Here is a 112741-nt window from a genome sequence, read left to right on the forward strand (position 1 = left end):
TGAAACTGACATTAACCGACTTTGCGCGCTTGCTGACACTGGTGTAATCCGGGCAGCGCAACGGAACATTCATCAGTGTAAAAATGGAATCAATAAAACCCTGTGCAGCCCGCAGGGTCAACCTGAACACGCGTTTAATGACCAGAACGGTGGTGATGGCGAGATCAGAATAGCGCTGAGGTCTTCCCCGTGATGAAGGCGTTGCCGACTCATACCAGGCCTGAATAGCTTCCTCATCCAGCCAGAAAGTTATGGAGCCACGGTTGATGAGGGCTTTATTGTAGGTGGGCCAGTTGGTGATTTTGAACTTTTGCTTTGCCACGGAACGGTCTGCGTTGTCGGGAAGATGCGTGATCTGATCCTTCAACTCAGCAAAAGTTCGATTTATTCAACAAAGTCGCAAACAGGCATCGTGGAACGCTTTAAGATCGGCAAAATAGTCCAGCGTATATTCGCTCTCCCCTGCCCGACCACGCGCCATGCAGGCGCTAAAGCACGACTCCACGTCCCGGTCGACGTAAACCACCAGGTCAATCTGCGGGTAGCTCTTCAGATACTGTTTAATTTGATAGAAATAGGACATGTAACGGGCCGACGGCTGCTCGGTCATCAGGAAGTTAACGTGACAGAACACGATATCGCTAAACAGCGAACGTTCAATCACGTAGTTACCGTCCGGAATATCCTTTAGCAGCGCCTGTCGACTGCGGGTAATGTAAAGCTGGAACGCTACCCTCGCATCCGCATCGCGGGGGTTTTCAACAAAGACCTGCAGGAGCTCCAGAAACATCGGGTCTTCATCCACCGGCTCTCGAATGACTTTCCAGCTGACGCCCGTTTTCTCGGATAGCGCCTGAGCCAGGGGATCAAGCAGCGTGGTTTTTCCTGCGGCAATATTTGCCTCAATGGCGACAATCTTCATGTCAGTACCCTGATGATTTAACGAATTGATGCGGCGTCAGCATGACGCTCCGTTTGACTTGCGGGGCAGTCTGGTCCTTCGCAGTATAGATATTCCTGATATTCGGCAACGTGGAGTAAAGGCTGTTCACGGCAGCACTCCTGCTCGCCGTAATCGACTCGCGTCGACGCATTGGTGAAGAATGTCATCATGGCGTTTTACACTATCGGGAGGGCTTCCCCATCAGCGGTGATGGGGAAGCGGCAGAATCAGGATTTTTTCGCGCTGTAGACTTCGTCGCCGGAGAATTCAGGTTCGGCCCAGAAGTTAATGTTGAACTGTGCATCGTCGGTCATCTCGATACGATGCCAGTACTGTGGCGGGCTGGTCGCGAAGCTGCCGGCATTAATCACCACTTTAACCTCCGGTTCGGTGGCCTCACCATTGGCGAAGCCGTAGTAAGTTACCGTCCCTTCCATCACGCAGAGCTGGCCGAAAATACCGGCAGCGGTGTTGTGGTGGCTGAGCAGCGCGGCAGGCACGTTGTCTTTCGTAAAGAATGGGGTGGAACGTTTGATGGTCCAGTTTTTTGGAATTCTGAGATGGCTCATAATGACCTCCGCTTCATAAGATGCATTTAAAATACATCTTTAAGATTTCACTGTAAAGCCTTTATTGCGAATAAATCTCATTACCATAAAAACCCTTCTGCCACCAGAAACGACAAAACCAGCCTCACGGCTGGTTTCGCGACAACAGTTGGCGCAACCTATGCTTTGGTTATCAGCACCGGCACGCTCTTATAAGCGGGTGTCAGACTTTTAGTGTCCACCGCATCCAATGAGAGCAGCACATTCGCTTCCGGCAGATAGGCTCCTATCGAACCGCTTGCCATGCTATAAACCACCACCGTCAAACCGAGCATCATGCGGCCTTCGCTCGGCTTGCCGCTATCGTCCAGCGCCTGAATGTTTATCACATCGCCTTCTACCAGTCCGCGTGAATCGGCTTCTGCCTGGCTTAAGAACGCCACGTCGCGGCGCCCGGTGATCCCGCGATAGCGGTCGTTCATGCCATAAATGGTGGTGTTGTACTGATCGTGGCTGCGTAATGTTGCCAGTACCAGCGAATCGGCGGGCTGATGTTCGCGTTCCACGGCGCGCTGGCGGCTCACCACAAAGTTGGCCTTGCCGGTAGCCGTGTTCCATTCACGGCGTGAGGCTGGCGTATCCATGCGGAAACCACCCGGCTCAGCAATGCGGGCGTTATAGTGGGCAAACGCCGGGATCACATCGGCAATCGCATCGCGAATCAGCGCATAGTCATCTACCATCGCTTCCCAGTTCACCGGGGAGTTCGGTAAGGTGGCGCGCGCCATCTCCGCCACAATCGCTGGTTCAGACTTCAGCCAGCGCGAGGCCGGTTTCAGGGCACCGCAGGAGGCGTGCACCATCGACATCGAATCTTCCACTGTTACCGACTGAATCCCGCTAGCCTGCATATCGCGCTCGGTTCGGCCCAGCGCCGGCAGCAGATAGTTGTGTTTCGCCATCAGCAGATGCGAACGATTTAGCTTAGTCGCCACGTGCACCTGCAGGTCGAGCTTTTTCATCGCCTCAAAGGTGCGCTGCGGCTGCGGCATCGCCACTGCCAGGTTACCGCCCATGCAGATAAGCGCTTTCGCGTCGCCACGTTCGATAGCGCGAATGCTCTCCACGCTGGAGCGACCATGCTTGCGAGAGACGCTGATGTTAAAGCGCCCTTCGAGCCGCAGCAGAAATTCCTCTGACGCCGCTTCATTAATCCCTACCGAGCGGTCGCCCTGCACGTTGGAGTGACCGCGCAGCGGACAGATCCCCGCCCCTTTCTTGCCCATATTGCCCTTCAGCAACAGTAGGTTCACCAGCTGCTGCACGTTCTCTGTGCCGTTCTTATGCTGGGTGATACCCAGACCGTAACAGATGATGGTGGCGTTCGATTTATCGTAACGGTCGGCGAGGTCTTCCATCTGGCTGCGAGTCAGGCCGGAGTCCTGTTCCAGTTCCGCCCAGCTACAACGGTGCAGGTCGTCATACAACGCCTGATAGCCGTGGGTATGCTCAGCCAGAAACGCGCGGTCGAGGCACGGTTCCTGGCCAAGCAAAATACGGGCTTCATCCATCTCGATCAGCGCTTTCATGATCCCTTTGAGCAGCGAGGCATCGCCGCCCATTTTCACCTGGTAGTATTCGTTGCTGAGAGTGGTGGCGTGGCCTTTGAGCATATCCGTTGGGCTTTGCGGGAAGCTAAAGCGTTCAAGCCCCCTTTCCGCCAGCGGGTTGATAGAGATGATGCGAGCGCCACGCTGCGCCACTTCACGCAGCGTGGTGAGCATACGCGGATGGTTGGTGCCAGGATTGTGGCCGATGCAAATCACCAGATCGCAGTGTTCAAAATCGTCGAGTTCGACGGTGCCTTTCCCCAGGCCAATAGAGGGCGTCAGGCCTGCGCTGGTCGGCCCGTGGCACATATTGGAACAATCCGGGAAGTTGCTGCTGCCGTATTCGCGGGCAAACAGCTGGTAGAGGAACGCCGCTTCGTTGGAGGTACGCCCGGAGGTATAAAACTCTACCTGTTCCGGGGAGGCCAGGCTGCGCAACTGTTCGCCGATTTCCGCGAAAGCCATCTGCCACTCCACCGCCTGCCAGGTATCGGTTACGGCGTCGTACTTCATTGGGTGGGTCAGGCGGCCAATGTTTTCCAGCGCATAGTCGCTGTAATGCCACAGTTCAGCCACCGTATGCTGGCGGAAAAATTCCGGAGAGGCTTTCTTACTGGTCGTCTCCCAGGAAACGGCCTTAACGCCGTTTTCGCAAAGCTCCATCGGTGAACGGTGGCCAGGGTCAGGCCAGGCGCAGCCGGGGCAATCAAAACCTTTGACCTGGTTCATGCGGAACATCGCGATGATATCGCGCGCGACGGCCTTTTGTGAAAACACCGAGGCGGTGACCGCTTTGACCGCACCCCATCCACCCGCTGGCCCTTGATAGCCGCTTACACCTGGAACGACATTGCTCATTTTTACCGCTTATTTTGTACCCAATTTCAATGGGGAATACGGTAGCAAGTTCACTGGCGTAAAGATTTCCTCTTCACGAGGTACGCCCGGCCTACAATGAACGGGTTAGAGAGGGGTTCCCTTCTGGTAGCAGATAGCGCTCTTATCAGGGTGGATTGCAGCGGAGAAATGCGCCACGTTAAAACGAAAATCTGCGGCTTAAGTTAAATCAGACATTATCTTTTGCCCGTTAACATCATCAGGATTTCATCTGATCAAGACCCCAGGAAAAAGTAGTTGATCTGATAAGCGCTAGCTCTTATTTTCTTCTGAGTTTTCTAATAGGGTCCTACGATGTCTACCATTACAGCCAACAGTATTAGTGAAGCGAAAGAATTAATTTCCGATGGAAAATATAAGGAAATTATTCTGAATTTCGATATTGATGCCGATAGTTTCTTTACCCTCGCCAGCGCCCCGCATGATATTAAAATAACCCTCACGGATAGAAATAATCACGCTGCGGAAACAGCAGAATAATAAGAAGAATAAATCGGGATATTTTTATGTTGTTATTTATTGGTACTGGAGCCGTCGCCTTTCTGGCGTCGCTCATGCTTATCTGGCTTGATGACCGGATTACCGACCAGGAATAAGAAAAGAGACTCCGCGCTGAACAGCAGCGCGGAGCAAAACAGAATTACAGTGATTTAGCCAGGCGTTCCACGGCGGTCATCAGCCCTTCCTGCGAGACCGTAGAGTACGACAGACGCAGGGTGCGGGTATCTGGGTTGTCGTTATAGAACGCTTCGCCCGGCACGTACACCACACCATTTTCCAGCGTTTTTTCCAGCCATTTCATGGTGTCGAACGGGTAGCGGAAGCGCGCCCACAGGAACATCCCACCCTTCGGACGGCTGAACTCGATATGCTCACCGAGACGGCTTTCCAGCGCGTCGGCCAGCGCATCACACTTCTTACGGTAGTCTTCGCGAATAAGTGCAATCTGGTTTTCCAGACGGCCCAGGCTCAGGTATTCAGCGGTGATCACCTGCGACAGCATATTGGTGTGCAAATCGGCGGCCTGCTTGACGATCACCGTCTGCTGCGCCAGCCAGTCCGGCATCACAATCCAGCCGATACGCATACCCGGTGCCAGAATTTTAGAGAAGGTTGAGGTGTAGACCACCTGATCTTCACAGCCCAGTTCCACCGCGTGCTGGTACAGCGGGCGCTGCACTTCATCGGTAAAGCTGATTTCACCGTACGGGTCGTCTTCGATGATGACGAAATCATGTTGCTTCGCCAGCTCGACCAGACGGCGACGACGGTCGTCGCTCAGGGTTTTACCACCTGGGTTGCCAAAGGTAGGCACCAGGTAAACGGCTTTCACGCGAGTCGTTGAAAGCAGTTCGGCAAGCTGCTCTACCAGCATGCCGTTGTCGTCGGTATCGACGCTCAGAATGTTGGCCTGCGCCAACTGGAAGACCTGCAGCGCCGCCAGATAGGTTGGGCGCTCAACGACAATCGCATCGCCCGGGTCGAGCAACGTGCGGGCCACGATATCCAGCGACTGCTGCGAGCCCGAAGTGATATACACATGGCTTGCCTGACACGCCACGCCGCGCGCCTGACACAGTTCGCTGACGGCCTGACGCAGCGGCGGATAGCCTTCGGTCAAGCCGTACTGGAATGCGTCGTTAAAGCGTTCGCTCATCACCTTCTGCACCGCCAGCTCCAGCCCTTCGGTATCAAAAAGCTCCGGGGCAGGAATGCCGCCACCGAGAGAAATCACGCCGGGCAGTTTACTGTGTTTTAAGAGTTCGCGGACGGCGGAGGGCTTGAGTTCACCCGCGCGTACGGCGAGTCGCCGATCGTGCATATTCATTTCCTTTTCTGTCTTGTTGTTGTGTTTATTGCAGGCTTTCTTTACGTAGGCCTGATAAGCGAAGCGCCATCAGGCAACCCGACGCAGATTGCCGGATGGCGGCTCCGCCTTCTCCGGCCTACAATTCGTTATCTTTTATTACCACCAGCGGTTCAATATCACTCTCTTTTTTAATCACCAGAGATTCATCACCGCGTAAACAGGTGCCGCCATAATTACCGCCGACGGTAAAGGTACATACCTGAATATATTTTCCTGCGACGTTTGGCAAGCACCAAAGTTGCTGGTAAATATTTTTTCTATCGACAAATTTACCGCTGGTTTGATCCAGTAACCGATCGTTCCCGCTGACCAGATCGATATTACTGCCGCAGCGACCGGAAATAGGCTTAATCGCATAACCCGTTTTTGCCAGATGTTCGCTGACTTCGAAATCGGTATCCAGCAGATACGGATGGTTCGGGAACAGCGACCACAGCACTGGCAGAATCGCTTTGTTGCCTGGGATAACCGTCCACAGCGGCTCAAAGACCATCACTTCCGGGCGTAGCAGCACGTCAATCAGACGCACTTCGTTATCCGGATTACCGGTGCGAATCGGCACGGCGGCATATTCATCTTCATCGACCTCGCGCACCTGTTCGATGGCGGTTTCCCACGCCCAGGTTTTCCACACGCAGTTCACCAGACGACCATCACCGTCAATCAACTGACCGGCAGCGTCCCAGCGCAGCTCGTCCAGGCCATAGAGAATTTTGCTCTCAAAGCCCGCCTGTTCAAGGGCGCGCTGCATAAACTGAGCGTGATAATTCTCTTCCAGATCGTTGTCCTGCATGATGTGCACGAACGGTCGCGCCTGGCTGTGTTTCCACGCGCCCACCAACTCGCCCAGCAGATCTTCTGCCGGGTTATGCCCATTACCGCGATAGCCGGTTTTCAGCCATTGTTCGAGGATCAGCCCACCTTCGGTGTGGCAGGAGGCGGAGTCGGCGTTGTATTCGTAAACCTTCAGCCCGCGCTCGTCCATGCAGAAGTCCATGCGCCCGGTGATCATATCGTGGCGACGGCGCTGCCAGGAGAGGCGCAGACGCGGCCAGAGGATTTTCGGGATGTCGAACAGCGCCAGCAGGTTGTCGTCGCGCATCACTTTGTCGGTGGCGTGGAGATACATCAGGTGCATCTCGTTAGTCGCTTTAATCAGCTCCTGCTCAGCGCTTTCGGTCATGGTGAAGTACTGGTACGGATCGGCGTTGATCACGTGACCGTTGGCGGCGATATAGGCTTGCTGGAGCGAATCTTTTTCATCCAGCCATTTGCCCTCAAACTGGCCGTTGTTCTCCAGTCGCGCGCCGCCAAGCTTGAGCGCTTCACCGGCAATTGCGGGCTGCGGCAGGCCGTAGCGTGCGTCGTCGGTCTGAATCATCCAGCCCAGAATAGTGGTGTCGTCAAAGGTGTCCTGCAGCGTGTAGTGACCGTCTTTGACCTCAAGCGTCAGCTCACGGGTCCACTGCTGGCCTGCGGGCAGCGGCGAGTGCAGTACGTTCTGCTCCGCAATGCGCACCTTGTTGCCTAGCAGTTGCGTCACCACCGCCACGTGGCCGGTTTCATTAAACTCACCGCCCTTTTGCCAGATGAGCAAAGAGCCGACAAGCGGCGCACGGCGTGAGCCGTTGGCAAACGCCTGAAGCGGGAGAATCGCGTCGTTCACCACCTGGCGCAGATAGCGCAGCGAGAAGATTTCGTAGGCCATGCCCACATCGGTGAAGACAAATCCGTAGTTGATAAACAGGAAACGGCGGGCAAACTCGACGCACTGCCACTTGTGGCCCATGTATTCGTTGTCGATGTAACTACGAAACGATGCGTCATCAGGCATGTCGCCCGGTTTTAAGCTGCTGTAATTTGAAGAGTAAATCGCTACGCCACCCGGCGCATACCCCAACAACGTGCCAAATGGGGCGTCACTATTGGTACTTCCCTTGCTCATGAACCTTCCTCAAACATACCGTGCGATTTTCTCGCCCGCACGTTGAAATTAATCCAACAAAAGTGGATTAATCATACACCCGTGTATGCGAGGATGACCTATCAGAGGCAAAAATATTCATCCGAAAAATGCATACTTAACCCATCAGGAGTCCACATGAGTTTACAGGCACAACCGCTGGTCTGGGGCCACGGCGCACGCACATTTGAGGTGTTCCTGGAACCAACCTGCCCGTTTTCCGTTAAGACTTTCAACAAGCTGGATGCGCTGCTGGAACTCGTCGGTGAAGAGAACGTCAGCGTCAAAATTCGCTTACAGTCACAGCCGTGGCATCTCTTCTCCGGGGTGATTGTTCGCTGCATTCTGGCCGCTTCCACGCTGCCGGATGGTAAAAACGCAGCGCACAAGGTGATGAAAGCGGTCGCCGACCATCGCGAAGAATTTGAGTTTACCGACCACTGCAGCGGGCCGAATATGGACACCACGCCGCGGGAAATTATTGCCCGTATTGAACGCTATAGCGGTGTTCAACTCGCCGAAGCCTTTGCCGAGCCGGAGTTGCAAAAAGAGATTAAGTGGCATGCACGTTATGCCCGCCAGAACGGCATTCACGTCTCCCCGACCTTTATGGTTAACGGGCTGGTACAGCCAGACCTGGGCAGCGGCGACGATGTCAGCATCTGGGCGGCACGGATATTTGCCTGAAGCTGCTAAACTTCACTACCTCAACACATCATCAAAATAAGGCGAGCGATTATGTCAGAGAACACTTATCAGCCACCCAAAGTCTGGGAATGGAATCAAAGCAACGGCGGCGCATTTGCCAACATCAACCGCCCCATTTCCGGCGCCACCCATGAACAAGCGCTGCCGGTAGGCCATCATCCGCTCCAGCTTTACTCTCTGGGCACGCCAAACGGCCAGAAAGTGACAATTATGCTGGAAGAGCTGCTGGCGGCAGGCGTAACGGAAGCAGAATACGACGCGTGGTTGATTCGCATTGGCGAGGGCGATCAGTTCTCCAGCGGCTTTGTGGAAGTAAACCCGAACTCGAAGATCCCGGCCCTTAGCGACCACTCCACCACGCCACCAACCCGCGTGTTTGAGTCCGGCAACATCCTGCTCTATCTGGCAGAGAAATTTGGTCATTTCCTGCCAAAAGATCCGGCCGGGCGCACCGAAACCCTGAACTGGCTGTTCTGGCTGCAAGGCTCAGCCCCGTTCCTCGGCGGCGGCTTTGGGCACTTCTATAACTACGCCCCGGTGAAAATTGAGTACGCCATCAACCGCTTCACCATGGAGGCAAAACGTCAGTTGGACGTGCTGGATAAGCAACTGGCGCGCGGGCGTTACGTGGCGGGTGAAGAGTACACCATCGCTGATATCGCTATCTGGCCGTGGTACGGCAACGTGGTGCTGGGGAATGTGTACGGCGCAGATGAGTTCCTGGATGCGCAGAGCTACAAAAACGTGATGCGCTGGGCGCAGGACATCGCCAGCCGTCCGGGCGTGAAGCGCGGTCGTATCGTCAACCGTACTAATGGCCCGCTGAACGAACAGCTGCACGAGCGTCATGACGCCAGTGACTTCGATACCCATACCGAAGACAAGCGTCAGCCATCATGATGAAAAGCCGGGTGCCAGGCACCCGGTTTTATTGACCTTCCAGCCGGTAGCCCGCCATAAAGTAGCGAACGGTAGTGCTGGAGTCATGCTCTTTGAAGAAATCCATCACCATCTCTTTATCCAGCCCGTAGCGGCGCGTCAACACACCCGCCTCCCAGGCGCTAAGCTGACGGTCACCGGTTTTCTCAAACATACGGTGCGAAAAGCCCAGCACAAAACCACGCTTATAGTCGGTGCAAAAGCCGACCACTTTCTGCGCGCTGTCGGCATAAGGCGCCTTCAGTCCCGCGATTAACCCTTTGCCAAAATGGTTGTCCATCTCTACGCCCTCAATCGTTATATATAAAATTATATAGCGATTTTTTGAGCGGTGGCTAGCGCTATTTAAGGGCTACCCCTAAAGAGGAATAAAGCGCGTATTTTTCATCCTCATCGGTGACAGTGTGATCGGCACAACGGGCGTACATCACAAAAAAAAGTACGCTGGGAACAGTGTTTCAAAATAAAAAGAGAAGGAGACCTTATGGCCTGGCATGCAAACCCAGCCCGTTACGAACAGATGCAGTATCGCTACTGCGGCCGCAGCGGTTTACAGCTTCCGGCGCTGTCCCTCGGCCTATGGCACAGTTTCGGCCATATCAGCGCCCTCGACGGCCAGCGCGCGCTGCTGCGCAAAGCCTTTGACTGCGGCATCACCCATTTCGATCTGGCGAATAACTACGGGCCGCCGCCGGGCAGCGCCGAGGAGAACTTTGGTCGCCTGTTGCGGGAAGACTTTGCCGGGTATCGCGATGAGCTGATTATCTCCACCAAGGCCGGATACGACATGTGGCCAGGACCTTATGGCTCCGGTGGTTCCCGTAAATATCTGCTGGCAAGCCTCGACCAGAGCCTGCAACGCATGGGGCTGGAGTACGTGGATATCTTCTATTCCCACCGCGTCGATGAGAAAACGCCAATGGAAGAGACCGCCGCGGCCTTAGCGCAGGCGGTGCAGAGCGGGAAAGCGCTCTACGTGGGCATCTCCTCCTACTCGTCCGAACGCACCCAGGCGATGGTCGAGCTGCTGCGCGAATGGAAGATCCCGCTGCTGATCCATCAGCCTTCTTATAACTTGCTTAACCGCTGGGTGGATAAGAGCGGCCTGCTGGATACCCTTGAGCACAACGGCGTTGGCTGTATTGCCTTTACGCCGCTGGCGCAGGGGCTGCTGACCGGCAAATACCTGAACGGTATTCCGGAAGGTTCCCGCATGCAAACGGAAGGGAAAAAAGCGCGCGGCCTGACGGAGAATATGCTGAGCGAGAGCAATCTCAACAGCCTGCGTTTGCTCAACGAGATGGCGCAGCAGCGCGGTCAGTCGATGGCGCAGATGGCGTTAAGCTGGCTGCTGAAAGACAGCCGCGTGACCTCGGTGTTGATTGGCGCAAGCCGCCCGGAGCAAATTGAGGAGAACGTGAAGGCGCTGGAGAACCTAAGCTTTACAGCAGAAGAGCTGGCGCAGATTGATAAGCATGTCGCCGATGGGCAGTTGAATTTGTGGCAGGCATCGTCAGATAAGTAATGAAAGACCCCGGGGTCGGCGTTAACGCCTCCGGGGTTTTTGCTGGCTATTTTTTCCCGCGAGTCAGGCTATCCAGATAACCCATCACAAACGCCGACAGCACAAACGTCAGGTGGATAATCACGTACCACATCAGCTTGTTGTCCGGCACGTTCTTGGCATCCATAAACACCCGCAGCAGGTGAATAGAAGAGATAGCCACAATTGACGCGGCAACCTTGTTCTTCAGCGAAGTGGCATCCATCTTGCCCAGCCAGTTGAGCTTCTCTTTGTGCTCGCTGATATCCAGCTGCGACACAAAGTTTTCATAGCCGGAAAACATCACCATCACCAGCAGTCCGCCCACCAGCGTCATATCCACCAGCGACAGCAGCGTCAGGATAAGATCCGCTTCCGCCATGCTGAAGATATTCGGCAGGACGTGAAGAATCTCCTGAAAGAACTTCAGGGTTAACGCCAGCAGCGCCAGCGAAAGACCAAAGTAGACCGGGGCCAGAATCCATCGCGATGCGTACATCGCATTTTCCAGAAAACGTTCCATAATGTCCTGTTCGTCAGTCAAATTCGGCTTAGTATATCGCAACTATGCAACATCATAACAACAGATGTAATCACACATCATGGGGACGAATAAACGGACGCCGATAGTCAGGCCACACCAGGCCGACCAGCTCAGGATAAGCTTCGTGAGCAAACTCCTGGTAGCACTGCTTTAAGCTCTCCACCACCGGATCGCCCGGCGCAACGCGCTCGCCTTTGAGACAGCGGCGTTTGATTTCATCGTAATACTCATACACCGCGCCGTTGAGGTTGCGGCAGCGATCCTGCGCTTCAAACAGGCCAGGTGTCTCTTTTAACTCGTCTATCGACATACGTTTGATGGTGGATTGCAGGAAGTCGATATACTCATGATTAATACGCCAGTACCACACCGGAGTGATACTGCTCATCAGGCTGGCGAAATGATTTTCACCTTCATCTTTGCTGAGTGGCGCAGGGGCCAAAGGCGTAACGGTTTCATTATTGGTATCAGACGATTCGTTATTTTGACCATACAGAAAAATTAAAATAACGGCGGTGAGTAGCAGCAACACCATCACAAAATAAATAATACCGCTCATGGTTTTCTCCACTTTTTTTGATTTTAAAAGTGCACCATGATAATGTCAACGAACCTCACTATAATAAAAAACACTTTCCAGCCATTCGAAAGATGACAGGTATATGATCGCTGAAACCCTTATCCCAGCCCGCTTCTGTATCTCTGCCGTAGACGGCGAGCCTCAGGAGGTAAAGGCCAGCACGCAGGCAGAGCCGGAAAAGGCTTCGCTGGCAGACTGGCAGGATGAGATATTGATAAGTGGTGGTCAATCACGTAACCCATTGCTGGAAGAGCGCGATCGTCATATTAAGGACAGATTATATCGCGTTGCAAAAATTGAAGCCTTTGCCCTTATGCTAAATAACCTGGTTGTTCAGGGGGAGATCTCCTCACTGGAGTTAAGTCAAATTATTGAGTTAAAAACCCAGGAGATAAATGATAATGGCAATGAAATTTGGCTTAATTTAATGACACAGGAAAAAGTCACGCCGCTGTTTTATAATTTAACGGATAAGTAAGTATGAAACTTGTCGATGTTAATCAGGCTAATATATCGTTAAGCCCGCCAGTAAGCGATGAGACGCTCCTGCAACGTAACCTTCAGGTATTGCGCGAAGAAAAAAGCGCCGAGGGTCGCCGCATCTCCAGCCCATCCGTGCCGCTCACCGCTGCGCTGGTCAAAATGAAGTGGAAGAATCGCCGCGAAATTTATGCCTACCAGGTGAAAGAAGAGATCTTCGGTGCCGCACTATGCGAAGTGATGGAACGCTATCCGCACCTGCGCGATAAAATCCTCGCCCATACCGAAGCCAGCTATCAGCATGTGCTGCACCGCGAGACCGCGACCCTTGAAATCAGCCGCGGCCTCGCCGATGGCGACTACCGGACTTCCAACGTCATCCTTAAACTCGATAAAGATGACGAGAAGCGCCCGGATCAGCCGGTAATATCCGTCGCAAAGTAGTCAAACCCACAACTCCCCTGCGATGCCGCGGCTTCCAGCGTCAGCGCGACAAGCCCCACTTTAGCCCCCACCCATTTACCTTTGCCCGCCGCAAACGGCGGTGTCACCGACTGCCAGCTTCCCTCAGGCTCACGCCAGGCGAAGCGGCAAATGCCTCCTCGGGTCACGCTAACCTTTAGCTCGCAGCTCCCGACGTTCAGCGGCGCGATAACCTGACGGCTTTCCCGCACGATACCGGAGTCGCTCATCCAGCCCGTCACCCAAAGCAGCTGATGCTGCCCGTCCCGTTTCTCCAGCAGCAGCGCCGCGTAGCGCTCGCCGTAGATAATCAGACCACCCGCATCACCGTTTTCCGCCGCCTTCAACGTCAGCGACGTCCGGGCAGTAAACTGCCAGGCGGGGAATTTTTGCAGCAGCAGGTTGGGTAGCCAGTAAAAGTTGCCTTTATCCTCACCCTGCGGCAGCGGACAGCAGCGTAGATTGAGGCGGTCGTTGCCCGGCAGCAGCCAGTCTGCATGTGGGTTAGCCTGCCATTGCCACTGTAGGCCCGGTACACCGTACGCGAAGCTATCGTCAGTTTGTGGCAAGCAACGCTGCGACGGCGGCAGGCTCGCCGGACGCGCCCAGCGCATCACCGGCTGCCCTTCCCCTTCATCGCCCATCGGCTTGCCGATACGCGGCCAGCCATCCGGCCCCCAGCGCATCGGCTGCAGATGGACAATTCGCCCGTAGAGGTGCGCATCCTGGAAGTGCACAAACCAGCATTCACCGTCGTCCAGCTCCACCCAGCCGCCCTGATGCGGGCCATTCACCGACGTATCGCCCTGAAACAGGACGTTTCTGGCCTCCCACGGGCCGGTCATACGGTTGGCGCGCAGCACGGTTTCCCAGCCCGTCTCCACGCTGCCCGCTGGGGCAAAAATATAGTACCAGCCGCCGCGCTTATAGACTTTCGGACCTTCCAGCGTCGGCTGATCGCAGCTACCGTCATAAATGATGCGGCCTTCACCCAGAAGAGAAGTACCGTCAGGCGACATGGCAAACAACTGGAGCTTATGTTTGATGCCGCTGCGGCTATGGGCAAAAGCATGCACCAGCCAGGCGTCGCCGTTGTCATCCCAGAACGGGCAGGGGTCAATCCAGCCTTTCGCCGGCTGCACGCAGTGCGGCGCGCTCCATTTACCCCAGGGATCGTTGGTCTGGCACATGAAAATGCCTTCATCCGGCGTGCTGAAAAACACCCACAGCTTATTGTCATGCCAGCGAATTGACGGTGCCCATACGCCTTTTCCCGGCTGATATTCGTCGTAGCCAGGCAGCGGCAGCGCGTCGAAAACGTGGTTAATAATCTGCCAGTTGACCAGGTCCGTCGAATGCAGAATTGGCAACGCGGGCATATGGTTAAAACTGGAGGAAACCATAAAGAAGTCATCCCCGACCCGGACGATATCCGGGTCCGAATAGTCCGCGCACAGAATCGGGTTCTGATATTCAGATTGCGTCATCTCACCCTCCTCAGGCTTTACTCAATTCGCCGTCAACCGCTTGCGGCTCTGCGGTTGTCGCCGGAGAACCTGCCTGCTGACGAGCAGAGAGGTCACGTTGAATCATCGCCATTTTCTGGTCGTCGAGCTTATAGAAGCGAGACAGCCACCACAGCACCAGGTAAGAGAGCGATGGCCCAAGCGTCAGCAGGCCAACGATGCCCATCGTCGCCATCGGGGTTTGTTCGCTGACGCCCGCCTGATAGCCAAACAGCCCTAGCGAGAAGCCAACTACCGCACCGGCTACCGCCATGCCCATTTTCAACGCAAACAGGTTGCCGGAATAAGAAAGACCGGTAATGCGGCGACCAAATTTCCACTCGCCGTAATCGGCGGCGTTGGCCATCATGTTCCACTTAAACGGTTGATACATCTGGTGGAAGAAGCCGACGAGGAAATAGAGTGGGAAGACGACCGGCAGCCAGGTCGGTGGCACAAAGAACATCACCACGCCCACCGCCACCAGCAGCAGGTTGATATTTTTGAATAGAGAAACCGCGCGATACCGCTTCGCCAGCCAGCCGGCGGCAATGCTGCCGATAATGGTGCCGACCACGCTGGTTGAGACAAAGGCCGACTTCATCGCCGTCCCCGCCGCCGACTCTACGCCACCCATCATCAGGTAGGTGGCGTAGTAGAGCGTAGCGGCGCTGCGCATCACGCCCGCCATACTGGAGAAGAAGGTAATGATCGCCACGATCCGCCACTGATCGTTCGCCAGCAGCGAACGCAGATCTTCACGAATGCTGCCCTGCTGCTCAACCGCAGGCGCCACGCGCTCTTTGGTAGAGAAGAAGCAGAACGCCAGCATCACGATGGCAATCAATCCCATAATCCCCATGGTGGCCTGGAAGCCGAACTGCTTGTCCTCTTTGCCCAGATAATCGACCAGGAACAGCGTTGCCACCGAGACCATCAGCCCAGCAATTGAAGAGATGGTGAAGCGGTAAGACTGCGCCGACAGACGATCTTTTTCATCGCGGGTGATCACCCCGCCCAGCGCGCAGTAAGGAATATTGATAAAGGTGTAGCACAGCATCAGTAAGGTGTAGGTCAGGTAGGCGTAAACCAGCTTACCCGAAGCGCCAAAGGCGGGCGTGGTGAAGGTCATCACCGCCAGCACCGCGTAGGGAATAGCAAACCAGATAAGCCACGGGCGGAAGTGGCCCCAGCGGGTTTTAACCCGGTCGGCGACGATGCCGGTCAGCGGGTCGGTGATGGCGTCCAGCACGCGGGTCACCAGGAACATCACCCCTACCGCCGCGGCGGAGAGGCCGTAAATATCCGTGTAAAACCAGGTCAAAAACATCGTTACAGAAGAGTAGACGATGCCGCAAGCGGCGTCGCCCATGCCATATCCCAGCTTTTCTGCGATAGACAATTTGCTGTCATTTGCCACGAGAATATCCTCCGGAATTGAAGAGGCTTCAATGTAGGAGGATGCCTAAGACAATCCTATTGTCATTTTTCGTACTGGTATTACGTTTTCTGGCAACTGCGGAAGTTGTCACATAACTGGATGATTTATCATACCACTTTCATTTTTGTGACCTTACACCAGGCGGAAAACGGAAATCGCCGACTTCAATTCGCCGGTATGACGCTGCTGCTGATGCGCCACCTGAATGGTTTGGGCCACGTGCTGGATGTTCTCCTGCACGCTGGCATCGATGGTGGCAATGCTGCCTTTCATCTGCAGCACGCTGGTTTTCTGCTGGTCGCTCATCGAGAACAGCACATCGACGCAGGACTGCAGGCTGTCGATATTGCTGATTATCGACGCCATCGTTTTCCCCGCCCGTTCAACCTGCTCCGCCCCCTGATGGGTGCGCTCGACGGAGGTGGCAATCATCTGGCGGATATCGCGGGCCGCCTCTTCGCAGCGCAGCGCCAGCGTACGCACTTCGGCAGCCACCACCGCGAAGCCTTTGCCGTGCGTCCCCGCCCGCGCCGCCTCAACGGAGGCATTCAACGATAGAATATTGGTCTGGAAGGCAATACCGTCAATAAGCTCAAGAATCCCGTTGATTTTCAGCGACTCATCGCGAATATGCGCCATTGAAGCCATCGCCGAGCGAATATTCTCCCCGCCCTCCTGTGCTACGCCGCTTGCCTGCTCCGCCAGCGTCCGCGCTTCGCTGGCCTTCTCGCTGGTGAGCGAAGCCGCCCCAGCAAGTTGTTCCATGGCGCTGGCGGTGACCGCCAGCGAACGTGCCTGATTGTCCGTACGCTCAGAGAGCGCAGTGTTGCGCTGGAGTAGCGTTTGGGAGGCCTCCAGCAGCTCAGAGACATTGCCGCTAACCTGCTCAAGGGTATTTCGCATCGCATCCAGCGTCAGGCTGAAAGTACGGGCAAACGGAGAGCGGCTGGTTTTGCTATCGCGCTCAAGCGTCAGGAAGCCCGACTCGCGGTTAATCACCGAAGCCAGCTTCGCCACTTCGCTGGCCGAACGAGCATCCTGCTCCATCCGCACCGCTAGCAGCACCAGAAATATCGTCTGCGCGACAACGTATAGCCCGTGCATTACCACCATTTCCAGCCCGGTATGCATGAATACGGTAATATTGAACAGGCCATATTCCTGTAAATAATTAAACACCAGATGATGAACGGCAATAACGGCCGCGCCCATAATTAATGGCCGCCAGTCTCGCCATGCCAGCAGCGCAGAGAGCAATACAAACACCGAGAAGTGGTATTCGGTCTCACCACCGCCCAGTTGAATAAGCAGCGCAGAATAGGCCATCATAATAAAGGCGTAGACCAGCCGGGTAATTAATCTGCCGGGAAAAAGGAGCGTCATCAATGTGCCCAGCACCGAAAGCAACGTGGCCGCCAGCAGCGCCAGGCTGAGGTTATCGTTTATCGCCCCGACGCCTAGCGAAACGCCCCACATCACCCAGGCCAGCACCATCAGCAACCGGTCCGCCCTGCGGCGAATAGAGGATAAAGAGAACAGATTCTGAGACAGGCCGTTGGGCTGCCAAAACGTCATTATTGCCATGATATATTCCGCCCGCGCAGGTGTAATTTCACGTCATATTATTGTTAGCGTTCAGAATTAAGCGTAGAGGGGTTATTTCTTGCTAGCCACTATATTGTTAAAAATATATCGCTAAGATTAAGTTGCACTTAATTTTATTTAACAGCGGGTTGGAATATATAAGACTTAAGGGAAATATTATATTGCTGGGGAAATAATAACGGATGGCGCAGAACGCGCCATCCGGGATGCTTATTTTTTCGCGACGGTTTCTTCGCCAACGAGGCCAATCTTCAGATAGCCTGCCTGGTGCAGGGTATCCATGACCTTCATCATCGTTTCGTAGTCCACGGTTTTATCCGCGCGGAAGAAGATAGTGGTATCTTTCTTGCCTTCCGTGAGCGTATCAATCGCCGTCACCATGTTGTCGTCGGTGATAGGATCATTGCCGAGGAACATCGATTTGTCCGCCTTCACCGACAGGTAGACCGGTTTATCCGGGCGAGGCTGCGGTTGGCTGGATGACGCTGGCAGATTCACTTTGACATCGACGGTTGCCAGCGGCGCGGCAACCATGAAGATAATCAGCAGTACCAACATGACATCGATAAACGGCGTCACGTTGATATCATGCATTTCGCCATTATCGTCCAGATTTTCATTAAGACGCATTGCCATGGGGCATTAACCTACTCGTAATTTCTGGGCGGTACGCACCGGATGAACGCCGCTGGCGCTGAGGTCCAGGTCACGGCTTTGCAGCAGCAGAACCTGCGCCGCAACGTCGCTCAGGTTAGCTTTAAAGCCACCAATCAGACGCGCAAAGATGTTATAGATGACCACCGCAGGGATCGCGGCGAACAGGCCAATCGCGGTCGCCAGCAGCGCTTCTGCGATACCCGGCGCCACAACCGCCAGGTTAGTGGTTTGGGTCTGGGCGATGCCGATGAAGCTGTTCATGATACCCCATACGGTACCAAACAGGCCGACGAACGGGGAGATAGCACCGATGGTCGCCAGGAAACCGTTACCACGGCCCATATGACGACCTACGGCCGCCACGCGACGTTCCAGACGGAAGCCGGTACGTTCTTTAATGCCTTCGTTATCTTCAGAACCCGCAGAGAGCTCCAGCTCGTTCTGCGCTTCGTTGATTAACTGAGTGCTCAGACTACGGGCATCGAATGCAGCCGCGATTTCATTCGCCTGATTCAGAGAGCGCGCATCCGCTAACAGTTTCTGTTCGCGCTTGAGGCGGCGCTTATGGGAAAGAAGCTCAGCACCCTTGCTGAAGAAAATAGCCCAGGTGACGACGGATGCCAGTATCAAGCCAATCATGACCACTTTAACCACGATGTCGGCATGATGATACATACCCCAAACGGAGAGATCCGCCTGCATCAAATTATTACCCACTGTGTATCTCCAGGACATAAATCACAAATTCTGAGCACAATAATATCAAAACATCGTCGAATTGATAGTAGTTCTCATTAGTATTTACATATTGACCCAAATCACACTTATTTTCCTTGCGCTTACGCAGTAAAAAAGTTTTCAGCCGGTTTTTTGGCAAAATTTTCTGCTGTTCGCGTACTAAACGGTAGATCCCACGCGCAATCGTGATAATTTAGCCATCCAGACGTATAAAAATAGGCAGATAAAAAATGGCAGACAAGCACCTCGATACCGCGCTGGTTAACGCCGGACGCAGCAAAAAATACACTCAGGGATCGGTGAATAGCGTCATTCAACGCGCCTCCTCGCTGGTGTTCGACACCGTCGCCGCCAAAAAACATGCGACCCACAACCGCGCTAACGGCGAGTTGTTCTATGGCCGTCGCGGCACCCTCACCCACTTCTCATTACAGGAAGCGATGTGTGAACTGGAAGGCGGCGCTGGCTGCGCGCTTTTCCCATGCGGCGCGGCTGCGGTTGCTAATACCATCCTGGCGTTTGTGGAACAGGGCGATAACGTGCTGATGACCAACACCGCCTATGAACCAAGCCAGGATTTTTGCACCAAAATTCTCGGTAAGCTGGGCGTGACCACCAGTTGGTTTGACCCGATGATCGGTGAAAGGATTGCCGAGTTGATTAAGCCCAACACCAAAATCGTGTTCCTGGAATCCCCTGGCTCCATCACCATGGAAGTGCATGACATTCCGGCCATCGTTGCCGCTGTGCGCCGCGTCGCGCCTGAAGCGATCATCATGATCGACAATACCTGGGCGGCGGGGATTCTGTTTAAAGCGCTCGATTTCGGTATCGATATCTCTATTCAGGCCGGCACTAAATACCTGATTGGTCACTCGGATGCGATGGTCGGTACTGCGGTGTCTAACGAACGCTGCTGGGCTCAGCTGCGCGAGAACGCCTACCTGATGGGCCAGATGCTCGATGCCGACACCGCCTATATGACCAGCCGTGGCCTGCGTACGCTGGGCGTGCGTTTACGTCAGCATCATGAAAGCAGCCTGAAGGTTGCCGAATGGTTGGCACAGCAGCCGCAGGTTGAACGCGTGAACCACCCTGCGCTACCGGGCAGTAAAGGGCATGAATTCTGGAAGCGTGATTTTACCGGCAGCAGCGGCCTGTTCTCTTTTGTGCTTAAAAAACAGCTGAACAATGAAGAGCTGGCAAACTACCTCGATAACTTCTCGCTGTTCAGCATGGCCTACTCCTGGGGGGGATTTGAGTCGCTGATTCTGGCGAATCAGCCGTCCGAGCTCGCCAGCATTCGTCCGGAAGGAAAAATCGATTTCACCGGTACGCTGGTGCGCGTCCATATCGGTTTAGAAAACGTTGACGATCTGATTGCGGATTTAGCGGCAGGATTTTCCCGCATCGTGTAACATGACCTCAGCCCGGTAGCTCAGGCTATCGGGTGGGTTAGCAATGTTTTTGATGCGTCGGTCAGACGCGTCACCGATGTTGAGAACAGTCGGTCCCCGAAGTGATTTACCACCGTCGGCGTAAACCGTTTCCGCGTTGTTGTCAGTAAATCAGGACAGCGTGGCTTCATTTGTTGCGCACGCGATCAAGGTGTTCTTAATCTTTCGGGCGTACAATAAGCGAAAACGCTGTTCCACAGGAATGTTCATGGTCGTTATTCAAGATATTGTCGCCGCGCTTTGGCAGCACGATTTTGCTGCTCTGGCGAATCCGCACGTCGTGGGGGTCGTTTATCTGGTCATGTTTGCCACTCTGTTTCTGGAAAATGGCCTGCTTCCCGCGTCATTCTTACCCGGCGATAGCCTTCTGCTATTGGCGGGCGCGCTCATTGCGAAGGGCGTGATGGGCTACGTCCCTACCATTGCTATTCTGACCGCAGCCGCCAGCCTCGGCTGCTGGCTGAGCTATATTCAGGGTCGTTGGTTGGGTAATACCCGCGTAGTGAAAGGCTGGCTGGCGCAGCTGCCGGATAAATACCACCAGCGCGCAACCTGTATGTTTGACCGTCACGGTCTGCTGGCGCTGTTAGCGGGGCGTTTCCTGGCGTTTGTGCGTACCCTACTGCCAACGATGGCAGGTATCTCCGGCCTGTCGAATCGCCGTTTCCAGGTGTTTAACTGGCTGAGCGCGCTGCTGTGGGTGGGCGTAGTAACCAGCTTAGGCTATGCCATTAGCATGATCCCGTTCGTCAAACGTCATGAAGATCAGGTGATGACCTTCCTGATGATCCTGCCAATCTTCTTGCTGGTTGCCGGGCTTCTGGGCACGGTGATTGTGGTGATTAAGAAGAAGTATTGCGACGCGTAATCGGCAACGTGACACATCATGCCTGATGGCGCTTTGCTTATCAGGCCTACAAACGCATTGTAGCCCGGCCGAGCGCAGCGACGCCGGGAATGGCTCCCGAGTCGCCCTGGGTTACAAATTACATTCCCCGCAGCCTTGCCGCATCCTCTCCCGGCGTCATGCCGAAATAGCGCTTAAACTCCCGGCTAAACTGCGACGCACTTTCGTATCCCACCTGCATCGCTGCAGCGCTGGCCTTCAGCCCGTCGTGCACCATCATCATCCGCGCTTTATGCAAACGGTAGGTTTTCAGATACTGCAACGGCGAGGTGCTGGTCACCGACTTAAAGTTGTGGTGAAACGCCGACAGACTCATATTGGCCTCGGCAGCGAGCTGATCCACGCTAAGCGTTTCGGTGTACTGACTCTCGATACGCTTGAGCACCCGACTAATCTGGCTGAAATGAGTCTGGCGGCTAACCAGCGCCATTAACGCACCGCCTCGCGGCCCGGTCAGCACGTGGTAGAGCATCTCACGGATAATCTGTTTCCCCAGAATGCGGGCGTCCAGCGGGCGCTCCATCACATCCAGCAGGCGTTCCGAGGCGCAGAGAATCTCTTCGGAGAGCGTGGCCGAGTTAATCCCACTTTCCGCCATCGACGACGGATGGAAAAGCGGGTCTTCACCGATATCCATCAGCAGCTCCTGTAGCTGCAGAATATCAACATCCAGGCGCAATCCGGCCAGCGGCGCGTCCTCAGTCGCAAAAGTTTCACATTCAAAGGGTAAAGGTACTGTCAGCAGCAGATATTCGTTGGCATCGTAACGGAAGGTGCGCTCGTTGATATAGCCAATCTTATAGCCGGAAAAGAGAAACACGATGCCCGGGCGATACATTACCGGCGTGCGCCCGCTTGGCTGAGTACCATAGATAAGCTGAATATCCGGCAGCAAGGTTCTCAGGTTTTGTTCGTTATTTTTCAGCTGCTTAATCTTTTCTGTCAGCAGCGCACAGATCTCTTCACGGTTCATCAACAAGGGCTCCAGGTACCTTTTCCAACGCTGTCATTGTGGCTTTGTTTAACGTATTTCTCCAGAGCTATGGAGAAATGGGCAAGACAATCGCAGAAATGTGCATTGAGAGGTACGACGACGAAGACCACAATGATGTCATTCGGCGATGACCCATCACCGCCCTCTTTTTCCACCCACACTATAGGGAACGAGCAATGTTTAATTTTGATCTTCATACCCCAACCCGCATTCTGTTCGGTAAAGGTGCTATCGAAAACCTGCGCGCTCAGATCCCCGCTGACGCTCGCGTACTGATTACTTACGGCGGCGGCAGCGTGAAAAAAACCGGCGTGCTGGACCAGGTGCTGAGTGCACTGCAAGGTCTGGACGTGCTGGAGTTCGGCGGTATTGAGCCAAACCCATCTTATGAAACGCTGATGAACGCGGTGAAAATCGCCCGCGAAGAGAAAGTCACCTTCCTGCTGGCCGTTGGCGGCGGTTCCGTACTGGACGGCACCAAGTTTATCGCTGCCGCCGCACACTACGATACCAGCATCGACCCGTGGGAAATTCTGGAAACCTACGGCAGCAACGTTACCAGCGCAATCCCAATGGGTTCCGTGCTGACGCTGCCAGCGACCGGTTCCGAGTCCAACAAAGGTGCCGTTATCTCCCGCAAAACCACCGGTGACAAACGCGCCTTTATGTCGCCGCACGTTCAGCCGCGGTTTGCGATTCTGGACCCGGTTTACACCTACACCCTGCCGCCGCGTCAGGTTGCTAACGGCGTTGTGGATGCATTCGTTCACACCGTCGAGCAGTACGTCACCTACCCAGTTGATGGCAAAATTCAGGACCGTTTCGCGGAAGGCATTCTGCTGACGCTGGTTGAAGATGGCCCGAAAGCGCTGCAGGAACCGGAAAACTACGCCGTACGTGCCAACATCATGTGGGCAGCCACCCAGGCGCTGAACGGCCTGATTGGTGCTGGCGTGCCGCAGGACTGGGCAACCCATATGCTGGGCCACGAACTGACCGCGATGCATGGTCTGGATCACGCACAGACGCTGGCTATCGTACTGCCTGCCCTGTGGAATGAAAAACGCGATACCAAACGCGCCAAACTGCTGCAATACGCAGAACGCGTATGGAACATCACCGAAGGGTCTGACGATGCGCGCATCGACGCCGCTATCGCAGCCACCCGCAGCTTCTTCGAACAAATGGGCGTGCCAACTCGCCTGTCCGACTACGGTCTGGACGGCAGCTCTATCCCTGCACTGCTGAAAAAACTCGAAGAGCACGGCATGACCAAACTGGGTGAAAATCAGGACATTACCCTGGACGTGAGCCGTCGTATTTACGAAGCAGCACGCTAAGAGCCCTCCTTTTCTTGCTCTAAGGATTTCGAGCTGCAGAAAGGCGTCAAGGCAGCGAATCCCCAGGAGCTTACATCAGTAAGTGACTGGGGTGAGCTGGCGCGGACAACGCATCTGCGGCTTGAAAGACGACGGGCAAGCTTTCGTTTTTGCATATTTCGACCAGACTTAATCTTACAAACCTTATCGGGGCATTGCCCCGATAAGCTCGTAAAAAGGAGAAATGCATGACACATCCAACCGTGATTAAACTGCACGATGGCAATGTAATGCCGCAGCTCGGCCTCGGGGTATGGCAGGCCACGAATGAGGAAGTCGTCACCGCGATTCATAAAGCGCTCGAGGTGGGCTACCGTTCCATTGATACCGCCGCCGCTTACAAAAATGAGTCGGGAGTCGGTAAAGCGATTAAGAGCGCGGGCGTTGCTCGTGAGGATCTGTTCATCACCACCAAGCTGTGGAATGACTCCCATCTCCGCGCGGCAGATGCCCTACAGGAGAGCCTGGAGCACCTGCAGCTGGACTATCTCGACCTGTATCTGATCCACTGGCCGGTTCCCGCCACCGATCACTATATCGATGCGTGGAAAAGCCTGATTGAACTGCAAAAACAGGGGCTGATTAAGAGCATCGGCGTGTGTAACTTCCAGGTGCCTCACCTGCAGCGGCTGATTGATGAAACCGGCGTTGCGCCGGTTATCAACCAGATTGAGCTGCACCCGTTAATGCAGCAGCGTCAGCTGAACGCCTGGAACGCCACGCATAAAATCCAGACCGAGTCCTGGAGCCCGCTGGCACAGGGCGGTGAAGGGGTGTTTGACCAGAAAATTATCCGTGCTCTGGCGGATAAATACGGTAAGACGCCAGCGCAAATCGTCATTCGCTGGCACCTCGACAGCGGCCTGGTGGTGATCCCGAAATCGGTCACACCGTCGCGCATTGCCGAAAACTTTGCCGTCTGGGATTTCCGACTGGATAAAGATGAGCTGAGCGAGATTGCGAAGCTGGATCAGGGTAAGCGTTTAGGCCCGGACCCGGACCAGTTTGGCGGTTAAGCCACCCTGAATGCCGGATGGCGGCTACGCCTTATCCGGCCTACAAACCATCGAGTAGGCCTGATAAGCGAAGCGCCATCAGGCATAAAATACCCGGCATTTGCCGGGTATTTTTTTACTCAACGCGACGCGGGTTTAGGGCGCTTTTTGATGCCGTTTGGCGTCTGACGCTGGTGTGCTACCGGCGTATGCTTGGTCAGTGCCGGGCGTGTATTGCGGTTCTGGCGACGCGCTTCACGCATCTCGTCCAGCGTTGGTGCAGGCACCAGGCAGTCACGACGGCTGCCGATCAGATGTTTTTTACCCATCGTCTCCAGCGCCGTACGGATCAGCGGCCAGTTAGCCGGATCGTGATAGCGCAGCAGCGCCTTGTGCAGACGACGCTGCTTATCGCCTTTCGGGATCACCACGTCTTCACTCTTATAGCCAATTTTACCCAGCGGGTTCTTGCCGGTGTAATACATGGTGGTCGAGTTCGCCAGCGGCGACGGATAGAAGTTCTGCACCTGGTCCAGACGGAAACGGTGCTGCTTCAGCCACAGCGCCAGGTTCACCATATCTTCATCGCGCGTGCCAGGGTGGGCAGAGATAAAGTATGGAATCAGATACTGCTCTTTACCCGCCTGCTTCGAATAGGTGTCGAACAGCTCTTTAAAGCGGTGATAGCTGCCCATCCCCGGCTTCATCATCTTCGACAGCGGCCCTTCTTCAGTGTGCTCCGGCGCAATCTTCAGATAGCCGCCCACGTGGTGGGTTGCCAGCTCTTTGATATAGCGCGGATCTTCCACCGCCAGATCGTAACGTACGCCGGAGGCAATCAGGATCTTCTTGATGCCTTTCAGATCGCGGGCGCGGCGATAGAGGTTAATCGTCGGCGTGTGGTCGGTATCCATATGCGGACAGATTTCCGGGTACACGCAGGAGAGACGACGGCAGGTCTGCTCCGCACGCGGCGACTTACAGCGCAGCATGTACATGTTGGCCGTTGGGCCACCCAGGTCGGAGATAATGCCGGTAAAGCCCGGCACCGTGTCGCGAATGGCTTCGATTTCGTTGATGATCGAGTCTTCGGAACGGCTCTGGATAATACGGCCTTCGTGCTCGGTGATAGAGCAGAAGGAACAGCCGCCAAAGCAGCCGCGCATGATGTTGATAGAGAAACGAATCATCTCATACGCAGGGATACGCGCCTTGCCGTATGACGGGTGCGGGATACGCTGGTACGGCAGCGCAAACACGCTGTCCATCTCTTCAGTGGAGAGCGGGATCGCCGGCGGGTTAATCCAGATATAGCGGTCGCCCTGCTTCTGCATCAGCGCACGGGCGCTGCCAGGGTTGGTTTCATGGTGCAGAATACGGGAAGCGTGGGCATACAGCACCTTGTCGCCTTTGACCTTTTCAAAGGACGGCAGCAAGACGTAGGTTATCTCCCACGGCTTAGGACGCGGCGGCTGTACAGTAACGGCTTTGGCTTCCTGCTTTTTCGGTGCCACCGGTTTGTTGTCGGCACACGGCAAGTCTTCACCGTACGGATGCGGAATCGGGTCGATTTTCCCCGGGGTGTCGATGCGGGTTGAATCAACGCCAGACCAGCCCGGCAGCGCTTCTTTGACGATGATAGCGGTGTTACGTACATCGCGGATCTGCGCAATTGGCTCACCTGCCGCCAGACGGTGCGCCACTTCCACCAGCGGACGCTCGCCGTTACCGAACATCAGCATGTCGGCCTTGGCGTCAATCAGCACCGAACGACGCACGGTATCGGACCAATAGTCATAGTGCGCGGTACGGCGCAGGCTGGCCTCGATGCCGCCGAGGATAACCGGCACATCTTTCCACGCTTCTTTACAGCGCTGGGTATAAACCAGCGTCGCGCGGTCCGGGCGTTTGCCCGCAACGTTGTCCGGCGTATAGGCATCGTCATGGCGCAGCTTGCGGTCTGCGGTATAGCGGTTAATCATCGAGTCCATGTTGCCGGCGGTGACGCCGAAGAACAGGTTCGGTTTGCCCAGGCGCATAAAGTCGTCTTTGCTGTTCCAGTCTGGCTGGGCAATGATCCCTACGCGGAAGCCCTGCGCTTCCAGCATGCGGCCACAAATCGCCATCCCGAAGCTCGGGTGGTCAACGTAGGCGTCGCCGGTGACCAGAATGATGTCGCAGCTATCCCAGCCAAGTTGATCCATCTCTTCACGTGACATTGGCAAAAACGGAGCCGGCCCAAAGCAGGCGGCCCAGTACTGCGGCCAGGAGAAAAGGTCGCGATCCGGTTGGATCAGGGAGATAGCGCTCATATTGCTTCCGAAAAAATTGGCAAAAAAATAGACAAAGGCCGGGGATTATAAGCCCGTTCGCCTTACTAATGAAGTGGGAATTTTTAGCGTGGTGCGGGTCCCGGCGTCGCTGCGCTCGGCCGGGCTACAGTAGGCCTGATAAGCGTAGCGCCATCAGGCAATTCGGTGCTCACTGCCGGATGGCGGCGTAAACGCCTTACCCGGCCTACTACGGCGCCGGGTTCACCAGAATCTGCCCGATAGAACCACGGTCGGCAAGCTCCAGCGTCTGGCTGGAGAACTGGAACGGGAAGTGCGGCCATGACGGCTGTGAGTAATAGACCAGCAGCTCAACCTGACCGTCAATCCAGACCGTATCTTTCCAGCCCCGGTCTTCCGGCAGCGGCGTCGCGCCGTTGACGTTGCGAACCTGGAACATCACCCCTTCAATATGGAACGACTGCGGCGCATCGGCACGAACCGTCCAGCGCTCCCAGGTGCCCTGCTGCGCGGTGATATCAATGCGCTGCGGGTCCCACAGCTGGCCGTTGATACCCGGATCGTCGCCGAGCAGAATGTCGCGACTGCGAATCGGCGTGCCGCTCAGCACTTCCGTTGGCAGAATGCGCATCGGTAAGTTATCGGTCACTAACGGCAGCAGCCCCGTTGGGCGCAGGGTCAGCACCAGCGTGGAAATTAAAATGCTCGACGGTTCGAAGAAGCCGCGAATACGCTCCATGATGCTGGCGGACTCACCGCAGGTAATCGACACTTCGTCTCCGTTCGTCATATCAACCAGCACTTCGCGACGCTCACCCGGCGCCAGCGAGATTTGGGTGGTGGAGACCGGCGCAGGCAGGAAGCCCTGATCGCTGGAAATGACGTGCAGCGCGCGACCATCGCTCATCCGCAGTGAGTAACGGCGAGAGTTAGAGGCGTTCAACAGGCGCAGACGCACCCAACCGCGCGATACTTCAACATAGGGCCCCTGGACACCGTTGACCAGCAGCGTATCGCCAACAAAGCCACCGCTGCCCGGTTCGTCGTATACCGGCGCGCCAAAGTTATCCAGACGCTTATCCTGGATAATGACCGGGAAGTCGTCGACGCCGTAGTGGTTAGGGAATGGTAAGGACTTACTAACCTCATCTTCAACCAGCCACATTCCCGCCAAGCCGTTATAGACCTGCTGGGCCATGTGGTTTGGCGTATTGGCCTGATACCACAGCGTTGACGCGTTCTGGCGAATAGGCAGCACCGGCGCCCAGTCGGCGTTTGGCGTCATCATGCGCGCTGCGCCGCCAATCAGCGGCCCCGGCACCTGCAAACCGCGCACGGTCATAGCAACGTTTTCCGTCAGACGGTTGCTGTAGATGAGTTTGACATCGTCACCCTTCCAGACGCGGATCGTCGGCCCAAGATAGCGGCCGTTAACGCCCCAGACGGAGGCGCGCGTGCCCTGGGTAAACGACCAGTGCGCACGCTGCAGTGTTAAGAATAGCGGTTGTCCACGGCGAGACTCCAGCAGCGGAGGCACCGGCAATGCGGGTTGCTTCCCTGCGGCCTGTGCCCTCAGCGGCACGGTGCCGGCACAAAGCGCAACGCCCGAAGCCTGAATAAACTGACGCCGACTGAGTGACATATAAGCTCCATCAAAACTGACAAATCAAACGCGGGAAATCATTTTCCCAACAGCAATACAGCCGCGACGCGGGCATTCACCCTCGCCGTCAGCAGAAATTACGCTTTACCCGCAGACTCACGCTGGGCCACTTCCTGGTCCAGCTCGTCTATTTTGGCCTTCATCACTTCACGGCAGTGTTTTGCCAGGTCGCGAACCTGATCTTTACCCCAGGCGCTGGTGTCGATGGGCTCCAGCATTTCCACAATCACCAGACCATTATTCCAGCGGTTGAGTTTAATTTTATTGGAGGTATTCGACACACACACCGGGATAATTGGCACTCCGGCAGCGATAGCGGCGTGAAACGCACCGGTTTTAAACGGCAGCAGGCCGCGACCGCGGCTGCGGGTACCTTCCGGGAACATCCAGATGGAAATTCTGCGTTTCTTAAAGGCATCAGCCACTTCGGCAATGGTACTGTGCGCTTTCGCTCGGTTGTTACGGTCGATCAGCAGGTTGCCGGTCAGCCAGTACAGCAGACCAAAGAACGGCACCCACACCAGGCTTTTTTTACCGACCGTCACGGTGGGCGGCTGGACGATATTCGCCGCCGTCACCATATCGTAGTTGTTCTGGTGGTTGGCAATATAAATCGCATTGCCATAGCGCTCCGCGTCAGCCGGTTTGCGGGTTTCAACCTTTAAACCGAACACTGGCGCCATACGGCCAAACATATGGCCAAAGGTGGCGACGTGTTTTGGGTTACGCGGACTGAAAAGGCAATAGATGCAGCCAAAGATGCATACCAGGATGCAATAAATGACGACAATAATGACACGTAAAATAAATAGCATAGCGTCCTCTGAACCCTGACCCACTTAGAATGATACCGATCAGACGGGTGCTGACAGGATATATAGACCGGACAGGGCTTTGTTACTTGCAGACCCCTGCAAAGGGGTATTGTTAATCGCAACGGCTGAATTAACAACGGTTTCACGGTAATTTTTCCCCCGCCTGACGACGGGGGAAGATGATTACTCTTCGCTGTCGCCCGCCGAGGCGCGCTGCGGTGAATCAATCTCAACGCGATCGATTTTTTGCAGGCCGCGCATCAGGGTGCCGCGACGACCGCGTTCACCCGTCACTTTTTGCAGCTCTTCCGGGCGCAGTTTGATCTTACGTTTGCCCACGTGGAAGGTCAGCGTGCTCTGCGGCGGCAGTACGTAAAGGTGCGCCAGGCTATCGGCACCGCTGGCGGCTTCCGCCGCCGGGATGTTGATAATCTTGTTGCCCTTACCTTTCGACAGCTGCGGCAGGTCGCTCAGCGGGAACATCAGCATGCGGCCTGCGGAGGTGATCGCCAGCAGCATGTCGCTCTCGTCTTCAATCACCACCGGTGGCATCACGTGTGCGTTATCCGGCAGTGAAATCAGCGCCTTACCGGCACGGTTACGTGCGACCAGGTCGTTGAAGGTACACAGGAAACCGTAGCCCGCGTCGGAAGCCATCAGCAGCTTGGTATCGTCACCTTCCATCAGCATGTGCTCGACGGTCGCGCCAGGCGGCAGCGTCAGCTTGCCGGTCAGCGGCTCGCCCTGCCCACGGGCGGACGGCAGCGTAATCGGGTCGATGGCGTAGCTGCGGCCGGTGGTGTCGACAAACACCACCGGTTGGTTGCTTTTGCCTTTCACCGACGATTTCCAGCTATCGCCGGACTTATAGTTCAGCCCTTGAGCGTCAATGTCATGGCCTTTCGCGCTACGTACCCAGCCCATCTGCGACAGCACGATGGTCACCGGTTCGGACGGCAGCATGTCATGGTCGCTCATCGCTTTCGCTTCTTCGCGCTCGCGCAGCGGAGAACGACGATCGTCGCCAAAGGCTTCGGCATCGGCCTGCAGCTCTTTCTTCAGCAGGTTGCTCATCTTGCGTTCGGACGCCAGGATCGCCTGCAGATGATCGCGCTCTTTGGCTAAATCATCCTGCTCGCCGCGGATCTTCATCTCTTCGAGCTTCGCCAGGTGGCGCAATTTCAGCTCGAGGATCGCTTCCGCCTGAGTTTCGCTGATGCCAAAGCGTGACATCAGCGCCGGCTTCGGCTCATCTTCGTGACGGATTATCTCGATCACTTCATCGATGTTGAGGAACGCCACCAGCAAACCTTCGAGGATATGCAGGCGTTTGAGCACTTTCTCGAGGCGGTAGTTCAGGCGACGACGGACGGTGTCGCGGCGGAACGCCAGCCATTCGGTGAGGATCTCCAGCAGGTTTTTCACCGCCGGACGACCATCCAGCCCGATCATGTTCAGGTTGATGCGGTAGCTCTTTTCCAGATCGGTAGTGGCGAACAGGTGGTTCATCACCTGATCCATGTCTACGCGGTTGGAACGTGGCACGATAACCAGACGGGTCGGATTTTCGTGGTCAGATTCGTCGCGCAGGTCATCGACCATCGGCAGCTTTTTGTTACGCATCTGGGCCGCGATCTGTTCCAGCACTTTGGCACCGGAAACCTGATGCGGCAGCGCGGTAATCACTACCGCACCGTCTTCTTTATTCCACACCGCACGCATACGCACGGAGCCACGGCCATTCTGGTAAATTTTGCGGATTTCCGCACGCGAGGTGATGATTTCCGCCTCGGTTGGGTAGTCCGGGCCCTGAACGATATCCAGCACCTCGTCGAGCGTGGTCTGCGGTTTTTCAATCAGGGTAATCGCGGCTTTTGCCACTTCGCGCAGGTTGTGCGGCGGAATGTCCGTCGCCATACCGACAGCGATGCCGGTGGTGCCGTTCAGCAGGATGTTAGGCAGGCGCGCAGGCAGCATTTTCGGCTCCTGCATGGTGCCGTCAAAGTTCGGCACCCAATCAGCCGTGCCCTGCCCCAGCTCGCTTAACAGCAGCTCGGAATATTTCGACAGGCGGGATTCGGTATAACGCATCGCCGCGAACGATTTCGGATCGTCCGGTGCCCCCCAGTTCCCCTGGCCATCGACCAGCGGGTAACGGTAAGAGAACGGCTGCGCCATCAGCACCATCGCTTCGTAACAGGCGCTATCGCCATGCGGATGGTACTTACCCAGTACGTCACCGACGGTACGGGCGGATTTTTTAAATTTTGCGGTGGCGTTCAACCCCAGTTCCGACATTGCGTAAACAATGCGGCGCTGCACCGGTTTCAGGCCATCGCCAATAAACGGCAACGCACGATCCATGATGACGTACATGGAGTAGTTTAAGTAGGCGTTTTCCGTAAATTCATGTAGCGCAAGGCGCTCTGCCATATCGCTCATTAACAGTGGATCCTCAATCTGCATGCTGACCGTTCGGACGGCAATATTGCCGCAGATAATACCCTATCTCACGGTCTGAGTCACAAACCGTGAGATAGGTTGGGAGCCGGTTAACGAAGCGGTAAATAAATATCCGTCAGCAACGCATGTTCCGGCACCTCATGGACAAAGTTGAGGTACTGGAAAAAGACCGGGAAGTCGCGCGGCGTCTCGCCGCTGCCCGGCAGCCACTCGCGGAACAGAGACCAGACGCTATCAGACAGCGAATCCAGCGAGCCCTGATGACGCAAGACCGCGCAGCGCCCGCCGGGAATCTCAGCGTTGACTACGCCAAACGCGTTCTCCGGTATCGGTTCAGACACGCTGCCGCAGATATCAAAGCGGAACTGCTCCGGCGGCGTGGTCTGCGGGTCGTGCCAGGCAATGCCGTAGGTCTGGCTGTTCGCCACCGGCGAAAGCCCGGTGCTGCGCCGCCATTCAATAAAGGTTGCCGCGCTGTCGTTCACCCGGTCCGGATGCCCTTGATGGGTCAACATGGCGACGTTGGTTTGCGGAAATTCAACGATTTTCACGTCCATTACGTGCTGCTCCTGTAAAGCCAGTTTAGGAACGCGCTGGTGCCAGGCCGCCCAGTCCGGGGTTTGTCGGAACTGGCGTGGGCTTTGGCCAAACGCGGTTTTAAAGGCTCGAGTGAACGACTCCGGGTTCTGAAACCCGGCATCCAGCGCAATATCGATAACCTTATCCTGCGGGTTAAACGCCAGCCGCCACGAGGCGCGACGCAGGCGTAACCACTGGATATAGCGATACAGCGGCAGGCCGCTCCAGGCGGTAAATTGCCGATGGAAATGAAATGGCGAACTGTGCGCCATCCGGCTTAACGCCTCAAGCGAGAGAGGCTCATCCAGATGACGCTCAATGTGGTCGCAAACGCGCCGCAGGCGTTCGGAATAAGCCGCGCTTAATAAGTCACTCATCACTGCCTCCTTGCGGGACATTCTGCCCACCTGGCCGCAGTGAATCCTGACCGATCTTGCGCAGTCTTAGAGGATTATGGATTCACTTTGCGGATCTGCTTCACGTCGATTTCAACGGAGTTCCAGTCTTTATCCACTTCGCCCTGGATTTCAACGACATCCTGCGGGGTGATGGTCTGGCCGTTCCAGCGCTTGTGATCAATATCCACATTTACGGTGCCGCTGGCATCTTTAAAAATATACAGATCGTCGGATACGCGCTCAATGATGTTGCCACGCAGCGTTACCCAAGTGTCATCACGCATGGTTTTGGCGTTCGCCGCAGTGGTCACGGTGCCGTTAGGGCCAACGAAGCCGCCGGTCTGCGTCGTCGTGGTGCTGGACGGGCCGGAAAATCCACCCTGAGTGGCGGCAAATGCCGGTGCAGAAGCCAGGGCCAGGATAGCGGCGATAGCAGCAAGTTTCTTCATGATTTGTTCTCCCTTTTGTGGTGTATGAGCACTATTACACCCGCCATTTCTTAACAACTTCTTAAGGCAAAAAAAGATTTATTATTGCTGTACATAGGCAGTCCAGGCGCGCTTTACTTGGTAGACAGAGCAGCAGGCAAGGAGCAGCAGATGCGCATTTTATTAGTGGAAGATGACAAGCTTATCGGCGACGGCATCAAAACCGGGCTCGGCAAAATGGGCTTCAGCATTGACTGGTTTACCCGCGGTGAAGAGGGCAAAATCGCGCTTTATAGCGCCCCCTACGACGCGGTTATCCTTGACCTGACGCTGCCCGGCATCGACGGGCTGGACATTCTGCGCGAGTGGCGCGAAAAATCCCGCCGCGAGCCGGTGCTTATCCTGACCGCTCGCGATGCGCTGAGTCAGCGCGTCGAAGGGCTGCGCTTAGGTGCTGACGACTATCTCTGTAAACCCTTCGCGCTGATTGAAGTCGCCGCCCGGCTGGAGGCGCTGATTCGCCGCGCCCACGGCCAGCCGAGCAGCGTGCTGCGCCACGGCGACGTGGAGCTGGATCCGACTCGCCTGACCGCCAGCTTTAACAACGAGCCGCTCATACTGAAGCCGAAAGAGTTTGCCCTGCTGGAACTGTTGCTGCGCAACGCCGGGCGGGTGCTGCCGCGCAAGCTGATTGAAGAGAAGCTCTACAGCTGGGATGAAGAGGTCACCAGCAACGCCATTGAAGTACACGTCCACCATCTGCGCCGCAAGCTCGGCAGCCACTTTATCCGTACCGTCCACGGTATCGGCTACACGTTGGGTGACCAATGAACCTGTTTCGCCGCCTGAGCCTGCGCGTTCGCCTGACGCTGCTGTTTATGCTGCTCTCCGCCGTGGCCTGGTGTTTTGCCAGCGTCATCGCCTGGAAGCAGACCACCGACAAGCTGGATAAGCTGTTCGATACCCAGCAAATGCTGTTTGCCAAACGCATCAGCGCGATGGATTTTGCCGATCTGCCCACTTCGCGCCAGTGGATTCGCGCGCCGAAGAAGGTCAAACACGGGCATCTTGATGATGACGCGCTGGCGTTCGCCATCTACACCGTCGACGGCAAGATGGTGCTGCACGACGGTGAGAACGGGCCGTACATCCCCTATAACTATCGCCGCGAGGGTTTTGACGATGGTCCGCTGAGCAACGATGACGACAGCTGGCGCTTTTTGTGGCTGACCACCGCCGATAAAAAATACCGCATCGTGGTCGGCCAGGAGTGGGATTACCGCCAGGAGATGGCGCTGGATATCATCACCAGCCAGCTGACGCCGTGGCTGATTGCCCTGCCGGTGACCTTTTTGCTGCTGATTCTGTTGATTAGCCGTGAGCTGGCGCCGCTGAAAAAATTAACCCGCACCCTGCGCCAGCGCCACCCGGACTCCGGTGAGCCGCTGGATACGCACGGCGTGCCAAACGAAGTACGTCCGATGCTGGATGCGCTCAACCTGCTGTTCCGCCGCATCCACGATATGCTGGTCCGCGAGCGCCGCTTCACCTCCGATGCCGCCCATGAGCTGCGCAGCCCGCTCACCGCACTGCGGGTGCAGGCCGAAGTGGCGCAGCTGTCGCAGGACGACCCGGAAAGCCAGCAAAAGGCGCTAATGCAGCTGCATGCCGGTATCGACCGCGCCACACGCCTGGTTGAGCAACTGCTGACCCTTTCCCGCCTCGATTCGCTGGAACAACTGGCGGACGTGCAGTCGGTGAATCTCGGCGATCTGCTGCAATCTTCAGTGATGGACATCTACCACACCGCGCAAAAAGCTGGCATCGAGATTCGCCTGCACCTGAACGCGCAGCAGGTTACCCGCACCGCCCAGCCGCTGCTGATGAGCCTGCTGGCGCGTAATCTGCTGGATAACGCCGTACGCTACAGCCCCGCGGGCAGCGTGGTGGACGTAACGCTCGACAGCCACGGTTTCAGCGTCCGCGATAACGGGCCGGGCATCAGCCCGGAAGCGCTGGCGCGCATCGGCGAACGTTTCTATCGCCCGCCGGGGCAGGATGAAACCGGCAGCGGTCTTGGGTTGTCGATTGTGCAGCGCATTGCCACGCTGCATGGCATGACGGCGACGTTTGCTAACGCCCCCGACGGCGGCTTTGAAGTGACCATTCGTGGGTAGTTTATTATTGCTAATTCAGCAAAAGACTTTGCACATTTTGCACATTTAATCGTTACAGCAAGGCGAGTATCATACCCCTCAAAAGCCAACTTTTGAGGATTTATAATGAGCAACATTCTGATTGTTAACGGCGCGAAAAAATTCGGCCATTCTAACGGCCAGCTGAACGACACCCTGACTGAAGTCGCGGAGACCTACCTGCGCGACCTCGGGCATGATGTTAAAGTGGTTCGCGCGGACGGCGACTATGACGTCAAAGCCGAAGTACAAAACTTCCTGTGGGCCGACACCGTTATCTGGCAGATGCCAGGCTGGTGGATGGGCGCGCCGTGGACCGTGAAAAAATATATCGATGACGTGTTCACCGAAGGTCACGGTTCTCTGTACGCCAGCGATGGCCGTACCCGCTCCGACGCCAGTAAAAAATATGGTTCCGGCGGCCTGATTCAGGGCAAAACCTACATGCTGTCCCTGACCTGGAACGCGCCAATGGAAGCCTTTACCGATAAAGATCAGTTCTTCCACGGTGTGGGCGTTGATGGCGTTTATCTGCCGTTCCACAAAGCCAACCAGTTCCTGGGAATGGAAGCGCTGCCGACCTTTATCACCAACGACGTGATTAAAATGCCTGACGTTCCACGTTATGTTGCAGAATACCGCGAGCATCTTGGGAAGATTTTTGCTTAACTGTTAGCCTGGAATTAGAAGGAGTTAATCATGTTGACCATTATTGCTGAAATCCGTACTCGTCCAGGACAACATCACCGTCAGGCGGTGCTGGATCAGTTCACCAAAATTATCCCAACCGTGCTGAAAGAAGACGGCTGCCACGGCTACGCGCCGATGGTTGATCACGCCGCAAACGTGAGCTTCCAGACCACCGCACCGGACTCTATCGTGATGGTTGAAGTGTGGGAAAGCGTGGCGCACCTTGAAGCGCACCTGCAGACGCCACACATGAAAGCCTGGAGCGAAGCGGTGAAAGCCGACGTGCTCGATACGACCATTCGTATTCTGGAATCGGGCGTTTAAATTTCGTTGCCGTGATGTGCCGGGTGGCGCTACGCTTACCCGGCCTACAAAACCAACGTAGTTAAATGTAGGCCCGGTAAGCACAGCGCCACCGGGCAATATCGATTACCAGTACAGCTTCCAGCTCTGCGTCATGCGCACCAGCGCTTCCACATAGAAATAATCCCCCCAGCTACAGCACTCATCCACGCCTTTATCGCTGGCGAAGTGATACACCGAATGCTTCAGCACGCCAGTGCCCGGCTCGTCCACGCCCATCAGATAGTGCTTCGACAGCGACGACATCATCCCCATCGCCCACTGCTGATAGCGCTCGCGGTCCGGATCGGTGGTCGGCAGATGTTTAACCAGCTCCAGCAGGCCACATACCGCAATCGCCGCCGAAGATGAATCACGCAGCGCGTCGGTGCCCACCAGCGCCAGATCCCAATGACAGACGTAGTCTTCCGGCAGGCGGTTGAGGAAGTAGTTCGCCAACTTTTTCGACAAGCTGATCAGCTCTCTGTCGCCGGTATACAGGAAGCTCAGCATAAAGCCATAAATGCCCCACGCCTGCCCGCGCGACCAACAGGAGTCATCGGCATAGCCCTGCTGGGTTTTACCAAAGCGCGGCGCGCCGGTCTGCACGTCCATATAATAGGTGTGGTAGGTCGAGGCGTCTTCACGCACCAGATACTTCGCCGACTGGCGCACGTGGGCGCGCGCGGCATCCGCAAATCGCGGATCGCCGGTCTGTTCCGTCGCCCAGTAGAGCAGCGGCAGATTCATGGTGCAGTCGATAATCATGCGCCCCGCCTGCTCCGGGTCGGTGAGCACGCCCCAGGCCTGAATAATTTCCGCTTTACGATGGAAGCGCTCCAGCAGGGCTTCTGCCGCCTGCAAAGAGAAGCCGCGCGCATCACGATTACCGGTCAAACGCCAGGCCGACACGCAGGAAAGCGTGTACAGGAAGCCCAGGTCATGCGTGTTGGTGTCGCAGCGACCGGCAATACGCAGGCCGAACGAGCGCACGTGTTTTTCCGCCAACGCCCGGTATTTCTCCTCGCCGGTCATCTCCCAGGCCAGCCACAGCTGCCCGGTCCAGAAGCTGGTCGTCCATTCGACGTTTTCGGTCAGCGGATAGTAGCCGTCCACGCAGGCTTCGCCCGGGAATTTATCACCGAAATCCGTTAAATGACGGCTAATCAGCTTAAGGACATGGCTACGCGCCGAGCACAGCTCATCGTTAAACGTCTGAAGATTAACGGGAGCCCCCGGAAATTCGCGCAGGGTTTCCTCAACGATAGGGTTTAACATATTCGGTTCCTTCATTCAGTAAGGCTTATTTAGAAATACCATTTTCAGCAACATCAAGTGCAGGCTGGCGATGATTCTGACGTTTACAGGCGGATAACGTGAATGCCGAAATCAGCGTAAAGAACAGCGCAATTCCGCCCATGATGATATAGGTCTTTTCAAATCCAATGCGGTCGTATAATAAACCTGCTGGCGAAGAGACCACGACGTTACCGATATACAACATGGCCTGGTAACCTAATAAATACATGGTGGCATTGACGCGTTTATCGAAATGCTCAGCAATATATTTAAATACCGAAACCAGCAGCAGACAAATTTCCAGGCCGTACAGCGGTTTAATCACGGAAATCAGCAGATGCGACTCGCACAGGCCGGAAATCACCAGTCGCGCACCTACCAGCACACCCACAATAATCAGGCCGCGCTTCGCGCCGATATAGTTCACGAACATCGGCATAAAGATATACATCACGAACTCGGTGCCGGACTGCACGGTACCCAGCAGGCCAAAGAGGGTGTTGCCTTCGTGCACATCGCTAAAGAAGGTCACGAAGTAGCGCGAGAACTGCTGTTCAGCGACAAACATCATCCATGCCACGCCGGCTACATACAGGCAGAATGCCCAGAATTTGCTGCTTTTCAGCAGGTCAAACACGTCTTTCAGGACAATCTTATCCTTCGAGATAACCGCGCTGGCGTTGCTGGTTGCAGTATCTACTTTCAGACTGATGAGCACCGCCAGCATGACCAGCGATGCCACGCTGCCAAGAATAAAGTTATAGGCCGGAGAGATATTAAACAGCAGGCCGGAGAACGACGATGCCACCGCCCAACCGAGCGAGCCCCACATACGAATCTGACCAAACTCCATGCTGTTCAGGCGGCTGTAGCGATCGGCATAGGATTCACAGGCCGCCACGCCGGCATACCACGCGAAACTGAGATAAATGGCACCGACGATAATCCCCACGGTGGTGTAGGAGAGCAGCAGCGGTTGGTAAACATAAATAAAAAACGGCGCCATCAGGGCGGACATCACCACCACAAAATAGAGCAAATATTTACTCATACCAATTTTATCGAGAATATAACCGTAAATAGGCTTGAGAATAACGGAGAATATACCGTTGACGGCAAAAACGGTACCAATCACCGCGCCGCTGAGTTCTGCTTTTTGCCCAAGCCAAATAGCAAATAAACCAATACTGGCTGACCAGGTAAAAAAGTACAAAAATATAAACGAGCTTATTTTGTAATATTCCAGTCTGTTTGTAGACGATATTTTTTCCATACGGTCCTCGACAAAACGATGTAGGGGTACAGACTCTGCATCATAATGATGCAGAGTCTGTCAGGAGGTATTCCGGTTTATTGTTGTATCCGGATAGTTAAAAATTCAGCGTTGTTATTTTCCCGCTGACGTTATCCGTCACATTCAGCGTATTATTTTCAATGTGTAGCGTGGGTAATGCTGGCAACGTTGCGTTGTGGTTACCGCTTGCCACTACCGCGCAGCACAGCCAGTGTTCGCCAGGCGCTATCTCACCCGTTAGCGTCGGAATTGCCGCGCACTCAGCGAACATCACGCTGCTGTTCGGCGGGGTAATCACACTGTCGGCAAGACGTACGGCGTGAGGCGAGAGATCCGCCACCGCGCTCATCCCGTTGGCAGCACTCACCCGGCTCTGGCGCACGGTCAGCTGCGCATCGGCTTTCATCACCGCAAAGCCGCCCTCCACCGTCTGCAAGCGACGCGCCGTATTCACCCGGTGCACACGCACGTGCCAGTCGCCGCATGGGATAAGCCAGGTATCAACCTGCACGTCGTGCCACGGCAGCCAGCGCGAGTAGATAGCGCCATCCAGCATCTCAACGCTCTCGCATTCACGGCGGCCGCGCCAGTAGTTGTCGTTATCTGACAGCAGCAGCATGGAGTCACAGGCCGCGTGCTTAATGCCGTAGCGCCCCCGCTCGATGGTGAAGCCAAAACGCGTGGAGTAGGCAAATTTGGTGTACTTGGCCTCGGTGTTAACGTAATTGTTCAGCTCGAGCTGGCCGGAGGTGAGCATCACCACGTGCTGCGAGTGTTCGCTGTGCTGCAAAATTTGCTGAGCGGGCACAATCGCATGTACCGGTGCCAGGCTTGGCAGCGGCAGTTCCTCCGCCTGCCAGAAGGCGTGCGTCTCCGGCAACGCCATGATCAGGAACACCTTTAGCGCCCAGTACGGCGAACCCGGCGAGTTGTAGTCTTCGCACATCGCGAGGTTCGGATAGGCGAAGCCCAGCGTCAGGATACCGTCACGATCGAAAATTGGCTGATCCAGCCACCAGCGCAGGTGGCGCAGGATAATGCCTTTCACTACGCCCGGTGAAAATACATCCAGCCCGGCGAAGGCCACGCCGCTCCAGAACGCCACCATCGCAAAGCGGTAGGTCAGGCTACGGCCAAACGGTACCGATGCCCCGTCGGCGGCGGAAAGGTAGATAAAGTCTTTGGCAAACAGGCAGGCACGTTCACGCAGCGTCGCGGCGCGCGTTGGGTCGTCGTCCGCGTTCAGCGTGGCGTAAATCAGGCCGTAAAAGTGGAACGCCATCGAGATGTAGTAATCTTTAGGGCGGCCAGGGCCATCGGAGTACCAGCCGCCGCCAAGATAGTAGGCTTCCATCATCGTGAAGCGACGGTCGATAGCGGCCTGGTCATACGGCAGCCCAGCGCGCTTAAAGCCCAGCTGTACGATAATCGCAAAGTAGTTCCAGTTGCTGTCCGGCATCTGGGCATCGGTGATTTGATTCAGCCAGCGATGCAGGTTTTCCCGTTCACTGGCGCTAAAGTAGCTGGTCAGCTTGTCCTGCAGCAACGCGAGACCAAGACCGTAGGCCGCCATCTCAACCAGACGCTGATCGTATGGCCCGGTTTCGCCCCAATAGGATGGGCTTTGCGGGTCAGTACCCAGCTTAATTGCGGTGAGATATTTGTCGCTAAACGGTACCGCTTCCCCACCTGCCAGTAACGGGAACAGGCCCCAAAGCGCTCTCGATAAGCCCTCCATTTCCGCAATATCCGTACCGTAGTGCGCGCAGGTTTTACCCAGCGAGAACTGCGCGACGTTTTCGGGAAACTGTTTATCGAGAGCGCTCAGCATCGCCGTGAGCGTCTGCGCTACATCCTGTCGTGATGACAATATTTTTGATATTTCCGCCACTGTCCTGACCCCTGATTTACCCATCCTCGAAAGTGGCTAAAGCATAGAGAATCGGGGTAGCTGAGAAATGTTAACCCGGTCACAACTGATACCATTCGATGAACCGCCGCTTGATAAAATTTAAAACAGTGGTTTAGTAGTAAGATTAACCCGGTAAAAATTTAAATTTATTGCACATGACTTCGTCCTGGAACGCCGAACATCTGGAGCTGATCACCCTGAATGACGCCGTGGCGTCGTTCAGCCGTCTTTTTGCCAATACCGTGCGCTATCAGCACTGGCACCAGTGTCTGGAAATTCTCTATGTCGAAGAGGGTTTTGGCGTAGTGATCGTCGATAATCGCCAGTACACCATGCGCCCCGGCAGGCTCTTTTTCTTCCCACCGTTCACGCTGCATAAAATCATGGTCGATGAGAAAGCGCAGGATAGTTATCGGCGGACGATTATCCATGTAGACCAGCACGCCATCGCGACGCTGCTGCGCCATTTCCCGGAAAATCATCAGCGCTTACAGACACTTTCAGCCCGCGGACGCCCAGCGTTCGTGGCGGATTTAGCCGACCAGCACGCGCATATTGACCACCTGTTCAGCCTGTATGCCCGCATGTCCAACGCCTCCGGCCTCAGCACCGAACAGATCACCTGCATGCTGATGACGCTGTTCAATATGCTGCCGCCCACCCAGGAAAAGATGCCGGAAGCCGGGTGCGGTATCGCCAGCTCAGTCATGTTCTGGATTGAAGAGAACTATCGGCAGAAATTCAGCCTCGACGCGCTGGCGCAGGAATTGGGGAAGTCACGCAGCTATCTGTCGCGCCGCTTTCACGCCGAGACGGGCGAGAATATTCACGATTATCTCAATACTCTTCGGCTGCGACGCGCCTGTGAGCTGCTGCTGCACAGCGCGCTGCCGGTGAGTGATATTGCCGCGCAGGTCGGGTTTTCTGAGGTGACTTACTTTATTAGCTCATTTAAAAAGGGGATCGGTGAGACCCCCTTGCAGTATCGAAAAAATCACGTTTCCCAGGCCTAGTGGAAACGCCCCGGCAGCCACAATGACAACATCGGAATATAAGTGATAGCAACCAGCACCAGGAACAGCACGCAGTAGAATGGAATCATGGCCTTCACCACCGTCTCAATTTTCTGCCCGCTCACGGCGCTCGCCACAAACAAGACAGAACCCACCGGCGGCGTGATAAGGCCAATCCCCAGGTTCATCATCATGATGATGCCGAAGTGTACCGGGTCGATGCCAAGCTCAACCACCACCGGCAGCAGAATCGGCGTCAGGATCAGAATCAGCGGCGCCATGTCCATCAGACAGCCCAACAGCAGCAGCATAATGTTGATAATCAACAAGATGACGTACTTGTTATCCGACAATGACAGCAGCGCGGCGGAGATCTCCTGCGGCAGGCCCACCAGCGTCATCACCGAGCCAAACGCGGCGGCGAAGGCAATCAGCACCATCACCATGGTGACGGTTTTGATGGTGCGGTGAATCAGCTTCGGGAAGTCCTTAAGCTTGTATTCGCGATAGACAAAGAAGGTGACAAACATCGCCCACACGCAGGCAATTGCCCCGGACTCCGTTGGCGTGAAGAAGCCGGAGAGAATACCGCCGGAGATGATCACAATGGTAATCAGCCCCCAGATGGCATCTGAGGCAATCTTTATCTTGCGCTTAAGTTCGACGCGTTCCTCTTTCGGGTAGTTGTTTTTACGCGCGGCAATCAGACACATGACGATAAGCGTCAGGCACAGCACCAGCGTCGGGATGATCCCGGCGAGGAACATCGCCGGAATAGTGACCGCCGCGGTATTCGCCACGATGGCAAACAGCACCGAGTTATGGCTCGGCGGCACGAGGATCGCCTGCACCGAGGCGCTGGCGGTCAGTACCGCACCGAATGAGCGCGGGTAGCCTTTGCGCTCCATTTCCGGGATCAGCACCGATCCGATCGACGCGGTATCCGCCACCGACGATCCGGAAATCGCACCAAACAGCGTCGAAGCGAGGATGTTCACCAGCGACAGGCCGCCACGGATCCAGCCAACAAACAGCCCGGCGAAATCCACCAGCCGTCGCGCCATCCCCCCTTCCGCCATAATCGCCCCGGCAAAAACGAAGAACGGAATGGTCAGCAGGTTAACGTTATCGGTACTGTGGAAAATGGTGATAATAAGCCCGTCGAGGGAGAAATCAGCGAAGGCGGTGACCACCACGGCGGTCAGGCCGACAGCATAGGCCACTGGCATACCAATCGCCATCAGCGTCACGAAGGTGACGACAAAAATAATCAGCGTTAAGTCCATTGCGTTCGCTCCTTAGTGGCCGACTTTCGGCGAGCCAAACTGCACCAGTTCACGGTGCGTTTGCGGACCGCACAGCATTTTTTCAACCACGAACAGCAGCGTAAAGAACGATCCCAGCGGAATCGGCAGATGGGTGATCCCTGAGGTCAGGAACGGCAGTGACGGCACCACGTCCTCCCAGGCATCCATACAGCCGATGATCCCCCAGTGAATGATAAACAGGCAGGTGGCAAGCATCGCCAGATCGACAAACACCGCCAGCCCTTTCTTCATCGATGGGTTGATATGATCGACCAGCATGGTGATCGCAATATGGCTACCTGCACGATAGGCCGCCGCCGCTCCCACAAAGGAGAAGGTGATCATACAGATCTGCGACAGCGGCTCCGGCCAACTGGTTGAAGCGTGCGGCAGAAAGTCCAGCCAGGCGGGAAGATCTGGGCGGAAACGGGCGTAAATCCCTACCAGATAGATAAACGTCATAAATAACAGGCTGATCCCTGACAGCCAGATACAGATCCGATACACAGCATCCATCGCCAGGACATAGTAATTTTTCATTGTTATCCCCAGATCAAAACGGGCAGACCAGCCCACGCTGGCCCGCCGCTAAGTGGATTATTTGGTGTCCTGAATTTGCTGCATTAAGTCGCTGAACTGCTTACCGTATTTCTCACGAACCGGTGCAGTGGCGTCGACAAACGGCTTTTTGTCGACCGGAAGGAATTTCACGCCCTGGCTTTGCAGGCGCTGTTTGGATTTCTCCACGTAATCAGCCCACAGCACGCGCTCTTCAGCCTGCGCTTCTTTCGCCAGCTTCATGATCAGCGCCTGATCGTCCGCCGAGAGCTTGCTCCATTTACGCTTCGAGAAGGCGAGCACTTCCGGGATCATAAAGTGTTCGGTGAGATCGAAATATTTGGTCCCGGCCACCACGTAGTTTTCGGTGTCAAAGGTCGGTTCGTTGTTTTCCGCCGCGTCGATCACCCCGGTTTGCAGGCTGGCAAAGACATCGCCTACCGGCAGGACGATCGGGTTCGCCCCCAGCGCTTTAAAGGTATCGAGTCCGATCGGGTTGTTTTGCAGACGGATCTTCACCCCTTTCAGATCGTCGAGGCTGGTGATCGGTTTTTTGGTGATCAGGCTACGCGAGCCCGCGTCCATCCAGCCAAGGAAGACCAGGCCGAGGTTGCTGTCGGAGATCTCTTTGGCCAGCGTGTTACCAATATCGCCATCCAGCACCTTGTGCTGATGGTCAGTATCGCGGAACACAAACGGCATGTTGAAGACGCTTACCTGAGGAAGGATACCGCCGACCGGGGCCATCGAAACACGCAGGATATCAATGGCGCCCGCACGGGTTTTCTCGAGCGTGGTGCTCTCATCGCCCATCTGCCCACTTGGGAACATACGAATGGACAGTCGCCCGTCGGTTTGTTGGCTGAGCTTTTCACCCATGTGAATCACCGCCGCCGTGGTCGGATAGTCAGCCGGGTGTACATCTGAAGCGATGAACACCGTTTTTGCCATCGCCGCCGCAGACCCCATCAGTAACGAGAAAGATAAAACGCTTACTGCCAGTTTTCTTCTTAACATAGACGATTCTCTTTTGATTAAAGATAAAATTCACCATGCGAATCAATTGCCAGCACAGATTGACGTCCATGTTCAGAAGTATGTTTTATATCCAGCGCAAGAATATGGTAGAAGTCATACAACTAAACTGTGACCTGTCATACCAAATTTTAAAATGGCATTTCAGAAAGCGTAGAAATTAGAATTGAATCGATTAATTAAGCGGCGGTTGTGGCAATAAAAAAGGAGACGCAAGCGTCTCCTTTTAAATCGTCGCCCGGCTTCACTGCGTGGCGCCGGGGGGTTTTTAAGCCGGGTAAGCGAAGCGCCACCTGGCAAGGTTTTAGGCTTCCAGCTCCGCCATATCACCTTTCTCCTGCAGCCAGTTACGGCGATCTTCCGAACGCTTCTTGGCCAGCAGCATATCCATGGTGGCATCGGTTTGCTGTTCATCTTCATCGGTGATGTACAGCTGCACCAGGCGGCGAGTGTTCGGATCGAGCGTGGTTTCGCGCAGCTGCATTGGGTTCATTTCACCCAGACCTTTAAAGCGCTGTACGTTCGGCTTGCCTTTTTTACGCTTCAGCTGCTCCAGCACGCCCGCTTTTTCCTCTTCGGTCAGAGCATAGTAAACCTCTTTGCCCAGATCGATGCGGTACAGCGGCGGCAGCGCCACATAGACGTGACCTTCTTTCACCAGCGCACGGAAGTGCTTCACAAACAGCGCGCAGAGCAGCGTTGCGATGTGCAGACCATCGGAGTCAGCATCGGCGAGGATACAGATCTTGCCGTAGCGCAGCTGGCTAAGATCCGAACTGTCCGGATCGATACCGATCGCCACGGAAATATCGTGCACTTCCTGCGAGGCCAGCACTTCATCAGAAGAGACTTCCCAGGTGTTGAGGATCTTACCTTTGAGCGGCATGATCGCCTGGAATTCACGATCGCGCGCCTGCTTGGCAGAACCGCCTGCGGAGTCACCTTCGACGAGAAACAGTTCGGTGCGGGCGAGATCCTGCGCGGTGCAGTCGGCCAGTTTACCCGGCAGCGCCGGGCCGCTGGTGAGCTTTTTACGCACCACTTTTTTCGCCGCACGCAGACGACGCTGGGCGCTGGAAATCGCCATTTCAGCCAGCAGCTCGGCGGCCTGGACGTTCTGGTTCAGCCACAGGCTGAAAGCATCTTTCACCACGCCAGAGACAAACGCCGCGCACTGACGGGAAGAGAGACGCTCTTTCGTCTGCCCGGCGAACTGCGGATCCTGCATCTTCACCGACAGCACGTAGGCGCAGCGGTCCCAGATATCTTCTGCCGACAGCTTCACGCCGCGTGGCAGAATGTTGCGGTATTCACAGAACTCGCGCATTGCGTCGAGCAGACCCTGACGCAGACCGTTGACGTGCGTCCCGCCCTGCATGGTCGGGATCAGGTTGACGTAGCTTTCGGTCAGCAGCTCGCCGCCTTCCGGCAGCCACAGCAGCGCCCAGTCCACCGCTTCGGTTTCGCCGGAGAAGTTACCGACAAACGGTTTTTCCGGCAGCAGCGGCAGGCCGTTCACGGCTTCGCAAAGATAGTCGTTCAGACCGTCGGCGTAGCACCAGGTCTGTTCGGTGTCGTTCACTTTGTCTTTAAAGACGATTTCAACGCCGGGGCAGAGTACCGCTTTTGCTTTCAGCAGGTGGCTTAAGCGGGAAACGGAAAAACGCGGGCTGTCGAAGAAGCTTTCGTCCGGCCAGAAGTGGACGCTGGTCCCGGTATTGCGTTTGCCGCAGGTACCGGTGACGTGCAGATCTTCCACCTTGTCGCCATTTTCAAACGCGATGGTGTAGACCTGACCATCGCGGCGAACGTTGACCTCAACGCGCTTCGACAGGGCGTTAACTACCGAGATCCCCACGCCGTGCAGGCCGCCGGAGAACTGATAGTTTTTGTTGGAGAACTTACCGCCCGCGTGCAGGCGACAAAGGATCAGCTCAACGGCCGGTACACCCTCTTCCGGGTGGATATCGACAGGCATGCCGCGACCATCGTCGATCACTTCCAGTGATTGATCGGCATGAAGAATAACCTCAACACGCTTCGCGTGTCCGGCAAGCGCTTCATCCACACTGTTATCAATCACTTCCTGACCAAGGTGGTTCGGACGTGTGGTATCTGTGTACATCCCCGGGCGGCGGCGAACCGGCTCAAGCCCGGTGAGTACCTCAATGGCATCAGCGTTATAAGAAGATTGCGTCATGATCTATTCGTAGGTAGTTGGCGCTGCTTAATGCAACCCCAGAAAATCGATAATCTGTGTGAAGTGATCTTCAAAGCCGGTAAATGCGTGATTACCGCCCTCCTCTACCGTTTGTCGGCAGGAGGCGAAATAGTTCACGGCCTGGCGGTAATCAAGCACTTCGTCGCCGGTCTGCTGAAGCAGCCAGATAAGATCCGGTGCCTCCAGTGGGTCAATTTGCATGACTTTGAGATCGTAAATATGGCGTGACTCTAGCACATATTGCTGCCCGGTGTAGGGATTCTCATTCGGCCCCAGGAAATTCACCAGTAGCTCAAACGGGCGTATCGCCGGGTTCACCACCACCGCTGGCAGCATGAAACATTGGGACAACCAGGTCGCATAATAGCCGCCTAATGACGACCCCACGATGCCCAGCTGTTCACCGCCGTGTTTCAGTACCAGCGCTTCCAGCATCTCCGCCGCTTCTGCCGGATAGGCCGGCAGAAGCGGGATCAGCATATTCACGTCGGGATAGTGCTCCGCCAGCCACTGCTTAAGCGCCGTGGCCTTTGCTGACAGCGGGGAGCTGTTGAATCCATGCAGATAAAGAAGCGTCGACATCAATAACCTTCAGATGCGGTATCAGGATGGAATTCGCACCCGTCCAGGCGGCAGACTTCGGTGGTGAGTGAACCATCGGCATGCAGCTCGAGCCAGCGCCATCCAGGAGAAACGGTATCCAACGTGAAGTTGGCGCAGTGCGGTTTAAACTGCACGCAGGTTGACGGCGTCGCCATAATGCGGCGGCCGTTCCAGTCGACGTCCAGCTCCTGATGAATGTGGCCACAAAGCAGGTTTCTTACGCGCGGGTAGCGCACCAGCACATTATCCAGCGCCCCTGCGTTACGCAGGCTGTGCTGATCGAGCCAACTGCATCCCGCCGGCAGCGGATGATGGTGCAGCAACAGCAGCGTGTGCCGGTCCGGCGCTTCCGCCAGCCGTTTTTCCAGCCACTCGAGCTGGAACTCGCTCAGCTCGCCGTGCGGCACGCCAAACACCTGACTGTCCAGCAGGAGGATCTGCCAGTTTTCGCCCACCAGTACACGCTTGGCCGGGGAGATCCCCGCGTCCTGAAGCGTGCTGTACATGGATGGCTGGAAGTCATGATTCCCCGGCAACCAAACGCAGGGTGCAGCAAAACTCGCGATGCCGTCAGCAAAGTGCTGGTAGGCCGCGGATGAGTGATCCTGTGCTAAATCGCCCGTCGCCACCACCAGGTCAACGTCACGCGCCGAGGCATGAATAGCCTGCAAGACGGCGTGATAGCTTGCCCAGGTGTTCACGCCTAACAGCGTTTCATCTTTTTCCGCAAACAGGTGAGTATCAGTGATTTGCAGTACCCTGACACTGGCCCCACCAGCCAGAGGAAGGTTTAAAAGGCTTTCCAAATGGTGTCCTTAGGTTTCACGATGCAAACATACACATCATCCTTTCATGCTGCGTCATCGCTGGCAGCGTCCCAGATACAGCCTGAAAGGTGCTATGTACAAACCGGAATCGCCATCGCTCCATGTGCTAAACAGTATCTTAGCCAATCAGCTAAAAACTGATTAATTTGATGCTTTTCGTCGCGTTGATGCAACTTTTTATTTGGATAATCATATCGCGCTTTGAAGCGAAAGATCTGCTGACTTGAACACACTTCAGCCACCATCGCATCATGATACAGCCGCACGCTCATCGACGGCAGGCTCCAGTAGCTCACCGCCGGGTACGTCTGCTCAACCGTTACCAGCGTAGTGTAGCGGGTTGATTCTGTTATCGTTAACCGATATTGCGCATTGGCCACCTGATAATTCACCGTTTCGCCGGCTTCATCAACGCGCGGCAGTAAGCGACGTAATTGTGCGAAATTGGTTTCGCACAGGCGCATCATTTCTGGGAAGTCAGGTGTATAACGCTTCATTTGATCCACTCTTTTCGTAAGTCCTGATAATGCAGCTGTAGCCATTGCAAAGCGATGACAGAGGCTGCGTTGTCAATTTTTCCCTCTTCTACACATTGATAAGCGTACTCCCGGCTTACCACATGAACCCGGATATCTTCGTGTTCATCCGCCAGGCCATGAATACCTTTGGCCGTTGTTGCATCCACTTCGCCTACCATAATGGTCAGGCGCTCGCTGGTGCCGCCAGGGCTTGCCAGATAACTCAGACACTCTTTTACCCGGCCGAGTTCAAGCCCGGCCTCTTCCTGCGATTCGCGACGCGCCACGTCTTCTACGCTCTCGCCCTCTTCAATCATGCCAGCCACCATCTCCAACAGATAAGGGGTTTCGCTGGTGTCATAGGCTGCAATGCGGATTTGCTCAATCAGCACCACTTCGTCACGCACTGGGTCAAAGGGTAGCAAGACTGCAGCGTGACCGCGCTCAAAAATTTCGCGCCGGACTTCACCGCTCATCTCGCCGTTGAACAGACGATGGCGAAAACGATACACATCAATCGAAAAAAAACCGCGATATACCGTTTCTCGTGCAATAATTTCTACATCGTTTTTCGAGAGGGTAACCACTGGGTTACGTGATTTTGTCATGGTCTTGCCTATGCTGTAATTGTGGTGAAATTGTGGATTTAAAATCCGTTTATCTTAGGATCCACTCTCTCTGTGGTAGATTGGTGCAAATTAACGCCAGATGGCACATTACGACAACTTTTTAACGTGGCAGACTCTGGTACAATCGGTGAATATTTTTTCTGTGAATTAGATCAGCGCTAAGCTTCACAACAAGGAATGCAAATGCAAATGAAGAAATTGCTCCCCATCCTTATTGGTCTGAGCCTTACGGGTTTCAGTACAATGAGCCAGGCAGAGAACCTGTTACAGGTCTATCAGCAGGCACGTACCAGTAACCCAGATCTCCGTAAATCCGCAGCAGACCGCGATGCCGCATTCGAAAAGATCAACGAAGCGCGTAGCCCACTGTTACCGCAGTTAGGTTTGGGTGCCGATTATACCTATACCAATGGCTTCCGCGACAGCAACGGCGTGAACTCCAACGCAACCAGCGGCTCGCTGACGTTAACGCAAAGCCTGTTTGATATGTCCAAATGGCGTGCTCTGACCCTGCAGGAAAAAGCGGCAGGCATCCAGGACGTGACCTATCAGACCGATCAGCAGACGCTGATCCTGAATACCGCCACGGCGTACTTTAACGTGCTGAGCGCGATTGACTCGCTCTCCTACACCGAAGCGCAGAAACAGGCGATTTACCGCCAGTTGGATCAAACCACTCAGCGCTTTAACGTGGGCCTCGTGGCCATTACCGACGTGCAAAACGCCCGTTCACAGTACGATACCGTGCTGGCGAATGAAGTGACCGCGCGTAACAACCTCGACAACGCCGTTGAAGCGCTGCGTCAGGTGACCGGTAACTACTACCCAGAGCTGGCGTCTTTGAACGTCGACAGCTTTAAAACGGACAAACCGCAGGGCGTTAACTCGCTGCTGAAAGAAGCGGAAAACCGTAACCTCTCCCTGTTGCAGGCTCGCCTGAACCAGGACCTGGCGCGTGAACAGATTCGCCAGGCGCAGGACGGCCATCTGCCGACGCTGGATTTGAACGCCTCTACCGGGGTATCCAACACCTCTTATAGTGGTTCTAAAACCCGTAACTCATCTCAGTACGACGACAACGACGCTGGCCAGAACAAAATTGGCCTGAGCTTCTCCCTGCCGCTGTACCAGGGCGGGATGGTTAACTCGCAGGTGAAACAGGCGCAGTACAACTTCGTCGGCGCCAGCGAGCAGCTGGAAAGCGCACACCGTTCCGTTGTCCAGACCGTGCGTTCTTCCTTCAACAACATCAACGCCTCTATCAGCAGCATCAACGCCTACAAACAGGCCGTGGTCTCTGCGCAGAGTTCATTAGACGCGATGGAAGCGGGTTACTCCGTGGGTACGCGTACTATCGTTGACGTGTTGGATGCCACCACCACGCTGTACAACGCGAAGCAGCAGCTCTCCAGCGCGCGTTATAACTATCTGATCAACCAGCTGAATATTAAAAATGCGCTGGGTACGCTCAACGAGCAGGATCTGATTGCGCTGAACAATGCGCTGGGTAAAAACGTTGCGACCTCTACCGACAGCGTTGCGCCGCAGAACCCGCAGCAGGACGCTTCTGCAGACGGCTACACCTCTCCGGCGACCAGCAAAGCGCGCCTGCGCTAAGGCATCTCGCCGTACTGAAAAGGGTCCGCTTTATGCGGGCCCTTTTTTCATTCTCTTGCGCTAACGTAAGGCAACGTAAAGATCCGCCGCTTTACGCCCTTCTTCGCTTCATTTTCAACCACTCATCCACTATCCTGAGCGTTATTGCAATACCACTCTACTGGGTCCAGGAAGAACACAATGAAACGGACGAACAATATTCAACACGCCGCCTTTCGTAAAAGCTGGGGCGCGCGTCACCTCACGCCGGTCGCATTAGCCGTTACCGCGGTATTCATGCTGGCAGGCTGTGAAAAAACGGACGAAACCGTCACGCTGTATCAGAACGCGGACGACTGCTCTGCAGCGAATCCGGGCAAAAGCGCCGAATGTAAAACCACTTTCGATAACGCGCTGAAAGAAGCTGAACGTACCGCGCCGAAGTACGCCAGCCGTGAAGACTGCGTGGCCGAATTTGGCGAAGGTCAGTGCCAGCAGGCACCGGCGCAGGCAGGTATGGCGCCTGCCAGCGGTGAAAACCAGGCCCAGGCGCAAAGCAGCGGCAGCTTCTGGATGCCGCTGATGGCGGGCTACATGATGGGCCGTATGATGAGCGGCGGCATGGGTGGTTACCAGCAGCAGCCGGTCTTCACCTCGAAGAACCCGTCCAGCCCAGCCTACGGTAAATATACCGATGCCGGTGGTAAAAACTACGGTGCAGCGCAGCCAGGCCGTTCGATGAACGTACCGAAAACCGCTATGGCACCAAAACCGGCAACCACCAGCACCGTGACTCGCGGCGGCTTCGGTGAGTCCGTGGCGAAACAGTCCACCATGCAGCGTAGCGCATCGGGCACCACCACCCGTTCAATGGGCGGCTGATGACCATGGAAAGAATCAGCATTACTGAGCGCCCGGACTGGCGTGAAAAGGCAACGGAGTACGGCTTCAACTTTCACACCATGTACGGCGAACCATACTGGAGCGAAGAGGCCTACTACAAGCTGACGCTGGCGCAGGTTGAAAAGCTGGAAGAGGTTACCGCTGAACTGCATCAGCTGTGTCTGAAAGTGGTTGAACGCGTCATCGCCAGCGATGAGCTGATGGCGAAGTTCCGCATTCCAAAGCACACCTGGACTTTCGTGCGCCAGTCATGGCAAACGCAGCAGCCATCGCTCTACTCGCGCCTCGATCTGGCGTGGGACGGCACCGGCGAACCGAAGCTGCTGGAAAATAACGCCGATACCCCAACGTCACTGTACGAAGCGGCGTTCTTCCAGTGGATCTGGCTCGAAGATCAAATCAACGCAGGCAATCTGCCGGAAGGCAGCGACCAGTTCAACAGCCTGCAGGAAAAGATCATCGAGCGCTTCAACGTGCTGCGCGAACAGCACGGCTTCCAGCTGCTGCATCTGACCTGCTGCCAGGACACCGTGGAAGATCGCGGTACCGTGCAGTATCTGCAGGACTGCGCCGCTGAAGCTGGCGTCGCAACCGAGTTTCTCTATGTTGATGAGATAGGCCAGGGCGAAAAAGGCCAGTTTACCGATCTGCAGGATCAGGTGATCAGCAACCTGTTCAAGCTTTATCCGTGGGAATACATGCTGCGCGAGATGTTCTCCACCAAGCTTGAAGACGCTGGCGTGCGCTGGCTGGAACCGGCCTGGAAGAGCATCATCTCTAACAAAGCGCTGCTGCCGCTGCTGTGGGAGATGTTCCCGGATCACCCGAACCTGCTGCCGGCCTACTTTGCCGAAGACGATCATCCGGAAATGGACAAATTCGTGGTGAAGCCGATCTTCTCCCGCGAAGGCGCGAACATTTCGATCGTCGAGAACGGTAAAACCATCGAGCAGGTGGAAGGGCCGTACGGTGAAGAGGGGATGATCGTGCAGCAGTTCCATCCGCTGCCGAAGTTTGGTGATAGCTACATGTTGATTGGCAGTTGGCTGATTAACGACGAGCCTGCCGGGATTGGCATTCGTGAGGACAGAGCGCTGATCACTCAGGATCTGTCACGCTTCTATCCCCACATTTTCGTCGAATAATCGTTAACCGATTAGCACCGACAGCATACTCAGGGAGCCCATTTCGATACCGTCTACCGGGATCGTGATGGGCTCTTCGCCATCCCAGGCACCCAGCACATAAAGCAGCGGCAGGAAGTGATCCGCCGTTGGGTTCGACAGTGAACCGCCCTCATGCGCCAGATAGTTCACCAACGGATGCTCTTCTACCGGCCCTTTCCAGCTCAGATTCGCCTTCACATAATCGTTAAACGACGTGGCCCACGGGTAAGGCGTTGAATCGCCGTGCCATTTCGCCGTACGCAGGTTGTGCACCACGTTACCGCTGGCCACCAGCATAATGCCTTCATCGCGCAGGCTTGCCAGCTTACGACCGATCTCAAAGTGCCAGGCCGCTGGCTTAGTGCTGTCGATGCTCAGCTGCACCATCGGGATATCCGCATTCGGGTACATCTTAATCAGCACGCCCCAGGAGCCGTGGTCAAAACCCCAGGCTTCTTTATCAAGCGCCACCGGAACCGGTGCCAGCAGTTCAACCAGCTGTTGCGCCAGCGCCGGGGACCCCGGAGCCGGGTAATGGGTATCGTACAGCGCCTGCGGGAAGCCGCCGAAATCGTGGATCGTTTTCGGAGTTTCCATCGCCGTCACGCCCGTGCCGCGAGTGAACCAGTGCGCAGACACCACTACAATGGCTTTCGGGCGCGGCAACGTTTCACCCAGATGCCGCCAGGTACGGGTATAGAGGTTATCTTCCAGTACGTTCATCGGGCTACCGTGACCTAAAAACAGTGCTGGCATTCGGCTACGAGACATGATGTTATCCTTCCAGAGGGCATAATTTAATAACACCACATTAACCCGTTTTGAGTGAGGATAAACTCAGATAAGCGTGATGATGATCTTCAGAAAATTTGAATGTAAGGATGAAGTAAAGAATAGCGTCGCCTCTCGCCACGGCTGACGATTTTCAATATCATGAATGATAATCATTATCATAAGGAGTAAGCGATGTCGGTACCGCTGATTCTGACATTACTGGCAGGAGCTGCCACCTTTATCGGCGCCATACTCGGGGTGATCGGGCAAAAGCCGTCCAACCGGGTACTCGCCTTCTCGCTCGGCTTCGCCGCCGGCATTATGCTGCTGATCTCATTAATGGAGATGCTGCCCGCCGCGCTCGGTACGCCGGGAATGTCGCCGGTGCTGGGCTACGGCATGTTTGTCGTCGGCCTGATTGGCTACTTTGCGCTCGATCACGCCCTGCCGCATGCGCATCCGCAGGATCTGATGCAGAAAAACACCCAGCCGCTGCCGCGCAACATTCGCCGTACCGCCGTGCTGTTAACTCTTGGCATCAGCCTGCACAACTTCCCGGAAGGTATCGCTACCTTCGTCACCGCCAGCAACAACCTTGAGCTAGGCTTCGGCATTGCGCTCGCCGTGGCGCTGCACAATATTCCTGAAGGTCTGGCGGTTGCCGGGCCGGTCTACGCCGCCACGGGCTCAAAGCGCAAAGCGGTATTCTGGGCGGGGATTTCCGGCATGGCGGAAATATTGGGCGGCGTGCTGGCGTGGGCGATTCTTGGCAGCATGGTGTCACCGGTGCTGATGGCCTCGATTATGGCGGCGGTCGCCGGGATTATGGTCGCCCTTTCCGTCGATGAACTCATGCCGCTGGCCAAAGAGATTGACCCTAACAACAACCCCAGCTACGGCGTGCTGTGCGGCATGTCGGTCATGGGGATGAGCCTGGTGATTCTGCAATCGATGGGCATTGGCTAACGTCAGGCAATAAAAAAGCCCGGTGCGTATCGCAAACCGGGCTTCATCACGTAGGCCGCTAGATTAGCTGGCTTTACGCTCGTGTTCACGACGGTAGGCCACCAGATCTTCGATGGTCACCAGCGCCATGTTATGTTTCTTCGCAAACTCGATGCACTCTGGCGCGCGCGCCATGGTGCCATCGTCGTTGGTCAGTTCACACAGCACGCCTGCTGGTTTGAAGCCCGCCAGCGTCACCAGATCGATAGTCGCTTCGGTGTGACCGCCACGGGTCAGCACGCCACCCGCCTGCGCGCGCAGTGGGAAAACGTGGCCAGGACGGTTCAGATCGGAAGGTTTCGCGTTGTCGGCAATCGCCGCACGAACGGTGGTCAGACGGTCAGCGGCAGAAACGCCGGTGGTCACGCCATGAGCCGCTTCGATAGTGACGGTAAAGCCGGTGCCGTAAGCGCTGGTGTTGTTTTCTACCATCATTGGCAGTTCCAGCTGTTTACGACGTTCGTCGGTGAGACACAGACAAACGATGCCGCTACCGTGACGGATAGTCAGCGCCATTTGTTCAACGGTCATGTTTTCGGCGGCAAAGATCATGTCGCCTTCGTTCTCGCGATCTTCGTCGTCCAGCACCATCGCACCGCGACCTTCGCGCAGGGCAACAAGCGCGTTTTCAACGCGTTCGAACGGAGTACCAAAAGAGGAAAGTAGCGTCTGATTCATGGTAAAAAAACCTCATTAATATTATGGTTACCAGAATCAGGGCAGTCTTAGGAGTGCCGATATAACGGCAAATGGATAACGCGAGCGGGTGCTTAACCCAACTGAATCGTTACTCTCTCCCATCCGGACTCTAACCGTCGGCCCCGGAATTACACCGGATCTGCTGACCTTCCCATGTTCATAGGAAGCGCTCGCGGGCTTTCAGCCGTAGCTGATTTACCGCCGGTGGGGAATTTCGCCCCGCCCTGAGAATAAGCGTACTTACTATAACGCCAATGACTATCTTCGGCAATGCATAAGCTTCGAACAATTCTGGTTTATCGCACCGGGATAAGACACTACAATAGCCTTCATGCCGACAGAATCAGGGAACAAGAGATGATCGACCCGAAAAAAATTGAACAAATCGCCCGCCAGGTCCACGAGTCTATGCCGAAAGGTCTGCGTGAGTTCGGTGATGATATTGAGAAGAAAGTTCGCCAGGTGATCCAGTCGCAGCTGACGCGCCTTGATGTGGTGAGCCGCGAAGAGTTTGACGTACAGACTCAGGTTCTGCTGCGTACGCGTGAGAAACTGGCGCTGCTGGAACAGCGGATTAGCGAGCTAGAAAACCGTGCTGCGGCACCGGCTGTAGACGACAAAGAGTAAGAATACCGCCCCCTCACCCCGGCCCTCTCCCCACAGGGGCGAGGGAGAAAACCGGATGGTTCCCTCTCCCTTTGGAGAGGGTTAGGATGAGGGGGACGTTTAGTGCATTACTTCTCGCTATCTTTCTGAATCTTCTTGATAATATTGGTCGTAGAACAACCGTCTTCAAAGTTCAGCACCAGTACCTCACCACCGTTCGCCCACACTTCCTCGCTACCGGCAATTTGCTCTGGCTTATAGTCACCGCCTTTGACCAGACGATCCGGCAGGATCCCGGCAATCAGGCGTTGCGGCGTATCTTCTTCAAACGATACAACCCAGTCGACGGACTCCAGCGCACCCAGCACGATCATACGCTGCTCCAGCGGGTTAACCGGGCGGGTTTCGCCTTTCAGACGCTTGGTTGAAGCATCGCTGTTCACCGCGACGATCAGACGATCGCCCAGCTTGCGTGCATTCGCCAGATAGGAAACGTGCCCCGCGTGCAGAATGTCGAACACGCCGTTGGTCATCACCACTTTCTCGCCGCGACGACGGGCAGCGGCAACCGCCTGCTTCAGCTCTTCTTCGCTCATCACGCCAAAACCGGTATCCGCGCGACCGCGCACAGCGTTTTCCAGCTCGATAGGCGAAACGGTAGACGTCCCCAGTTTACCCACCACCACGCCTGCGGCGGCGTTAGCAAAGAAGCACGCCTCTTCCAGGGTTTTGCCAGAGGCCAGCGTCGCTGCCAGCACACCGATAACGGTATCGCCCGCACCGGTCACATCGTACACTTCCTGCGCCTGCGTCGGCTGATGCAGCGGCGCTTTGCCCGGCTGCAGCAGCGTCATGCCCTGCTCGGAACGCGTTACCAGCAGCGCGGAGAGATCGTAATCAGCAATCAGCTTCATGCCGCGCTCAACGATCTCGGCTTCGTCTTTGCACTTACCGACTACCGCTTCAAATTCAGAAAGGTTTGGCGTCAGCAACGTTGCGCCGCGATAACGTTCGAAATTGGTGCCTTTCGGGTCGATCAGCACCGGCACGTTCGCTTTGCGCGCCAGCTGAATCATCTGCTGTACGCTTTCCAGCGCGCCTTTCGCGTAGTCGGAGAGCACCAGCGCGCCAACGCTCGGCAGACCGCTTTGAATACGATCGTGCAGCGGCTGTGGATCCACGCCGGCAAAACCTTCTTCAAAGTCCAGACGAATCAGCTGCTGGTTGCGCGACAGCACGCGCAGCTTGGTGATAGTTGGGTGCGTCGGTACCGAAACGAAATCACACTTCACGTTAACGTCGGCCAGCGCTTTGTTCAGCGCGCGCGCCGCATCGTCAATGCCGGTCAAACCAATAAGACGCGAACCCGCCCCCAGGGACGCAATGTTCATCGCCACGTTTGCCGCGCCGCCAGGACGTTCTTCGATAGTTTCCACCTTCACCACGGGAACCGGGGCTTCCGGGGAAATACGGCTGGTTGGGCCATACCAATAGCGATCCAGCATGACGTCGCCAACCACCATCACTCCTGCACGTTCAAATTCCGGCAGCGTTACTTTCATTCTTGTCTCCTGGGAGAATCAAAATTTTGGCGCGATAATAGCACATTTCACGGTTGAACCAGCCACTTCTGCCAGCTGGCGCTGACCAGTTCACGTTCCCGAACGAAGCTTGATAAATCGACGTTTCCCGGCAATTCCTGAAGTGCCAGGTGATGTAACGTATCGCGCAACGTGGTGTAGGCGCGGGTGAGCGCCTGTGCTTCGTGCTCGTCCATAATATCGTTTTGCGCCAGCAGTTCGAGAATTCGCACGTTATCCGACCAGCGGGTCAGCTTCGGCTTCTCGTGGGCATAGCGCAGCACCAGGTACTGGGTAATAAACTCAATATCGGTGATCCCACCGGCGTCGGTTTTGATATCAAAACGATCGCGCTGTTTACCGCCGAGATGGGCGCGCATTTTTTCACGCATCTCGCGCACTTCGGTTTGCAGCGCGCTGCCTTCCCGCGCCGTGGTCAGGATCTGTCGGCGAATGTCGTCGAACTGCTGCTGCAGCTGCGGGTCACCATAGACCACACGGGCGCGCACCAGCGCCTGATGCTCCCAGGTCCACGCTTCGTTTTGTTGATAATCAGCAAATGATTCAGCGGTGGTCACCAGCATACCCGCCGCACCAGACGGGCGAAGACGCGCATCAACTTCATACAGAATGCCGGACGAAGTGCGGGTGCTGAACAGGTGCATAATGCGCTGCGCCAAACGCAGATAGAACTGACGGCCGTCGATTTCTCGTTCGCCGTCGGTCATCGCGTCCATCGGGCAGTCATGCAGGAACACCAAATCCAGATCCGAGCTGTAGCCCAGTTCCCAACCGCCGAGCTTGCCGTAGCCAATGACCGCAAAACCGCGACCGTGGCGCTCCCGCAGGTGCGTTGGCTGACCGTAACGCGCCACCATCTGCACCCACGCCTGCTGGACAACGGCATCGATCATCGCTTCTGCAAGCCAGGTTAAGTGATCGCTAACCTTCATCACCGGCAACGTACCGGCAATATCAGCGGCGGCGATGTGCAACAGCTGCGCCTGCTTAAACTGACGCAGCGCTTCCAGTTGCTGCTCTTCATCCTCTTCCGGCACGCGCAGCAGATACTGACGTAGCTCGTCGCGATAGGCATCGGTCGCCGTCGGTTGATAAAGCGTGCTGGGGTCGAGGAGCTCATCCAGCAGCAGCGGATAGCGTGCGAGCTGGCTTGCCACCATCGGTGACGCGGCGCACAGGCGGATAAGATGCTTTAAGGTACCGGGATATTCGCTTAATAATTCGAGGTAGGTAGTACGCGTGACGATGCCGCTCAGCAACGGGGTAATACGCGTCAGCAGCACCGAGGCATCCTCACGCGAACACACTTCGCTTAGCAGATGCGGCATCAGCGAGTCCAGTACCTGACGCCCGCGCGGGCCGATGGTGCGCTTATCCAGCTCTTTGCGGAAATCGGCAATTTGCGACAACACGCGATGGCGGTCATCGTTGCCGAGATGCACCAACCCCACCGGAGCGTCATCTTCCTGCAATGTATCCTGCCACAGCTCGCGCCAGGATTCCGAAAGCTGCTCTTCCTGCGACGGCTCTTCATCGTCGCCGATAAGTTCGTTAAAGACGCGACGGACTTCGGCCATCAGCGCATCCAGACGCGCGGTCATCGTGGCCCAGTCGGCAAAATGCATCCCCCACGCCAGACGGGCGCGGTTGAGGTCGTCGCCGGGCAGCGTCTGCGTCTGTTCGTCGTTGATACTTTGCAGTAGGTTTTCGAGGCGGCGTAAAAACAGATAGGCTTCACGTAGCGCCTGCGCGTCGGTTTCCGACAGCAGATTCAGGGTTTCAATGGCTTTGAGGGTGGGCAGCAGCGAGCGGCTTTGCAGCATCGGCTCTCGCCCGCCGCGGATCAGCTGAAAGACCTGGACGATAAATTCAATTTCGCGAATTCCGCCCGCACCGAGCTTGATGTTGTCCTTCAGGCCACGGCGACGCACTTCGCGGGTGATCATCCCTTTCATATTACGCAGGGACTGGATCACGCTGAAGTCGATATAGCGGCGGAAGACGAACGGTCGCAGCATCGCCCGCAGCTCGCTGGTGTATACGCCATCATCATCGCCCATAATCCGCGCTTTGACCATCGCATAGCGCTCCCAGTCGCGCCCCTGCTCCTGGTAATAATCTTCCAGCGCCGCAAAGCTCAGCACCAGCGGGCCGCTGTCGCCAAACGGCCGTAGGCGCATATCAACGCGGTAGACGAAGCCATCCTGCGTCGGCTGGTCCAGTACCTTAATCAGACGCTGACCAAGACGGGTAAAGAACTGTGCGTTATCCAGCTCACGGCGACCGCCCTGGGTGCTGCCATGTTCTGGCCAGGCAAAAATAAGGTCGATGTCGGAGGAGAAATTAAGCTCTCCACCGCCCAGCTTGCCCATCCCGAGGATCAGCAGCGGCTGCGGCACGCCCTCGGCACTGCACGGCGTACCCCAATCACGGCAGCAGGCTTCGTAGAGCCAGTTGCGCGCGCTGACGATCAGCGTTTCTGCCAGGTGGCTTAGCTGCTGTAGCGTATCTTCTTCAGATACCTGCGACAGCGCCTGCGCCCAGGCAATGCGCACCATCACCCGGCGGCGGAACAGCCGCAGGGCGCGCATCAGCGCCGTTTCATCATAAACTTCTGCCAGCTCCGTCTGGAGCCAACCCGCATATTGCCGCCACTCATCCGCCTGCGGTGGGTCGCTTTCCAGCGACGCCAGCCACTCAGGATGCGCCGTTAAACTTTGCTGAACAAAATCACTAAAGGTGAAAACAGCCTGTGCTTCACTTCCGAGCGCCTCGAGAGGGAAATCCTCCGGAGCACGCTCAACGAGCGTTTGCCAGTGCTGCTGTAACTGCGAAGAAAGCGGCGTCATACGCGGGTTCCCTGAAGTTAATTAACGTTTTCCGCTGTGCAGCCAGAACGGCTCAACCGACAGTGCTTCATTACGGAAATGTTCAATTTCAATGTGCTGGCGGGTTTCGATAGCGTGGCGCAGCCCCTGCCAGTTCGCCAGCCAGCGATCGGCCTGTTCGGTATCGTAATAGCCGGCCAGCAGCTGAACGGTATTAATATCACGCTTCAGACGCGGCAGTTGATCTGCGTAAGCATCGCCCAGCGGGTAGGCAAAGACGGTGCGCAGTTCAGCGGCCTGACGAGACAGATGAATATCGGCGAAGCGTTTAAATGAATCCGCCAGTTTGGCCTCTGCTTTGGCATCAAGGAACGGCTCCCAGCCGCGCAGCACCAGCCATTCGGTATAGGCAAGCTTCGTCAGTGCGGTTTCACGGCTGAACACCGCATCGTGTGCGGACGCATCGCTCGCCATCAGCGCATCAACCTGGGTCAGGCCATCACGCAGCGCGGCGCTCGCCTTACGCGGCACAATGCCGCCGAACAGCGTCAGGATATGGCGAACCAGACCCTGCGCATTCAGCACTTCGACTTTTGCCTTCTTATTGCCACGCAGCCACAGCTCTTCGTGGTACTGCCAGTGGGCAAGCGCTTTTTCCAGCGCCGCTTCCAGCGCCTGGCCTACCGTTGCTTTCGGCGGCAGTGAGAGAATGGTCAGCGGTTTGATAACGCGGTCTTCATTGCCCTGCGCCAGATGGTATCCACGCGCAGCTTTGCTCAGGCTGCCCTGGCGCAGCAGACCGGTTTCCGCCAGCTGTTTCGCCAGTGTTAGTACATCGGCGGTTTCACCGCTCAGCAGTTCAAGCTCCAGCTCGCAGATGGCTTCCTGATGCTCACCGGCTTTGACGTCGCCGAGATCCAGCGCGACTTCAATGCGGCTTTTCCCCTGCGCTATCACCCACTTCTCGCGGAAGAAATCGGTGCTGAACAGCGGCTGAACCTGCTCCGCCAGCCCTTCCGGCATCTCACCGTTTGGCCAGACTTCCGCAGGCAGTTTGTCGAGCGCCAGTTCAGGCGTGCTGATATCAATATTGTATTCAGGACGCTGATGCAGACCGCCCACGGTGCGCCCGGCGATTTTCATCGTCATCTCATAGCGACCGTTATCGCCTCGAATACGCAGCCCCATATCGTGGCGACGCAGCCAGTTATCGGCGGTTTCATAATAGATATTCAGCAGCTGAGCCGGTGGTGTGTGCTCGGCGTTGAGGGTCTGAAGGTGGTTACGCAGCGTCTCGACGCCAGCGTTATCGACGATAAATTTTAATTCGATTTCTTGAGCCATGATTGAATTCTTGTGGTTTCGTTGCCCGGAAATACCTTTGCGGCGAACTTACAGGTATTCTTTTTGTCAGTAGATAGTATTTTGCGACAAATTGCCATGCAATGCGCAATTTGTCGGGCTAATCGCTGATGGCGTTTTTTCCTCCTGGAGGATTCTGATTGCCGCAGAATGCTTTGCGTCGTCAGACTGTTGCCACTACTATCGTTCCACTTTTATGACAAAAACGATGATCTGATGCCAAAATTACGCTTAATTGCCATTACTTTACTGACACTTACCGCTTCCACCATCGCGCACGCTGATGAAAAGCGCTACGTTTCCGACGAATTGAACACCTGGGTCCGCAGCGGCCCGGGCGATAACTACCGTCTGGCAGGCTCCCTGAATGCAGGCGAAGAAGTCACCCTGCTGCAGACCAACGACAACACCCAGTACGGCCAGGTACGCGACAGCAACGGGCGCACCGCGTGGATCCCGCTGAAAGAATTGACCGCTACGCCAAGCCTGCGCATTCGCGTGCCGGATCTGGAAAATCAGGTCAAAACCCTGACCGACAAGCTCAATAATATCGACACCACATGGAACCAGCGCACCGCAGAAATGCAGAAAAAGGTCGCTGAGAGCGATAGCGTGATTAATGGTTTAAAAAATGAAAACCAGAAGCTTAAGAATGAGCTTATCGTTGCGCAGAAAAAAGTGAACGCCGCCAACCTGCAACTGGATGACAAACAGCGCACCATCATTATGCAGTGGTTTATGTACGGCGGTGGCGTGTTGGGTGTCGGCCTGCTCCTCGGTCTGGTGCTGCCGCACATCATCCCAAGCCGTAAGCGTAAAGATCGCTGGATGAATTAACCCCGATTCGCGTTCTCAGTGCTTCTTTCGTATTATCCAGAAAGAATAATGACGAGGAGAAGCGTGGCGTGAAGAGTTATCTGGTCGGTGGTGCAGTTCGGGACGGGTTGTTAGGGCTACCGGTCAAAGATAAAGATTGGGTTGTGGTCGGCGCTACGCCACAGCAAATGCTCGACGCGGGCTACCAGCAGGTAGGCCGCGATTTTCCTGTTTTCCTGCACCCTGAAAGCCACGAAGAGTATGCGCTTGCCCGAACCGAGCGCAAATCAGGCTCGGGCTATACCGGTTTTACCTGCTATGCCGCCCCGGACGTCACGCTGGAGCAGGATCTGCTGCGCCGCGATTTAACCGTCAACGCCCTGGCTCAGGATGCCGACGGTACGATTATTGACCCTTACGGCGGTCAGGCCGACCTTCAACAACGCATTCTGCGCCACGTTTCCCCTGCTTTCGGTGAAGACCCGCTGCGCGTACTGCGTGTGGCGCGCTTTGCCGCACGCTATGCCCATCTGAGCTTCCGTATTGCCGATGAAACGATGGCGCTGATGCGTGAGATGACCGACGCCGGTGAACTGGCGCATCTCACGGCAGAGCGCGTGTGGAAAGAGACAGAAAACGCGCTCGGCACCCGCAATCCTCAGGTTTTCTTCCAGACGCTGCGCGACTGCGGCGCGCTGAAAGTCCTGTTCCCGGAAATTGATGCGCTCTACGGCGTCCCGGCGCCGGAAAAATGGCACCCGGAAATTGATACCGGCGTCCATACGCTGATGACGGTGACCATGGCAGCAATGCTGAGCCCGGAGATTGATGTGCGTTTTGCGACGCTGTGCCACGACTTAGGTAAAGGCTTAACGCCAAAGGAGTTCTGGCCCCGTCACCACGGCCACGGCCCGGCGGGCGTGAAGCTGGTTGAACAGCTTTGCCAGCGTCTGAAGGTGCCAAACGAGATGCGCGACCTGGCGAAGCTGGTTGCCGAATTCCACGACCTCATCCATACCTTGCCGATCCTGCACCCCAAAACCCTGGTGAAGCTGTTTGACTCTATCGACGCCTGGCGCAAGCCGCAGCGGGTAGAGCAGATTGCGCTGACCAGCGAAGCTGACGTGCGTGGTCGCACCCATTTTGAAGCCTGCGACTATCCTCAGGGACGCCTGCTGCGTGAAGCCTGGCAGGTGGCGAAAGCGGTGGGCAACAAAGAGGTTATCGACGATGGCTTTAAAGGGCCGGAGATTCGTGAAGAGCTGACGCGTCGGCGAATTCAGGCGGTCGCGAACTGGAAGGAAAAACGTTGCCCTCAGCCAAAAGACTGAGGGCAGTTCATCAGAAGAAGACCACGTAGACAGCGGCCGCCACGATGAAGCGGTAAATAGCAAACGGAATAAACGAAATTCGTTTCACCAACTGCAGGAAGGTTTTGATGGCGACCAGGGCGACAAGGAAAGCCATCACGAAGCCCACCGCGAACATCGGAATGTCGGCAGCAGTCAGGAAGTGCCAGCTCTTATAGAGATCCAGCACCGTCGCGCCCATCATCATCGGCACCGCCAGCAGGAACGAGAACTCAGAAGCGGCGTAGCGGCTCACGCCCATCAGCATACCGCCAGAAATCGTCGCCCCGGAGCGGGAGAAGCCCGGCCACAGCGCCAGGCACTGGAAGCAGCCAATCGCGAAGGCCTGACGATAGCTCATATCATCAATACCCACCGCGCTGGGTTTTTTCGGCTTCAGCAACTCGGCAGCAATTAACAACAGGCCGCCCACAATCAGGGCGTACATCACGTTAACCGGGTTGAACAGCGATTTGATTTTATCGTGCAGCACCAGCCCCAGCACCACGGCGGGGATCATGCCAAGCAGAATATGAATCAGCGATAAACGCCCGGAGCCTTCACCTTCGTGAACCGGCGGACGCCCAAAGTTGATGCCAATCAGCCCAAACAGGCGACGCCAGAACATCACCACCACCGCCAGAATCGACCCCAACTGGATAACCACTTCAAAGGTATCCGCTATTTCACCTTCAAACCCCAGCAGGTGGCCCACGATAATCATATGACCGGTACTGGATACGGGCAGAAACTCCGTCAATCCCTCGACCACACCCAAAATTGCCGCGACCAGCAGCGAGTGTATATCGCTCATTAATAAACCCTTAAAAAGTAAACAATAAAATAAACCCGGCACTAAGACCGGTATAAATCATTTTGGTTTAAATAATATGACGAGTGATACTTTTATTTCGGATTATGGCCACGCTCAATGATAACGCCAACGTTGGCCGCACGGGCAACCGCCCCCGGTTTGCTAACTTTGATACGTACCCACGGGGAGTTAAAGCGAGACATCAGCAGTTCAGCCAGCTCTTCCGCTACGCGTTCAACCAGCGCAAAACGGCTACCCTCAACGTGATTAACGACCGCTTCGCTGATATCAGCGTAGCTCAGACAGTCATCTACGTTGTCGCTGGCGGCGGCTTTGCGGTTATCCCAGCCTAATTCGATATCGAACACTAGCTTCTGTTCAATGGTTTGTTCCCAATCATAAACACCGATAGTGGTGATTACCGAAAGTTGCTCTATAAATACAATATCCATCACGACCTGCTTGGTTTTTAGGCTAAACCGGATACCACTCCCGGCGAATTATGCGTATTATCCACAGATGCAGAGAATACTTCGACATTTTCAAAATGGAACAGCGTTATGAGTGCAATCGAGCCTGGCATGATCCTTCTTGCCTACCTTTGCGGCTCAATTTCCAGCGCCATTCTGGTCTGCCGCATCGCGGGGTTACCTGATCCTCGCGCCAGTGGTTCCGGTAACCCCGGCGCCACGAATGTGTTACGCATCGGCGGAAAAGGCGCAGCCGCAGCCGTTCTGATTTTCGACGTCCTGAAAGGGATGCTGCCCGTTTGGGGCGCGTACGCCCTTGGCCTCTCCCCATTCTGGTTAGGCCTGGTGGCGATCGCCGCCTGTCTGGGCCACATCTGGCCAGTATTTTTCCATTTCCAGGGCGGTAAAGGCGTTGCCACCGCGTTTGGCGCCATTGCGCCTATCGGCTGGGATCTCACCGGCGTCATGGCCGGAACCTGGCTGCTGACCATTTTGCTCAGCGGCTATTCGTCTCTCGGCGCCATCGTTAGCGCGCTGGTCGCACCGTTCTACGTCTGGTGGTTTAAACCCCAGTACACTTTCCCGGTATCGATGCTCTCCTGTCTGATTCTGTTGCGTCATCATGACAATATTCAACGCCTATGGCGACGTCAGGAGACAAAAATCTGGGCGCGTTTGAAAAAGCGTAAGCAGAAGAAAGAAGAAGAGTAGCAGAGGAATTGACGTAGTCCGGCCGAGCAAAGCGACGCCGGGACAGCCCCGGGGTCGGCGAAAACGCCTCGCCCGGGCTACCCTCTGTCATATCTTATGCGGCAGGCAGCTCAGCCAGCGGCCAGCGAGGCCGAACGGTCACGCCCAGCGACTCATTCACGCCGGTTTTCAGGCGAACCATACCCGCATAGGCAATCATCGCACCGTTATCGGTACAGAATTCAGGGCGCGCGTAGAACACTTCACCACGACGTTTTTGCATCATTTCTGCCAGCTTCGCACGCAGCGTACGGTTGGCGCTTACGCCGCCCGCCATCACCAGACGTTTGAAACCGGTTTGATCCAGCGCGCGTTTGCACTTGATCATCAGCGTATCCACCACCGCATCTTCAAATGCACGCGCGATATCCGCACGGGTTTGATCGTCAGCGTCGTTATTGCGGATAGTATTGGCGGCGAAGGTTTTCAGGCCGGAGAAGCTGAAGTCCAGCCCTGGGCGGTCGGTCATTGGACGTGGGAAGACGAAGCGCCCTTCCGTGCCCTGCGAGGCCAGCTTCGACAGCATTGGGCCACCAGGGTAATCCAGGCCGAGCAGCTTCGCTGTCTTATCAAAGGCTTCACCAGCGGCGTCGTCAATCGACTCGCCGAGCAGCGTGTACTCACCGATGCCAGTAACGCTAATCAGCTGCGTATGGCCGCCGGAAACCAGCAGCGCTACAAACGGGTATTCAGGCGGGTTATCTTCCAGCATTGGCGCCAGAAGGTGACCTTCCATATGGTGTACCGGAATGGCCGGCACGTTCCAGGCAAACGCCAGCGAGCGGCCCACGGTTGCGCCAACCAACAGCGCACCGACCAGACCAGGCCCAGCGGTATAGGCGACGGCGTCGATATCTTTCGCCGTCAGATTGGCCTCTTTTAAGGCTTCCTGAATCAGGGGCACCGTTTTACGCACGTGATCGCGCGAAGCCAGTTCAGGCACCACGCCGCCGTAGTCAGCATGCAATTTCACCTGACTATACAGTTGGTTGGCTAACAGACCTTTTTCATCATCATAAATTGCGATGCCGGTTTCATCGCAGGATGTTTCAATACCCAGTACACGCATGGCTATATTTACCTCGTTTCAATACCGCGCAGTTTAGGTTTTCTATCCCGGCTTGTAAAACATTGTTCGCCCCAGGAAGCAGCCTCGTGTATACTCCTCACCCTTAAAAAGTTCATTTCAAAAAAGGCTCCGGTGCTTTACAAAGCAGCAGTAGTTGCAGTAAAATTCCGCACCATTTTGAAATAAGCTGGCGCTGATGCCAGCAGCAAACCGAATTAATCAAAGGTGAGAGGCACATGCCGGTAATTAAAGTACGTGAAAACGAGCCGTTCGACGTAGCTCTGCGTCGCTTCAAGCGTTCCTGCGAAAAAGCAGGTGTTCTGGCGGAAGTTCGTCGTCGTGAGTTCTATGAAAAACCGACTACCGAACGTAAGCGCGCTAAAGCTTCTGCAGTGAAACGTCACGCGAAGAAACTGGCTCGCGAAAACGCACGCCGTACTCGTCTGTACTAATCTCTTGAGAGCATCGGCTCTCAATTGTCAGACCGAGTTGTAGTTGCAAGGCCGTGCTTCCGAAAGGAATGCGCGGCTTGTTTTCGTTTATAAATCAGCATTTACACAAAATCATTCAGGCTGCAGCAAGGCGGCAAGCGAGTGAATCCCCGGAGCTTACATAAGTAAGTGACAGGAGTGAACGAACGCAGCCAACGCAGAGACAGTTTGAAGGATGAAGTGTAAATAAACGGGGCTTATGGCTGGACGAATCCCACGCGTATTCATCAATGACCTGCTGGCACGCACCGACATCATCGATCTGATTGATGCCCGAGTGAAGCTGAAAAAGCAGGGCAAGAATTACCATGCGTGCTGTCCGTTCCATAACGAGAAAACCCCCTCTTTCACCGTGAACGGTGATAAGCAGTTTTACCACTGCTTCGGCTGCGGTGCGCACGGTAACGCCATCGACTTTTTGATGAACTACGACAAGCTCGAGTTCGTTGAAACCGTTGAAGAACTGGCGGCCATGCACAATCTTGAAGTGCCGTACGAAGCCGGAACAGGCCTGAGCCAGATAGAACGTCATCAACGACAGAATCTCTATCAACTCATGGAAGGATTAAATGATTTTTATCAGCAATCCTTCACGCAACCCATCGCCGAGCCTGCACGCCAGTACCTGGAGCAACGTGGCCTTAGCGCCGAGATTGTCCAGCGCTTTGCTATTGGTTTTGCACCCCCAGGCTGGGATAACGCCTTAAAACGTTTCGGCGGTAATGTCGACAACAGAAAGCTGCTGCTCGATGCCGGAATGCTGGTCAACAACGACCAGGGAAGAACGTACGACCGTTTCCGCAATCGCGTGATGTTCCCGATTCGCGACAAACGAGGCCGGGTAATTGGATTTGGTGGCCGCGTATTAGGTAACGATACGCCGAAATACCTCAACTCCCCGGAAACCGATATTTTCCATAAGGGTCGTCAGCTTTATGGCCTTTATGAAGCCCAGCAGCATAGCGCGGAACCCCAGCGCCTGCTGGTTGTCGAAGGTTATATGGATGTCGTTGCCCTGGCGCAATACGGTATTAACTACGCCGTTGCTTCGCTGGGTACATCGACCACGGCCGACCACATCCATATGCTGTTCCGTGCGACAAATAACGTGATTTGCTGTTACGACGGCGACCGCGCCGGGCGCGATGCCGCATGGCGTGCGCTGGAAACGGCCATGCCTTACATGACCGACGGTCGTCAGCTACGCTTTATGTTCCTGCCAGACGGTGAAGACCCGGATACGCTGGTACGTAAAGAAGGCAAAGAGGCTTTTGAAGCCCGGATGGAGCATGCACAACCGCTCTCCGTGTTCTTGTTCAACAGCCTCTTACCGCAGGTTGACCTGAGTACGCCAGACGGCAGCACCCAGCTTGCAGCGCTAGCGCTACCGTTAATCAGCCAGGTACCTGGCGATGCGCACCGTATTCAGTTGCGTCAGACGCTGGGCCTGAAGCTCGGTATTTTTGATGACGCGCAGCTTGATCGTTTAATGCCAAAACAGGCAGAAAGTGGTGTTGTACGCCCGACCCAGCAGATAAAACAGACGCCTATGCGTATACTGATAGGACTGCTGGTGCAAAACCCAAATCTGGCACCACTTGTCCCCCCAATGCATGGGGTGAGTCAGACGAAGCTACCAGGGCTCAACCTGTTCACCGAGCTCGTAAGCCTGTGCGTTGCGCAGCCGGGCCTGACAACAGGCCAGCTGTTAGAGAATTATCGTGGCACAAGTGAATACTCAACACTTGAAAAACTCTCAGCCTGGAACGATATAAAGGATGAGAACGTTGAAAAAATGTTCACCGACACACTCAACCGAATTTTTGATTCAATGCTTGAACAGCGACAGGAAGAGTTGATAGCTCGCGATCGCACACATGGTTTAAGCAGTGAAGAACGCAGGGAGTTCTGGGAAATCAGACAGGCCCTGGAAAAAAAATGAATTCAACGGCTTAAGTGCCGAATACCGATCGGGAAGCCCCCGACAGCCGCTCGAGGCGCAGCGGCACTAATATAAGTACGCCCTCGCTTTAAATGTTGGCGGTTCGTTCGCCGACCGACACCAATCAAATGAATTAAGTGTGGATACCGTCTTATGGAGCAAAACCCGCAGTCACAGCTCAAGCTTCTTGTCCAACGTGGTAAGGAGCAAGGCTATCTGACCTATGCCGAGGTCAATGACCATCTGCCGGAAGATATCGTCGATTCAGATCAGATCGAAGACATCATCCAAATGATCAACGACATGGGCATTCAGGTGATGGAAGAAGCGCCGGATGCCGATGATCTGTTGCTGGCTGAAACCTCCAACAACACTGATGAAGACGCAGAAGAAGCGGCTGCACAGGTTCTGTCCAGCGTGGAATCTGAAATCGGGCGTACCACCGACCCGGTGCGCATGTACATGCGTGAAATGGGTACGGTAGAACTGCTGACCCGTGAAGGCGAAATCGACATCGCTAAACGCATCGAAGACGGGATCAACCAGGTTCAGTGTTCCGTTGCCGAATACCCAGAAGCCATTACCTATCTGCTGGAACAGTACGATCGCGTTGAAGCTGAAGAAGCGCGTCTGTCTGACCTGATCACCGGTTTCGTTGACCCGAACGCTGAAGAAGATATGGCGCCTACCGCCACTCACGTCGGTTCCGAACTGTCTCAGGAAGAGATGGATGACGACGATGAAGATGAAGACGAAGACAGCGACGACAGCAGCGACGATGACAACAGCATCGACCCTGAGCTGGCACGTGAGAAATTTGGCGAGCTGCGTACTCAGTACGAGATCACTCGCGACACGATCAAAGCAAAAGGCCGTAGCCATGTCAGCGCTCAGGAAGAGATCCTGAAGCTATCTGAAGTGTTCAAGCAGTTCCGTCTGGTACCGAAGCAGTTCGACTACCTGGTAAACAGCATGCGTACCATGATGGACCGCGTGCGCACCCAGGAACGTATCATCATGAAGATGTGCGTTGAACAGTGCAAAATGCCGAAGAAGAACTTCATCACCCTCTTCACTGGCAACGAAACCAGCGAAACCTGGTTCAACGCGGCTATCGCGATGAACAAGCCGTGGTCTGAAAAGCTGCACGACGTGAAAGACGACGTTATGCGTAGCCTGCAGAAACTGCAGCAGATTGAAGAAGAGACCGGCCTGACCATCGAGCAGGTTAAAGACATCAACCGTCGTATGTCCATCGGTGAAGCGAAAGCCCGCCGTGCGAAGAAAGAGATGGTTGAAGCAAACTTACGTCTGGTTATTTCTATCGCGAAGAAATACACCAACCGCGGTCTGCAGTTCCTTGACCTGATTCAGGAAGGCAACATCGGCCTGATGAAAGCGGTAGATAAGTTTGAATACCGTCGCGGCTACAAGTTCTCCACCTACGCTACCTGGTGGATCCGTCAGGCGATCACCCGTTCTATCGCAGACCAGGCGCGCACCATCCGTATTCCGGTGCATATGATTGAGACCATCAACAAGCTCAACCGTATCTCCCGCCAGATGCTGCAAGAGATGGGCCGTGAACCAACGCCGGAAGAGCTGGCCGAGCGCATGCTGATGCCAGAAGATAAGATCCGTAAGGTGCTGAAAATCGCCAAAGAGCCAATCTCCATGGAAACGCCAATCGGCGACGATGAAGATTCGCATCTGGGTGACTTCATCGAGGATACTACCCTCGAGCTGCCGCTGGACTCTGCGACCACCGAGAGCCTGCGCGCTGCCACCCACGACGTTCTGGCTGGCCTGACCGCCCGTGAAGCGAAAGTCCTGCGTATGCGTTTCGGTATCGATATGAACACCGACCACACGCTGGAAGAAGTGGGTAAACAGTTCGACGTTACCCGTGAACGTATCCGTCAGATCGAAGCGAAGGCGCTGCGTAAACTGCGTCACCCAAGCCGCTCTGAAGTGCTGCGTAGTTTCCTGGACGATTAATCGCCCCGGTCAAAAACGTAAAAAGCTCCCTGATGGGAGCTTTTTTTTCGCCAGTGAATCCCGGCGACTCGGGCCTGTAGCCCGGCCAAGCGCAGCGCCGCCGGGATCGGCTCAATGCCTATAAACCGCGCGCCTTCAACGCCACATCCAATTCCTGATACGCCTCTACCAGCTTATCCAGCGTAATCCGGCTCAGCCCACTCGGGTTCGGCAGCACCCACACCTCGGTATCACCAATCATGTAGGTCTGCTTACCCCACGTCGCCCCGCGCTGCCCTAAGCCGCGCTCAAAGGCCTGTTTACCAAGCACCGCCAGCGCTGCTGGTTTGTAATGCTCAACCTTCTCAATCAGCGCCTGCCCGCCGCTACGCAGTTCCTGCAAGCTGACCTCACTCGCCTGTACCGTCGGGCGCTCAACCAGCTTGGTCACGCCACAGCGGAATGCCAGCATCTGCTCAGCGTCTTCCGGCTTCAACTGGTGTTCAGTAAACCCCGCAAGATGCAGCACCTTCCAGAAACGGTTCGCCGGATGGGCAAAGGGATAGCCCAGAGAAGAAGATGACAGCCCCGGGTTGATGCCGCAGAACAACACCCGCAGCCCCGAATCAATAATGTCCTTAACCATAATTTTCTCGACCAATGCATCGTGAGACCAGTATAACGAATTGAAAATGCATTGTTTATAAAAACAGCATGTGCGCGCTTAGCGCTGGATTGGCGCCCATTGTTACTTTATAATCGTCCGCTACCTGGCCCCTTAGCTCAGTGGTTAGAGCAGGCGACTCATAATCGCTTGGTCGTTGGTTCAAACCCAACAGGGGCCACCAAATTTAAACAATAAATACATGCAGTTAGTCCACTCTCGCGAGTGGCCTTTTTGTTATCTCATTTTCGAGTGGCGATAGAATGGCGGTGGATTTTTTACCGCCACTTTGCTGAGGGCATAAAAAAACCCGCGCGCAGCGGGCATTTAGCGGAAATTTATCAGAGCCACAATGGCCGCTGACCACCGACAGTCGGGTGCGGCGGTACCGGGTCAATGGCTCCCGGAGTAACAATAAAGCGCTCTATCGTTTCCATTGTCATAAACGTGCAACTACAGTTGATGTTCTGGCACTGGTGGTAGCGCTCTTTCGTATTTTCGGTTAGATAGCGGCTTGTTCGCGCATGTGCGGCATGATGGCACTTCGGACAATGAAACATAACCCACCCCTTATTCTCAATTCGTGAAAAAATGATAATCATCAATTCACTTTTTGTGAATATATTTTATTCATCATCCGATTCCGCGCTGTACTCCACATCAGAGAGTTTAACCTCAAGCTCTAAGCCCGTCGTGAAGCCGCTATTATTCAGATTGTGAGTCACCTTACTGATTAACCAAGATTGCTCGTCTATGACGCGCTTAAAGCCTGACACACGCACCGGTGTCTCAGGGAATAAATCAGCCCTACCAAGCGCCAGCGTAATTGAAAACTCCGCAACGCCTCGCTGTAGCTTATCCCACTTAGCCTGAGCGGCGCGCATCGCCTGCGCCTTAGATGCGTAGACGGTCGTCAGCGCCAGCACGTTATCGGCCTCACCGGCCATATACTCACCCTCGCGCGCCTCCGGCTCTTTTTTGGCCTTTGTCTTTTTGCTGACCGGCTTTGCTTTCGGATGCTCCAGTGCGCGCAGGTGCTTCTCTTTTGGCTTACGTTTCAGCGTCACTTTTTGCTTTTGCGGTTTTGGGTCTTTGGTGTGCAACCATTTTGCTGTTACGCCGGTGTAAGCCCCACGGTCGGCAATGGCAAACTGGTGACGGTCGCCATCGCTGCGGGTCAGCGTCATTTGCGGGACGGGCTTGCCACTGGCCGTCATCGCACTACCGGCTTTCAGAAACAGGAGTTTACCCACTTTCACTGACACCGCCGCCCCATTGCGGTCAGCCAGCCTGGTCAGAAATACGGCGTCGGACTCCTGTGACTGGTCGATATGCGGCACCGGTATTTTTTTCAGTGAATCCGCGACACTGGCCGTCAGTTTATTGCGCTTTGCAATGGTGCTGACCAGTTCGCCGAGGGTGGTGTCGTGCCACGATTCTTCACGCCGTGAATTGAGCGTTCCGCGAAAGTCTGCACTACGCGCCCGGATGGTCAGGGTATCAGGCGCGCCCCGATGCTCAATCTCATCGACCGTGAAATCGCCCTTATTCAGAAGCGCGGAACCCTGCCACCCAAGCCACAGCGTCAGCACCGCCCCGCGCAGGGGTAACTCGACTTTGCCGTCGGTGTCGTCGAGCTCAATGTCGAGCTGGTCAGCCTCAAAACCCCGGTTGTCGGTCATGGTAAGAGAAATCAGGCGGTCGCTAAAATTGCTGGTAATGTCCTGACTATTCAGCGTCAGCATAAATGCCGGTGCAAGGCTGGTACCGGCGTCAATGGTCATACCCGTAATCATGCGGTCAGCCCTCCGAGCGCACCCTGTAGCTTATCAGTAAGATTACCGGCAGAGCCGAGAAGCTCGCTGGCCTGCTTATTCAGGTCGCCAAACATTGCCGTCAGTGATTCGTCGACCCGTTTCAGCGAAAGGGTGAAATCAATCTTTCTGGCCGCTCCGTCGCTGAAAAACTCGGCATGCGTGGTCGACACCTTATCGACGATATACATCCCGAAGATATTGCCGGTTCCCTCAATAAGCGGCCATGCTCTGCCCTCGTCGGCCATCAATTCAACAGCCAGCAGGGATATGCGACCGCCGGTAATAGCAGGGTAAAGCGTACCGGCAAGCTGGATCGAGTTCTCCCCCTCGCCGAGAAACTGATATGCAGGAGGTTTGCCGACCCGGTCATTAGACGCCCAGCGATAATCTTTCGAGTGTTGCATCGACTGATAAGGCAGGGTGCGGCGTTCAAACACAAACATTCCAAGCGCAAGCATCATCGTTTATTCCTCTCAGTCATGGCCCATACTGGCACGCTGACGCGCACGCTTTTCGCGCTCAATCTGTTCGAGCGTGTCGCGTAGCTGTCTGTCAAGCTGATGCCCCGGCGCAACACCTCCCGGCAGAGTGATGTTGTACTCGCTTTTGCTCTGGTCAATGTAAGAGCGCCCTGCAGGTGCGGTAACTGGCTGATAAGCCTGATAGCCGCCATATGTGCTGGTTGCCGGGATGTAGGAATTACCCTGCGTGGCGGCGTTGGTTTTGGCGGCAGTCTGGTCGAGGCTGTCCGATTCTTTGTTGATGATGCCGAGTTTTTCGAGAAGCCAGTCGACACCGCTGCGCAGCTTGTTAAAAACATTGAGCGGAGCCATCAAGGCAGAGGCCAGTGCCTGACCAAAAATAACGCCGACATTTTTGCAGCTATCAAGCGTCTCCTGCGTGGCCTTGACCGGGGCAATCAGGTCTTTAAACCATTGCCAGACGCCGCGCAGCTTCTCACCGAGTCCGTCAAAGATTGGAGCCAGTGGAGCGAACATTTCCCCGACCGGTGCAAAGGCGCTCATGATGCCCTCAATCACCCCCGAGAAAAATGCGCTGATGGGCTCCCAATATTTGCGGATGAGTAGCGCCCCGGCCACAATCGCCGCACCGACGGCCACAATCGGCCAGGTAATCGCACCGAGCGCTGTCACAATGGCACTACCAGCAACAGTAAAGACCGTACCCAACACGCCAGCAGCGGCGATAATGGCGTTAATCCCCATGACAACCGGCCACGCAACGAGACCAATGCCGCCGATGATACCAATCAGAGCAAGTGCGCCACCGGCAATAATGCCGATAGTTGTCGCCAGACCTTTGTTTTTCTGGATCCAGCCGTCGAGCTTTAATACGTATTGTGTGGCGGTTTGGGTGAGTTTACGCAGCGAGCCCTCTTGCTGGTCAAAAAGGTCGGTACCGACTGCCTCATAAGCCGACTGGAACTCTTTAAAGTCGCCGCCGAGGTTATCCTGCATAACCTTAACCAGCTCCTCGGTTTTACCGTCCGAGGCTTTAAACGCGGCAGTGAGCCGGTCAAGTTTGCCGCTTGAGGCTGCTTCCATCAGCACCGCCGCCGCCGAGCTGGCCTCCTCGCCGAATATGGTTTTCATGTACTCGCCACGCTGGCTTGTCCCGAGGTTGTTTTTCTCAAAGCTGCGCTGCATTTCTTTCAGGATGGAGAATATCGGGCGCGTGTTCCCCTTGCTGTCGGACGTTTTGACGCCGAGTTCCTTAATGGCCTCAAACGCTTTTCCGGTGGGAGCCTGCAGGCGGCTGAGAATGGCGCGGCTACCGGTACCCGCCATTGACCCGGTGATTTTGGCGTCGTGCAGCGCACCGACCATTGCGGCGGTTTGCTCGATGCTCACCCCGGCATTTTTCGCCACTGGCGCGGCATAGGTCAGCGCGTCGCTCAGTCCGTCAAAATCGGCGGCGGTTTTGTTCATTGTCATCGAGAGAACGTCGCCAATGTGAGCAATCTTGTCGTTTGAAAGTTGAAACGCTGATTTCATCCCGGTCAGCAGCGCAGCGTTTTCCTCCATTGAGCGCCGGTTTGACAGCGCCATATTCAGCGTGACTGGCGTCGCCGCCTGAATGGCTGCAGCGTCACCGCCGCTTTTCGCAATGATGATTTGCGCGCTCGCTGCGTCATCTGCAGAGGCTGCAGTATTGTCGCCGAGCTGGCGCGCCTGTTTGCGTAACGCCTGCATTTCTGGCGACTGCTTATCGACTCCGAGCACGGCCTGCAGTTCGGAATTTTTCTGCGCAAAGTCATAACCGGGCATCAGTAATTTAACCCCGGCCATCGTTCCCGCTGTCGCGATACCGACCCCGGCAGCACCGGCTGCGGCCATGTTACCAGCAAGCTCTTTACCTGATTTATATCGCTCTTTCACCCGGCTTAATTTCGCCTGCTGCGCACTGACGCGTGCCAGTGCTTCGCGCTGGCGGTTAAGCTGCGCCGTCGTTTCGCTGATTGAGGTTTTGAGCCGACGCTCATCGGCAGAAAGAGTGCGGGTATTAATACCGGCCTGCATCAGCTCGGAGCGCTGACGCTGCACCGACGTTCTCAGGCTGTTGTATTTCGTCTGCAGCTCAGAGGCGGCACGCTTTGCCGCTTCGAGTGCCTGCGCCTGCGCGCGGGTCGGACTGGTGGTGTTTTTAAACTGCACGGCCAGCTCACCGGCTTCGCGTTTCGCTTTCTCAAGCGATTGACTGGTCACGGCCAGTTGTGCGCTTGCCTTACGAAAGCCGTCGATTTTCGACGCCTGACCGTTCAGGTCACGCAGCCCCTTTTGTGTGTCGCGAATATCATCCGACAGGGTTTTACTCGCGGTCTGGATGGATTTAAGCGGTCGGGTCGCCTGGTCGACCGCTTTCAGCAACACCTCAAGCCTCAGGTTATTACTCATTGTGGTTTCCGCTACGCTGTAGCGCCTTTTCGCGCCATGTGATGAGCTCGGTCAGGCTCAGGGAATAGAGCTCTGATGGCGACCAGTGGAATATCACTGCAATATCCGCCATCAGGTCATCGGTCGACAGGTTGGGCGGGAAATCTATTCCGCCGAAGCCGGTGACAAAAAACCAATCACCTTAGCGGCCAGCGACAACATATCGGGCAGGTTCATCGCGGTCAGTTCCTGCGTGGTGAGCGCGGGATAGGTCATACGGGGCAGGACTTTAATCAGCGCATCGACCTCAGACTGCGCCACCGCCGCCAGACTGACACCGCGCAGGGTACCGGCGTTCGGCTCAATCAGGGTGACTTTATCAATCGTCTGACCGGCACGCTTAATCGGCTTGTCGAGGGTCACGACGTTCGGGTTTACGGTGTCAATTTCATTGCCAGCCGTATCAACAAATTCAGCGGGTTTACGTGGTGCTTTTGCCATGATGTTTTTCTCTGCTCTGAATAGGGATTAATAACCGGCCAGCAGTGCTGACCGGTCAGGGAATTACAGCCCGATTGCGCGGCGGTGCTGTTCCAGACGGTCGACGCCGTTCACCTTCTCGACCATGTTGACGGTGTCGATTTCGATGACGTCGCTACCATCAATCGTGAGGCGGTAGTAGGTGCAAACGGTCGACAGTTTGGTCGAGGTGTTTTCACCCTGCTTATTCTCGCCGCCGTCGATTTCTTTATGACGGCCACGCATGACCACCTCGACCGCGATGATTTCGCCGGTGTCGTCGCGCTGGTAAGAACCAGCAAAACGCAGCGGCACGGCGTCCGCACCCGGCGCGGCGTACTGCGCCCACAGCGCCACATCGGGCAGGCCACCGACAGACCATTCGACGGTGAGCGCATCGTCGTCGAGGCCGAGGTCAATCGCCGCCGCGCCATTCATGCCACCGCCGCGATAGTTTTCGAGCTTGCGGGTCAGCTTCGGCAGCGTCACGGATTCAACAACGCCCATGTAACTGAGTCCGTCATTGAACATGTTCAGATATTTGAGTTTGCGGGGTAGTGCCATGTTGTTTCAGGCTCCTTAGCTGTTGACCGATTCGGCCAGATTCACCAGATATTTATCGGTGATACGCTGGCGCAGGGTCAGGCTTTCCAGTGGTGGAACCGGCGTATAGTCGTAGTCGATATACAGTTTCCCGGCCTTGAGGGTTTCCTTATCGTTCGATTCCTCGTCGAACCAGCATTCGCCGTCCACGATGTAGCCGTTAGTTTTCAGCTCGCGGAATTTGGCATTGATGCCGTCGACAATGTCACGGATAAGCGATGCGGTGATGGGCTTATCGACCGCCCACATGTGCGCCTCGGCCATCGTGTCGGCCAGCACCTGCGCGGTGCGGGTGTAGCTCTCAAACAGGAAAAGCGGGTCATCAGAGCAGGTGCGGTTACCCCAAAAGCGGAAACCATCCTTGCGCACCAGCGTCGTGACCCCGGCCTCGTTGAGCAGGTCAGCATCGGTGCCGGATGCCTGCAAATCCCAAAAGACTGACGCACTGATGCCGGTGACACCCTGCACGCCGACGTTAGACAGGGTTTTGTGCCAGCCGACAGTCTGGTCGATGTAGGCGCGCAGGCCGAGCGCGCGAGCGGTGGCGTAGGCTTTTGCGGTGGCGTTAGTGGTGGTGTCCCATGCGAGGAAGTCAGGCCAGATGACCATCAGCTCGCGCTGACTGAAATTCTCGCGATAGGCCATCGCCTCGGAAATGGTTTTACAACCCCATGCGCTGATATAGCCAAAGGCGCGCAGGCTGATACAGACCGAAGCAAGTGCGACTGCGACCTCTTTGGTATCGAGACCCGGCACGCCGAGAATGCGCGGCTTAACGCCGGTGACCGCTTCGGCAGTCAATAGCGCCTTAATGCCGGTGTATTTACCGTTCTCATCCGTGCCGCCGATGATGTTAGAAATGGTCTGCGCCTGAGCTGCATCCGGGTCATCGTCGACACCTTCGGCAACGCGCACAACAACGGTGACGGGTTTTGACTGGTCGGCGATAGCCTGCAGGGAGGCAGACAACGTGCCTTTTTTACCGGCTTTCGCAATGGCGCTCTGCACATTGGTAATCAGTACCGGCTCGTTGAGGGGGAATGTCTCGGCATCCGCATCGCTGGCCGTGCAGACCATGCCGACGATTGCGGTTGCAACAGTGGAAATGACGCGGGTGCCGTCGTTAATCTCAAGCACCTGCACTCCGTGGTGAAAATCACTCATCCGGTTAACTCCGTGGTTAGTGGGCGAGTGTTATTGTCCTGACTGGTCTGGTGAGGGGCTATTTATCGGCGATGGATAGCCGATGGCACATAAACAATTCATAAAAAAGACGGGCATCAGCCCGCCATTCTTTCAAAGGTTGGTTTGGGAGAAGCGGCAAAACGGAATGTGGGCAACGGGGAAAACCAAATCCCTGATATGTCTTTCTGGACGGTTACTGGTGGCAATGGAAATTTTGTGATTCGTCAACCTGACGGGCTAATCATTCAGATGGTTACTGTAAGTATAAGCGGTCCAGTGGCGATGAATGGAATGACTGATAATGCTTATGCCATTACAGGTTCTAATAAGTCTTATATTGCCACAGCCACATTGCCCTTTGTATTTCCTAATAAGGTGCTGGGCGTTATCCCTCTGGTATCAACAACAGCTTATGGTGGTGTATCCAGTAATATTACAGGTTCATACGCGACGGCGGCTTGTTCTTTTGCCGCTGTCAGGGGGAATAATACGATTATGTTCAAAGTCGACAAACCACTGAATGCAGCCTTTCCTTCAGATACCAGCGTCTCAGCGTTAATCATTGGACGGTAAGAATGAACTCAGTATTCTTTTCACCCGGAAGTAAAAGTTTTTATCTGCAAGAATTGTTTCCAGAATATGAGGATGCGGGAACGCTTCCTGATGATGTTATTGAAATTACCAGAGAAACATATGAGCAATTTCTTGGTCTGCATCCAGAAGGGAAAGAAATTGGCGCTGACAGTTCAGGACGACCAGTATGGATTAATTCCCCACCGCCTTCAAAAGAGGATGATGTGTTGATGGCTGAAATGAAAAAAATATCTTTGGTTTCAGAAGCCAATACTTACATCAATACCCATCAGTGGCCTGGCAAAGCTGCTATTGGTCGTCTGAAAGGTAACGAGCTGGAGCAATATAATTTATGGCTGGATTATCTGGACGCACTGGAACTGGTTGATCCCTCCAGTGCTCCAGATATTGAATGGCCTACGCCTCCGGCAGTTCAGGCCAGATGACATTCGGCGCGGTGCTGGTATCTGTTGCCTTCACTGCTTTAATGTAGCCAATCCAGGCAATAAGACTTTCTTTATCTTCATCGCTGATAATTCCTAACTGTAGTTCCGTTTGCCACAGACTGATTTTTGAATTTGCGGCGTTCAGCAGATTTGTTTTCTGTTGCTCGGCTGCAGCCACGTTCGCCGCGTTCTGTTCTTCGCTATCGGTAACCCAATCTGTGCCATTCCATTTATCAAACTGCGTTGATGGTGCTTTTGTGGTGGTTCCTTCCGGGTATTCTCCCAACTGTGAAACTGCCACAGGTTCGCCAGTTTCCGTGCTGTAAACAGTTTCGCCGCGATGGTCTGCAACGTATTCCCAGCCGGTCAAATCAGCCTTCCGGCAGACAGCAAAGCCGTCCTTTTTGCTGATTGGCGCATCTACGCAGGAATTAGCGGGAACACCAACACCGAATGGCAGATATTCAACGGATGAAGAAAGATATTCCCGCGTTTCTCCATCGTAGCTGTAAACGGTGATAAACCCAGCTTCTGTGGCGAACCCGTTTTCATCTAATGAAATTTCTTTTGCGGTCATTATACTGCCCTTACAATGTAGTTGAATGCGATGTTGCGCGGTCGGTTCTCTGACGCCGTGGGAACAACATTGGATGCGTCAAAGGTAACATCTCTTGCAGTGCCGCCACTGTTAGAGTCAGCGGACGTGCTCCCCCTGCTGCTCGTTGTGAATGCCCCTGAACCAGAAGGTTGAGTGTTAAATCTGACGTCACCAAGCTGGCCGGTAATATTTCTTATTGCATCACTCTGCGCAGACAAAATAGCACGCCCAGAATCAACCCCGCGCTCATCATCCCAGCCGCGAATAAATTCACCGCGCAAATCCGGTAATTTATTTGTCGGGTAAGACTTTGCCAGTTCCGGGTATTCTTCAGCAGAAAAATCCGCACCATTGCATTTCAGCCAGCCTGTTGGCGGAGTGGCTGAAGGCCACGGAACAGGGACACCAACAGGTAATGCAGAGCCTTCTCCCAAACCAAGGTTTTGGAGAAACTTCGCCACGTCAGGAATATCCCCGCCGTTTTGGCTTTTCTGCATCGCTCCGGTGATACGTGCATCATCACCCGCCGCAACAGTATTGGCAGTTGTACCGGTGTTTTTCGTCGAGCTGTCGCCAAGTTGCAGATTCTGGCGCGCCAGTGCCGGATTAGGTAAATCGGAGAGATTACGTTCTTTAGCCAGCCGTGCATTCGCGTTATCCATCGCAATTTTTACGGCTTTCGGGGTTGCCGATTGTGTCTCGCGGTCATCCGTCACACTGCTGTTAAGCTGCGTAAAACCTTTAGCGGTAGTGGTTGCATCTGGATGGTTGCGCGACTGTTCGTGGGCGCGCATGATCCCGTCAGCGTAACTCTTCACCTCGATAACTTTATCGTCTACATACTGGCGCGTAGCAAGTACGACTGACGGGTCGATTTTCAGGGTAATAGCCGACGTGCTCGATACAATCAGAATCATGCGAATGGTCTGAGTGCGTCCGCTTCCCTCCTGCAGTTCCGGCTTGTAGGTCTCCGGACAGTTCGCCACGGCAATCAGGATGCCGTCATCATCGTAAAGACCAATCTCGCGGATCCAGAAACCGCCCTCATTCTCGGGAATAATCTGTTCCGCGATAATCTGGCTGGTATTGGCCGGGTCAACGGTCAGCAGGTTCAGCGGCGCAATGCGTTTCTGGTTAATGAGCTTCGTCTGCGCCGGGTCAGGGGTCGGCAGCACACCATTAGCATCACCGACGGCCATCTGCGTCAGGTTGAGCTTGGTGCCGAGTGCCGCCGCGTTCGCCAGTCGCGCCGCGCCCTGATTGGTCAGAATGGCAAAATATTTTGCGGTCATGCGTTCACTCTCAGGTTATCAATCAAATGGATGGCCGAGGCCGGGTAATATTCACCGCCGACGATAATTTCCTCGGGGGTGTAGGGGTAAACGGTCAGCGCGTCGCCGTCGTAATATCCCGCGCCGACATACAGCTCGCCGGTGGTACTCAGACTGATAGCCAGCCCGGTCAGGTGACGGCTTGCCGGTTTGGCGTCTTCAATCAGGCGCTCAAGCTCCTGATACATTTCGTCAGTGATGCCACGGTCGAGCACGCCGACAACAAGGCGGAATGTGCCTGGCTCCTCGTCGAGCTGCCACCACTCGTGCACCTCAATCAGAAAGCCGAGCGGCTCAACCACCCGACGCAATGCGCTGATGGTGCCTTTGTGCTGATGGACGAAAAACGAGGACGAGCAGACGCTGCGCTTTGTTGCCTCCGGCCACTTCTCATCCCACCGGTCGACCGACAGCGCCCACGCCAGATACGGCAGCAGGTTTACCGGGCAGGTACGCCAGTTCCACAGAGTGCGCAGCGGTACCGGCACGCGCTGAATCTCAGCGAGTGCGGCAGCGGCGGCGACCTCCAGCGGTGACGAGCCAACGGGTAACAGCCGGTCACTCATCCGAGCCCCCGATAGTTATCTGGTACTCGGTGCAGTTCGACGCCTGAGACTTACTCAGCACAATGTCTGCCTGAGGTGATGCCAGCTCGACACGCTGCACCCCCTCAACATGCAGTGCCGCGTAAATGGCCGACAAGCGGATATCACGCCCGAGGCGGTGCTGCGCGCTGATGTAGCTCTGCAGCTTTTGCTCTGATGCCTGCCTGATGGGCTCAGACTCGGGGCCGGGGTAAACGTAGAGCGTCGCGTCAATCTGGTACGGCACAATCTCGGCTGACTGGACAGTCACCCTGTCAGCCACCGGGCGCACATCTTCGGCGTTCAGCGCTTTGTCAACAATCGCCAGTAGTTCAGGGCTGGCAGTGCCGTCACCCTCGCGCGATAGCACGGTAATCGTCACGCAGGCTGGCGACGGACTTGCGACCGAGACGTCAGCGACCCGCCCGTCGGCGCTGCGACCGTGATACTCATATGCGCCGACCGGCCCCGCCACGCTCAAGCCCTCAAACGCCTGTTGCGTGCGCAGACGCAGGTCGGTATCGGATTCCATAACGGCAGGCGTCGGCGGGATGGTAGTGTCATCCGCCGGGGTGATGGTCAGGCGTTCGGTATTGTTGTTCCCGGCCACGACGTCAAGGTCGTTACCGTCGGAATAGGCCAGCGTCACCGCCTGCGCGGCTTCGTTCACCCGCTGACGCCAGATAACTTCACGGTAGGCGTTTTCCTGCAGCAGCTTAACAATCGGTTCCGATTCGAGTGCCAGCGTCCGGGCAATGGCCTCCTGCTGGTCTTCGGGATAGAGCGAAATCAGCGTCGCAATGCGTTCCGCAAGGATGGTTTCATAGTCCAGTTCCTCAACCACGTCGGGAACGGGTAACTGACTCAGGTCAACAGTTGCCATAGTGATTTAACTCAGTGAAACAGTGGTTGAAACTGACGCACCGGTATCGGTACGCATCCCGGTAATATCGACATACATCTCGCCAGCGTCGCCGGTCTCAAAGCTGATAGAGGTAAGCCTGATGCGCGGCTCCCACTTCTGGATCGCCGAATAGCACGCCACCATAATCTGCAGCCTGAGCGCCGGGTTTTGCGGCATATCAATCAGCGCCGACAGGAGCGAACCATATTCACGACGCATCACCCGCGAGCCGACCGGCGTCAGCAGAATGTCGCGCATGCTCTGGCTGATATGCTCGGTGTCGCTGATGCCGAGGCCGGTATTTCGGTTCATACCCTGATAACGCACTGTCATATCGGTGCCCCCGTTTGCCCGCCGCTGTCCCCTGGGTGTTTATGGGTGTGGAGCACCTTGCCATTAGATGACAGTGACCCGCCGGTATGCTCGATGTTGCCTTTCATCGTGCCGCCCTTTTGCACCTCAAGCGTCGCCGTCGTCAGCTTATTGGTGCAAATCACCTCCGGGGTGTCGAGGGTGATACTGGTCGAGGCTTTCACCAGTACCAGCGGCACGGTTGCGGTGATGGACTCCGATGCCGTCACGTCGGCAGTTTTGATGCCGCTGACCGTCAGCGCGCCGGTCTCGGGCTCGTACTCAATGACCGCACCATCAGGGAAAACCACATGCCACGCATCCGCCGAGGCAGAGGGGGCGGGGTTATCGTCGGAGAAAATTCCCGGCAGCACGAAAGCGGTATCAAGCTCGCCACCGATTGCCAGCAGCAACACCTGCTCACCAACCGAGGGAGCCCACCACGTCCGCGAACGACCGGCGCGGGTGGTCAGCCAGTTCAGCCATGTAGTCTGGATCCCGCCGCTTTGTACGCGGCACAGCCCCTGCACAGTATCGACCTCAGTCACCACGCCTGAGCGGATGAGGTTACGAATCGCGCGCGCGAGCTCCTGTATCGTGGATAATGTATTCATAGTGCAAGGATGCCTCTGGTCTGGAGTCGCGCCAATTCGCGCGGCTCCGGTGGTGGTTCACACAATATTTATTTGCCGAGGTGACTGATAATGACGTCTTCAATCATCTGCTCATCGTCGCGGGTGAAACCGAGCAACGGGCGCGCCTCGTACTGCACATCCCGGCTGTTGCGGTTTGGCCGGTCTTTGAGTCCGTACTGATGCACCCGCGCCATGCGCTGCACCTTGCCGGTAAACTCCACCACCGCCGCACTGTCGCTGCCTTTGGCTTTCATAAAGCGACTGGTGCGCAGCTTGGCGAACATTTCACGCTTAATGCGCCCTTTCTTGCTCCGCACCGGCTGGCGCTTTCTCGCGGCATACGGGGTGCCGTCGGGTTCCTGCTGGCGCTTGATGCGCTGTTGCTGACTGGTACGCAGCTTTTTCGCAATCTCAGCCGCCATTTGCCGACGCGCCGCCGGTGACAGGCTGGCAATCAGACCGGCAAGACGCTCCTGCAGCGCGGTTAACTCACTCATCCCACTGGCTCACTAATTCACCGTTTGCATACATAGCAACCGGGCGCGTCACCAGCTCAGGCAGTGGCGGCTCTGGCGCATAACTGACATGCAGCGCGCCATCGACCTCTTTGACGAGCGTGCGCTCGGTGAGCCTCAGGCTGATACTGATATCGAGCGAATCATCGTTATTGATATCAATAATCCAGGTGAATCCTTTTTCCCGCCCGTCGTCGGTGGTCATAATGTCCGGCTGATGTTCACGCAGCCACGCCTGCACCGGCACGAATATCAAATCAAGGTCGCCGGTAAAGTCGGTCACCACCACGTTCAGCACATACACCTTTTCAAACGACAGCGAGCTCGCCAGTCGGGAATCGGTATGGCCGTTGTCGGCAAAAAGGCGCAGCATATCGGGGTTATTTCGGAGCTGCGGCACGGCGTTAATCAGCGCTTTGCGCAGGCTTTTGTGCTTCTGCATCGAGTTCATCCTGACAGTGTTTGACGGTTTTGACCTGCAGCGCGCAGGCGGTCAGCGCGCCCTCAAGGCGGCGGATATCTGCGCTCAGGTCACCATTGGTTTTCGGGTCACTTCCCGGCATCGGGCAAAGACTCACCCTCGGGCATCCGCTGACCACAATCACCGGCGCTGGCGCAGGCGGTGCGGGTGTGCAGCCGACGCACAACATCAGGCAAAGCAGCGTTATACCAGCGGCGAAAGGCTTCATTTTCATTAAGTAACCTCGTTATCGTCTGCTCTCGGCGGCTGGCTTCCTCGCTGGCCTTTGCGAGCTTTTCGCGCAGTTCCACCTGCGCGGATTCATTACGTCTGGCGAGCGTACCGGCAACACTAAGCTGATTTTTCAGCATGCCAATCGTCGTCTTTTGTTCGCTCGCGACGCGGTTTGCCGTCTCAAAGGAGCGGGATAAATTGCCGTTCTCATGCCGCAACCACAGCAACCCGAGCACAGCCAGCACCAGCGCAGAGGCCAGAAACATCACAATGACTCTGGACACAGACCTGCCCCCTCAATACGCTGGCGGTAAGACTTGCGAACGGCCTTAAAGGTCAGCACGCAAATCAGGTAAATCAAAGCCGTAAGGCTCCAGCCAGCCCCAAGCAGACAGCCCGTGGTAACAGAGAAAATAATGAGAGACCATGCCCGACGCCCCTGAGAGGGCTTACGGCAAAAGACGGCGCGGAATACCCTCATCAGGTCTGGATTGACGGGAATACTTTTGCCCGTATTTCGCAGCCAGTGCTCATAAGCAACCACCCCGGCGAGGCTCGCCGTAATGCAGATAAAACTGCCAAACAGCGCCCATGCGGCAACAAAGTTGACGGCGGCGCTTTGCGGCGATGCCAGCCCCCAAAGCAGCACCAGTGCCAGCAGGACATCGAACATCAGGGAACGTAAATATTTTTTCATTGGGTTACTCCTTTCATGCAATACGCCAGTTCCCGCTCGCGGCGGTTTTCCAGCCCTTTGTTTTTAGTGCCATTGACGTACACCCAGCGGGTGAGCTGGTCGCATGCCTGCCACCACTGATGACGCTTGATGTAAGAGACCAGCGTAGAGCGACAGGCCGCGCCGGTGCCGACGTTAAAAGAGAAACTGACGAGCGCGTCGTAAACCGACTGCGGCATGGTGACCGGCACGCAGACCGCGAGACGGCGCTCGGTGTTCAGCACGTCTGCGACCAGATTTGCCGCCGCTTCGCGCTCGGTGATATCGCGTTTCGGTACCACCCCGGCAGTGTGGCCGATGCCTGATGTCCACACGCCCGCGCTGCACTGGTAAGGTGTCAGGCGACAACCTTCGAGGTCGGCAATCAGTGCCAGACCATCAGGCGAGGTATTCAGCAGACGAAAATCAGGCATCAGTGCCGCCAGCGCCAGCACTGCGGCCACACTGCAACGTTTAACGATTGAGCTCACGGGTCACCCCTTTGTCGATTCCCATTTCGGTCAGGTAACGAAAGGTTTTGCGCCGGTACCAGAAATTCACCGCCGCCGTAAAAATGGCGCACAGACTACCCACATACAGCGCCAGCTTTTCGGGCGACATTGCCCCGAAATACGCCAGACCCACGGCCAGCCAGTAGGCGATAAACGTGGTGATTTTTTCCATACTCAGTCCCATAGATTCAGGGTCTCCGCCGTGGATGAGGTTTCAATGTCGGGCAGGTCAATCGCCGTTCCATGCGGCAGAATGACGCCCAGCTCAGACAGGCCGGGATTAGCCTGCAGCACCGTCTCGACCACGCCCTCAGTGCGCCCGTAATATCGGGCGCAAAGCGCGTCGAGGGTGTCGCCCTGCATCGCGTAGACTTTCATCAGAGCTGACCCACGATGCAGCGCGGCTTGTCCTGCAGGCGCGAGACCGACCAGCGCATATCCCGCCACAGGTCATCAATGGTGGTTTCGACGCTGTCTGCTTTTTTGTCGCCCTTGCCGGTTGCCTCAACCCCGCGATAACGTTCGTACAGGGTGGCGGTCGCCATTGCCGTCACGGCGCTCAGGTAGTGGAAAACGCGTACATTTTCGCCGTCGATTTCCTCGGCCTCAGGCACGTCGGCCAGTGTCAAAAAACCGGCGGCAATCTGGCGCAGCCGGTAGTCGTAAAGCTCCGCATTGGTTTCCGCCATGCCGGTCTTGATGGCGTTGCGCAGGCGCGCATCGGAAACCGTCTGCTCAAGGCGCATCAGCTCTCGCACCCGCCTCGGATCCACATCAGGGAAAAAGAACGTGTTTTTAATCACTGCGTCGCCCGTCTCCGGTGCGGGAATCACCACGCCCGGTACGTCCTGCGGTTCGTCGGGCTGATTCAGTATTACTGTCGTCATGACAACCTCATTAGGTTGGGCGGTGGACGCCGGTCGCCGTCAGGGTCAAAACCCGCTTTGACCGGCGTGCCGCCCGGCTCGGGGAGCGTTCAGTTAACCGGCGGTTTTTACCGCCTTTGGTGGACGCCCGCGCTTTGCCGCCGGTTTGGTGGCAGGTGTGCGCGTGCGCGGTTTAGTCGCTTTACGGGGTGCTGCCTCTGGCTTTGGCTTCAATGCGCGCTCCAGTCGCTCAATCTCTTTGCGCACACCGGCATTGCGGTCGAGCTGCATTGCGCGCTGAAACTGCGCCAGCGCTTCGGCGTCCTGACCGGCATCGCGCAGGGTCAGGCCAGTCACCTTATGCAGACGGGCGCGCACCATATCGGGAACGTCAGCGCCGTCGGTCAGGCTGAGGGTGGTCAGCAGTAATGCGAGGTCGACAGGCTCACCGGCATCGCGCAGGCGCAGCGCGGCAAGCGCTACCTCCTCAACCAGCATGTAAGACGTGGTGCGGCGGTGGTCAGAGGTGAGGCCGTATTTCAGCGCGTAAGGCGCAATTTCCAGCGCGCCAGCGATATCACCGGCATCGAGACGCCACAGCATGACGGTCATGACAATGTCATCCTGCGCGCCACGGCCATCAGCAAGCACACCGGCCACCCACGGCGCATAGAACGGCAGCAGCTCGCGCTTTTTCGCGGCTTTCAGTTCGTTTGAACGGATGGTTTTTAACGTGCGGCGGTCATCGGCCAGCTTTACCAGCATCTGCTCGTAGGCGGTTGCATGGCGCAGCGGGGCTTGTTCCCGCTGCGCGGCTTGAGAGGCCGAGACCCGCATCATGTGACGCTGTGCGGGGCTCGTCATGGTCTTACTCTCCGCTTTCCTGTGCTGCAGGTGCGGTGAAATCGCCCAGGGTGATGTTTTCCAGCAGGCATCCGGCAGCATACGCCTCGACCACATAGTCGATGTTCATCGACTCATAGTTTTCCACGCGGTCTTTTTTCGGGTTCTCATCAATGCTGCGGCGGTGGCTCTCATCCATGAAGTAAATAGAGAGATTTTCCAGCGTGGTCACGAATACCGCATTCGCCGGGAAGTACGGCACGCGCACGGCTGGCAGGTTGCCGATTCGCTTCTGGCTGATGATGATATCCGCCGCGAGCGACTCGGTGTTTTCCTGCTGTTTGTTGACCAGCGGGAAATATTTGTCGGCCAGCAGCTTACGGCCAACGATGGCAACGAGTTTCGGGTCATCCTGATAAATCTCGTCAATCAGGGTGTTGGTACCGTCCATCACCAGCGCGTCGAGGTTCTCATAGTCGCCGTTTTTGCCAACGCGAATCACGTCAGAAATAACGGTACCGTCCTCAGCGGTGATTTTGCTCATCACGCGCGCCGGGGCTTCGTTGCGGTACTTCTGCAGCCAGCCGACGGCCACATCCTGCAGCATCGGGTTTTTGCTGCGGTCTGAGGTATCAGCGCGGGTGGTACCGTTGAACCCGGCCATGATGAAATCCAGTGCCTGACGCTGGACAATGGCGTCGCGGATGCGGCGCTGGAAGTCCTGAAAACGCGCCCACAGGTCGAGGCGTTTATAGGTCAGGTGGAAGTCAAAGTTAATCTGATTGCACTCGTACTTGTTGGACTCAAGCGCAGTGAAATCGGCGGTCTGGCGCTCTTTGTCGCCCGAGGTGTCGGTCGTGCTGGCGATGGTGCCGGTCACACCGACGCCGATTTTCTCGCCCTTCATTTCTGCGACCGGCAGAATGTTAATCATCTGCAAAAATGCGGATGACGCCTGTACGGTGTTCATCAGCGTTTGCGTGACGGACGGCTCGACGGTGAATTTTTTGCTGACGTCATCAACGCTGATGCCGTTCAGTTTGGCGAGCTGGGTCAGATAGGCATTGAACTTAAAACGGGTTTCCTGACGCATAGTATTTCCTGTTTGAATTAATCGGTTAGTCACAGCATCGGGCGGGGTTGTCGCCCTGTTTCGGTCTGCGTTTTATCAGCAGTCGGTCAGCAGCTCATCGCCGCCACCGCCGCTGGCTTTTGTGCGTCGCGGCTGGCTGAAACTTTCGGTTTTGTCGAGGGTGGTTTTCAGGACGGAAAATGCCTGGCTGGTTTCTTCAACCTTGCCGGTCAGTTCCTGTTTGAAAGTGGCAAACGCGGTTTCCATATCGGAAAGGCGTTTATCCTGCGCGGTCAGATTGGTCTGCACATGCTCGCTGACGGTGGTCACCGCTTCATGCACATCATTCAGGCGCGCATCGTCGCTTACCTGCTTACGGCTGAAAATGGCTTTCACCTTATCGGCCAGGCTGTTGAGCACCGTGTCGGGAACGTCTTCAAACTCCAGTTCGGCCAGCGTGGCAGCGGAAAAGACGTTTTCAGGGTTGGCCTTAAAGCGCTGCAAAGGGTTGTGCTTCGCGTTGCGGCAGAATTCGAGGTATTCAGTGCCGAGGCTCGCCGGGTCATCGGTGACGGCCAGACCAACGAGGTAGCATTTGCCGGTATTGGCAAAATTCGGCTGAATTTCCATTGAGGTGTAGACCTTCTGCGCGGCTTTATTCATCGCGATAAGGTCATCGGTCGGGGTGATTTTAGCGAACAACGCCCATTTGCCGTTAAGCGCAGAATCGTCGTCAATCTTCTCGGCTTTCAGTTCGACCACATCGCCATAACGCTTGAATACGCCATCGGGCAGCAGGCCGCGCAGGTGTTCAAGGTTGATACGGCAACCGTAGACGCGCGGGTCGTAGGTTTCGGCCATTTCCTGAATATCGCTGGCGCTGATAATGCGCCCGTCGCAGGTATCACCCTCGACGCCGATGCGAAAGAACTTTGAGACTTTTTTTGCCATTGTCAGGAGTCCTGAGGTTGGGGTTACTGGTCACCGCCAGTTTCCAGACTCAGGGCACGCCAGACCACCAATGACGACTGGACAACCTCCCACACAACAGCACCTTAGCGAATCACTGACGGCCATTAAGTAGCCTTGCCCTGAACCCACTACGGCGAGGCATCAATGACCATTTCCACCGATACAACCTTGTTGCATGACCCGCGACGGCAGGCATCGCTGCTTTACTGGCAGGGCTTTTCCGTGCCACAGATTGCCGAAATGCTGCAGGTCAAGCGCCCGACCGTGCAGAGCTGGAAGAAGCGCGACGGCTGGGACGGTATCGCACCGATTTCCCGCGTCGAAAGCAGCCTTGAGGCGCGCTTGATTCAGCTCATCGCCAAGCCGCAAAAGTCAGGCGGCGATTTCAAAGAAATTGACCTGCTCGGGCGGCAGATTGAGCGACTGGCGCGCGTTAACCGCTACAGCCAGACCGGCAACGAGGTCGACCTAAACCCCAACGTCGCCAACCGCAACAAAGGCGAGCGTAAAAAGCCGAAAAAGAACTTTTTCAGCGACGAGGCCATCGAGAAACTGGAGGAATTATTTTTCGACCAGTCTTTCGAGTACCAGTTGCAGTGGTACCGCGCAGGGCTGGCGCACCGTATTCGCGATATTCTCAAATCCCGCCAGATTGGCGCGACGTTCTATTTCTCCCGCGAGGCGCTGCTGCGCGCGCTCAAGACCGGCCACAACCAGATATTTCTGTCGGCCAGTAAAACGCAGGCTTACGTGTTCCGCGAGTACATCATCCAGTTTGCGCGACTGGTCGACGTCGACCTGACCGGCGACCCGATTGTCATCGGCAACAACGGCGCAAAGCTGATTTTTCTCGGTACTAATTCCAACACCGCGCAGAGCCATAACGGCGACCTGTATGTCGATGAAATATTCTGGATCCCGAATTTTCAGAAGCTGCGCAAAGTCGCGTCGGGCATGGCCTCGCAAAAGCACCTGCGCTCGACCTACTTTTCGACACCATCCACGCTGGCGCACGGCGCTTACCCCTTCTGGTCTGGCGAGCTGTTCAACAAGGGGCGCAGCCGGATTGCCGACCGCATCGAAATCGACATCAGTCACAGCGCGCTCGCCGGTGGCCAGCTCTGCGACGATGGCCAGTGGCGGCAGATTGTCACCATTGAGGATGCCCTTGCCGGTGGTTGCACCCTGTTCGACCTCGACCAGCTCAAACGCGAAAACAGTGATGAGGACTTTAAAAACCTGTTTATGTGTGAGTTTGTCGACGATAAAGCGTCGGTATTCCCGTTCGAGGAGCTGCAGCGCTGCATGGTCGACGTGATGGAAGAATGGGAGGACTTTGCCTCGTTCGCCGACCATCCGTTCGGCTCGCGCCCGGTCTGGATTGGCTACGACCCGTCACACACCGGCGACAGTGCCGGGTGCGTTGTGCTCGCGCCGCCGGTGGTCTCGGGTGGCAAGTTCCGCATGCTGGAGCGTCACCAGTGGAAAGGCATGGACTTTGCCGCGCAGGCAGAAGGCATCCGCAAACTGACCGAGAAATACAACGTCGAATACATCGGCATTGACGCAACCGGCCTCGGTCTCGGCGTGTTCCAGTTGGTGCGCTCATTCTACCCGGCGGCACGCGGCATTCGTTACACGCCTGAAATGAAAACCGCGATGGTACTCAAGGCAAAAGACACCATTCGCCGTGGCTGTCTTGAGTACGACGCCGGGGCGACCGACGTCACGCAGTCGTTTATGTCCATCCGCAAAACCATGACCAGCAGCGGGCGCAGCTCCACCTACGAGGCCAGCCGCACCGAGGAAGCCAGTCACGCCGATATCGCATGGGCGACCATGCACGCCCTGTTAAACGAACCGCTTTCCGCTGGTAGCGGCATGCAGCCTAAATCTATTCTGGAGTTCAACTAATGGGTAAGCAAAAATCCCGTAAAGCCGCTGCGCAGAAGGCCAGCAAGGCACAACAACTGACCGCCAGCGCACCGCCAAAAACTACAGCGTTCACCTTCGGCGAGCCGGTGCCGGTACTCGATAAGCGCGACATTCTGGATTACGTCGAGTGCATCAGTAACGGCAAATGGTACGAGCCGCCGGTCAGCTTCTCCGGTCTGGCAAAGAGCCTGCGCTCTGCTGTACATCACAGCTCACCGATTTACGTTAAACGCAACGTGCTCGCGAGCACCTACATTCCGCACCCGCTGCTGTCCCGTCAGGATTTCAGCCGCTTTGCGCTCGACTATCTGGTATTCGGCAACGCCTTTCTTGAGCAGCGCCACAGCGTCACCGGCCAGTTAATCAAGCTGCTGGCCTCACCAGCCAAATACACACGGCGCGGGGTCGACGATTCTATATTCTGGTTTGTGGAAAACTTCACTCTACCGCATGAGTTCGCGCCTGATACCGTGTTTCACCTGCTGGAGCCCGACATTAATCAGGAGATTTACGGCCTGCCCGAATATCTCAGCGCGCTTAATTCTGCCTGGCTGAATGAATCCGCGACGTTGTTCCGCCGCAAGTATTACCAGAATGGCGCGCACGCGGGTTACATCATGTATGTGACCGACCCGGCGCAAAGTGCGACCGACGTCGAATCGCTGCGCGAGGCGATGCGCAACTCGAAAGGGCTCGGCAACTTTAAGAACCTGTTTTTCTATGCCCCCGGCGGAAAACCGGACGGCATCAAAATCGTTCCACTGAGCGAGGTCGCTACAAAGGATGACTTTTTCAACATCAAGAAAGCCAGCGCAGCCGACCTGATGGACGCCCACCGCGTACCGTTCCAGCTCATGGGCGGCAAGCCCGAGAATATCGGTTCACTCGGTGACGTTGAGAAGGTGGCAAAGGTATTTGTGCGTAACGAGCTGTCACCCCTGCAGGACAGGTTCAGGGAGGTAAACGACTGGCTCGGCATGGAGGTCATCAGGTTCAAAGAGTACACCCTCGACAACCCGGAATAACCCCCTCAAGCCGCCAGCATGGCGGCTTTTTCATACCCCGCCACCATCACGCCTCAGACGCGCCACACGCGCACGAACACACACGACCACCAACGAAGCAACTGCAACCACGATAGCGCCATTACGAGGCGCTCAGACCATAATTTTTATTATTCCGCACCACCTCTGGCGCGCAATGCTTTCCCCGCCACGCCTGCCCGCTTTATGGGTCGGTTTTAATGCAGTTGCATGACCACTCCGGATCCGCGCCAGCTCTGGCGGCGCACGACGAGAGCGGGCAACCCCGGCGCATGCAAAACAATGCACCTGTTGCATGCACAGCTAAAAAACAGGGAAATCGCGGAAAAATGGCATAAAAAAACCGGCATTCACGGTGCCGGTTTGGGGCGGTCTATACGGGACAGGCTAACGCCTCGCGGGGCTCGTTGTTCAACCCCGCCAGCACTGAAAGCGAGTTTCAGCACCGGCGGCGTTTGTCACTATATTGTTTAATTGTCGAGTATCGAATCGACCTCACCCGTTCGCACGTTGACGCGTGCCGCTACGGTCTGTTTGACCACGCCGCCATAGGCATTAGTACCGCGAAACGTTGTTTTTACAACGGCATGCGGGTCTTTATTCAAAATCAGATGGTAGACCGTTGAAACGTGTTTATAAGAGGAATCATCATTCATGCTGGCTTTTATCAGCTTCTCTAACGGGCGATAAGAGCCATCCCAACCGCTAAAATTACCCTGAAATGCGTCAAGGTTGATTTTATTATTCAGAGATTGTGGATCCTTCTCGAAGTCGTTGAAACACCAACCCAACACATCACCGAGCTTTAACGCATCATCTTTAGTAAAAGTGTACTCACTCATACAGGCATAAAAGGCATCAGCAGAGCTGGCCGGTACACCTTTGAAACCCACATAGCCTTTAACGATATTGTGCCGGGTTTCTTTTGGCTCGTTGCGATATTCTTTGAGGGTTTTATCTGCGTACTCAAACGTTGGCGTAGCCGGTTCCGCTTTAACCGCCGGTACGTCAGTTTTTGCCACAGGCTGACTTTTTTCAGTCGGCCATAAGATTGAGCCAATAACGCCCAGCGCCAGACAGCCACCAAGGTAAACCGCACTGGAGCGCTTACGGTTCGGCATTCGAACCAGCGACGGCTTGATTAACCCCACGATAAAAGCAATAAAGAGAGCCAGAGATAAAAATGCTATTAAGGTATCCATGATTTTCCTTTGTGTGTAATCCCCATACAAAACAACCCCATGCTATCAAACATGGGGTCGAAGGTTGCACATATTTCAGGGATTAACGCCAGCTCTCATCTTCCCACACTTCCTGAAGGATACTATCCAGCGCTTCGCGGTCTGAATCTTTATCGAACCCCATCAGCTCAACACCGGTCATGGATCCCTTTTTAACAGTAACGCGCGTTGACGGGAAAACAGACTGTATCCGCCTAGTCAATTCGCACTGAAAAGCATCAATTACCGGCTGGCCTATTTTTTGGTCTTTATCCAACGTGATATTTACCTTCACTTTGCTCTCCTTTGCAAAAGTCTCATCGACAGGCGGAGCGGAAAACACAACGGAAAAATTATTGTTTTTCATTAGGTTGCCTTTTGCTATTTCCGCAATCAAATTTAAGGCAATTTCTCGGTCTCGCTCCTGACAAGTACCCTCAGTCGTCAGACGCGCAATCATTTCGACACGTTCAATCATGACGTGCTCTCTCAACTCTCTATCCACACAACCTCCACAACGAGATACTGTATAAACATACAGTAGCACGTATCGACAAATGGTGTGAAGAAAAAAATCGCAAAGAAATACACTGTATGTACATGATATGGATGAACATTGCCGCTTACTCTTTCGTTGCCATTTCTGCTAAAGCCGCAACACGATTGAGGATTTTCCGAGCTTTAGCCTCATACGATGGTGCTGCGGAAAATATTTCTCCTTTGGCCGTTCCGCGTAGCCATTTGCCATCAAAACAACTTTTACCACCGGCCATCAGGTGCAGGGCTTCGCCCCGGCTGATATTAATGCCGGTTGTCAGATGTATCTCGTCGATAGTTTTCGCTATAGCTGCGTTTTGCTCATCCATTCCGTGGATGAATTTTCGCCGTATTGCTGGCTTTTGCTTCCTGAGTCGGTTGGTCAACTCTCGTCTTTCACGCCGACTCAGTGGTTTTGTTAAATCCAGTATCGGTGGATCGCTTTCGCTTCCCGTACAGTTATTGACAGAACTCCGAGAGGGCGCAGGAGCGCCCTTAACGTCAACGGCCAAATCAACGGCACGCTTCGGCACAATTTTCCACTGCGTTAACCGGGTTAAAATCGGGGTGCCAGCGCCGACAGCAGAGTCGTAAACACCACGGATGCAGACGGTTTCCTCACCATACTGATTAAACTCAGCGCGCGGTTCATACAGTGTGCGCACCTGCAAATCATCGCGACGGACAAACGGCCCACCCTGCGCATTAACGTAACCAGCCCAGTCACCGGCGTCGGCGGCATCATGGACGGCGGCAAACTCAACGCTCAGACCATGTGCGGTCTCGGTGTCTGCGAGACGGCGCAACTCACGGTAGACCGTCACCGGCGCCCCACCGATAAACTGAAACTGACGGATGTGCCAGCGTGCCGCCCATGCCGAAACGGCAGGGGCTGTTTCTTTCAGCAGCTCACCGCTTTCGTCATCGGTTTCACCATCAAGAGCATAGCCGTCGATGTTTTTGGAAATGTATTTAGCGACATAGCCGGTAGCGCTGCCCTTTTCCGGGTCAATGGCCTCGGCATGAAAGCGCGCCTTTTTGGCCTTATCGCTTCTCAGTTCGTGACGGTCTTCCTCCCACGCATAATCGCGAATGATTAGGCGCACGCGCTCGACGTCTTCCGGCAACATGAACATAAGCATGTGCCAGTGAGGCGTTCCGTCGTGATGAGGTTCGGCAACACGTATGCCGAAAATGCGGATTTCTTCCCGGTGCAGCTTGGCACGGATGCGCGCCCAAAGGCCGGTGAGATAACTCTGCGAGTCCGACGGGCTGGCTCCGTTCCATTTGCTGTTACGGTAGCCTGCTTTGGTGGTGGCGTGATATTTAGACGGTGCAGTCAGGGTGTAAAACTCCCCGACATAACCGAGCTCATTGCAGATATTTTCAAACCCACGGATGCGGGTCATCAGCTCGCAGCGGCGTATTGCAGGGTTAGCGACCGAGCCGTCATATTTTTCAATCAGACTGATGCGGTTACCGTCTTCGTCTTCGAGATCCAGACCTTTGAGAAACTCACGCGTGCGGCGCTTCTGCTCGCGCCAGTCGGTGACGCAGTTTTTACTCGCGTAGGCGTGCTTTTTCTTGCTGACATTGCCGACAGCAATTTGCAGATGTTCGCGCCATGCAGCCGCAATGCGACGCAGACGACCACGCCACCACACCTCGTTAAACATGCGAGTGATAGCCGGGGCAATTTCATCCTCGCCGACATATTTCTTTGTTACCCGTTCCCAATGTGGCGGGGTAACATTGAATTGCAGGGAAATAATACCGGCGCGCATATACCAGGTGTACAGCGTTTTAAGCTCGCTAAATCCGGTGTCATCAATGTCAGCCAGTTCAGCGCGAATGAAATTAGCGATATCAGCGGCCAGCAGCTCAATATCGGCGCGCGACATATCCGGGAGGCGATTATATCTGTAGACCATATTGACCATGCGTGATGCCAGATATTGCATAAGTTCGGTATCAAAATGACCACCGAAAACAGCGGCTGATACGTTGCTGTTGATACCTGCACACTCATATTTTTTTGCCACCAGTTCAAGACGTGGCAATGCCTTTTTACAGAAGCTGATTAAAAAAGCATTGGCTCGTTGACTGCCCTGATTTTGCTCCAGCACCGCAGCGGTGCGATAGACGTCAAAGCGCACGTACTCGGGCTGGAGAGAAAGCACTTTTCTCGCATGCAGCAAAGCCGCGAACATACGGTCGCGGCGATACTGTTGGTCATAGGTAAGGTATGGGCTGGCTATTGCCGACCGTGGAGCGTTCCACGGGTAAGCATAATTAACGCTTACCCGCATAGCTCCTCCACTTGCCTACGCTGTATGCTTAGCATCACATAGCCAGGAGCCCACTCGTTAAGGTCAGTTACATGAGTCACTAGCACGTAGACAAAAGCGCCGGTAAAACCGACCTTTTGCGGGTCATACTCGCAGGGGCCATACTCGTTTAAGCAAAGTAAATCCCCTGCAGCAAAAGCGCGGTCAGCTAGACGAAACTCAGCTTTTTTCGTTCCATTGATTACAGCTTGAAAAAACTCAGGCCGAATTTTTAGTTGATGTGTTTTTCTCATGCCGCCGCCTTGATAGAGGAGGCGCACATTTCTCCGATACGCTCAATTTCAGATGCCATTGCGTCAAGCGTGGTAATTGATGACTGCTGAATATGATGATGAATCAGCCCGGAAATAAGCTGGTTAATCTTCGGGTAATAACCGATGGTGTCGGGCCATTCCTCACCAGCTTTTTTACCTGACTTAACGACTTTCTTTTCATTCAGGATGAATTGATATTGGTCGCTGGTAATAACCCATTTGTCGCCAACTTCGATACGAATACTCATTTAAACGCCCCTGTAATGTTTAGATTTGAGCTCTGCTATTTGCTGACAGGTCACGCAAAAGGCCACGCCCGGTATCGCAATGCGGCGAGCTTCCGGGATTGGTGCGTCGCATTCTTCGCAGAGGAAACGAGAAGGCGCAGCGATACGGCTGCGCGCGTTGTTGATGTGGCGCTCGCGGTCTTCCTGCTCACGCTGTTGTGCTAAATCCATTGCGTCGGCCATTAGTGCAGCTCCTGTGATTCATTCTCAAAGCGGGTTGCTTCACGGCGCAGCAGTTCGGCAGCTTCGGTGCCGCTCATACCTTCTTTGGTGATATGGATAGCCAGCGCCTCAAGGCGGATGGAAACAGCGAGCGCGCGGTCTTTACGCTCCTCTTTTTTTGCATCGGTCAGCAATACGGCCAGTGCATCACTATCAGTGTTAAAACTACGGATTTCGGTATTACGCATAATTAACTCTCCTGATTTCGGGCAATAAAAAGCCCGGCGGGTTTACGCCATTAAATTTCTGTTTGGATTAATTCGGCATAGTTAGCCGTTTGGGAAATAAACTCACCACTGCACGAAAATGATTCATCGCTGTAATAAGCGCCTTTTTCTCGTCAGTAGTCAGCTCACTTAATTCGAGCTCATGACGAGCCGCCGGTATTTTTGCCAGAAAGAAAATAGCGGCCAGCGCCCGATTATTTTCTTCAAATTGTGGGTCACGTTTATCGCGCATATCATCGACAAAACGCTCAACCTCTTTCCAGCTATCGCCCCAATATCTCGCGCGCAATTCAGCCACATGATTGAGACCGGCCAGACGTTCACCCGCTTTTAGCGGAACAGTCGCGGAAACAGCTTCGATAGCCATGATTCCCCCTGCTTTTGAGTAGAGAGGCCAGCCAGCAAATCAGCCTGTGAGCGGCTCGGGTGCCAGCGATTGCCGTCCTTACCTGCGATCCAGCCGTGGCCGTAGTGCATGCCGGGGCTTTGCTTAACGAGCAGAGACGCGAATGAAGGTTCACTTTTCAGCATACGCACCTCAAATCAGCCCGAAGGATGCGCCAATACCGCTCATGGTATCGACAACGCTCGACATAGCGGGATTAGTCTGCAGACGCGCATGCAGCGCCAGCGCCGACAACGACAACATGCGAATGCCAGCGTTAACGCTTTCAATCATGTTGTGCTTACGGGCAGAAGTCAGGCGTTCATCAGATACCGCACCGCTCGCAAGCTCGCCGAGTTCACGCATTGCGCGCATGACGTAAGACTGTAATTTGTCTTTAGCCAGCTCATTAACCGGCACGCATGGCAGGCAATGAATCTGCGCCAGAAAACCATCAACGAGGGTTGAGTCTTCGGTCAGGTCAGTCAGCAGCCACAATTCAGGCGGCGTGAACTGGTGAGGCTGTTCCGGGTTGAGCTTGTTACGTAACGTTTGAACGTTCATACCCGCTCGCTCGGCCAGCTTCGCCATGTTGTGACGCTGCGCAAAAGCCCGGCATGCTTCGTCATAGTGGGGATGTTTGGAAACTTGAAAATCAAACATGTTGCATCCTTACAATTCACATAAAGTGAATTAAGCGCCGATGACGAGTTGAAAACGGGAATGACCCAACGCCTTACGCAACTGCTCTTCTTTCCAGCGTGCGTAATAAATACGAATCGGGCCACCTGCTTTCTTGCAGCCTTTACGGATGGTGCGAGGTTCGATTGGTACACAAGGGTTGTCGCCGGTTGTCCAGCGGTAAGCGGTGCGTTCGGAAACACCCTCAAGCTCTGCGAATTGTTGCAGAGTAACGATAGGTGCAGGCACTTTGATGATTGCGATTTCAGAAGCCATATTGCATGATTCCCTATTTGCCAATACTTGCAATTAATGGTCATCAGTTTGCCAACGTTTGCCATTAATCACCTTAGGTTTAGCCGCATACTAATGCGCATAAGCCGCAACAGTCAATACGTGGATGCGAATTTTATGCAAATCGATTCAGGAATCAGTAACGAACATGTCTTAGACCGGATTTGTGATGTTTACGGTTACGCCCAAAAAATACAGCTCGCTCGGCACTTCAATATCGCTGCCAGCTCCTTGCAGAACCGCTACACGCGGGGCAGCATCTCTTATGACTTTATCGTCCATTGCGCTCTTGAAACTGGTGCCAATATTGAATGGTTGCTTACCGGAAAGGGGGATAAATTCGCAAACGACAAAGCATCTCCCTCTTGCACATCTGAGGAGCTGACCATCAAATCATTCACATTAAGTGAAGGAAAACTGGTTGATGAGTCAGAAATGAGAATTTCAAAGTCACTTTTTAGCCGAGCTCCCCTTAGCCCACAATGCCTACGGTCAGACAACGTAATTCACTTTCTTGAGCTTGATGCTTCGCTCTCCGATGGCTCATGGCTTGTAGATATTGAGGGGGCAAAAAGTATCCGCGAGTTAACTGTTTTGCCTGGCAAAAAGTTACATGTGGCTGGCGGCAAAGTACCGTTTGAGTGTGGAATTGATGAGATAAAAACGATTGGCCGTGTAGTGGGTGTATACAGCGAGGTTAATTGATGACTGTCCGTAAAAATCCGGCTGGCGGCTGGATTTGTGAGCTCTACCCAAACGGTGCAAAAGGCAAGCGCATCAGAAAAAAATTCGCGACTAAAGGCGAGGCGCTGGCCTTTGAACAGTACACCGTTCAAAACCCGTGGCAGGAAGAAAAAGAGGATAGGCGCACGTTAAAAGAGCTGGTTGATTCATGGTATAGCGCTCATGGCATTACGCTGAAAGACGGCTTGAAACGTCAGTTAGCCATGCATCATGCTTTTGATTGTATGGGCGAACCACTCGCACGCGATTTCGATGCGCAGATGTTTTCCCGCTACCGAGAAAAACGGTTAAAAGGTGAGTATGCCCGTTCAAACAGGGTGAAAGAGGTATCGCCTCGCACGCTTAATCTTGAGCTGGCCTACTTCCGGGCGGTATTCAATGAGCTAAATCGCCTCGGAGAGTGGAAGGGTGAAAACCCACTGAAAAATATGCGCCCATTCCGCACAGAAGAAATGGAAATGGCCTGGCTAACTCACGACCAAATTTCGCAACTGCTCGGAGAGTGTAAACGGCATGACCACCCTGATTTAGAAACCGTGGTAAGAATCTGTCTCGCCACTGGCGCACGCTGGTCTGAGGCCGAGACTCTGAGAAAAAGCCAGCTCGCGAAATACAAAATCACATACACCAACACGAAAGGCAGAAAAAACCGCACCGTCCCAATAAGCAAAGAGCTCTATGAGTCTCTGCCTGATGATAAAAAAGGACGGTTGTTTAGTGATTGTTATGGCGCGTTCCGGTCTGCTTTGGAAAGAACTGGCATCGAGCTACCGGCAGGACAGCTTACCCACGTTTTGCGCCATACCTTCGCCAGCCACTTTATGATGAATGGTGGTAATATTCTGGTCTTGCAACGTGTACTCGGCCATACCGACATCAAAATGACGATGCGATATGCGCACTTTGCCCCTGACCATTTAGAGGATGCTGTTAAGCTCAACCCACTGGCGGTGAGTGGCGATAAAGTGGCGGTAGAAATGGCGAAGAATGGGTAATTATTGGCAAACAGTGGCAATCTATGTCAATGATAAATAACGCAAACTATTGATTTTCGGTTGTTCCGGTAGGAACTCATAATCGCTTGGTCGTTGGTTCAAACCCAACAGGGGCCACCAAATAAAAAAGGGCTGACGAGAAATCGTCAGCCCTTTTACGTTGATAAAACCAACACCATTATCCCGCCTCTATCGCCTGCCGGATCTGCTGCAATGCTGCCGGATCGTCGAGCGTTGTCAGATCCCCGGGATCGCGCCCTTCACATATCGCCTGGATCGTACGTCTCAGCATCTTGCCGGATCGCGTTTTCGGTAGCTGCGAGACAAACCAAACGTTCGCCGGGCGGCCAAAGTTGCCAATCTGGCTGTCCACCAGCGCCATGATCGCCTCCTTCTCGGTATGGGCGACCTCGCGATCGTCCAGACTGTCGCCCTGCTTGGGGATCACAAACGCCACGGCCACCTGCCCTTTTAACGCATCCTTGACGCCGACCACCGCCACTTCCGCGACGTTCGGGTAGCTGGAGATGCTCTCTTCTATTTCGCGTGTACCCAGACGGTGCCCGGCGACGTTTATCACATCGTCGGTTCGGCCAAGAATGAAGTAATAGCCGTCGGCATCGCGGATGCCCCAGTCGAAGGTGGCGTACACCTGTCGGGAAAACAGCGACCAGTAGGTTTTCACAAAGCGCTCGTCATCACCCCAGATGGTCTGAATACAGCCCGGCGGCAGCGGCCCATCGATCACCAGCATTCCCTTCTCATTTGCTGCGCAGGGTTCACCGGTGACTTCGTTAAGCAGCTGAACGTTATAGCCATACATCGGCACGCCAGGACTGCCGAGGCGCGACGGTCGGTCGTCCAGCGCGCGGGCAATGGCCATAATCGGCCAGCCGGATTCGGTCTGCCAGTAGTTGTCGATAACCGGCACGCCCAGCGCCTCGGTCACCCACGCGGCGGTCGGTTCGTCGAGCGGTTCTCCGGCCAGATAAAGTGCCTGCAGCGAGGAGAGATCGTGGTGGCGGATCTGCGCCGTCGGGAATTTCTTCAGTACGCGGATAGCCGTTGGCGCGGAGAACATACGGTTAACCCGATATTTCTCGACGATTTTCCACCACACGCTGCAGTCGGGATAAACCGGCAGCCCCTCGTAAACGATAGTCGCCATTCCCGCCAGCAATGGCGCGTAGACAATATAAGAGTGCCCGACCACCCAGCCGATATCCGAGGCGCAGAAAAATACCCCGCCCGCCATGCCGCCAAAAATGGTTGCCATGGAGGTAGCCAGCGCCACCGCATAGCCGCCCACATCGCGCTGAACGCCTTTCGGTTTACCGGTGGTGCCGGAAGTGTAGAGAATGCAGGAAGTCTCGTTAGACTCAAGCCAGGCCACCGGCACTCGCGCCCCCTCATGTTGCTGGCGCAACGTGGCGAAATCGAGATCGCGCCCGGCTACGCGCGCCATTTTCGCCAGCCCGCGGTTCACCAGCAGCACGTGCCGTGGCTGGTGCTGCGCCTGGTCGATGGCATCATCAAGCAGCTTTTTGTACGGCATAATTTTGCCGCCGCGCGCACCCGCATCCGCCGAGACAATCAGCACCGGTCTGGCATCATCAATACGCGCCGCCACGCTGTGCGAGGCAAAACCGCCAAATACCACCGAGTGGATCGCGCCAATGCGTGCGCAGGCCAGCAGCGTAATCTGCGCTTCGGCAATCATCGGCATATAGACCAGCACCCGATCGCCACGCTGTACGCCCAGTGACAGCAGCATGGAGGCGACCGCGTTCACTTCGTCATACAGCTGGCGGAAGGTAAAAGTGCGCTCCTCTTCGGTCTCCGAGGAGACGGCAATCAGCGCTAGCGCGTCTGGCTGTTTGTCCAGCCAGCGGTCGATGGCGTTGTGGCACAGGTTGGTGGTGCCGCCGCAAAACCAACGGGCAAACGGCGGATGGCTGCTATCCAGCGTCTGACTAAAGGGCGTCTGCCAGTCGATACGCTGGGCCTGCTCGGCCCAGAACGACTCCGGCTCGGTAAGGGAACGCTGATAAAACTCGCTAAAAGACATAATGCTCTCCTGTTGAACTTACGCCTGATGAGTCGTGTTTCAGATAACGAAAAGATCCATATACTCATTGACCGGCATCTGCTCCAGACGGGTTCTGTCGAGGGAGGCATCCAGAATGCGCTGCTGCTGGCGGGTCGGGAACTGGCGCGCCAGGTTGATTTTGAATTTGTCGATAAGCTTCGGAATACCGTCGGCGCGACGACGGGCGTGGCCAATCGGGTACGCCACCACCACCTCTTCAAAGCGGGTGCCGTCGGTAAATTCAAGGGTAATCGCGTTGGCGATGGCGCGCTTATCCGGCGCGTGGTAGTCGGCGGTAAACGCCTGATCTTCAAAGCAATTCATCTTCTCGCGCAGGGCGTCGATACGCTTATCCTGCGCCACGTTGTCCTCATAGTCCGCGGCGGTTAAGCGACCAAACAGCAGCGGGATCGCCACCATGTACTGGATGCAGTGGTCGCGGTCAGCCGGGTTATTCAGCGGGCCTTTTTTGTCGATGATGCGAATGCAGGCTTCGTGAGTGCGGATGGTCACCTTCTCGATATCGGCGGCCGTTTTGCCCGCCGCCTGCATCTGATCATGCAGGGTCATTGCCGCTTCCACCGCCGTCTGCGAGTGGAACTCCGCCGGGAAGGAGATTTTGAACAACACGTTCTCCATCACGTAGGAACCGTACGGGCGCTGGAAGCGGAACGCTTCGCCCTTAAACGAGACATCGTAGAAGCCCCAGGTTTTCGCGGTCAGCGCCGACGGATAGCCCATCTCGCCGGTCTTCGCCATCAACGCCAGCCGCACCGCGCGCGAGGTGGCGTCCCCCGCCGCCCAGGACTTACGCGTCCCGGTGTTCGGCGCATGACGATAGGTGCGCAGCGACTGACCGTCGACCCACGCCAGAGAAACCGCGTTGAGGATCTCATCTCGCGTCAGTCCCAGCATCTGTGCCACCACGGCGGTAGACGCCACTTTCACCAGCAGCACGTGGTCGAGGCCGACGCGGTTAAAGGAGTTCTCGAGCGCAATACAACCCTGAATTTCATGAGCCTTAATCATCCCGGTCAGCACCTGCTTCATGGTCAGCGGCGCTTTGCCTGCGGCAACGGCGTTGCGCGACAGCCAGTCCGCCGTCGCCAGAATCCCGCCGAGGTTATCGGAAGGATGCCCCCACTCGGCGGCAAGCCAGGTGTCGTTGAAATCGAGCCAGCGGATCATCGCACCAATATTAAACGCCGCCTGCACCGGGTCGAGCTGGAACTGGGTGCCCGGCACACGCACGCCGTTCGGCACCACGGTGCCCGGCACAATCGGCCCCATCAGCTTTTTACAGGCCGGATACTCCAGCGCTTCCAGCCCGCAGCCCAGCGTATCAAGCAGGCAGTAATGGGCGGTGTCATAGGCCACTTTGGAGGTGACGTCGTAGTGCATCACGTAATCCACGATGTCGACGATTTCACGGTCAAATTCCGGGCGAATATTTATCATCTGAGCGGACATAGGGTACTTTTCCTGTTTTTTATCGTTAGCGGTAAGGAATTACTGACGCTTATCCAGCGGCACAAATTCGCGGTCTTCCGGGCCGGTATAGTTGGCGGAAGGACGGATAATTTTGTTGTCCTGACGCTGCTCGATAATGTGCGCCGCCCAGCCGGTCACGCGAGCGATAACAAACAGCGGAGTGAACATTTCGGTCGGTACGCCCATCATGTTGTAGGAGACCGCCGAGAACCAATCGAGGTTGGGGAACATCTTCTTGGTGTCCCACATCACCGACTCCAGACGGTCGGCAATGTTGTACATCTTGAGCGAACCGCCCTCCTGAGAAAGCCGTTTGGCAACACGCTTGATAACCTGATGACGCGGGTCGGCGATGGTGTAAACCGGGTGACCAAAACCAATCACCACCTCTTTGTTTTCCACGCGCTTGCGGATATCCACTTCAGCTTCATCCGGCGTTTCATAGCGCTGCTGGATTTCCAGCGACACCTCATTGGCCCCGCCATGTTTCGGGCCGCGCAGCGCGCCAATGGCGCCAATAATTGCCGAGTAAACGTCAGAACCGGTCCCCGCAATCACCCGACTGGTAAAGGTGGAGGCGTTAAACTCATGTTCGGCGTAGAGCACCAGTGAAATGTGCATCGCCTTCTCCCAGCTTGCCGAGGGTTTTTCACCGTGCAGCAGATGAAGGAAGTGACCGCCGACCGAGTCGTCATCGGTTTCCGGCTGGATGCGTTCGCCGTTGTGGCTGTAGTGATACCAGTAGAGAAGGATTGAGCTGAGCGAGGCCAGCAGTTTGTCGGCAATATCGCGCGCGCCGGAGACGGTATGCCCCTCTTTTTCCGGCAGCGTGCAGCCCAGCGCCGAGACGCCGGTGCGCATCACGTCCATCGGGTGGGAAGCCGCCGGTAGCGCTTCCAGCACGGTACGCACGTTGGCCGGCAGGCCGCGCAGCGCCTTGAGTTTAATTTTGTAGGCCTGCAGTTCATCGCGGGTCGGCAGCTTACCGTGGATCAGCAGATGGGCTACCTCTTCAAACTCGCAGTGCTCCGCTAAGTCGAGAATATCGTAGCCGCGATAGTGCAGGTCGTTGCCGCTTTTACCGACGGTGCACAGCGCGGTGTTTCCCGCCGGTACCCCGGAAAGGGCGACGGATTTTTTAGGTTTAATGACATGGGTGCTATTTTGCAGGATCGATGTGTCGCTCATATTGTCCTCGTCATTATTATCATGTGTAGGGTACTGAGGGTGTCCGTGTACGCCTTATCCGGCCTACTTTTTGGTGTACAACGCGTCGAGCTTCTCTTCGTACTGGTAGTAGTTGATGCTTTCGTACAGCTCATTACGCGTCTGCATCATGTCGATAACGCTTTTCTGCGTGCCTTCCTGACGCAGCACGTTGTAGACCTGTTCGGCGGCGCGGTTCATGGCGCGGAAGGCCGAGAGCGGATAGAGCGCCATCGCCACGTGGGCGCTGCGCAGTTCATCGGTGGTAAATAGCGGCGTCGCGCCGAATTCGGTGATATTGGCGAGGATCGGTACCTGAACCGCATCGGCAAACTGGCGGTACATCGACAGTTCGGTCATCGCCTCCGGGAACAGCATGTCGGCCCCCGCTTCCACATAGGCGCGAGCGCGATCGATAGCCGCCTCCAGCCCTTCCACCGCCAGCGCATCGGTACGCGCCATGATCACGAAGTCCGGGTCGGTGCGCGCATCTACCGCCGCCCGAATGCGGTCGACCATCTCCTCTTTCGAGACGATGGCTTTGTTCGGACGGTGGCCGCAGCGCTTAGCGCCAATCTGATCTTCAATGTGCAGCGCGGCGGCGCCAGCCTTACTGATCGACTTCACCGTGCGCGCCACGTTAAACGCCGACGAACCAAAACCGATATCCGCATCCACCAACAGCGGCAGCGGGCAAACGTCGGTAATGCGGCGAATGTCGGTCAGCACGTCGTCGAGCGTGGAAATGCCCAAATCCGGCAGCCCGAGAGAACCGGCCGCCACGCCGCCGCCGGAGAGATAAATAGCCTGATACCCGGCTCTTTGGGCCAGCAGCGCGTGGTTAGCGTTAATGGTGCCAACAATCTGTAAGGGGTTTTCTTTCGTCAGCGCAGCGCGGAATGCCTGGCCTGGAGAGTGTAGAGACATATCCCGTCCTCTTGTTATCAACTTGTTACTATCGGTTGATTCAGATAAAGCAAGGGGTATGCCAACGGCTGATTTTTCACCGCTATTTTTTAAACATCTTTGATAACAACAGATTAGCCATTCACTGCGCTATATCTGGCGATTAAAGCGTGTCAGCTAACGTTTCATTTATCGTTCCACAATGTTTCATTGCAACATTCATGAAACATGGTCTACACCCAATATTCGGCCCTCTTTTTTTGAGCATGCAATGGCAGCTACACCTCTTCCGCCACGGGTGAATGACGACAAGCCGGTTATCTGGACAGTGTCGGTAACGCGCCTGTTTGAACTGTTCCGCGATATCAGTCTTGAGTTCGATAACCAGGCCACCATCACGCCCATCCAGCTTGGGTTTGAGAAAGCGGTGAACTACATCCGCAAGAAGCTGGCGACCGAGCGCTGCGACGCCATCATTGCCGCAGGCTCCAACGGCGCATACTTAAAAAGCCGCCTCTCTGTGCCGGTTATCCTGATTAAGCCCAGCGGCTTTGACGTGCTACAGGCGCTGGCAAAAGCTGGCAAGCTCACCGCGTCTATCGGCGTGGTGACCTATCAGCAAACGCTGCCCGCGCTGGTCGCTTTTCAAAAGACCTTTAACCTGCGCCTTGACCAGCGCTGCTACGTCACCGAAGAGGACGCTCGCGGGCAAATCAACGAGCTAAAGGCCAGCGGTATACAAGCCGTGGTGGGCGCAGGGTTGATTACCGACCTCGCCGAAGAGGCCGGGATGACCGGCATCTTTATCTACTCCGAAGCCACCGTCCGCCAGGCGTTTAGCGATGCGCTGGATATGACCCGCCTGACCCAGCGACAAAGTCGCCGCTATGCCGCCGGTAACGGCCTGCGCACGCGTTATGCATTAGACGATATGCGTGGGGCATCCGCGCCGATGGAGCAGGTACGCCATACCATCCTGCTCTATGCGCGCTCCAGCGCGGCGGTGCTGATTCAGGGGGAAACCGGCACCGGGAAAGAGCTGGCGGCGCAGGCAATCCATCGTGAATATTTCGCGAGGCTTGGCCATCGTCAGGGTAAATCCTTCCCGCCGTTTGTCGCCCTCAACTGCGGGGCAATTGCCGAATCGCTATTAGAAGCGGAGCTGTTTGGCTATGAAGAAGGGGCGTTTACCGGCTCGCGGCGCGGCGGCCGTGCCGGGCTATTTGAAATTGCCCACGGTGGGACGCTGTTTTTAGATGAAATTGGCGAGATGCCCCTGCCCCTGCAGACCCGGTTGCTGCGCGTGCTGGAGGAGAAAGAGGTCACACGCGTCGGCGGGCACCTGCCGATTCCGGTCGAAGTGCGAGCGATCAGCGCCACCCACTGCGACCTAGAAGTAGAGATGAAGCGCGGGCAGTTTCGCCAGGACCTGTTTTATCGCCTAAGTATTCTGCGGCTGAAGCTGTCGCCGCTGCGCGAACGACTGGCAGATATCGTGCCGCTGGCGGAAGGTTTTTTGCAGCAGTCGCTGGCGGCATTAAACGCGCCGTTTAGCGAAGCGATGCATCAGGGGCTGACGCAAAGCCAGTCGGTACTGCTGAGCTACGCCTGGCCCGGCAATATCCGCGAGCTGCGCAATATGATGGAGCGAATGGCACTTTTCTTAAGCGTTGAGCCGCAGCCAGAGCTGAACGGTGATTTTTTACGCCAGTGCCTGCCGGAACTTGCAGAATGTCGCGCCGACTCACCGCCGCCCGCCTCGCTCACCCCGCATCAGGTACTCGCGCAGTTTAACGGCGATAGAACCGCCGCCGCGCACTATCTGGGGATAAGCCGCACCACCTTCTGGCGCAGGTTAAAAGCCGAAAATTAGGGCATAAAAAAGCCCCACCGAAGTGGGGCAAAATACGTTCAAAAGAATTAGGCACATATAAAAAAACAAACTAATGAGAGTTTGCTACCTGAATTAGAACTGGTAGGTAGCGCCCAGTACTGCCTGATCGTCAGTCGCGAAACCGAAGTTCTGATCGTCTTTCAGCAGGTTGATTTTGTATGCTGCATCAACCGCGAAGTTTTTGTTGAAGTAGTAAGCTGCGCCCAGCTGAACATATTTAACCGCGTCGAAAGAACGACCCTGAAGTTCTGCACGCTGCTGTACGTAACCAACGGTAGGCTGCAGGCCGAAGTCGAAGGTGTAACCTGCGATAGCTTCAAACGCTTTAGATTTATCAGTGAACAGTGGGTACTGGGTATCGTTCACGTTCATGCTTACTGGAGTCATGTTGTGAGTTTCGGTGTACATGGTTGCCAGCATGATGCTGTTCGCGTCATATTTCGCACCAACGGACCATGCTTCTGCGGTATCACCTGAAGCAGGGCTGTAGGTGATGTTAGTGTCGCTAACCTTCACATCAGTGGTTTTAGCACGGCTGTAAGCGGCACCCAGAGTCACACCTGATTCAGGAATTTCGTACTGGAGGGAGGTACCGAAACCTTCGCCGTTAGATTCTTCTGGAGCACGTTTATCTTCGTTAGCGCCCTGGTACTGCAGACCCAGTGCCAGACCATCAACCAGACCGAAGAAGTTCTTGTTACGATAGGTCAGAACGCCAGTGGTACGGCCGTTCATGTAGTTATCGGTGTACTGGTAGGAGTCACCGCCGAATTCGGTCAGCACGTCGGTGTAAGAACCGATATCGTACTGGATACCGTAGTTACGGCCGTAGTCGATAGAACCGTAGTCACCGAAGTCCAGACCAGCGAAGGCCAGACGGGTTTTTTCAGGCTGCGCACCTTCAGGCTTGGAAGCATCGAACTGGTGTTCGAACTGACCAAACCCAGTGATGCCGTTAGCAATCTGAGTTTCGCCTTTGAAGCCCAGACGCGTGTAGGTCGCGTCAGAGTTGCCAACGGAAGAGGTGAAGTCGTGCTCTGCCTTCACTTTGCCGTACAGATCAAGTTTGTTGCTGTCTTTGTTATAGATTTCAGCAGCGTGAGCGGTGGATGCCAGCGCCACGAGACCGATCAGAATTGCCAGCTTGCTTTTCATCATTTTTTTATGTTCCTTTGATTATTATTCCCCGTAGGGATTTGCCCGGTAATCCAGGCTTTTTTAATGGCTCGCGAGGCTATCGCGCGTCATTAAAAAAGCCCTCCTGCAAGGGAGAGCCTGAGGCTGATTACCGAATTCAAAGGATGAGCTGGCTTCCGAACATCCCGCGATACAAGCGGGATTCAGAATCGATTTGACGTATGCCGAACGAACGTGCAGAGGCCATCACGCTCCGCATAGAACCATTCCGTATCATTTTGCCACTCATCAATTAACAAATAATGGATCGTCAAAAAACACCACATCTGCTTTTGCAGTTTTAATTACGGTATTTTTTGTTATGCACTCGTTATCGGTGCTTTTATTCTTTTAAACGCAGAAATTACCGGCTTTCAAAAAACTGTGAAAGCGTTTACTTCTGGTCGTAAATTTGTGTAAAGCCTAATATTTAAAATGTAACTCCGTCAACATGAATTAATTGTTAAACAACATCTATAAAATAGATAACGAATGGCAGCAAAGCCTCATTCCAGGTAGGTTTTACCCCATACCCACTGTACTTTAAGCATAAATCATCAGCATGATTTATTGACTAAAATCAAATTTCAACAGCAAATGTTAATAAATTCGCAATGATTCTTTAATCATCACAACTGATTTCGCAAATCAAAATAATGTAATCGGTTAACTTTGGTAGCATTTTATTCATAACCTTTTAATTTAAGATGATGAAACAAAATAATAGAGATGAGAAAGGTTAAATTTCCTGATAGAAAAAAAATACAATAAAAATAAACACCGAAATAAATAGCGTGGTAATAAAATCACTGGTAATAAATAAAATATCAGAATGCTTAAAATAAATGCGTGGTGTGATTTTAATTTCGCCACACGTAATACCAGCATCGTAGCGAGAAAAGGCGAATATTGCAGGGTTGGGAAATGGAGGGTACAAACTAAGAAAGGATGCTCTCACGCTGAAGGTGAAAGCATCCGGGATCGGTTATTGCGGTTTATACAGGATTAACTCACACCAGTGAGCGAAGCTCTTCACGCATGTAGGAAGAGAAGAATTCAGGGTTCTTAATCACCATATGCTCGCCGGACTCAACCTTGTCGGCCCATCCTGCGACTTTATCCGTAAATCCGTCGCTCCAGCCTTCCTGATGGCCGCGTTCAGCCACATCGGCAGCGCTCGCCGGAGTACCTAATTCTTTCAAATACTTCAGAATTCCCTTTGCCGTACTTTCATCCATGGACTGTGGTACTGGCTCAGACGTGTTCATACCACCAATAAAATCCAACGCTTTATCAATGACTGCTGGCATATGCTTGTCCTTAAAATTAACCACGTAGTAATCAAGTCTATACTATGGACCGGAATCCGCCGCAATTTCAAAGGAACCGCTCACGTTATTGCACTTATTCTCGATCAAAAATCACTTTTTATGGCTGTTTTGCGCAAGAAA

117 protein-coding genes, 1 tRNA gene and 1 riboswitch are annotated in these 112741 nt (G+C 55.2%); of the genes, 34 read left to right on the forward strand and 84 right to left on the reverse strand.

Translation table 11 applies throughout. From position 1 onward, the window contains the following. The 4 genes from V6940_RS12815 to V6940_RS12830 form a co-directional block, all read right to left on the reverse strand. On the reverse strand, positions 1-322 hold a 322-nt coding region (locus V6940_RS12815), incomplete at its 3' end, for a transposase (RefSeq protein ID WP_442910817.1). Between the two features lie 66 nt (positions 323-388). After that, entirely contained in the window at positions 389-922 is a 534-nt protein-coding gene (locus V6940_RS12820) for a deoxynucleoside kinase (protein ID WP_333496131.1), read from the reverse strand. Between the two features lie 248 nt (positions 923-1170). Next, positions 1171-1512 (reverse strand): DUF1971 domain-containing protein, encoded by a 342-nt coding sequence (locus V6940_RS12825; protein ID WP_035892065.1) that lies wholly within the window; start codon positions 1510-1512, stop codon positions 1171-1173. A 158-nt stretch (positions 1513-1670) separates the two neighbouring features. Beyond that, on the reverse strand, positions 1671-3959 hold the full coding sequence (locus V6940_RS12830) for an FdhF/YdeP family oxidoreductase (protein ID WP_333496132.1): 2289 nt from the start codon (positions 3957-3959) through the stop codon (positions 1671-1673). 333 nt (positions 3960-4292) lie between these two features. Here V6940_RS12830 and V6940_RS12835 point away from each other — a divergent pair, with 333 nt between their 5' ends. Further along, positions 4293-4478 carry a hypothetical protein gene (locus V6940_RS12835; protein WP_333496133.1) on the forward strand — a complete coding sequence of 62 codons (186 nt, stop codon included), beginning with the start codon at positions 4293-4295 and terminating at the stop codon, positions 4476-4478. Positions 4479-4638: 160 nt separating this feature from the next. Here V6940_RS12835 and V6940_RS12840 read toward each other — a convergent pair whose 3' ends face one another. Together V6940_RS12840 and gss are read right to left on the reverse strand one after the other, a co-directional pair. Further along, on the reverse strand, positions 4639-5820 hold the full coding sequence (locus V6940_RS12840; protein WP_333011281.1) for an aminotransferase-like domain-containing protein: 1182 nt from the start codon (positions 5818-5820) through the stop codon (positions 4639-4641). 124 nt (positions 5821-5944) lie between these two features. Continuing rightward, a complete protein-coding gene (gene gss / locus V6940_RS12845; protein ID WP_333496134.1) occupies positions 5945-7813 on the reverse strand; it encodes a bifunctional glutathionylspermidine amidase/synthase in 1869 nt (622 codons plus the stop codon). A 156-nt stretch (positions 7814-7969) separates the two neighbouring features. On the opposite strand from gss, the gene V6940_RS12850 reads away from it, so the two are divergent. Together V6940_RS12850 and yghU are read left to right on the forward strand one after the other, a co-directional pair. Continuing rightward, positions 7970-8518, forward strand: a complete 549-nt coding sequence (locus tag V6940_RS12850) for a DsbA family protein (RefSeq protein ID WP_333496135.1) — start codon at positions 7970-7972, stop codon at positions 8516-8518. A gap of 51 nt (positions 8519-8569) precedes the next feature. Beyond that, a complete protein-coding gene (gene yghU, locus V6940_RS12855; RefSeq protein ID WP_333496136.1) occupies positions 8570-9439 on the forward strand; it encodes a glutathione-dependent disulfide-bond oxidoreductase in 870 nt (289 codons plus the stop codon). A 28-nt stretch (positions 9440-9467) separates the two neighbouring features. Here yghU and V6940_RS12860 read toward each other — a convergent pair whose 3' ends face one another. Then, a complete protein-coding gene (locus V6940_RS12860) occupies positions 9468-9758 on the reverse strand; it encodes a DUF2623 family protein (RefSeq protein WP_185668353.1) in 291 nt (96 codons plus the stop codon). Positions 9759-9962: 204 nt separating this feature from the next. On the opposite strand from V6940_RS12860, the gene V6940_RS12865 reads away from it, so the two are divergent. Continuing rightward, on the forward strand, positions 9963-11003 hold the full coding sequence (locus V6940_RS12865) for an aldo/keto reductase (protein WP_333496137.1): 1041 nt from the start codon (positions 9963-9965) through the stop codon (positions 11001-11003). Between the two features lie 46 nt (positions 11004-11049). On the opposite strand, the gene V6940_RS12870 is transcribed toward V6940_RS12865, so the two are convergent. Together V6940_RS12870 and V6940_RS12875 are read right to left on the reverse strand one after the other, a co-directional pair. Beyond that, the gene (locus tag V6940_RS12870) at positions 11050-11544 is read right to left on the reverse strand and encodes a TIGR00645 family protein (RefSeq protein ID WP_333496138.1); all 495 of its coding nucleotides are present in this window, start codon (positions 11542-11544) and stop codon (positions 11050-11052) included. Positions 11545-11614: 70 nt separating this feature from the next. Next, positions 11615-12124: an ESA_00282 family adhesion-associated protein gene (locus tag V6940_RS12875; RefSeq protein WP_333496139.1), complete on the reverse strand. Its 510-nt coding sequence runs from the start codon at positions 12122-12124 to the stop codon at positions 11615-11617. Between the two features lie 103 nt (positions 12125-12227). Between V6940_RS12875 and V6940_RS12880 the strand changes: the two genes are divergently transcribed. Both V6940_RS12880 and V6940_RS12885 read left to right on the forward strand, forming a co-directional pair. Then, the gene (locus tag V6940_RS12880) at positions 12228-12623 is read left to right on the forward strand and encodes a hypothetical protein (protein WP_185668357.1); all 396 of its coding nucleotides are present in this window, start codon (positions 12228-12230) and stop codon (positions 12621-12623) included. Positions 12624-12625: 2 nt separating this feature from the next. Next, on the forward strand, positions 12626-13069 hold the full coding sequence (locus tag V6940_RS12885; RefSeq protein WP_333496140.1) for a cytoplasmic protein: 444 nt from the start codon (positions 12626-12628) through the stop codon (positions 13067-13069). Here the strand turns inward: V6940_RS12885 and V6940_RS12890 are convergent. The 5 genes from V6940_RS12890 to exbB all read right to left on the reverse strand — a co-directional run bounded on the left by V6940_RS12890 (position 13042) and on the right by exbB (position 19012). Further along, on the reverse strand, positions 13042-14574 hold the full coding sequence (locus tag V6940_RS12890; RefSeq protein ID WP_333496141.1) for a glycoside hydrolase family 43 protein: 1533 nt from the start codon (positions 14572-14574) through the stop codon (positions 13042-13044). The genes V6940_RS12885 and V6940_RS12890 overlap by 28 nt on opposite strands. A gap of 10 nt (positions 14575-14584) precedes the next feature. Further along, positions 14585-15964, reverse strand: a complete 1380-nt coding sequence (locus tag V6940_RS12895) for a glycoside-pentoside-hexuronide (GPH):cation symporter (RefSeq protein ID WP_410999930.1) — start codon at positions 15962-15964, stop codon at positions 14585-14587. 201 nt (positions 15965-16165) lie between these two features. Next, a complete protein-coding gene (locus V6940_RS12900) occupies positions 16166-17617 on the reverse strand; it encodes a methyl-accepting chemotaxis protein (RefSeq protein ID WP_442910818.1) in 1452 nt (483 codons plus the stop codon). Positions 17618-17848: 231 nt separating this feature from the next. Further along, a complete protein-coding gene (gene exbD, locus V6940_RS12905) occupies positions 17849-18274 on the reverse strand; it encodes a TonB system transport protein ExbD (RefSeq protein WP_333496143.1) in 426 nt (141 codons plus the stop codon). A 6-nt stretch (positions 18275-18280) separates the two neighbouring features. Continuing rightward, a complete protein-coding gene (gene exbB, locus V6940_RS12910; protein ID WP_333496144.1) occupies positions 18281-19012 on the reverse strand; it encodes a tol-pal system-associated acyl-CoA thioesterase in 732 nt (243 codons plus the stop codon). Between the two features lie 251 nt (positions 19013-19263). Here exbB and metC point away from each other — a divergent pair, with 251 nt between their 5' ends. Beyond that, complete coding sequence (gene metC / locus V6940_RS12915) at positions 19264-20451, forward strand: cystathionine beta-lyase (RefSeq protein WP_333496145.1); 1188 nt, start codon at positions 19264-19266, stop codon at positions 20449-20451. Between the two features lie 247 nt (positions 20452-20698). After that, complete coding sequence (yghB, locus tag V6940_RS12920; RefSeq protein ID WP_185668365.1) at positions 20699-21358, forward strand: DedA family general envelope maintenance protein YghB; 660 nt, start codon at positions 20699-20701, stop codon at positions 21356-21358. A gap of 118 nt (positions 21359-21476) precedes the next feature. On the opposite strand, the gene V6940_RS12925 is transcribed toward yghB, so the two are convergent. Next, entirely contained in the window at positions 21477-22370 is an 894-nt protein-coding gene (locus V6940_RS12925; protein WP_220440981.1) for an AraC family transcriptional regulator, read from the reverse strand. Positions 22371-22567: 197 nt separating this feature from the next. Here V6940_RS12925 and yqhD point away from each other — a divergent pair, with 197 nt between their 5' ends. Beyond that, complete coding sequence (gene yqhD, locus V6940_RS12930) at positions 22568-23731, forward strand: alcohol dehydrogenase (RefSeq protein WP_333496146.1); 1164 nt, start codon at positions 22568-22570, stop codon at positions 23729-23731. Positions 23732-23958: 227 nt separating this feature from the next. Next, entirely contained in the window at positions 23959-24786 is an 828-nt protein-coding gene (gene dkgA / locus V6940_RS12935) for a 2,5-didehydrogluconate reductase DkgA (RefSeq protein WP_185668368.1), read from the forward strand. A gap of 119 nt (positions 24787-24905) precedes the next feature. Here dkgA and V6940_RS12940 read toward each other — a convergent pair whose 3' ends face one another. From V6940_RS12940 to V6940_RS12965, 6 genes are all read right to left on the reverse strand, one after another. Continuing rightward, positions 24906-27077, reverse strand: a complete 2172-nt coding sequence (locus tag V6940_RS12940) for a YgiQ family radical SAM protein (protein ID WP_333496147.1) — start codon at positions 27075-27077, stop codon at positions 24906-24908. 208 nt (positions 27078-27285) lie between these two features. Next, a complete protein-coding gene (ftsP, locus tag V6940_RS12945; RefSeq protein ID WP_333011259.1) occupies positions 27286-28698 on the reverse strand; it encodes a cell division protein FtsP in 1413 nt (470 codons plus the stop codon). Between the two features lie 98 nt (positions 28699-28796). Then, positions 28797-29534, reverse strand: coding sequence for a 1-acylglycerol-3-phosphate O-acyltransferase (gene plsC / locus V6940_RS12950; RefSeq protein WP_185668371.1), 738 nt, complete (start codon positions 29532-29534; stop codon positions 28797-28799). Positions 29535-29717: 183 nt separating this feature from the next. Then, on the reverse strand, positions 29718-31976 hold the full coding sequence (parC, locus tag V6940_RS12955; RefSeq protein ID WP_333496148.1) for a DNA topoisomerase IV subunit A: 2259 nt from the start codon (positions 31974-31976) through the stop codon (positions 29718-29720). Between the two features lie 110 nt (positions 31977-32086). Continuing rightward, on the reverse strand, positions 32087-32953 hold the full coding sequence (locus V6940_RS12960) for an AraC family transcriptional regulator (protein ID WP_333496149.1): 867 nt from the start codon (positions 32951-32953) through the stop codon (positions 32087-32089). A gap of 74 nt (positions 32954-33027) precedes the next feature. After that, complete coding sequence (locus V6940_RS12965; RefSeq protein ID WP_333496150.1) at positions 33028-33423, reverse strand: YgiW/YdeI family stress tolerance OB fold protein; 396 nt, start codon at positions 33421-33423, stop codon at positions 33028-33030. A 150-nt stretch (positions 33424-33573) separates the two neighbouring features. Between V6940_RS12965 and qseB the strand changes: the two genes are divergently transcribed. From qseB to V6940_RS12985, 4 genes are all read left to right on the forward strand, one after another. Further along, a complete protein-coding gene (gene qseB, locus V6940_RS12970; RefSeq protein WP_333496151.1) occupies positions 33574-34233 on the forward strand; it encodes a quorum sensing response regulator transcription factor QseB in 660 nt (219 codons plus the stop codon). Next, the gene (gene qseC, locus V6940_RS12975) at positions 34230-35579 is read left to right on the forward strand and encodes a quorum sensing histidine kinase QseC (protein ID WP_333496152.1); all 1350 of its coding nucleotides are present in this window, start codon (positions 34230-34232) and stop codon (positions 35577-35579) included. Before qseB ends, qseC begins: the two co-directional genes overlap by 4 nt. Before the next feature lie 105 nt (positions 35580-35684). Beyond that, positions 35685-36266 carry an NAD(P)H-dependent oxidoreductase gene (locus V6940_RS12980; protein WP_220440988.1) on the forward strand — a complete coding sequence of 194 codons (582 nt, stop codon included), beginning with the start codon at positions 35685-35687 and terminating at the stop codon, positions 36264-36266. 30 nt (positions 36267-36296) lie between these two features. Next, on the forward strand, positions 36297-36611 hold the full coding sequence (locus tag V6940_RS12985) for a putative quinol monooxygenase (RefSeq protein WP_185668378.1): 315 nt from the start codon (positions 36297-36299) through the stop codon (positions 36609-36611). 105 nt (positions 36612-36716) lie between these two features. On the opposite strand, the gene V6940_RS12990 is transcribed toward V6940_RS12985, so the two are convergent. From V6940_RS12990 to V6940_RS13000, 3 genes are all read right to left on the reverse strand, one after another. Beyond that, positions 36717-37907: a glycoside hydrolase family 88 protein gene (locus V6940_RS12990; protein ID WP_333496153.1), complete on the reverse strand. Its 1191-nt coding sequence runs from the start codon at positions 37905-37907 to the stop codon at positions 36717-36719. A gap of 25 nt (positions 37908-37932) precedes the next feature. Then, positions 37933-39201, reverse strand: a complete 1269-nt coding sequence (locus V6940_RS12995) for an oligosaccharide MFS transporter (protein ID WP_185668380.1) — start codon at positions 39199-39201, stop codon at positions 37933-37935. Between the two features lie 97 nt (positions 39202-39298). Then, complete coding sequence (locus V6940_RS13000) at positions 39299-41137, reverse strand: DUF2264 domain-containing protein (protein ID WP_333496154.1); 1839 nt, start codon at positions 41135-41137, stop codon at positions 39299-39301. A gap of 152 nt (positions 41138-41289) precedes the next feature. Here V6940_RS13000 and V6940_RS13005 point away from each other — a divergent pair, with 152 nt between their 5' ends. After that, positions 41290-42147, forward strand: a complete 858-nt coding sequence (locus V6940_RS13005) for a helix-turn-helix transcriptional regulator (RefSeq protein WP_333496155.1) — start codon at positions 41290-41292, stop codon at positions 42145-42147. Here the strand turns inward: V6940_RS13005 and V6940_RS13010 are convergent. The 8 genes from V6940_RS13010 to nudF all read right to left on the reverse strand — a co-directional run bounded on the left by V6940_RS13010 (position 42144) and on the right by nudF (position 49824). Then, the gene (locus tag V6940_RS13010; RefSeq protein ID WP_333496156.1) at positions 42144-43433 is read right to left on the reverse strand and encodes a TRAP transporter large permease; all 1290 of its coding nucleotides are present in this window, start codon (positions 43431-43433) and stop codon (positions 42144-42146) included. The two genes, V6940_RS13005 and V6940_RS13010, sit on opposite strands and share 4 nt — an antisense overlap. 12 nt (positions 43434-43445) lie before the next feature. After that, entirely contained in the window at positions 43446-43994 is a 549-nt protein-coding gene (locus tag V6940_RS13015; protein ID WP_333496157.1) for a TRAP transporter small permease, read from the reverse strand. Positions 43995-44051: 57 nt separating this feature from the next. After that, the gene (locus V6940_RS13020) at positions 44052-45029 is read right to left on the reverse strand and encodes a TRAP transporter substrate-binding protein (protein ID WP_185668385.1); all 978 of its coding nucleotides are present in this window, start codon (positions 45027-45029) and stop codon (positions 44052-44054) included. Positions 45030-45351: 322 nt separating this feature from the next. Further along, complete coding sequence (parE, locus tag V6940_RS13025) at positions 45352-47247, reverse strand: DNA topoisomerase IV subunit B (protein WP_220439158.1); 1896 nt, start codon at positions 47245-47247, stop codon at positions 45352-45354. 27 nt (positions 47248-47274) lie between these two features. Beyond that, on the reverse strand, positions 47275-47850 hold the full coding sequence (gene yqiA, locus V6940_RS13030; RefSeq protein ID WP_333496158.1) for an esterase YqiA: 576 nt from the start codon (positions 47848-47850) through the stop codon (positions 47275-47277). Further along, entirely contained in the window at positions 47850-48677 is an 828-nt protein-coding gene (cpdA, locus tag V6940_RS13035; protein WP_333496159.1) for a 3',5'-cyclic-AMP phosphodiesterase, read from the reverse strand. The genes yqiA and cpdA overlap by 1 nt, the downstream gene beginning before the upstream one ends. A 92-nt stretch (positions 48678-48769) precedes the next feature. Next, entirely contained in the window at positions 48770-49195 is a 426-nt protein-coding gene (locus tag V6940_RS13040; RefSeq protein ID WP_333496160.1) for a DUF1249 family protein, read from the reverse strand. Beyond that, complete coding sequence (nudF, locus tag V6940_RS13045) at positions 49192-49824, reverse strand: ADP-ribose diphosphatase (protein WP_333496161.1); 633 nt, start codon at positions 49822-49824, stop codon at positions 49192-49194. The genes V6940_RS13040 and nudF overlap by 4 nt, the downstream gene beginning before the upstream one ends. A 210-nt stretch (positions 49825-50034) precedes the next feature. Here nudF and tolC point away from each other — a divergent pair, with 210 nt between their 5' ends. From tolC to V6940_RS13060, 3 genes are all read left to right on the forward strand, one after another. Beyond that, positions 50035-51462: an outer membrane channel protein TolC gene (gene tolC, locus V6940_RS13050; RefSeq protein ID WP_333496162.1), complete on the forward strand. Its 1428-nt coding sequence runs from the start codon at positions 50035-50037 to the stop codon at positions 51460-51462. Positions 51463-51642: 180 nt separating this feature from the next. Next, complete coding sequence (locus V6940_RS13055) at positions 51643-52323, forward strand: DUF1190 family protein (RefSeq protein WP_185668391.1); 681 nt, start codon at positions 51643-51645, stop codon at positions 52321-52323. A 5-nt stretch (positions 52324-52328) separates the two neighbouring features. Continuing rightward, entirely contained in the window at positions 52329-53489 is a 1161-nt protein-coding gene (locus tag V6940_RS13060; RefSeq protein WP_333496300.1) for a glutathionylspermidine synthase family protein, read from the forward strand. A gap of 3 nt (positions 53490-53492) precedes the next feature. Here the strand turns inward: V6940_RS13060 and ygiD are convergent, their stop codons facing one another. Next, a complete protein-coding gene (gene ygiD / locus V6940_RS13065) occupies positions 53493-54281 on the reverse strand; it encodes a 4,5-DOPA dioxygenase extradiol (RefSeq protein ID WP_333496163.1) in 789 nt (262 codons plus the stop codon). Between the two features lie 195 nt (positions 54282-54476). Between ygiD and zupT the strand changes: the two genes are divergently transcribed. Continuing rightward, entirely contained in the window at positions 54477-55250 is a 774-nt protein-coding gene (gene zupT / locus V6940_RS13070) for a zinc transporter ZupT (protein ID WP_333496164.1), read from the forward strand. A 63-nt stretch (positions 55251-55313) separates the two neighbouring features. On the opposite strand, the gene ribB is transcribed toward zupT, so the two are convergent. After that, entirely contained in the window at positions 55314-55967 is a 654-nt protein-coding gene (gene ribB / locus V6940_RS13075) for a 3,4-dihydroxy-2-butanone-4-phosphate synthase (protein ID WP_185668394.1), read from the reverse strand. Between the two features lie 107 nt (positions 55968-56074). After that, positions 56075-56224: riboswitch (FMN riboswitch) on the reverse strand. Between the two features lie 121 nt (positions 56225-56345). Between ribB and ubiK the strand changes: the two genes are divergently transcribed. Then, positions 56346-56615 (forward strand): ubiquinone biosynthesis accessory factor UbiK, encoded by a 270-nt coding sequence (gene ubiK, locus V6940_RS13080; RefSeq protein WP_234508350.1) that lies wholly within the window; start codon positions 56346-56348, stop codon positions 56613-56615. 107 nt (positions 56616-56722) lie between these two features. On the opposite strand, the gene hldE is transcribed toward ubiK, so the two are convergent. From hldE to V6940_RS13095, 3 genes are read right to left on the reverse strand one after another with little or no spacing between them, the layout of a single operon-like run. After that, on the reverse strand, positions 56723-58156 hold the full coding sequence (hldE, locus tag V6940_RS13085) for a bifunctional D-glycero-beta-D-manno-heptose-7-phosphate kinase/D-glycero-beta-D-manno-heptose 1-phosphate adenylyltransferase HldE (RefSeq protein ID WP_333496165.1): 1434 nt from the start codon (positions 58154-58156) through the stop codon (positions 56723-56725). A 47-nt stretch (positions 58157-58203) separates the two neighbouring features. Next, a complete protein-coding gene (gene glnE / locus V6940_RS13090) occupies positions 58204-61044 on the reverse strand; it encodes a bifunctional [glutamate--ammonia ligase]-adenylyl-L-tyrosine phosphorylase/[glutamate--ammonia-ligase] adenylyltransferase (RefSeq protein ID WP_333496166.1) in 2841 nt (946 codons plus the stop codon). Positions 61045-61065: 21 nt separating this feature from the next. Next, positions 61066-62367, reverse strand: a complete 1302-nt coding sequence (locus V6940_RS13095; RefSeq protein ID WP_333496167.1) for a CYTH domain-containing protein — start codon at positions 62365-62367, stop codon at positions 61066-61068. Positions 62368-62601: 234 nt separating this feature from the next. Here V6940_RS13095 and V6940_RS13100 point away from each other — a divergent pair, with 234 nt between their 5' ends. Together V6940_RS13100 and V6940_RS13105 are read left to right on the forward strand one after the other, a co-directional pair. Then, positions 62602-63222: a TIGR04211 family SH3 domain-containing protein gene (locus V6940_RS13100; protein WP_333496168.1), complete on the forward strand. Its 621-nt coding sequence runs from the start codon at positions 62602-62604 to the stop codon at positions 63220-63222. Between the two features lie 68 nt (positions 63223-63290). Then, the gene (locus V6940_RS13105; protein ID WP_333496169.1) at positions 63291-64532 is read left to right on the forward strand and encodes a multifunctional CCA addition/repair protein; all 1242 of its coding nucleotides are present in this window, start codon (positions 63291-63293) and stop codon (positions 64530-64532) included. A 10-nt stretch (positions 64533-64542) separates the two neighbouring features. Here the strand turns inward: V6940_RS13105 and bacA are convergent, their stop codons facing one another. Together bacA and folB are read right to left on the reverse strand one after the other, a co-directional pair. Beyond that, complete coding sequence (gene bacA, locus V6940_RS13110; protein WP_333496170.1) at positions 64543-65364, reverse strand: undecaprenyl-diphosphate phosphatase; 822 nt, start codon at positions 65362-65364, stop codon at positions 64543-64545. Between the two features lie 92 nt (positions 65365-65456). Then, entirely contained in the window at positions 65457-65816 is a 360-nt protein-coding gene (gene folB, locus V6940_RS13115; RefSeq protein ID WP_185668403.1) for a bifunctional dihydroneopterin aldolase/7,8-dihydroneopterin epimerase, read from the reverse strand. Positions 65817-65924: 108 nt separating this feature from the next. Between folB and plsY the strand changes: the two genes are divergently transcribed. Next, a complete protein-coding gene (gene plsY, locus V6940_RS13120; protein WP_333496171.1) occupies positions 65925-66545 on the forward strand; it encodes a glycerol-3-phosphate 1-O-acyltransferase PlsY in 621 nt (206 codons plus the stop codon). 94 nt (positions 66546-66639) lie between these two features. On the opposite strand, the gene tsaD is transcribed toward plsY, so the two are convergent. Further along, positions 66640-67653 (reverse strand): tRNA (adenosine(37)-N6)-threonylcarbamoyltransferase complex transferase subunit TsaD, encoded by a 1014-nt coding sequence (gene tsaD / locus V6940_RS13125; protein WP_333011224.1) that lies wholly within the window; start codon positions 67651-67653, stop codon positions 66640-66642. A 236-nt stretch (positions 67654-67889) separates the two neighbouring features. On the opposite strand from tsaD, the gene rpsU reads away from it, so the two are divergent. The 3 genes from rpsU (at position 67890) to rpoD (ending at position 72084) form a co-directional block, all read left to right on the forward strand. Next, positions 67890-68105: a 30S ribosomal protein S21 gene (gene rpsU, locus V6940_RS13130; protein WP_001144069.1), complete on the forward strand. Its 216-nt coding sequence runs from the start codon at positions 67890-67892 to the stop codon at positions 68103-68105. 238 nt (positions 68106-68343) lie between these two features. Continuing rightward, positions 68344-70086 (forward strand): DNA primase, encoded by a 1743-nt coding sequence (gene dnaG, locus V6940_RS13135; RefSeq protein ID WP_185668406.1) that lies wholly within the window; start codon positions 68344-68346, stop codon positions 70084-70086. A gap of 153 nt (positions 70087-70239) precedes the next feature. Beyond that, entirely contained in the window at positions 70240-72084 is a 1845-nt protein-coding gene (gene rpoD, locus V6940_RS13140; protein ID WP_333496172.1) for an RNA polymerase sigma factor RpoD, read from the forward strand. Positions 72085-72202: 118 nt separating this feature from the next. Here rpoD and mug read toward each other — a convergent pair whose 3' ends face one another. Continuing rightward, entirely contained in the window at positions 72203-72709 is a 507-nt protein-coding gene (gene mug / locus V6940_RS13145) for a G/U mismatch-specific DNA glycosylase (RefSeq protein WP_333496173.1), read from the reverse strand. Positions 72710-72835: 126 nt separating this feature from the next. Between mug and V6940_RS13150 the strand changes: the two genes are divergently transcribed. Continuing rightward, positions 72836-72911, forward strand: a tRNA-Ile gene (locus tag V6940_RS13150). Positions 72912-73068: 157 nt separating this feature from the next. Here the strand turns inward: V6940_RS13150 and V6940_RS13155 are convergent. From V6940_RS13155 to V6940_RS13190, 8 genes are all read right to left on the reverse strand, one after another. Continuing rightward, the gene (locus V6940_RS13155; RefSeq protein ID WP_200023908.1) at positions 73069-73287 is read right to left on the reverse strand and encodes a DNA-binding transcriptional regulator; all 219 of its coding nucleotides are present in this window, start codon (positions 73285-73287) and stop codon (positions 73069-73071) included. A 66-nt stretch (positions 73288-73353) separates the two neighbouring features. Further along, complete coding sequence (locus V6940_RS13160; RefSeq protein ID WP_333496174.1) at positions 73354-74523, reverse strand: phage late control D family protein; 1170 nt, start codon at positions 74521-74523, stop codon at positions 73354-73356. Beyond that, the gene (locus V6940_RS13165; RefSeq protein ID WP_001630830.1) at positions 74520-75005 is read right to left on the reverse strand and encodes a phage tail protein; all 486 of its coding nucleotides are present in this window, start codon (positions 75003-75005) and stop codon (positions 74520-74522) included. The genes V6940_RS13160 and V6940_RS13165 overlap by 4 nt, the downstream gene beginning before the upstream one ends. Before the next feature lie 12 nt (positions 75006-75017). Then, positions 75018-77459 (reverse strand): phage tail tape measure protein, encoded by a 2442-nt coding sequence (locus V6940_RS13170; RefSeq protein WP_333496175.1) that lies wholly within the window; start codon positions 77457-77459, stop codon positions 75018-75020. Beyond that, entirely contained in the window at positions 77452-77607 is a 156-nt protein-coding gene (locus V6940_RS13175) for a GpE family phage tail protein (protein ID WP_325176008.1), read from the reverse strand. The genes V6940_RS13170 and V6940_RS13175 overlap by 8 nt, the downstream gene beginning before the upstream one ends. Next, entirely contained in the window at positions 77604-77939 is a 336-nt protein-coding gene (locus tag V6940_RS13180) for a phage tail assembly protein (protein WP_271374612.1), read from the reverse strand. Before V6940_RS13180 ends, V6940_RS13175 begins: the two co-directional genes overlap by 4 nt. Before the next feature lie 63 nt (positions 77940-78002). After that, positions 78003-78521, reverse strand: coding sequence for a phage major tail tube protein (locus V6940_RS13185; protein ID WP_001207674.1), 519 nt, complete (start codon positions 78519-78521; stop codon positions 78003-78005). Between the two features lie 15 nt (positions 78522-78536). After that, complete coding sequence (locus tag V6940_RS13190) at positions 78537-79724, reverse strand: phage tail sheath protein (RefSeq protein ID WP_333496176.1); 1188 nt, start codon at positions 79722-79724, stop codon at positions 78537-78539. 144 nt (positions 79725-79868) lie between these two features. Between V6940_RS13190 and V6940_RS13195 the strand changes: the two genes are divergently transcribed. Continuing rightward, on the forward strand, positions 79869-80318 hold the full coding sequence (locus tag V6940_RS13195; RefSeq protein ID WP_442910819.1) for a hypothetical protein: 450 nt from the start codon (positions 79869-79871) through the stop codon (positions 80316-80318). A 2-nt stretch (positions 80319-80320) separates the two neighbouring features. Next, positions 80321-80764, forward strand: coding sequence for a tail fiber assembly protein (locus V6940_RS13200; protein WP_333496177.1), 444 nt, complete (start codon positions 80321-80323; stop codon positions 80762-80764). Here the strand turns inward: V6940_RS13200 and V6940_RS13205 are convergent. The 18 genes from V6940_RS13205 to V6940_RS13290 form a co-directional block, all read right to left on the reverse strand. After that, entirely contained in the window at positions 80736-81341 is a 606-nt protein-coding gene (locus V6940_RS13205; RefSeq protein ID WP_333496178.1) for a tail fiber assembly protein, read from the reverse strand. The two genes, V6940_RS13200 and V6940_RS13205, sit on opposite strands and share 29 nt — an antisense overlap. Next, positions 81341-82654 carry a phage tail-collar fiber domain-containing protein gene (locus V6940_RS13210; RefSeq protein WP_333496179.1) on the reverse strand — a complete coding sequence of 438 codons (1314 nt, stop codon included), beginning with the start codon at positions 82652-82654 and terminating at the stop codon, positions 81341-81343. Before V6940_RS13210 ends, V6940_RS13205 begins: the two co-directional genes overlap by 1 nt. Continuing rightward, the gene (locus V6940_RS13215; RefSeq protein WP_333496180.1) at positions 82651-83259 is read right to left on the reverse strand and encodes a phage tail protein I; all 609 of its coding nucleotides are present in this window, start codon (positions 83257-83259) and stop codon (positions 82651-82653) included. The genes V6940_RS13210 and V6940_RS13215 overlap by 4 nt, the downstream gene beginning before the upstream one ends. Continuing rightward, positions 83252-84160 (reverse strand): baseplate assembly protein, encoded by a 909-nt coding sequence (locus V6940_RS13220; protein WP_333496181.1) that lies wholly within the window; start codon positions 84158-84160, stop codon positions 83252-83254. The genes V6940_RS13215 and V6940_RS13220 overlap by 8 nt, the downstream gene beginning before the upstream one ends. A gap of 6 nt (positions 84161-84166) precedes the next feature. Continuing rightward, the gene (locus V6940_RS13225; RefSeq protein WP_046092420.1) at positions 84167-84514 is read right to left on the reverse strand and encodes a GPW/gp25 family protein; all 348 of its coding nucleotides are present in this window, start codon (positions 84512-84514) and stop codon (positions 84167-84169) included. Further along, complete coding sequence (locus V6940_RS13230; protein WP_181506538.1) at positions 84511-85146, reverse strand: phage baseplate assembly protein V; 636 nt, start codon at positions 85144-85146, stop codon at positions 84511-84513. Before V6940_RS13230 ends, V6940_RS13225 begins: the two co-directional genes overlap by 4 nt. Positions 85147-85214: 68 nt before the next feature. After that, positions 85215-85664, reverse strand: coding sequence for a phage virion morphogenesis protein (locus tag V6940_RS13235; RefSeq protein WP_333496182.1), 450 nt, complete (start codon positions 85662-85664; stop codon positions 85215-85217). Then, positions 85657-86124, reverse strand: coding sequence for a phage tail protein (locus V6940_RS13240; protein ID WP_042325379.1), 468 nt, complete (start codon positions 86122-86124; stop codon positions 85657-85659). Before V6940_RS13240 ends, V6940_RS13235 begins: the two co-directional genes overlap by 8 nt. After that, complete coding sequence (gene lysC / locus V6940_RS13245) at positions 86087-86332, reverse strand: Rz1-like lysis system protein LysC (RefSeq protein WP_229045982.1); 246 nt, start codon at positions 86330-86332, stop codon at positions 86087-86089. The genes V6940_RS13240 and lysC overlap by 38 nt, the downstream gene beginning before the upstream one ends. Further along, positions 86232-86642: an Rz-like lysis system protein LysB gene (gene lysB, locus V6940_RS13250; RefSeq protein ID WP_333496302.1), complete on the reverse strand. Its 411-nt coding sequence runs from the start codon at positions 86640-86642 to the stop codon at positions 86232-86234. Before lysB ends, lysC begins: the two co-directional genes overlap by 101 nt. Further along, positions 86642-87073, reverse strand: a complete 432-nt coding sequence (locus tag V6940_RS13255) for a DNZ54_00345 family protein (RefSeq protein ID WP_333496183.1) — start codon at positions 87071-87073, stop codon at positions 86642-86644. Before V6940_RS13255 ends, lysB begins: the two co-directional genes overlap by 1 nt. After that, entirely contained in the window at positions 87070-87582 is a 513-nt protein-coding gene (locus tag V6940_RS13260; protein ID WP_248241832.1) for a lysozyme, read from the reverse strand. The genes V6940_RS13255 and V6940_RS13260 overlap by 4 nt, the downstream gene beginning before the upstream one ends. Next, entirely contained in the window at positions 87566-87787 is a 222-nt protein-coding gene (locus tag V6940_RS13265; protein ID WP_001437784.1) for an HP1 family phage holin, read from the reverse strand. Before V6940_RS13265 ends, V6940_RS13260 begins: the two co-directional genes overlap by 17 nt. Next, the gene (locus V6940_RS13270) at positions 87778-87981 is read right to left on the reverse strand and encodes a tail protein X (RefSeq protein WP_333496184.1); all 204 of its coding nucleotides are present in this window, start codon (positions 87979-87981) and stop codon (positions 87778-87780) included. The genes V6940_RS13265 and V6940_RS13270 overlap by 10 nt, the downstream gene beginning before the upstream one ends. Next, the gene (locus tag V6940_RS13275; protein ID WP_333496185.1) at positions 87981-88490 is read right to left on the reverse strand and encodes a head completion/stabilization protein; all 510 of its coding nucleotides are present in this window, start codon (positions 88488-88490) and stop codon (positions 87981-87983) included. The genes V6940_RS13270 and V6940_RS13275 overlap by 1 nt, the downstream gene beginning before the upstream one ends. Positions 88491-88583: 93 nt before the next feature. Then, positions 88584-89333: a phage terminase small subunit gene (locus V6940_RS13280; protein WP_333496186.1), complete on the reverse strand. Its 750-nt coding sequence runs from the start codon at positions 89331-89333 to the stop codon at positions 88584-88586. Between the two features lie 4 nt (positions 89334-89337). Further along, complete coding sequence (locus tag V6940_RS13285) at positions 89338-90405, reverse strand: phage major capsid protein, P2 family (protein WP_333496187.1); 1068 nt, start codon at positions 90403-90405, stop codon at positions 89338-89340. Between the two features lie 75 nt (positions 90406-90480). Then, positions 90481-91335 carry a GPO family capsid scaffolding protein gene (locus V6940_RS13290; RefSeq protein WP_333496188.1) on the reverse strand — a complete coding sequence of 285 codons (855 nt, stop codon included), beginning with the start codon at positions 91333-91335 and terminating at the stop codon, positions 90481-90483. A gap of 165 nt (positions 91336-91500) precedes the next feature. Here V6940_RS13290 and V6940_RS13295 point away from each other — a divergent pair, with 165 nt between their 5' ends. Then, positions 91501-93270: a terminase ATPase subunit family protein gene (locus tag V6940_RS13295; RefSeq protein ID WP_333496189.1), complete on the forward strand. Its 1770-nt coding sequence runs from the start codon at positions 91501-91503 to the stop codon at positions 93268-93270. Next, on the forward strand, positions 93270-94316 hold the full coding sequence (locus V6940_RS13300; protein ID WP_268064416.1) for a phage portal protein: 1047 nt from the start codon (positions 93270-93272) through the stop codon (positions 94314-94316). The genes V6940_RS13295 and V6940_RS13300 overlap by 1 nt, the downstream gene beginning before the upstream one ends. Positions 94317-94804: 488 nt before the next feature. Here the strand turns inward: V6940_RS13300 and V6940_RS13305 are convergent, their stop codons facing one another. The 11 genes from V6940_RS13305 to V6940_RS13355 form a co-directional block, all read right to left on the reverse strand. Further along, complete coding sequence (locus V6940_RS13305) at positions 94805-95536, reverse strand: hypothetical protein (RefSeq protein ID WP_333496190.1); 732 nt, start codon at positions 95534-95536, stop codon at positions 94805-94807. 82 nt (positions 95537-95618) lie between these two features. Next, positions 95619-96059 (reverse strand): DinI family protein, encoded by a 441-nt coding sequence (locus tag V6940_RS13310; protein WP_078164368.1) that lies wholly within the window; start codon positions 96057-96059, stop codon positions 95619-95621. A 118-nt stretch (positions 96060-96177) separates the two neighbouring features. Beyond that, on the reverse strand, positions 96178-98400 hold the full coding sequence (locus V6940_RS13315) for a replication endonuclease (protein WP_333496191.1): 2223 nt from the start codon (positions 98398-98400) through the stop codon (positions 96178-96180). After that, positions 98391-98672, reverse strand: coding sequence for a DUF3850 domain-containing protein (locus tag V6940_RS13320; protein ID WP_095032848.1), 282 nt, complete (start codon positions 98670-98672; stop codon positions 98391-98393). Before V6940_RS13320 ends, V6940_RS13315 begins: the two co-directional genes overlap by 10 nt. Further along, positions 98669-98941, reverse strand: coding sequence for a DUF5405 family protein (locus V6940_RS13325; RefSeq protein ID WP_333496192.1), 273 nt, complete (start codon positions 98939-98941; stop codon positions 98669-98671). Before V6940_RS13325 ends, V6940_RS13320 begins: the two co-directional genes overlap by 4 nt. Beyond that, positions 98942-99163, reverse strand: a complete 222-nt coding sequence (locus tag V6940_RS13330) for a TraR/DksA family transcriptional regulator (protein WP_001630873.1) — start codon at positions 99161-99163, stop codon at positions 98942-98944. Next, positions 99163-99390: a DUF2732 domain-containing protein gene (locus tag V6940_RS13335; protein ID WP_001246237.1), complete on the reverse strand. Its 228-nt coding sequence runs from the start codon at positions 99388-99390 to the stop codon at positions 99163-99165. The genes V6940_RS13330 and V6940_RS13335 overlap by 1 nt, the downstream gene beginning before the upstream one ends. Positions 99391-99457: 67 nt before the next feature. Continuing rightward, positions 99458-99796 carry a DUF5347 domain-containing protein gene (locus V6940_RS13340; RefSeq protein WP_000963463.1) on the reverse strand — a complete coding sequence of 113 codons (339 nt, stop codon included), beginning with the start codon at positions 99794-99796 and terminating at the stop codon, positions 99458-99460. Further along, positions 99760-99960: a phage filamentation protein Fil family protein gene (locus V6940_RS13345; protein WP_071830694.1), complete on the reverse strand. Its 201-nt coding sequence runs from the start codon at positions 99958-99960 to the stop codon at positions 99760-99762. Before V6940_RS13345 ends, V6940_RS13340 begins: the two co-directional genes overlap by 37 nt. A gap of 7 nt (positions 99961-99967) precedes the next feature. Next, entirely contained in the window at positions 99968-100477 is a 510-nt protein-coding gene (locus V6940_RS13350) for a phage regulatory CII family protein (RefSeq protein WP_020316738.1), read from the reverse strand. Positions 100478-100507: 30 nt separating this feature from the next. Continuing rightward, positions 100508-100771, reverse strand: a complete 264-nt coding sequence (locus V6940_RS13355) for a hypothetical protein (RefSeq protein ID WP_001630878.1) — start codon at positions 100769-100771, stop codon at positions 100508-100510. A gap of 135 nt (positions 100772-100906) precedes the next feature. Between V6940_RS13355 and V6940_RS13360 the strand changes: the two genes are divergently transcribed. Then, positions 100907-101494 carry a phage repressor protein CI gene (locus V6940_RS13360; protein ID WP_059356731.1) on the forward strand — a complete coding sequence of 196 codons (588 nt, stop codon included), beginning with the start codon at positions 100907-100909 and terminating at the stop codon, positions 101492-101494. After that, positions 101494-102528 carry a phage integrase gene (locus V6940_RS13365; protein WP_326971694.1) on the forward strand — a complete coding sequence of 345 codons (1035 nt, stop codon included), beginning with the start codon at positions 101494-101496 and terminating at the stop codon, positions 102526-102528. Before V6940_RS13360 ends, V6940_RS13365 begins: the two co-directional genes overlap by 1 nt. A 178-nt stretch (positions 102529-102706) precedes the next feature. Here V6940_RS13365 and prpE read toward each other — a convergent pair whose 3' ends face one another. From prpE to prpB, 4 genes are all read right to left on the reverse strand, one after another. After that, positions 102707-104596 (reverse strand): propionate--CoA ligase, encoded by a 1890-nt coding sequence (gene prpE / locus V6940_RS13370; RefSeq protein WP_333496193.1) that lies wholly within the window; start codon positions 104594-104596, stop codon positions 102707-102709. A 39-nt stretch (positions 104597-104635) separates the two neighbouring features. Then, positions 104636-106087 (reverse strand): bifunctional 2-methylcitrate dehydratase/aconitate hydratase, encoded by a 1452-nt coding sequence (locus tag V6940_RS13375; protein ID WP_333496194.1) that lies wholly within the window; start codon positions 106085-106087, stop codon positions 104636-104638. Between the two features lie 39 nt (positions 106088-106126). Next, positions 106127-107296, reverse strand: a complete 1170-nt coding sequence (gene prpC / locus V6940_RS13380) for a bifunctional 2-methylcitrate synthase/citrate synthase (RefSeq protein WP_333496195.1) — start codon at positions 107294-107296, stop codon at positions 106127-106129. Between the two features lie 63 nt (positions 107297-107359). Continuing rightward, the gene (gene prpB / locus V6940_RS13385; protein ID WP_333496196.1) at positions 107360-108241 is read right to left on the reverse strand and encodes a methylisocitrate lyase; all 882 of its coding nucleotides are present in this window, start codon (positions 108239-108241) and stop codon (positions 107360-107362) included. Between the two features lie 250 nt (positions 108242-108491). Between prpB and prpR the strand changes: the two genes are divergently transcribed. Further along, on the forward strand, positions 108492-110093 hold the full coding sequence (gene prpR / locus V6940_RS13390; RefSeq protein WP_333496197.1) for a propionate catabolism operon regulatory protein PrpR: 1602 nt from the start codon (positions 108492-108494) through the stop codon (positions 110091-110093). 93 nt (positions 110094-110186) lie between these two features. Here the strand turns inward: prpR and V6940_RS13395 are convergent, their stop codons facing one another. Both V6940_RS13395 and V6940_RS13400 read right to left on the reverse strand, forming a co-directional pair. Then, complete coding sequence (locus V6940_RS13395; protein WP_333496198.1) at positions 110187-111272, reverse strand: porin; 1086 nt, start codon at positions 111270-111272, stop codon at positions 110187-110189. A 1028-nt stretch (positions 111273-112300) separates the two neighbouring features. Next, on the reverse strand, positions 112301-112600 hold the full coding sequence (locus tag V6940_RS13400) for a DUF1889 family protein (RefSeq protein ID WP_191092061.1): 300 nt from the start codon (positions 112598-112600) through the stop codon (positions 112301-112303). Between the last annotated feature and the right edge of the window lie 141 nt (positions 112601-112741).

Origin of the sequence: Kluyvera sp. CHPC 1.251 (assembly GCF_036759945.1) — a bacterium.
GTDB lineage: Bacteria > Pseudomonadota > Gammaproteobacteria > Enterobacterales > Enterobacteriaceae > Kluyvera > Kluyvera sichuanensis.

Bases quoted from the DNA above. Each gene is read 5' to 3' on its own strand.
- V6940_RS13270 (WP_333496184.1), bottom strand. From the start codon at position 87,981: ATGAAAGTCTACGCGATGCAGGGCGACACCCTCGACGCGCTTTGCGCC.
- glnE (WP_333496166.1), bottom strand. From the start codon at position 61,044: ATGACGCCGCTTTCTTCGCAGTTACAGCAGCACTGGCAAACGCTCGTT.
- V6940_RS12825 (WP_035892065.1), bottom strand. From the start codon at position 1,512: ATGAGCCATCTCAGAATTCCAAAAAACTGGACCATCAAACGTTCCACC.
- V6940_RS12870 (WP_333496138.1), bottom strand. From the start codon at position 11,544: ATGGAACGTTTTCTGGAAAATGCGATGTACGCATCGCGATGGATTCTG.
- prpB (WP_333496196.1), bottom strand. From the start codon at position 108,241: ATGTCTCTACACTCTCCAGGCCAGGCATTCCGCGCTGCGCTGACGAAA.
- lysB (WP_333496302.1), bottom strand. From the start codon at position 86,642: ATGTTTCTGGCCTCTGCGCTGGTGCTGGCTGTGCTCGGGTTGCTGTGG.
- folB (WP_185668403.1), bottom strand. From the start codon at position 65,816: ATGGATATTGTATTTATAGAGCAACTTTCGGTAATCACCACTATCGGT.
- gss (WP_333496134.1), bottom strand. From the start codon at position 7,813: ATGAGCAAGGGAAGTACCAATAGTGACGCCCCATTTGGCACGTTGTTG.
- V6940_RS12860 (WP_185668353.1), bottom strand. From the start codon at position 9,758: ATGGACAACCATTTTGGCAAAGGGTTAATCGCGGGACTGAAGGCGCCT.
- V6940_RS13375 (WP_333496194.1), bottom strand. From the start codon at position 106,087: ATGTCCGCTCAGATGATAAATATTCGCCCGGAATTTGACCGTGAAATC.
- V6940_RS12865 (WP_333496137.1), top strand. From the start codon at position 9,963: ATGGCCTGGCATGCAAACCCAGCCCGTTACGAACAGATGCAGTATCGC.
- V6940_RS13000 (WP_333496154.1), bottom strand. From the start codon at position 41,137: ATGGGTAAATCAGGGGTCAGGACAGTGGCGGAAATATCAAAAATATTG.
- V6940_RS12830 (WP_333496132.1), bottom strand. From the start codon at position 3,959: ATGAGCAATGTCGTTCCAGGTGTAAGCGGCTATCAAGGGCCAGCGGGT.
- bacA (WP_333496170.1), bottom strand. From the start codon at position 65,364: ATGAGCGATATACACTCGCTGCTGGTCGCGGCAATTTTGGGTGTGGTC.
- V6940_RS12995 (WP_185668380.1), bottom strand. From the start codon at position 39,201: ATGGAAAAAATATCGTCTACAAACAGACTGGAATATTACAAAATAAGC.
- V6940_RS13275 (WP_333496185.1), bottom strand. From the start codon at position 88,490: ATGACGACAGTAATACTGAATCAGCCCGACGAACCGCAGGACGTACCG.
- V6940_RS13060 (WP_333496300.1), top strand. From the start codon at position 52,329: ATGGAAAGAATCAGCATTACTGAGCGCCCGGACTGGCGTGAAAAGGCA.
- V6940_RS12980 (WP_220440988.1), top strand. From the start codon at position 35,685: ATGAGCAACATTCTGATTGTTAACGGCGCGAAAAAATTCGGCCATTCT.
- ubiK (WP_234508350.1), top strand. From the start codon at position 56,346: ATGATCGACCCGAAAAAAATTGAACAAATCGCCCGCCAGGTCCACGAG.
- V6940_RS12880 (WP_185668357.1), top strand. From the start codon at position 12,228: ATGATCGCTGAAACCCTTATCCCAGCCCGCTTCTGTATCTCTGCCGTA.
- V6940_RS13335 (WP_001246237.1), bottom strand. From the start codon at position 99,390: ATGCGTAATACCGAAATCCGTAGTTTTAACACTGATAGTGATGCACTG.
- V6940_RS13005 (WP_333496155.1), top strand. From the start codon at position 41,290: ATGACTTCGTCCTGGAACGCCGAACATCTGGAGCTGATCACCCTGAAT.
- V6940_RS13360 (WP_059356731.1), top strand. From the start codon at position 100,907: ATGCAAATCGATTCAGGAATCAGTAACGAACATGTCTTAGACCGGATT.
- V6940_RS13220 (WP_333496181.1), bottom strand. From the start codon at position 84,160: ATGGCAACTGTTGACCTGAGTCAGTTACCCGTTCCCGACGTGGTTGAG.
- V6940_RS12965 (WP_333496150.1), bottom strand. From the start codon at position 33,423: ATGAAGAAACTTGCTGCTATCGCCGCTATCCTGGCCCTGGCTTCTGCA.
- V6940_RS13015 (WP_333496157.1), bottom strand. From the start codon at position 43,994: ATGAAAAATTACTATGTCCTGGCGATGGATGCTGTGTATCGGATCTGT.
- yqhD (WP_333496146.1), top strand. From the start codon at position 22,568: ATGTTTAATTTTGATCTTCATACCCCAACCCGCATTCTGTTCGGTAAA.
- V6940_RS12990 (WP_333496153.1), bottom strand. From the start codon at position 37,907: ATGTTAAACCCTATCGTTGAGGAAACCCTGCGCGAATTTCCGGGGGCT.
- V6940_RS13055 (WP_185668391.1), top strand. From the start codon at position 51,643: ATGAAACGGACGAACAATATTCAACACGCCGCCTTTCGTAAAAGCTGG.
- V6940_RS12835 (WP_333496133.1), top strand. From the start codon at position 4,293: ATGTCTACCATTACAGCCAACAGTATTAGTGAAGCGAAAGAATTAATT.
- lysC (WP_229045982.1), bottom strand. From the start codon at position 86,332: ATGTTGTGCGTCGGCTGCACACCCGCACCGCCTGCGCCAGCGCCGGTG.
- V6940_RS13285 (WP_333496187.1), bottom strand. From the start codon at position 90,405: ATGCGTCAGGAAACCCGTTTTAAGTTCAATGCCTATCTGACCCAGCTC.
- V6940_RS13395 (WP_333496198.1), bottom strand. From the start codon at position 111,272: ATGATGAAAAGCAAGCTGGCAATTCTGATCGGTCTCGTGGCGCTGGCA.
- V6940_RS13190 (WP_333496176.1), bottom strand. From the start codon at position 79,724: ATGAGTGATTTTCACCACGGAGTGCAGGTGCTTGAGATTAACGACGGC.
- V6940_RS13155 (WP_200023908.1), bottom strand. From the start codon at position 73,287: ATGTTTCATTGTCCGAAGTGCCATCATGCCGCACATGCGCGAACAAGC.
- V6940_RS12925 (WP_220440981.1), bottom strand. From the start codon at position 22,370: ATGAACCGTGAAGAGATCTGTGCGCTGCTGACAGAAAAGATTAAGCAG.
- V6940_RS13040 (WP_333496160.1), bottom strand. From the start codon at position 49,195: ATGAAGCGTTATACACCTGACTTCCCAGAAATGATGCGCCTGTGCGAA.
- V6940_RS13205 (WP_333496178.1), bottom strand. From the start codon at position 81,341: ATGACCGCAAAAGAAATTTCATTAGATGAAAACGGGTTCGCCACAGAA.
- V6940_RS13355 (WP_001630878.1), bottom strand. From the start codon at position 100,771: ATGGCTTCTGAAATCGCAATCATCAAAGTGCCTGCACCTATCGTTACT.
- plsC (WP_185668371.1), bottom strand. From the start codon at position 29,534: ATGCTATTTATTTTACGTGTCATTATTGTCGTCATTTATTGCATCCTG.
- V6940_RS13215 (WP_333496180.1), bottom strand. From the start codon at position 83,259: ATGAGTGACCGGCTGTTACCCGTTGGCTCGTCACCGCTGGAGGTCGCC.
- V6940_RS13095 (WP_333496167.1), bottom strand. From the start codon at position 62,367: ATGGCTCAAGAAATCGAATTAAAATTTATCGTCGATAACGCTGGCGTC.
- V6940_RS13295 (WP_333496189.1), top strand. From the start codon at position 91,501: ATGACCATTTCCACCGATACAACCTTGTTGCATGACCCGCGACGGCAG.
- V6940_RS13365 (WP_326971694.1), top strand. From the start codon at position 101,494: ATGACTGTCCGTAAAAATCCGGCTGGCGGCTGGATTTGTGAGCTCTAC.
- V6940_RS13345 (WP_071830694.1), bottom strand. From the start codon at position 99,960: ATGCTGAAAAGTGAACCTTCATTCGCGTCTCTGCTCGTTAAGCAAAGC.
- parE (WP_220439158.1), bottom strand. From the start codon at position 47,247: ATGACGCAATCTTCTTATAACGCTGATGCCATTGAGGTACTCACCGGG.
- V6940_RS13330 (WP_001630873.1), bottom strand. From the start codon at position 99,163: ATGGCCGACGCAATGGATTTAGCACAACAGCGTGAGCAGGAAGACCGC.
- V6940_RS13240 (WP_042325379.1), bottom strand. From the start codon at position 86,124: ATGCAGAAGCACAAAAGCCTGCGCAAAGCGCTGATTAACGCCGTGCCG.
- V6940_RS12895 (WP_410999930.1), bottom strand. From the start codon at position 15,964: ATGGGCGACGCCGCTTGCGGCATCGTCTACTCTTCTGTAACGATGTTT.
- mug (WP_333496173.1), bottom strand. From the start codon at position 72,709: ATGGTTAAGGACATTATTGATTCGGGGCTGCGGGTGTTGTTCTGCGGC.
- V6940_RS13350 (WP_020316738.1), bottom strand. From the start codon at position 100,477: ATGTTTGATTTTCAAGTTTCCAAACATCCCCACTATGACGAAGCATGC.
- V6940_RS13315 (WP_333496191.1), bottom strand. From the start codon at position 98,400: ATGCGGGTAAGCGTTAATTATGCTTACCCGTGGAACGCTCCACGGTCG.
- V6940_RS12875 (WP_333496139.1), bottom strand. From the start codon at position 12,124: ATGAGCGGTATTATTTATTTTGTGATGGTGTTGCTGCTACTCACCGCC.
- V6940_RS13100 (WP_333496168.1), top strand. From the start codon at position 62,602: ATGCCAAAATTACGCTTAATTGCCATTACTTTACTGACACTTACCGCT.
- V6940_RS12885 (WP_333496140.1), top strand. From the start codon at position 12,626: ATGAAACTTGTCGATGTTAATCAGGCTAATATATCGTTAAGCCCGCCA.
- V6940_RS13320 (WP_095032848.1), bottom strand. From the start codon at position 98,672: ATGAGAAAAACACATCAACTAAAAATTCGGCCTGAGTTTTTTCAAGCT.
- V6940_RS13180 (WP_271374612.1), bottom strand. From the start codon at position 77,939: ATGGCAAAAGCACCACGTAAACCCGCTGAATTTGTTGATACGGCTGGC.
- yghU (WP_333496136.1), top strand. From the start codon at position 8,570: ATGTCAGAGAACACTTATCAGCCACCCAAAGTCTGGGAATGGAATCAA.
- V6940_RS13290 (WP_333496188.1), bottom strand. From the start codon at position 91,335: ATGGCAAAAAAAGTCTCAAAGTTCTTTCGCATCGGCGTCGAGGGTGAT.
- V6940_RS13200 (WP_333496177.1), top strand. From the start codon at position 80,321: ATGAACTCAGTATTCTTTTCACCCGGAAGTAAAAGTTTTTATCTGCAA.
- rpoD (WP_333496172.1), top strand. From the start codon at position 70,240: ATGGAGCAAAACCCGCAGTCACAGCTCAAGCTTCTTGTCCAACGTGGT.
- V6940_RS13020 (WP_185668385.1), bottom strand. From the start codon at position 45,029: ATGTTAAGAAGAAAACTGGCAGTAAGCGTTTTATCTTTCTCGTTACTG.
- V6940_RS13225 (WP_046092420.1), bottom strand. From the start codon at position 84,514: ATGACAGTGCGTTATCAGGGTATGAACCGAAATACCGGCCTCGGCATC.
- V6940_RS13325 (WP_333496192.1), bottom strand. From the start codon at position 98,941: ATGAGTATTCGTATCGAAGTTGGCGACAAATGGGTTATTACCAGCGAC.
- plsY (WP_333496171.1), top strand. From the start codon at position 65,925: ATGAGTGCAATCGAGCCTGGCATGATCCTTCTTGCCTACCTTTGCGGC.
- V6940_RS13010 (WP_333496156.1), bottom strand. From the start codon at position 43,433: ATGGACTTAACGCTGATTATTTTTGTCGTCACCTTCGTGACGCTGATG.
- V6940_RS12940 (WP_333496147.1), bottom strand. From the start codon at position 27,077: ATGAGCGCTATCTCCCTGATCCAACCGGATCGCGACCTTTTCTCCTGG.
- V6940_RS13170 (WP_333496175.1), bottom strand. From the start codon at position 77,459: ATGAGTAATAACCTGAGGCTTGAGGTGTTGCTGAAAGCGGTCGACCAG.
- nudF (WP_333496161.1), bottom strand. From the start codon at position 49,824: ATGACAAAATCACGTAACCCAGTGGTTACCCTCTCGAAAAACGATGTA.
- V6940_RS13300 (WP_268064416.1), top strand. From the start codon at position 93,270: ATGGGTAAGCAAAAATCCCGTAAAGCCGCTGCGCAGAAGGCCAGCAAG.
- V6940_RS12960 (WP_333496149.1), bottom strand. From the start codon at position 32,953: ATGAGTGACTTATTAAGCGCGGCTTATTCCGAACGCCTGCGGCGCGTT.
- qseB (WP_333496151.1), top strand. From the start codon at position 33,574: ATGCGCATTTTATTAGTGGAAGATGACAAGCTTATCGGCGACGGCATC.
- ribB (WP_185668394.1), bottom strand. From the start codon at position 55,967: ATGAATCAGACGCTACTTTCCTCTTTTGGTACTCCGTTCGAACGCGTT.
- tolC (WP_333496162.1), top strand. From the start codon at position 50,035: ATGAAGAAATTGCTCCCCATCCTTATTGGTCTGAGCCTTACGGGTTTC.
- prpC (WP_333496195.1), bottom strand. From the start codon at position 107,296: ATGAGCGACACATCGATCCTGCAAAATAGCACCCATGTCATTAAACCT.
- qseC (WP_333496152.1), top strand. From the start codon at position 34,230: ATGAACCTGTTTCGCCGCCTGAGCCTGCGCGTTCGCCTGACGCTGCTG.
- V6940_RS12850 (WP_333496135.1), top strand. From the start codon at position 7,970: ATGAGTTTACAGGCACAACCGCTGGTCTGGGGCCACGGCGCACGCACA.
- dkgA (WP_185668368.1), top strand. From the start codon at position 23,959: ATGACACATCCAACCGTGATTAAACTGCACGATGGCAATGTAATGCCG.
- rpsU (WP_001144069.1), top strand. From the start codon at position 67,890: ATGCCGGTAATTAAAGTACGTGAAAACGAGCCGTTCGACGTAGCTCTG.
- ygiD (WP_333496163.1), bottom strand. From the start codon at position 54,281: ATGTCTCGTAGCCGAATGCCAGCACTGTTTTTAGGTCACGGTAGCCCG.
- V6940_RS13235 (WP_333496182.1), bottom strand. From the start codon at position 85,664: ATGAGTGAGTTAACCGCGCTGCAGGAGCGTCTTGCCGGTCTGATTGCC.
- parC (WP_333496148.1), bottom strand. From the start codon at position 31,976: ATGAGCGATATGGCAGAGCGCCTTGCGCTACATGAATTTACGGAAAAC.
- prpE (WP_333496193.1), bottom strand. From the start codon at position 104,596: ATGTCTTTTAGCGAGTTTTATCAGCGTTCCCTTACCGAGCCGGAGTCG.
- V6940_RS12985 (WP_185668378.1), top strand. From the start codon at position 36,297: ATGTTGACCATTATTGCTGAAATCCGTACTCGTCCAGGACAACATCAC.
- tsaD (WP_333011224.1), bottom strand. From the start codon at position 67,653: ATGCGTGTACTGGGTATTGAAACATCCTGCGATGAAACCGGCATCGCA.
- V6940_RS13160 (WP_333496174.1), bottom strand. From the start codon at position 74,523: ATGATTACGGGTATGACCATTGACGCCGGTACCAGCCTTGCACCGGCA.
- V6940_RS12890 (WP_333496141.1), bottom strand. From the start codon at position 14,574: ATGACGCAATCTGAATATCAGAACCCGATTCTGTGCGCGGACTATTCG.
- V6940_RS12840 (WP_333011281.1), bottom strand. From the start codon at position 5,820: ATGCACGATCGGCGACTCGCCGTACGCGCGGGTGAACTCAAGCCCTCC.
- yqiA (WP_333496158.1), bottom strand. From the start codon at position 47,850: ATGTCGACGCTTCTTTATCTGCATGGATTCAACAGCTCCCCGCTGTCA.
- yghB (WP_185668365.1), top strand. From the start codon at position 20,699: ATGGTCGTTATTCAAGATATTGTCGCCGCGCTTTGGCAGCACGATTTT.
- V6940_RS13280 (WP_333496186.1), bottom strand. From the start codon at position 89,333: ATGACGAGCCCCGCACAGCGTCACATGATGCGGGTCTCGGCCTCTCAA.
- V6940_RS13185 (WP_001207674.1), bottom strand. From the start codon at position 78,521: ATGGCACTACCCCGCAAACTCAAATATCTGAACATGTTCAATGACGGA.
- prpR (WP_333496197.1), top strand. From the start codon at position 108,492: ATGGCAGCTACACCTCTTCCGCCACGGGTGAATGACGACAAGCCGGTT.
- V6940_RS13265 (WP_001437784.1), bottom strand. From the start codon at position 87,787: ATGGGACTGAGTATGGAAAAAATCACCACGTTTATCGCCTACTGGCTG.
- V6940_RS13400 (WP_191092061.1), bottom strand. From the start codon at position 112,600: ATGCCAGCAGTCATTGATAAAGCGTTGGATTTTATTGGTGGTATGAAC.
- dnaG (WP_185668406.1), top strand. From the start codon at position 68,344: ATGGCTGGACGAATCCCACGCGTATTCATCAATGACCTGCTGGCACGC.
- V6940_RS13230 (WP_181506538.1), bottom strand. From the start codon at position 85,146: ATGAATACATTATCCACGATACAGGAGCTCGCGCGCGCGATTCGTAAC.
- V6940_RS12900 (WP_442910818.1), bottom strand. From the start codon at position 17,617: ATGGCAATAATGACGTTTTGGCAGCCCAACGGCCTGTCTCAGAATCTG.
- ftsP (WP_333011259.1), bottom strand. From the start codon at position 28,698: ATGTCACTCAGTCGGCGTCAGTTTATTCAGGCTTCGGGCGTTGCGCTT.
- exbD (WP_333496143.1), bottom strand. From the start codon at position 18,274: ATGGCAATGCGTCTTAATGAAAATCTGGACGATAATGGCGAAATGCAT.
- V6940_RS13210 (WP_333496179.1), bottom strand. From the start codon at position 82,654: ATGACCGCAAAATATTTTGCCATTCTGACCAATCAGGGCGCGGCGCGA.
- zupT (WP_333496164.1), top strand. From the start codon at position 54,477: ATGTCGGTACCGCTGATTCTGACATTACTGGCAGGAGCTGCCACCTTT.
- metC (WP_333496145.1), top strand. From the start codon at position 19,264: ATGGCAGACAAGCACCTCGATACCGCGCTGGTTAACGCCGGACGCAGC.
- V6940_RS12820 (WP_333496131.1), bottom strand. From the start codon at position 922: ATGAAGATTGTCGCCATTGAGGCAAATATTGCCGCAGGAAAAACCACG.
- hldE (WP_333496165.1), bottom strand. From the start codon at position 58,156: ATGAAAGTAACGCTGCCGGAATTTGAACGTGCAGGAGTGATGGTGGTT.
- V6940_RS13305 (WP_333496190.1), bottom strand. From the start codon at position 95,536: ATGGATACCTTAATAGCATTTTTATCTCTGGCTCTCTTTATTGCTTTT.
- V6940_RS13165 (WP_001630830.1), bottom strand. From the start codon at position 75,005: ATGATGCTTGCGCTTGGAATGTTTGTGTTTGAACGCCGCACCCTGCCT.
- V6940_RS13255 (WP_333496183.1), bottom strand. From the start codon at position 87,073: ATGAAAAAATATTTACGTTCCCTGATGTTCGATGTCCTGCTGGCACTG.
- V6940_RS13340 (WP_000963463.1), bottom strand. From the start codon at position 99,796: ATGGCTATCGAAGCTGTTTCCGCGACTGTTCCGCTAAAAGCGGGTGAA.